Source organism: Streptomyces venezuelae (assembly GCF_008642315.1).
Classification (GTDB): Bacteria; Actinomycetota; Actinomycetes; order Streptomycetales; family Streptomycetaceae; genus Streptomyces; species Streptomyces venezuelae_D.
Genome location: NZ_CP029192.1, coordinates 1,250,608 through 1,364,226, shown reverse-complemented (window position 1 = coordinate 1,364,226; position 113,619 = coordinate 1,250,608). Strand labels below are relative to the sequence as shown.

Here is a 113,619-nt window from a genome sequence, read left to right as displayed (position 1 = left end):
CACCAAAGTACAATGTCACGTTGCCAGTTGGGGGGCGGGGGACAGTCGAGGTCAGAGAGTGAACCCTGCGGGGAAGGGGTCGTCGGGGTCAAGGAAGTACTGGGCCGTGCCCGTGATCCAGGCGCGGCCGGTGATGCGGGGCACGACCGCGGGCCGACCGGCCACCTCCGTCTCCGCCACCAGTCGGCCAGTGAACTCCGTGCCGATGAACGACTCGTTGACGAAGTCGCGGTCCAGCGGGAGTTCGCCGCGGGCGTGCAGCTGCGCCATCCGCGCGGACGTGCCCGTCCCGCACGGTGAGCGGTCGAACCAGCCCGGGTGGATGGCCATGGCGTGCCGGGAGCGGCGGGCGTCCGAGCCGGGCGCGGCCAGGTACACGTGTTTGACTCCGCTGATGTCCGGCTGTTCGGGGTGGGTCGGGCGGTCCGGTGACGCGTTGATCGCGTCCATGACGGCGAGCCCCGCCGCGAGCAGGCCGTCCTTGCGGGAGCGGTCGAACGGCAACCCCAGCGCGTCGAGCTGCACGAAGGCGTAGAAGTTTCCGCCGTAGGCCAGGTCGTACGTCACCGTGCCGTGCCCCGGGACCTCGACCTTGCGGTCCAGGGCGACGCAGAACGCGGGGACGTTGGTGAGCGTCGCCGAGGTGGCGGCGCCGTCGGACACCTGGACATCGACGGCGACCAGGCCCGCGGGCGTGTCCAGGCGGACCGTCGTGACCGGCTCGGTGACCTGCACCATTCCCGTCTCGACCAGGACGGTCGCCACGCCGATCGTGCCGTGGCCGCACATCGGGAGGAGCCCGGACACCTCGATGTAGAGGACTCCGTAGTCGGCGTCGGGGCGCGTCGGGGGCTGGAGGATGGCGCCGCTCATCGCGGAGTGGCCGCGCGGCTCGTACATCAGGAGCGTGCGCAGGTGGTCCATGTGCTCGATGAAGTGCAGTCTGCGGTCGGCCATGGTGGTGCCCGGAATCACGCCGACGCCGCCGGTGATCACACGGGTGGGCATGCCCTCGGTGTGTGAGTCGACGGCGTGGAACACGTGACGGGTACGCATGGGAGTTTCTCCCTCCGGTTGTCGGGCGGGAACCTGTGGCGGTCAGCGGTGGCCCGCTGCCATCGCCTTCTCCGTGGCCGACCGCACCAGCGCCTCCGTGGCGCCGGACAGCGGGGAGCGCGGAGGCCGTGTCGGGCCGCCGCGGCGGCCCACGATGTCCATCGACAACTTGATGGACTGCACGAACTCCGTCTTGGAGTCCTGGCGCAGGAGCGGGTGCAGCGAACGGTAGAGGGGGAGTGCCGTCGCCAAGTCGTGCGCGCGGGCGGCGTCGTAGAGCTCCGCGCAGGTGGCGGGGAAGGCGTTCGGGTACCCGGCGATCCAGCCGACGGCGCCCGCGAGGGCGAGTTCGAGCAGGACGTCGTCGGCACCGATCAACAGGTCAAGATCCGGGGCTAGTTCAGCGATCTCGTACGCCCTGCGGACGTCGCCCGAGAACTCCTTCACTGCCACGACGGTGCCGTCGCCGTGCAGCCGGGCCAGCAGGTCGGGGGTCAGGTCGACACGGGTGTCGAGAGGGTTGTTGTACGCGACCACGGGCAGGCCGGCCCCGGCGACCTCGGCGTAGTGGGAACGTACGGCCGCTTCGTCGGCGCGGTAGGTGTTCGGCGGCAGGAGGAGCACGGAGCCGCAGCCCGCCTCCGCCGCGTGTTCGGCCCAGCGGCGGGACTCCGCGCTGCCGTACGCGGCGACGCCCGGCATCACGCGGGCGCCGTCGCCCGCGGCCTCGACCGCGGTGCGGACGACGCGGGCGCGTTCGTCGTCGGTGAGGGTCTGGTACTCGCCGAGGGAGCCGTTCGGTACGACGCCGTCGCAGCCGTTGCCGATGAGGTGGCCGACGTGCTCGGCGTAGGCGTCGTAGTCGATGGAGAGGTCCTCGCGCAGGGGGAGCGCGGTGGCGACCATGATGCCGCGCCAGGGGCGGTCGGTGGTCCAGTTTCCGGCGGTCATGACGGCTGCCCTTCGGTCGGAGGGAGGGGGGAGGGAGGCTGTGGTTCCGGGGTGGTCCGGTCGGCCAGGACGCCCAGAGGGACCGGTGTGGCCAGCAAGCGTCGGTCGGGGCCGGAGCTCGCCCGGCCGTCCGAGCCGGGCTCCGCGGGGGCATCCGCCAAGACCGCACCCGGCGGCGGGAGGGGCGATGCCCGGGGCGACGCCAGGCACGACGCGGCCCATCCGCACACGCGGCCCTGGCACCAGCCCATGCCCGCCCGGGTCAGCAGTTTCACGGAGCGTGCGTCCCGGGCGCCGTAGTCCGTGACGGCTTCGCGGATCCGGCCCGCCGGGACCTCCTCGCAGCGGCAGACATCGGTCTCGTCGGTGAGCCACCGTGTCCAGCCGTGCCCGGGCGCGTGGGTGACGGCCATGGCGTCGGCGAAGGCGTTCATGCGGTCGCGGCGGCGGCGCAGGGAACGCAGACGCGAGAGTGGGGCAGGGCGCCGGGCGGTCAGCCGGGAGGCCACGGCCAGAGCGGCCAACTCACCCTCGACCATCGCCTGTTGCGCGCCGCCCACGCCCGAGGTTTCGCCCGCAGACCACAGACCGTGCAGCGATGTCTCCTGCAGCGGGCTCAGCGCCAGGGCGTACGTGCCATCGGCGGTGCGGCGCGTCGTGCAGCCCAGGCCGGTCGCCAGGTCGATCTGCGGGATGAGTCCGTGGCCGACGGCCAGGGCGTCGCAGTCGATCCGCCGTTCCGTTCCCGGTATCGGACGCCACTCGTGGTCGAGGCGGGAGACCGTCACCGCCGCCACGCGGTCCGTGCCGTGCGCCTCGGTGACCGCGTGGCGCGTGCGTGGGCGGACCCGGTGGCGCAGCAAGGCCTTGGCGTGGTGTGCGCCTTCCGTCAGCTTGTGGGGCTGGGTGGCGAGTGCGCGCGGGTGACGTGCGTATCCGAAGTACGAGGAGGCCTCGATCAGTTCGGGCACCTCGGCCCCGGCCGTGACGAGCGATCCTGCCGCGGCGAGCAGGAGCGGGCCGCTGCCGGCGACCACCACGCGTCTGCCGGGCAGGACGAGTCCGGACTTCAGCATCGCCTGGGCGCCGCCCGCGCCGACGACGCCGGGCAGTGTCCAGCCGGGGAAGGGGAGGTGTCTCTCGTACGAGCCGGTCGCCAGGAGGATCGCGCGCGCCCGCACCTGTACCGGCCGCTGGTTGTCGCCGTGCTCGCCAGGTGCATCGGTGGCACCGGTCAGCGCGTGGACGGTCCAGTCGTTCTCGGCCTGCCGCGTCACCGTCCAGACGTGGTGGTCGAAGAGGCAGGTGACGTTTCCTCGGCGGGCGCCGGTCCGCAGTCGGTCGCGCAGGTCGGTGAAGGCCTGCCAGTCGTGGTGCAGGGCTTCGGGTCGGGTGGCGCGGGTGGCCGGTGCGGGGTGCCGGTAGAACTGGCCGCCCGGTTGCGGTGCCGAGTCCAACAGGGCTACGGAAAGGCCGAGTTCAGCGGCGGTCGCGGTGCCGGCGAGGCCCGCGGGCCCGGCGCCGATCACGGCGAGATCGTGCGACTCGTGCTCGGGCTGCGCTTCATCGCCCATGGCCGCGTCACCTGGACGCGCGGTGTCAGTCCTCGAACCCGGCATGACCGTTCCCCTCCTGCGTCATGACCGTGTCGCCGGGGCGGGCCGTGACCAGGCAGGCGCGCCTGTTGGGGGCGCCGTTGACGGTGGCGAGGCAGTCGTAGCACTGGCCGATGCCGCAGAACGCCCCGCGAGGCCGCCCGCCACCCCTCGTGGTACGCCAGGAGAGGATGCCCACCGACCAGAGCACGGCCGCGACGGACTGGCCCGGCAGCGCGTCGAGTTGACGCCCGTCGAAGGTGATCGTGAAGGTCGGCCCGGGGGAGGCGCCCACGAGCTCGGTCGGTTTCACCGCGCTGCCTCCTCGTGTGCGAAGCGCTCCGGCGCGAACGGCGCCGGATCAAGGGCGAGTTCACCACCCGTCAGCATGGCGGCGATCAGCGCACCGGTGGCCGGGGCGAGGCCGATGCCCGCGCCCTCGTGGCCGCATGCGTGCAGCAGCCCGGGCAGGCGCGGGTCGGGGCCGATCGCCGGGAGGTGGTCGGGCAGGTACGGGCGGAACCCGGCGTACGTGCGGATCGCCCGTACCCGCGCCAGGGCGGGGAACAGGCGTACCGCCTGGCCCGCGAGGCGGCGCAGGGCCTCCACCGACAGCGTCCGGTCGAATCCCACCCGCTCCCGGCTCGCCCCGATCAGCACGGGACCCGCGGGCGTGCCCTCCACGACGGCCGAGGTCTGCAGCCCCGCCGAACCGCTCGCGACGTCCGAGACGTACTCGGCGGAGTACACCTTGTGGCGCACCACACGCGGCAGCGGTTCGGTGACGAGGACGAATCCGCGCCGGGGGTGCACCGGGAGCTCCAGCCCCGCCAGACGGGCGAGTTGGCCGCCCCACGTGCCGGCGGCGTTGAGCACGTGCGGCGCGTACACCTCGCCCTGCCGCGTCGTCCGGACGCCCCGCACCTCGCCCGGTCTGCCGGTGAGGACGGCGGTGACCTCCTCGCCGAGCCGGAGCGTGAGGTGACCGGTGTCGTCCGCGGCGCGCAGCAGGTGTGCGGCGGCGAGTGCGGGCTGCACCTGGGCGTCCTGCGGATAGTGGACGCCGCCCGCCAGGCCCGGCGCGAGATGGGGTTCGAGGTCGGCGAGGCGGTCGGCCGGTACCTCCGTGGCCTCGACGCCTGCCCGCCGCTGCTCCGCGGCGAAGCGGCGCAGCGCCGTGAGCTCGGGTTCGGTCGAGGCGACGACCACGCCGCCCTTCGTCTCGTACTCGATGCGGGCGGGGAGCTCGGTGGCGAGGTCGCGCCACAACTGGGCGGAATTGAGCGCGAGTTCGAGCTCCGGGCCAGGGGCCTTGTCGGAGACGAGGAGGTTGCCCTCGCCGGCCCCGGTGGTGCCGCCCGCGACGGGGCCGCGGTCGACGACGGTGACGTGGAGTCCGGCGCGGGCGGCGTAGTAGGCGCATGCGGCGCCGACCACTCCCGCCCCCACGATGATGAGGTCTGAGGTGCGTGGGGGACCTGACGAGTGTCTCGTGAGCACGGCAGTAATATTTCACATGGCACTGTCGGTGCCAAGAGGTCGTACATGTACAAGAGCGCGTACAAGTAGGGGAGTTGTCGCTCGCCGAGCGGTCCCAGGGCCTGTGTCGGAAGTCCCGCCTGCCCCGCGGCGCCCTCCGGGCGGACGACGGGACTTCCGACACAGGCCCTAGTCGCGACGGTGGTGCGTGCCTGGCGTGTATCCGTACGCCCTGCGGAACACGTCGATGAACGCGCTGGTCGACGACCATCCGCAGCGGTGCGCGACTGTTGTGACGGGCATGTCGTCGGCCAGCATGCGCAGCGCGTGGTAGAGGCGCAACTGAGTGCGCCACTGCGGGAACGTCATGCCCAGCTCGCGTCGGAAGAGCCGGCTCAGGGTGCGTTCGCCCGCTCCCGCCGCGGCGGCCAGTTCGGCGAGGCCGCGCGGGTCCGCCGGGTCGCCGTGCAACTGGTCGCAGACGGCGGTGAGGCGGGGGTCCGAGGGCGCGGGCAGCTGTACGGGCTGCTGCGGCGAGGCACGCAGCTGGTCGAGGAGCACGGCGCGCAGACGTCGGCGTTCCGGTGAGTCGTCTTCCGGGCCCCGGGTGCAGGCGAGGATCAGTTCGCGCAGGAGCGGGCCGACGGAGAGCACGGTCGGGGCGTCGAGGCCGAGCGGGTTCGTGCCGGCGGGCAGGCCGACCAGGTGCAGGGCCAGGTGGCCGTGGGCGCGGTGGGCGTGGACGCAGCCTGCGGGGACCCAGATGGCGCGGGTGCCGGGGGCGAACCAGGTGCCGGCGTCGGTGGTGACGGCCACGACGCCGGAGCCCGCGTAGACGATCTGGTGGTCGTCGTGGCGGTGCGCGTCGATGCTCTCGCCGGGGGAGAGCTCCCGGATGGCGGTCGGCGCTTCGGGGGTGTGGCGGATGGCGCGGTGCCCGGTGTGGCGGTTTTTCGGCACAGGATGGCACTTTATCGGAAGCGGGCCAGGGCGAGGCGTGGCGACGATGAGGCGGTGTCCTCTCGAACGGAAACCCCGTCAGCCGCCACCGCGTCCTCGACCGTGCCCGCGGCCCCCCGCCGCCCCATCACCCTCCTCGCCCTCGGCCACGCCTGCGTGGACGTCTATCAGGGGGCCGTCGCCGCCCTCGTGCCGTTCTTCGTCGCCGAGCGCGCGTATTCCTACGCCGCCGCGTCCGGCATCGTGCTCGCCGCCTCCCTGCTCTCCTCCGTCGTCCAGCCCCTGTTCGGGGCGCTCACCGACAAGTGGGCCATGCCGTGGCTGCTGCCGGTGAGCACCTTGGTGGGCGGGGCCGGAGTCGCGCTCGCGGGGGTCGGCGGCAGCTACCCGGTGACGTTGCTGGTCGTCGCCGTGTCCGGCATCGGCGTCGCCGCGTACCATCCAGAGGCCGCACGCGTGGCCCGGCAGGCGAGCCGGGGGAGCCACACCGCGATGAGCTGGTTCTCGCTCGGCGGCAACCTCGGCTTCGCGACCGCGCCCCTGCTGGTCTCCGCCGTCGTCGCCACAGGCGGCCTGGGCGCCTCCCCGCTCCTGGTCGTGCCCGCCCTCGCGGGAGCGGTGCTCTGCGCGGCGGCGTTGCGGGGGCTCAGGGCGCGGGACGCGGCGGACCCGGAGGCGGCCGCCCGCGGCGGAGGCCCGGTGATCGCCGAGGACGACTGGCCGTCCTTCCTCAAGCTGTCCGGCGCCATCGTCTGCCGCTCCATCGTGTTCACCGGACTCGGCACGTTCATCGCGCTGTACGTGCGCGAGCGCACCGGCGGGGGTGAAATCGCGGGCACGGCAGCCCTGTTCGTGCTCTATGTCGGCGGCGCGGTCGGGACCGTCGCGGGCGGGCGGCTCGCCGCACGGTACGGGCGCCTCCCGGTCGTCCGGTGGTCGTACGCCCTGGCGGTCCTCGCCGTGGCCGGAGTCGTCCTCGTCCCCGGACCGCTGCTCTACGTCTTCGTCGTGCTCACCTCGGCCGCTCTCTATGTGCCGTTCTCCCTGCACATCACCCTGGGACAGGACTATCTGCCGCGCCGCATGGGCACCGCGAGCGGCGTCACCCTGGGGCTCACCGTGAGCATCGGAGGCCTCGCGAGTCCGGTGATCGGAGCGGTCGCGGACGCCGCCTCCCTGCGGACGGCGCTCGCGCCACTGATCGTGCTGCCCGCGCTCGGCTGGCTCCTCCTGCGCTCGCTGCGCGAACCGGGTGCCGTGGACGGCAACAGCGCTTGAACGCGGGGGAGTTGGTGAGTCCTGAGGGGTTGTCAGTGCAATATCACATTACTACGTTACGCATCACATGACGCAGTGGCAGCACCTCATGCCCCCACCTCCCACACAGGAGCCATCGGTGTCCCAGAAGTCCCAGATACGTCTACGCACCCTGCGCAGATCCGTGCTTGCCGGCGCGATAGCGGCGACCCTCTGCGCCTCGGCCGTCCAGCTCGGACACGCGGCCGAGCCCGCCCCCTCCGCCGGGAAGCCCCGCACCGCCGCGGCGCCCGCCGCCCCGAACCCCCAGGACGTGGTCGAACGCCTGGCGAGAGCCCCGAAGCCGGGCGCCCGCGAGATCCCGGCACCCGGCGGGCTCAAGGACGGCCGGGTGCCCGGCGCCCGCACGCCCAAGCCGAAAGTGAAGTCGACGATCGGAGCGGAGCCGAAAGCGGGCTCCGCGAAGGCCGTGCCCTGCACCCTCGACGGCGTCACCGGACTCTCGCCCGACCGGTTCGCCGACTTCCTCGCCGATCCCGTCGTCACCGCGGACGGCTGCCTCCGCACCCTCGTCTGGACGTGGGACGCGCGGCTCGCCCCCGTCATGTCGGACGCCCACGTCCAAGCCGTCTCCCGCCGCATCGCCGGGATCGCGGCCGCCCACGACGGCAAGAACGGCAGCAACCTCCTGGAGATGTTCACGTATCTCCACGCCGTCGCCTACCAGGACTTCTCGCACGACGAGATCGACGTCACCGACGGGCCGACCGTGGATGCCATGAGGCGTGCCGTCGACGCCTTCGGCTCCGCGTCGCGCACCTTCGACGTGACCCGCACCAACGCCGAGTCGCTGCGCGAGGCGCTCTACGCGGCGAGCGCGCCGGGCCTTCGGCAGCACCAACTTCCCTTGATCAAGCGGGTGCTGGCCGCCATGGACGCCAAGCACCCCGGCACCGCGAAGGACACCGCGTGGGCCGGCTCCGCGCTCGCCGCGCTCTCCCTGAGCTACCTCGGCGTGTACCCCGGCAACCAGGACGCCGCCTTCCACGCCGCGGTGAAGGCCGACCCCTCCTACCGCGCCGCCTTCAAGGCCTTCGGCGCGTACACCCACCTCAAGGGCACCGCCAACGCCTGGGTCGTGCGCGACGCGCTGAGCGAGTACGGCAGGTTCGGGCAGATCGACGGGCTCAAGAGCGAGATCGTCTCCGGGCTCGGCGGGCTCGTGGACGTCACCGTCCGCAACTTCGGTGAGGGCAGCGCCCCTTGGGCGAAGGTCGCCACCTGGCTGAACGAGTTCGGCGCCTGCGCGCCGTACAAGCTGTGCAAGGCCGACATCGAGCGCCGGCTCTTCCCGCAGACCTACACGTACGACAAGGGCGGCATGAAGGTCCGCACGGCGCTCGACCGGGGCACCGTCGACCAGCTCTATTACGCGAGCAAGCAGGTCAAGGCGCAGTTCCACCGGGTCGTCGGCACCCAGGAGCCGCTGGCGGGCGACCCCAACACCACGCTGACGACGGTCCTCTACGCCTCGCGCGCCGACTACGAGAACTACCACCCGCTGCTCACCGGCATGGACACGAACAACGGCGGCGTCTACATCGAGCGGGGCGCGACCTTCTACACCTACCAGCGGCGCGTCCCGCAGGACTCCACGCTGACGCTGGAGGAGCTCTTCCGCCACGAGTACACGCACTACCTCAACGGCCGCTGGGCCGTGCCGGGATTCTTCGGCGAGGGCCCGTGGTACCAGGGCGACCGGACCACCGCCATGGACGAGGGCACCGCCGAGTTCTTCGACGGCGCCACCCGCGACGACGGCATCAAGGTCCGCAAGTCACTGGTCCGGGGCATCATCGACGACACGGCGAACGGCGGCCCGCGGATGACCGTCGACCAGCTCCTGCACGCCACCTACGACGGCGACGGCTTCCGCTTCTACGACTACGCCGGGACGTTCTTCGAGTTCCTGTGGACCGAACGCCCCGCCCTGCTCAAGGAGATGTACGGATACCTGCGGGCCGACGACCCGGCGCGCTTCGACGCCTGGCGCGACCGGCTCGGCAAGGACAGCGGCCTGCAGAGCCAGTACGACGCGTTCCTCGACAAGCAGATCGCGCACGTCGACGACCTCTTCGTGCCCGACACGAAGTTCGTGCCGGTCGCCGAGCTCCGCGACACCACCGCCGACCAGGTCCGTGCCTCCGTCGCGGCGACGACGGGCATCACGCCCGACTGCCGGTCGAACGGTGCGCCGGAGCGTCCGCGCTACACCTGCACGGGCCGCATCACCGCGAACCTCGGCGCATCCGGTGACCCCGACGCCGTGTTCAAGGACATGTCGGAGACCGTCGACTACTTCCTCCTCGAACGGTCCACGGCGGGCGACAACAACCTGGCCGACATGAACTGCTCGTTCGGCAAGGTGGACATCTGGTCCGACGGCCGCGCCGGCAGCGCGGACTTCAGCTGCGAGGGGCCGCTGAAGGGGTGAGGCCGCCGCCCGCGAGCAGTTCCGCCGCCGCGATGCCCGAGACACGGGTCGCGCCGTGGGTGATCAGACGGGTGGCGCCGAGCGTGTCGCCCCCCGGGACACCCATCTCGACGACCAGGGCATCGGGGCGGCACCGCAGGATGCGGTTGAGGGTGTCGGTCATCCAGCGGTGCCTGGCCGCGTCGCGGACCACGACCACCAGGGCGCGGCCCGTCGCCGGGGTCAGGACCTCGCGGTCCAGGAGGTCGCCGGCGTGGGCGAGGTCGGGCTCCGTGAGGCGTACGGACGTGGTGCCGGGGCGCAGGTCCCGCAGCGGTTCGGCGACGCCCCACGGAGTGTGGCCGTCGATGGCCAGGTTCATCGTCGGGGACAGCTCCACGACGTGCGGTACGCCCACGACGGGCAGCGAGGCGTTCGCCGTGCCGGAGCGGTGGTGCACGCGCACGGCACGGCGGGCGGCGACCAGGCCGATGTCGGTGGGGCCCGCCGCGCGGGCGACGGCACGGGACCGCTCGCCGGACCAGGCCGCGAACTCCCGTACACGCGTGCTCGCTTCGACGAGCCGGGCCTCGGGCAGCGTGCCGTCGATGACCGCCTTCACCAGGGCCGTGGAGAGCAGGTCGAAGGTGGCCTCGTCGGCGCTCTCGCCGCCCACGCACACGGCGTCCACGCCACCGGCCACCGCCTTGACGGTCGCGCCGTCGATGCCGTAGCGGTCGGTGACCGCGCCCATCTCGATGCCGTCGGTGACCAGCAGCCCGTCGAAGTTCAGCTCCCCGCGCAGCAGTTCCACCAGGATGCGGTGGCTGAGGGTCGCGGGCAGGTCCGGGTCGTAGGCGGGGGCGAGGAGGTGCGCGGTCATGACGGCGCGCACGCCCGCCTCCATCGCCGCGATGAACGGCGGCAGCGCGGTCAGCGCGATCTCCTCGGCGGTGCCCTTCACCTGGGGCAGGCCGTAGTGAGAGTCGACGACCGTGTCGCCGTGGCCGGGGAAGTGCTTGGCGCAGGCGGCGACGCCGGCCTCCTGGAGGCCACGGATCCAGGCGGCCGTGTGGCGGGAGACGACGTCGGTGCGCGAGCCGAAGGAGCGTACGCCGATCACCGGGTTGAGCGGGTTCGAGTTCACGTCGGCGCTCGGCGCGAAGTTGAGGGAGACCCCCGCGGCGTGCAGATCGCGGCCGATGTCGTGGGCGACCCGCTCGGTCAGGTCGATGTCGTCGACGGCGCCGAGGGCGAGATTGCCGGGGCGGGACGAGCCGGTCCACGCCTCCAGGCGCGTCACGTCGCCCGCCTCCTCGTCGATGGCGACGATCAGGTCCGGGTTCTCCGCGCGCAGGTCCGTGGTGAGCCGGGCGACCTGCTCGGGCGTCTCGATGTTCCGTGCGAACAGCACGACGGAGCCCAGGCCCTCGGCGATCCTGCGGCGCAGCCAGGCGGGGGCCGTGGTGCCCTCGAAGCCGGGCTGCAGCACGGAGTGGGCGAGGTGCTCCAGAGTCGGGTCACTGCTCGGTGCCATGGCGCGACCTCCGAAGTTGCGGGTTGCGTGGGACGTGCGGTGCACGCGGTGTGCGGGTGCACAGGGTGTGCGACGGGGCTCCTGCTGATTGGTCCAGGCCAATCGGATAGTGGATATTGGCTCGTACCAAACCGGGCTGTCAAGGAGTCGGAACCGGTCGAGCCGGGCGAATCCACCATGATGGGGCGCGAGTTGGGGAATCCTTGAGACTTCCGCAGGTCGCATCCGCCGGGGTCTGCTGGAGTCCGCTGAGGGGAGAAGAGTCATGCGCAGGTACGAACTCGTCGGCAGGCGCGACATCCGGCTGGTCACCGACGTGGCCGTGCCGGAGCCAGGACCTTCCGAGGTCCTGGTCCGCGTACGGGCGTGCACGGTCTGCAACCGCAGCGACCTCGCCTACTTCCACTACCACGGACTGCGCGAGCACTGCTCCCAGGGCTGTTTCGGCCACGAGATCGCCGGAGTGGTCGAGGCGACGGGGGCCGGAGTGCGGCGTGTGGTGCCGGGGCAGCGCGTGTTCGTGCGCACCCCGCTCACCACCGGATACGCCGAGTTCGCCCTGGCCCGCGAGGTCTCCGTGGGCGCCCTGCCCGACGCCGTGCCCTACGAGCAGGGTGCGCTCCTGCAACTGCTCCCGCTGGCGGTGCACGCCACGCGCGGCGTCCGGCTCGGCGACCGCGTCGCGATCGTCGGGCAGGGGCCCGTCGGGCAGATGGCGCTGCGGGTCGCCGTGGCGCGCGGCGCGGCCGAGGTCGTCGCCGTCGACCTCGACGACTGGCGGCTCGAACGGTCCTCGGCGGCGGGTGCGGACGCGGTGCGGCGCGTGGACGGCAGCGCCGAACAACTCGCTGCCGTGGGCGCCGACTTCGACGTCGCCGTCGACGCCGTGGGCACCCCCACGACACTCAACGCCTGCGTGGGCCTCGTACGACAGAACGGCCTCGTCGTCCTCCTCGGCACGCACCACGTCGACACGCACGTCACCGTCGACCTGGTCACCTGGGAACGCAAGGGCCTGCGGGTGCACAGCTCCGCGGAACCCCTCGACACCGCGCGCGCCGAAGCCCTCGCCGTCGCCGAACGTCTCGCCCACCGCCGCACCGACGCCCTGCGCCTGCCCGACCTCCACACGCACACGTACCCCCTCGACGAACTCCCCAAGGCCATGGAGCAGCTCTCCGCGAGCCGCGCCCTCTACCCCGACGCCGAACACGCCCCCTACGACGGCCCGCCGCCCGAGACCCTGAAGGTGGCGATCGTGCCCTGAGCGGGGGAGTCGCCGTGAAGTGGGGGACACCGTCGTGAAGTGGGGCATCGCCGGATACGGCGACATCGTGACCCGCCGCGTCCTGCCCGCCCTGTACGCCCTCGGCGAGGAGCCCGCGGCCCTCTGGGGCCGCGACCCACACCGCGCCGCGCGCACCGCGGAGCACCACGGCATCGCCAGGTCCGGCGCCGACGTCGACGTGCTCCTCGACGGCGTCGACGCCGTGTACATCGCCACCCCCGTCGTACGTCATGTGCCGCTCGCCCGCGCCGTCCTGGCAGCGGGCCTGCCCGTCCTGATCGAGAAGCCGCTCGCAGGCGGCCTCGGCACGGGGGACACGCTCGACACGGCGGGGCGGTGCGCGGGGGTCGCCTACTACCGCAGGCTCGCGCCCGCCGTGCGACGGCTGCGCGAGGAACTCGACGGCTGGACGCCGGACCTGGTCGAGGTGCACTTCCGGTGCGCCTTCGCGCCCGGCCCCGACGACCCGATGCGGTGGCGCACCGACCCCGCCCTGTCCGGTGGCGGGGTCCTCGCGGACGCCGGAAGCCACCGGATCGACCTGCTGCTCCATCTGTTCGGGCGGCCCCACGAGCTGACGGCGCGGCTCGGCGACCGCTTCCCGCGGGGCGCGGAACGACGCGCCGAACTCACCCTGGGCTGGCCCTCGGGCACACGGGCGCACTGCCTCGTGGAGTGGGGCAACGGCCCTCCCCTGGACCGCTTCCGGCTGGCGGGCGGCGGCCGCACGCTGACCCTCGCACCCCTGGACGCGGGCCGAATCGACGCACCCCCGGGACCCCCGCTCCTGCTTCCGCCGCCCGCCAACCCCCACCAGCCGCTGCTCGCCGACTTCGCCGTGGCCGTGGCGACCGGCCGGGAGCCGGTGTGCCCGGTGGCGGAGGGCCGCCTCGTCGACGACGTGATCGCGGCGGCGGAGCGGTCGGACGCGGCGGGCGGGCGCCCGGTGCCGGTGTTCGGGTGAGAACATGCGGGGCGCGGTGGATCACGCCCCGTCGTCCGCCGACCACGGGCGGAGCCAGCGCGGGTCCGGGCTGTCGTCGGAGCGTACGAAACGGGTGTCCACGGAGAGGCGCATCGCGTCCGTCGTCGTGTCCAGGGACGCGTGGATGATGCGGGGAAGGTGCACCATCACGTCGCCCGCCGCGAAGTCCGCGTACAGCCAGCGGCGGCCGAGCGTGCGGGCGGTCAGCTCCAGGTCGTGGCAGATCTGCCGCCGGTCGCCGGGCCGGTCGGTGGTGTCGCGCAGCGGGGCGTACTCCTCCGGGGGCAGCCGGTGGGAGCCCTCCAGGTAGACCAGGGCTCCGGTGGGCGGCGGGCAGTCGCCGACCGGGATCCAGAAGGTGACGACGCGCGGCGACCCCTCGTCCATGTAGTCGAAGTCGACATGGGCGCGGGAGGCGCGCCGGGTGCCGCGGTGGAAGTGACGCAGGATGCGACGCGGCAGCATCTCCGCCTTCGCGTCGAGGAGTTGACCGGCGAGCTCGGACAGGACGGGGTTCGCGACGAACTGGGCGAAGGGCTCCGAGCGCACGAACGCGTAGGCCGGGTGCCCCGCCACTCCGTACTCCGGGACGTCCTCGGGCACGTGGCCGGAGAACACGCCGTCCTCGGGCGTGCTGCCCGGCGCGAGCAGACCCGGTGGGAAGAGGGAGAAGTACCGGCCGCGCAGGCGCAGCACCTCCGCGCGGTCGAGCAGCCCCGGCAGATACAGATAGCCGTCCGCGTGCAGCCGCTCCCGCAGTGCGCCGGCGTCCCTCGTCCCCAGCAGGTCCGCGCTCGGGCGCAGCGGGCCGAAGAGTTCCGGCGTGAAGGGTATCGGTACGCCGTTCGACGACAGGTTCACGATGCGTGTCCCTCGATCCTTCGGGTCGGGCGGTCCGGCCTGCGGACCGGTCAGTAGACGCCTTCCACCGCCTCCTCGGCGGCGTCCCCGGACTCCACGAAGGGCCGCACGGCGGCCACCCCGTCCCAGGGGAACCACGGGTGCGGCCCGGTTCTGACCGCGCTGTCCCGCTCCAGGAGGTTCGGCAGGAACAGGTCCTCCAGGAGCGTCGTGGCGCGCACCCGGCCCCGCTGTCCGACCTCGACCTCGCGCCACGGGTCGGAGTCGTCGACGACCTTCAGGACCGCGAAGGGCGGGGGCAGGTGGTAGGAGTGCCCGGTGCCGCCCGCCACGGCGGGAGTGCCCGGCACGGGGTCGGCCTGCAGGGCGTGGCCGACCAGCGTGTTCCCGTACGTGTCGATCCACTGCACGCCCGCCAGGTGCTCCTCGCGCAGGAACTCGGCCTCGGCTGCGGTGCACGAGGTGCCGCCGGTGCAGACCGCGCGGATGCCGTACGTGTGCAGGGGCCGGGGCAGCCGCATCGACAGCTCGACGAGCAGCCGGGAGGTCGTGAAGAGCAGCGAAGGGCGTTCGGTGGCGAGCAGCGCGAGGGTCTGGTCGATCAGGTGCGCGGTGTAGGCGCCTGCCTCGCCGCCCGCGCGCAGCGCGGCCTTCACCCACCGCGGGTCGAAGTCGATCGCGTGCACGGCGCCGCACCAGCTGTCGGCGAGGCCCTCCACGAAGTGCCCGTACGCGTGCGGTCCGCTCGGCGTCATCGCGAGGATGTCGCCGCCCGCGACGCCGCGCGCCTCCAGCACGGTGCGGTAGACCTCCACGTCGTACGCGAGGCGGGTGACATTGACGATCCGGCAGGGCGGGCCCGTGGAGCCGCCCGTCTCGAAGACCCGGAAGGGCCGGTCGCGGTAGCCGCGCGGGCGCAGGTCGCGGACGTTCGCGGCGCGCAGCTCGGCCTTGTCGAAGAGGCCGAAACGATCCAGGTCGGCGAAGCCGCCGATGTCCTCGACCGGGTCGAAGCCGAGCTTCCCGCGCCGCGCCACCCAGAAGGGGCTGCCGGTCTCCGGGTCGAAGTGCCAGCGCATCATGCGGCGCGTCCACGCGTCGAGGCCGATGCCGAGCTCCGGGACGCGCTCGCGCAGTCTGTCGGGCAGGGTGCCGAAGCCGGTGGTCATGCGGGCCTCACTTCGCTGGGCGGTACACGAACAGGGATTCGGCGATGATGGCGTCCGCGGCACGGGGGGAGGCGCTCAGGACGGCGGCGAAGGGGAAGGGGACCTCGTGGCCGATCAACGGATGAGTCGCGGAGGTATCCGTGGCGTCCGGGGCCTGCGCGCCCGGTGTGGGCGACGTCAAGTGACCCTCCAGCAGCACGAGATGGGGCAGCGCGTACACGTCGCCGGCCGTGCCGTGCAGGACGGGCGGCCTGCGGGTCAGGACGCGGTCGCCGGGACGGAGACGGTCGCGGACGCCGCGGGTCACGCGCTCCGCCGCGCCCGGCTCGCGGAAGGCCGTCAGCGGCCACGCCCCGTCCGGGGACAGCGCGTCGAGGGCGGCGGCGAGGCTGGTGGCCAGGGCCGCGGCGGCGTCGGGCTTCTCGCAGACGACGGTCCGTACGTTGCTGCAGAAGCGCCCCGAGTCCGCCGCGATCAGCGGCAGCAGCCACGCCACGGCGTCGTCCGTCGGCATGTCGGGCGGCACGAGCGCGCAGCCGCGGCCCGGGCCGTGCAGCGTGAGCGCGGGGGAGGAGCGGACGGAGGCGGCGAGCCCCGCGCCGCCGTAGACGACGTGGCGGTCGGTCAGCCGCAACAGGCCGTGCAGGGAGCGCTGTTCACCCGGATAGAAGCCGAGGCGGGCCCGGGGCCAGCCCGCCGCGAGCAGGGCGGCGACGAGGCGGGCCGCGGAGAGCGGTTCGCGGCGGCTCGGGCGCAGCCACACCCCGGCCGAGCGCTCGGCCTGGTCGCAGACCGCGGCCAGGCAGGTGAAGGTGTTGCCCGGCAGCGCGACCAGGGCCAGCGCGCCGTCCGGCTCGGGGACGTCGTCCTTCTTCAGGACGCCGTCCCGCAGCATCGCGCACCACCGGTCCACCAACGGGCCCGGCAGCCCCGCGCTCTCCCACAGCGCCGCGCGGAACGCCTCGCCGCTCTGCTCACCGACGCCTCCGACGGTGAGCGTGTCTCCGGCGAACAACTCCAGTGCGGTGAGCAGGAGTTCACGGCGTCCGGTCAGCAGGGGAAGGCCTGGCAGGCCGCTGTCCCACCACCGCCGGTCCGCGTCGGCGACGATCTCCGGTACCAGAGCGAGTTCCCGTCCGGCGGGTCCGGGCAGGGGTGCTCGGTCAAGGGAGGTGCGCCATTCCCCTCTGCGGAAGGCGGAGATCGTCTCTGCGACAGGGGGTTCGGGGGTCACGGCAGCTCGCTGCGGAGTGCGGCGACCACCCGGATCTGCTCGGCCTCCGTGAGGGACGGGTACAGCGGCAGCGCCACGTGGTGCCGTGCGAACCAGCGGGCCCGCTCGAACGGGCCTCCCGCGGCGTCCAGTTCACGCTGGCGCGCGAACTGCGGGTGATCGCACAGCAAGTGGTCGTAGACCTCACCGGCCAGCGCCACACCGTGCCGCTCCCGCAGGAGCTTCTTCAGGAGCGGCCGGTCCAGCGGGCCGTCGGGATCCAGATAGGCGAGGTACTTGTAGTAGTTGCTGCCCGCCGCCGCGGGCACGGCGTGCGGGCGGATGCCCGGGACGTCCGCGAGCAGTGCGTCGTAGCGGGCGGCGAGTACGCGGCGCGCGGCCAGCGTGCCGGTGAAGCGCTCCAGGTCCACCGTGCCGACGGCGGCGTGCAGTTCGCTCAGGCGCCAGTTGCCGCCGGGCCGGTCGTGCAGCGTCGAGCCCTGGGCGCTCTTGCCGTGGTCGCGCCAGCGCCGCACCTGCTCCAGGTCGTCCGCCGACGCCGCCGACAGCAGGCCGCCCTCGCCGCTCACCGCGACCTTCGTGGGGAAGAACGAGAACGCGCCGAACCGCCCGAAGCTCCCCGCGGGGCGGCCGTCGAGCGTGGCCCCGAAGGCGTGCGCCGCGTCCTCCACGACGGGGATGCCGTACCGGTGGCAGTGGGCGAGCACCGGGTCGAGGGCGGGCGAGACGATGCCGCCGATGTGGACGGGCAGCACGGCGGCGGTGTCGGGGTGCCGGTCGAGGGCGGCGTGCAGGGCGTCAGGGTCCATGCCGAGGCCGTCGAGCTCGATGTCGACGAAGCGCACGGCCGCCCCGGCGCGCACGGCGGCGGCCGCCGTCGCGAAGAACGTGTTGACCGGTACGAGTACCGTGCGGCCCGCCACGCCGATGATGCGCAGGGCGATCTCCAGCGCCGCCGAGCCGGAGGCCACCGCGGCGGTGTCCGTGCCGGTCCAGGGGTGGGCCAGCTCCTCGAAGCGGGCCACTTGCGGGCCCTGCGTGAGGATGCCGGAGGAGAGCGCGGCGTCGACGCGGTCGAGTACGGTACGCCGCTCGTCGACCTCGAAGTGGATGCGCTGGGCGGGCACCTGGGGCGCGGCCTGCGTCGGCGGTCGGGTTGTGGCGAGCGTGCGCGTGAAGAAGCCCGCCGCGTGGCCGACGTGGGTGCCGTGTCCCATGGCGAGCTCGTGGACCTCGACTTCGGCGCCGACGTTCGTGTACGTCTCCCGGACGGCGTCGGCCGCGGCCCGCGCGTCGTCGGGGTCCAGGTAGGAGTCCGCGGTGCCGTACTGGAGTTGGAGCGGGGCCGGGGCGAGGGTGCCGTACAGGTCGGGCAGGTCGGCGTACTCCAGGATGCCGGGGAGCACCGCGCCCTCGTGGCCGGTCAACAGCCGCTCGAACAGGGCCTGGTAGCTGCCGAGATGACTCGCCGTGCACAGCGGGACGTCCTGGCGGCCGGAGAGCAGCGCCGTGTGCAGGGCGACCGCCGCGCCGAGGCTGTGGCCGAAGAGGCCGACGCGGAGCGGATCGACGCGCGGGTGGGCGTCGAGGACGTCGAGGGCGCCCAGGGCGTCGCCGGTGAGGGCGCCGAGCAGGGAGCGGCCGGTCAGCGCGAACGCGTGGGCCAGCAGTGTCCCTTCGTCCCGGCCCGCCCTGCGTCCGGCGTCCAGGCCGCCGCCGATGCCGTGGTCGAAGGAGAGCGTGACGAAACCGGCCCGCGCCAGCTGTTCGGCGACGTTGCGGTCGGGGTGGTCCGGCGGCACGTCTCCGGTGAGCTGGTCCAGGCGGGCGTTCTTGCCGCCGAGCACGAGGACGGCGGGGCCGGGCGCCGGGTCGAGCGGGGCGAGGAGCGTCCCGTCGAAAGAGCCTCGTACGGGGGACTGGAACACCAGCCGCTCGTGGTGCAGGCCTTCGCGTACCGAGGCGGTGCTTTCGACGGTGACGAGCGGGGCCCGTTCGACACGGGCCAGCCGCTCGACGACGGCGCGCACCCGGCGGGCGCGGCCGGCGTGCTCCCCGACACCGCCGGCACTGTCGGCGTTCTTGGCGTTCTTGGCGTGCCGCAGGGTCGGCTCGGTGGCGAGGAGCCGGCGTAGGTGGCGTAGTTGCATGTGCGGCTCAGACGAAGTCGCCGTGCAGGGTGCTGGGCACTTCCAGCGCGTACGCGTCCAGGGCCTCGTCGAGTTTGATCTGACCGCGTTTGAGGAGCTCGAGGAGCTCGTTCTGGGGGCGGTAGAAGCACGACTTGCACAGGTCGGTCCTGCGCGGGTTGGACGCCTCCCACTCGGCGCGCGGCCCGCCGTCCAGGACGTCCGCATATCCCTGTTCGAGGACGTTGCCGATCAGGTAGCGGCTGTTGAGGTGCACCTGGGGGCAGGGGTAGAGATTTCCGTCGGCGCCGACGGCCGTGACGAACCGGCTGTAGTGGCAGTGCTCGAAGTCGCCCTCGACCTCTTCGACCTGGTCCATCGGGCCGCGGTCCAGTTTGGGGACCGACACCTCGAAGGCGTCCGTGGAGAGCGCGGCGGCGCGGGTGAGGGATTCGGAGATCTCCGGCATCACGGATTCGATGGTCTCGTGTCCGAGAGCGCTGTAGAACTCGGGTTCGAAGCGCACGTAATGCGCGCCGGACTCATGGGCGATATGGGCCGCCTCCATGATCTCCCGGTAGTTCTGCAGGGTGATCACGTAGTTGAAGCCGATGCGGAAGTCCGGGTCGACGGCGTTCTCGCGGAGCTTGCCGACCGAGCCGATGAACTTCGAGAACGTCTGCTCGCGGTCGCGCGTGATGTCGTCGAAGGTGGCTTCCGTGCCCGCGTTCAGGCCGATGCGGACCCAGGTGTGCGTCTGCGCGACGCAGTCGGCGACCTTGGGGCGGCCGAGGCGCGATCCGTTGGTGATCAGCCCGATCCGCAGGCCCGCCGCGTGGCCGGCGTGGCAGATGTCCGCGTAGCCGGGGTGGATGGTGCACTCACCGCTGCCGCAGAACGTCACGGCACGGCCCTCGTTCGCGGCGAACTCGCGGAGCAGCGTGACCGCCTTGTCCGTGGCGATCGAGTCCTTGAACGAGAACAGGTCGTAGAACTGCTCCTCGTTGGGCGAGTGGAAGTTGCAGAAATTGCATCGCATATTGCAGGCGCCCATGATGCCGATCCGCATGTGGACGGGTTTGATCTCCTGCCCCGCCACGAAACGCCGCAGCAATTCGCCGTGTGCCAGGACCTTCTGCGGTGAGTGGGCCTGATCAAGACTGACGAGGGGCAGACCTTCACGATTCTGGGGAGCTGCCATTTTGATGTCGCCGGAACCGGGTGTGCTGTTCACGAACCCCCCACGCGAGATCGAGGTGCGGTGTCGTTCTTCTGGCGGTTCTCGGGACATTAGGGAGCGCCACAAAGGCTGTCAATGGGTCTAGACAACCCGGGAATTGTTGGCGGAATCAGGGACGCCGGTCTGTTCGAGGAGTCGTCCTGCGTGGTAATCGAGGACCCCTCGCACGTGGTTCAGGGCGCGTCTGCCGTGGACGACGTCCATGCCACCGCGAGCCCGGGGTCGGTGAGACTGCCGGTGTCATAGGCGCCGAACCCCCTCGGCGGCGCCGCTCCTTGGACGTCAAGAGGCGGAATTTCGTCAAGTACGGCGCGGAAGGGGCGGAGATCGGCAGATGTCGTTTGCTGTTGAAGCAGTACTGCACGACGCGCAGGGAATCTCTCAGACGCCGTTGGCGAACCGCTTGAACGCGGCTTGGAACTTGGGGCCGACGGTCCCGTCGAACGGCTCGGCGAGCCCCCAGTTCGTCCGCAGCATCTTGTGCAGCGGCCTCAACGTGGCCATGTCGAGGACTCCGTTGATCGGGCCGGTGTAGTTCCACTCCGCCCTCAGACAGCGCTGGAACGCGGCCCAACTGCTGGTTCCGAGAGCGCCGTTGACCGGGCCCGTGTACTGCCAGTGCGCCGCGAGCCAGATCTGCACCTTCTCGGCCTCCGCCGGGGTGAGGCCGAGGTTGCTCTGCGAGAGCGGCGTGGCGGAGGCGCTGGTGCTGGGTGCGGCGGGCTTCGGGGAATGGGCGGTCGTCGCTGGCTTCGGGGGATGGGCGGACGTCGCGGTGGCCGCCGTCGCGGCCGCCAGGCTTCCGGCGGCGAGGCCGGCCGCGACGCCGAGACCGAGGAGCGCCCTGGTCGCGGTGCGTCGGCGGATTCGAGTGCGCTCGTGCGGTCCCATGGGTGTCCCCCTGCCCTCGGCGCCGCCTCCGGTCGGGGCGGGCGCTCGGACAGAACGTACTTCTCGGGAGCGGGCGTTCTCGTCAACCCGTGAGTTGGGCTCCCGCTCCATCGACCGCGGTAGTCACGGTGCACGGCAAACTTCCGCGGTACGTGGAGGTGCGCCCCGTACGGCGCCCGCCCACACCCCGCGCCCCCGCACTGTGGTGCCCGCGACCATGGGAGGACCCGCCCCCGCTTCCTTAGCGTTCCGGGCATGACGAGCGAACACTTCACCGGCCGGTCCGTCCTGGTGACCGGCGGCGGGAGCGGCATCGGGCGGGCCTGCGCCGAGGCGTTCGCCGCCGCCGGCGCCCTGGTCCATGTCGTCGACGTGGACGCGGAGGCGGCCAAGGCGGTGGCCGACGCGGTCGGCGGAGTGCCGCACGCGGTGGACCTCACCGACGCGGCCGCGATCCCCGGACTGCCCACCGCCGTCGACATCCTGGTCAACAGCGCCGGCACCCAACACATCGCCCCCATCGAGGAGTTCGACCCCGACCGGTTCGACTACCTGCAGCGGCTCATGGTCACGGCACCCTTCCTGCTGCTCAAGCACTGTCTGCCGTACATGTACGGGCGGGGCTGGGGCCGGGTCGTGAACATCTCCAGCGTCCACGGGGTGCGGGCGAGCCCCTTCAAGTCCGCGTACGTTGCCGCCAAGCACGGTCTGGAAGGCCTCAGCAAGGTCGCCGCGCTGGAAGGCGCCCCGCACGGGGTGACCAGCAACTGCGTCGACCCCGGCTACGTCCGCACGCCGCTGGTCGAGGGCCAGATCGCGGACCAGGCCGCCGTGCACGGCATCGCGCCGCGGGACGTCGTTTCGGACGTCCTCCTCGACCGTTCCGCGATCAAGCGGCTGATCGAACCGGCGGAGGTCGCGGAGATCGCGCTCTGGCTGTGCGGGCCCCACACGGGCTACGTCACGGGAGCCTCGCTCCCGGTGGACGGCGGCTGGGGGGCGAGCTGACGAGCCGGGCGAAAGAGTACGCGGAACTCCCCGAGGAAAACCCTGGGTTCGTCCACAGGGCCGAGTGGTTGAACGACGGAACCACCGGCTCACCACTCCCGCGGAGAAGCCCGGCGTGCGTGCCTACGCCACATCCGCCCCGCCCGTCCCGCCGAACCCGGCCGCCCACCCCGGCCCCCGGGCCCGGACTCCAGGGTTTTCACGGTCGCCCTCGCCCGCGCGCGGGGCCAAGGTGTACCCACGGCCGCGGAACCGTGGCGGACCTGAAAACACCGATGGGGGAAAAGAGATCCGGTGACCGGACGTACTACGGGGGTGTACGAACGGGTGGTCCGTGCAGGATCGGGGGAGCGACCGTCGCGAGGGCGGGGGACGGGGGTGCCCGACGGCACCCCCGCTCGGGTGCGGAACGACTCCGTGACCGGGCGCGCTCCACTGCTGCCGTCGAGGTTGTGGGTCCCGGACGACGGCGTGAAGCGAGCCCGCGATGCGGGCGGGACGACCCCGGCGGTTCGGTCGAGGACCGAACCGCCCACGCCCTTGTCGCGAACCGCCGCGGCCCTGCGGTCAGGCCCCACACGGTCGGCCCCCTCGCGGTCGGGCCCACCGTGGACAGGTCCGACGCGGTCAGATCCATCGCCGCGAGGCCGACCGCCGACGGGCCCGAACTCGCCCCACGACTTGCGTAGGACAACCCATGACACCCCTCACCGCCACCGCCACCGCCTCGCGCGGCGCCCCGCCCCCCGCCCCCGAGACCGGCCTGTTCTCCCTCGCCGATCTGACCGCGGAGACCGTCTCCCGACTCGTCGAACGCACCCTGGAGTTGCGTCGCGACCGCACCGCCCACGCGGACCCCTTGTCCGGTGCCGCGCTCGGCATCCTGTTCGCCCTGCCGTCCACCCGCACCCGGACCGCCTTCACCGTGGCGGCCGTCCGTCTCGGCGCCGCCCCCCTCGCGTACGGCCCCGGCGACCTCCACCTGCCGACGGACGAGGCCGTCGAGGACACGGGACGGTCGCTCGGCAGCATGCTGGACGGGCTCGTCGCCCGGCCCGCCGGGTCGCTCGACGACCTGCGCCGCCTCTCCCGCCACGGACACCTGCCCGTCGTCAACGCCATGACGCCGGAGGAACATCCCACCCAGGGGCTCTGCGACCTGGCCACGCTGCGGCTGACGCTGGGGAGCCTCGACGGGCTGCGACTGCTGTACGTGGGGGAGGGCAACGGCACCGCGACGGCGCTCGCGCTCGCCCTGTCCGGTGTTCCGGGTTGCGAGGCCACCTTCGCCTGCCCGCCCGGCCACGGCCTGCCCGACGGGCTCCTCACGACCGCCAGGAAGCGTGCCGCGCCGGTCGGGGCCACCTTCACCTGCCGCGACTCGGCCCGTTCCCTGCCCGCAGGCGTCGACGTCGTCTACACGTCCCGCCGCAGAACCACCGGCACCGGTGAGTCCGATGCCGCGTGGCGCGAACGGTTCCGGCCGTTCCACGTCGACGAGGAGTTCATGACGCGCCGCCCCGGCGCCCTGCTCCTGCACGACCTGCCCGCGCGCCGTGGCGACGAGGTCTCCGGCGCGGTTCTCGACGGCCCCAGGTCGGTGGCCTGGACGCAGGCGTCCATGAAGCTGAGCGGTGCCATGGCGGTTCTCGAATGGGCCCTGGGCGCCCAGGACGACAGAGGCGCGAAGGCCGGGCTCTGAACGGCCCGGGGAACGGCATTCAGGTCGGTCAGCCGGTCATCCGGTCCGCCGGGCGTTCAGTTGCGGTATCTGCTCGAAGACGGTGACGGCGTCCTCGCGCCAGTGGGCACGCCAGGACGCGGCTTCGGCGGTGGCGGCCGCGCCGTACCTCTCGATGGTCTCCTGCAGGTGTACGTCGACCCGGTGGTCCAGTGCGATGGTGCGGAGCCGTTCGAAGGTCCGCGGGTCGGCGTCGGGGGAGCGGAGCGCGGCCCGCACGGCGGCGTGCGCGCTGCCGCTGGTCGCGGCCAGCAACGCCCGGGTGACATAGGTGTGACGGCCGGCCCGGACGTCCACGCCGACGGGCTTGCCGGTGAGCTGCGGGTCTCCGAAGAGGTCGAAGTAATCGTCCCGGATCTGCCCGCCTATGCCGGCGAGGGCGGCGTAACGGCGCAGGCTGGGCTCGTGTTCGGAGGGGTCGGCGCCCGCGGCCAGAAGTCCCATGCGCAGGGGCGCGAGGACGGTGTAGCGGGCGGTCTTGAAGTCGGAGACGCTGTCGAGCAGTTCCTGACCGGGAGCGGGCAGCAGGTCGCGTTCCAGGTCCAGGACCTGCCCGAATATGGTGTCGGTGGAGGCTTCCAGCTGGACCTGGAGCATGGCCTGTTTGAGGGCGGCGGGGAGGTCGGCCTCCAGCAGGACCCGCAGGGACAGGAAGCCGGCGAGGTCGCCGACCATCATGGCCATGCCCAGCGCGCTCTGCGGGCGATCGGGCAGATCCTCCCGGCAGGCGTACAACGTCGAGGGGCCCCCGCGTTTGACGGGCGCGTCGTCGATGATGTCGTCGAGGATGATCGAGTGGGCCTGGAGCAGTTCCAGACTGAGGGCGCCCTCCGCGAGTCCGGGCACCTCGTCGTCGGTGACGAGGCGGGCCGCCTCGTACAGCAGCGCGACGCGCAGCCGCTTGCCGCCCCGCAGCGACAGCTCCGCCAGCAGGTCCAGGCAGCGGGGCGCGAACCCGCTGAGGGGCGGCCGTTCGAGGCTGTCCGTCAAGTCGGCGAAGTACTGGGCGAAGGCCGCCTCGAACCGCTGCCGGTGCCCGGCGACACGTGCCAAGGCGGTCGAGGGGCTGGTGGGGTCGCCGTGCAGGGACATTCGGGGCCTTTCCGCTGGGTTCGACGCCCAGCATGCCAGCGCCGGCGATCTTGCCGACCGGCCCCCTCCGCCGCAGGAGCCAGTCCCCTGACGCCACAATGACAACGCGCGCTCCCACGAAGGGGGGCGAGCGGTCAGGCCCCGGACGCCCCCGCCGCCCCCGCCGTCTCGGACGCCTCCGACGCCTGGGCGAGCAGGCGGACCAGCTGTGCCCTGCGGTGCACCCCGTCGAGCTTGCGGTAGATGTTGCTCAGGTGGAACTCGACGGTCTTGACGCTCAGGAAGAGGCGTTCCGCCACCTCGTGGTTGGTCAGGCCCCGGCCGACCACCAGCGCGACCTGGAGCTCCTGCGGGGTGAGCCGTTCCAGGGGCGCACGCTCGGGGCGTACTTCGGTGCCGCCCGCCGCGTGCAGCTCGGCTGCCACCCGCGCCGCCCAGCCCGTCGCCCCGAGCCGCTCGAACGTGGCGAGGGCCCGCTCCAACAGGCGCCGCGCCTCGCTGCGCCTGCCCTGCCTGCGCAGTTGCTCACCCCACGCGAACTCGGTCCGCCCCCGTTCGAACGGCACCGGACGCTCGGAGAGCAGCGCGAGGGAGCGCCGCATATGTCGCGACGCCGCCTCCGGGTCCCCGGGTTCGAGGAGACCGCGGCAGCGCGCCGCCGCTCCCGCGGTGACCGGACGGTGGCCGCGGCCCGCCTCGTACTCCAGGACGTCCAGGACCTCGCGCGCCTCGTCGGTCCTGCGCAGATGGACGTACGCGTCGGCGAGGTCGGCCGCCCACGTCAGGTACAGGCCGTCGCCCCGCCCGTGCCGCTGCGAGAACGCCCGCACCTCCTCCAGGTGGTGCACGGCCTCCTCGAAACGGCCGAGGCCGAGTTCCAGCAGGCCCAGCCCGCCGAGCGCACGCGCCGCGTCCATCGGCAGCTCTGTGGTGCCCGCCCACTCCATCGCCTTCGCCGCGTGCCGACGGCAGTCCTCCTCGCGGTTGAGCGCGGCCTCCGTCTTGACCAGGGCGGCGAGCCCGCGCGACACCTCGATCAGCTGCCCGCTCGCCTCCGCGAGCCGCACCGCCTCGTCGGCGTGGGCGAGCGACGGCGTCCAGCGGCCCCGCCAGAACTCGACGACGGAGAGGGTGCACAGGAGGTGTGAGAGGAGCCCGACCGCGCTGGAGCCGCGTGCCGTGTACGCGGCGCGGTCCAGCATGCCGTGCGCCTCGTCGAGTTCCTCGGCGGCGAGGTGGCACAGGCCGCCGACCCCGGCGAGCGGGTAGGGGAAGGCGGGGTCGGGGGAGGCGAGGGGTTCCGCGAGTTCGCGCAGGAGTGCGCGGCCCGCTTCGGCGTCGCCGCCGAGCAGCAGCACCAGGGTGCGCAGGAGACGTACGGGCAGCAGCGTCTCGTGCGCGGAGTCGGCGAGCTCCATCGCCGCGGCGGAGGTGCCGCGGGCCGCGGTGAGGTCGCCGATCGCGAGCTCGGTGAGGGCGATGCCGCCGAGCATGACGGCGGCGAGCGCCGGGTCGACCTTCTCCGCCTCGTCGACGGCCGACCTGAGCAGTTCGCGCGAGCGGGTCGGACGGCCCCGCTGCACGTCCAGGTAGCAGCGGAGCTGGCGGATGTCGAGTTGGGTGCCGAGCTGTTCGGCGTGCTCCAGGGCGCGGTCGAGGATCGCGGCCGCCTCGTTCAGGGAGCCCGCGGCCTGCGAGGCGCGGGCCGCGCACAGCAGCCGCTCCGCCTTGCGCTGCCCCTCGGGCGTGAAGCGCGCCGCCCGCTCGTACAGCCGGGAGGCCAGCGGATAGGCGAGGGTGTCGGGGGCGCCGGACGCGGCGTTCTCCAGCAGGGACGCCACGTGTTCGTCGGGTTCGGCGCCGGACGCGGCCAGGTGCCAGGCGTACTGCTCCAGGGCGGGCGCGGTCGCCCCTTGCAGGGAGCGGGCGATGGCGTGGTGGGCCCGGCGCCTGCGCACGGGCGTCGCGCCGTGGTAGACCGCCGAGCGCACGAGCGGGTGCCGGAACGCGTAGCCGTCGCGTTCCTCGACGACCAGACCCGCGTCCTCCGCGGCCTCAAGGGATTCGTAACTGAGGCCGTGCGCCCGCAACGCCGCCTCCGTGCCCGCCAGCGGACGCGTGCCGAGGACGGCGAGGAGCAGCATCGCGTCCTGCGCCTCGGCGGGCAGCCTGGCCACGGCGCTGCCGAAGGTGTGGGCCAGCATCTCGCCGATGGGCAGGGGCGCCCCGGAGCCGTCCCCCGCGTCGTCTCCGGCGCCGCTGCCCGCGAGGAGTGCGGGGAGTTCGATGAGCGCCAGGGGATTGCCGCGGGCCTCGGCGAGCAGCCGGTCCGCCTCCTGCGCGGTGAGTTCGGCGGTGCCCTTCTCGGCGATCAGCCGGTGCGCGGACTCCGGGTCGAGTCCGGTGAGCGTGAACGTGTCGACGGAGGCGAGCCGCGACGCGGCCTCCTCCTGCTCGTCGCGGGCGGTGAAGAGGACGACGACGCCTTCGCGGCTCAGCCTGCGGGTGGCGAAGGCGAGCGCGTCCAGGGAGTACGGGTCGAGCCAGTGCGCGTCGTCGACGGTGACCAGGACCGGGCCCTCCTCGGCGAGCGCGCCGAGCAGGCTGAGCGTGCCGGCGGCCACGGCGAAACGGTCCTGGGCGACGGCGGGTCCGAGCGCGAGCGCGCCGGTCAGCGCGGCGCCCTGCCGCTCCGGTATGCGGTCCAGGAAGTGCAGGACGGGGCGGAGCAGGTCGGCGAGGCCCACGTACGGCAGGTCGGACTCGACCTCGACGCCGCGCGTGCCGAGCCGCAGCAGGTCGTCGGCCTGTTCGGCGACGTAACCGACGAGGCTGGTCTTGCCGATGCCGGCTTCCCCGCGGATGAGCAGGGCGCCGCTCTCGCCCCCGCGTGCCTTGTCGATGAGGGCGAGAAGACGAGCGCATTCCGCGGAACGCCCCAGGAGCATGCGTAAAGCGTACCGGCGGTACATGACTTCGGAGCGGTGCGGAAGGGAACGTATCTTTTCTTGTCGGGCCGCGCCTCTGTCAACCGTCGACGCCCCTCGCTACCCTCCGCGCATGATTCCCACGGTGGTCTGGGGCACCGGCAACGTCGGCCGCGCGGCCGTGCGTGCCGTCGAGGCCCATCCCGATCTGTCGCTCGCGGCCGTACTGGTGCACGACCCGCGGAAGGTGGGTCGCGACGCGGGTGAACTCGCCGGTCTGGGAAGGGCGTTGGGCGTGGCCGCGACCGACGACGTCGAGGCGGTCCTCGCCGCGCGGCCGCGGGCCGTGGTGTACGCGGCCTCCGGCGACCTGCGCCCCGACGAGGCGCTCGCCGACGTCGTCAGGGCGGTGCGGTCCGGTGCCGTCGTCGTCACCCCCGCGCTGTACCCGCTCTACGACCAGCGCGGCGCGCCCCCGGAGTTCAGGGACCCGGTGCTCGCGGCGGTCGCGGACGGCGGGGGCTCGCTGTTCGTCTCCGGGGTGGACCCCGGCTGGGGCAACGACGTCCTGCCGCTGCTCATCAGCGGCCTGGGCTCCACCGTCGACGCGATCCGCTGCCAGGAGATCTTCGACTACTCGACGTACGACCAGGAGGAGTCGGTCCGCCATCTGATAGGCATGGGGAACCCCATGGAGTACGAGCCGCTGATGCTCGCGCCCTCCGTGCCGACCATGGTGTGGGGCGGACAGATCCGGCTGATGGCGCGGGCGCTCGACGTGCAACTCGACGACATACGCGAGACGTTGGACCGGCGGGCCCTCGACGCCACGGTGCGGACGCGGACGATGGGGGAGTTCGCCGCGGGCACGCAGGGCGCGGTGCGCTTCGAGGTGCAGGGCATCGTCGGGGGCGAGCCCCGCATCGTCGTCGAGCACGTCACCCGCATCCACCCGTCCTGCGCGCCGGACTGGCCGACACCGCCCGACGGCGGCGGCGGCGCGCACCGCGTGATCATCGAGGGCAGGCCGCGCATCGAGGTCACGGTCGAGGCCACCGACGAGGACGAGAACCGTTCCGCGGGCGGCAACGCCACGGCCGTGGGCCGTCTGGTGAACGCCGTCGACTGGCTCGTGGACGCCGACCCGGGCCTCTACGACGCGCTCGACGTCCCGCTGCGCCCGGCAGCCGGCCGACTGGGAAGGAAGTGACCCATGAGTGGTTCCCTGCGCATCGACATCCCCGAGGGCGAGGACGCCATCCCCTACGTGTGGGGCGACATGGTCCCCGGGATCGGCGCGGCGGCGTCCAACTTCTCCCTCGCGGTGTACGCCCACACGACGCTGGGCCTGCGCGAGTTCGAGGCCGCGCGGCTGCGGGTGGCGCAGATCAACGGCTGTGTGTTCTGCCTGGACTGGCGCACCGAGCGCGACGGCGAGAAGGTCGAGGAGGGGTTCGCCGACGCGGTGACCCAGTGGCGCACCACCGACTCCTTCGATGACCGCACGAGGCTGGCCGCGGAGTACGCCGAGCGGTACGCCCTGGACCATCACAACCTGGACGACGCGTTCTGGGCACGGATGACCGCGCACTACAGCCAGGCCGAGATCGTCGAGCTGAGCATGAGCATCGGGTCGTGGCTCGCGTTCGGCCGGCTCAATCACGTGCTCGGCCTCGACACGGTGTGTGTGCTGCCCCAACCCTGAGAGCCTGTCCTCGCGCCGCGTGCGGAGCGGCGCTCACAGGTCGGTCGCGATGATCTTCTCGATGTTGCGTTCGGCGAGCGCCGTGATGGTGACGAACGGATTGACGCTCGTGTTGCCGGGGATCAGTGCTCCGTCGATGACGTAGAGCCCCGAATACCCTTGCAGCCGACCGTAGTTGTCGGTGGCCTTGCCGAGCACCGCACCGCCCAGCGGGTGGTACGTGAGGTGGTCGCCCCAGATCTTGTACGTACCGAAGAGGTCGGTCCGGTAGATCGTGCCCTCCTTCGCGTTGATCTTGTCGAAGATCGTCTTCGCGGCGTCGATCGACGGCTGCTTCCAGGCGGTCTGCCAGTTCAGTTCGGCCCGCTGCGCCGCGGCGTTCCACGTGAACTCGGCGCGGTGCGGGTTCTTGGTGATGGACAGGTAGAACGAGGCGTACGTCTCGATGCCGGTGGGCAGGGGCGCGACCTCCGCGAAGGCGCCGCCCGCGGCCCAGTTGTCGATGCCGGCCGTGGGGATGGACGACTGGAGCTTGCCGGTGGCGTCCCACATGTGGTTCGCGCGGCCGCACATGACGTTGCCGTTGTCGCCCCAGCCCTTGCCGATCTCCCCGTTGAGGCGGGAGAGCGCGCCGGTGGCCTTCAGCTTGACCAGGAGCTTGGCTGTGCCGACGCTGCCCGCGGCGAAGAAGACCTTGTCGGCCGTCACGGACTTGGTGGCGGTGGTGGTGCCCTCGGTGTCGATCTGGTCGATGGTGACGGTGTAACCGCCGCCTGCCGCCGGGGTGACCGACGTGACCCTGTGCAGCGGTGAGATGGTGACCCGCCCCGTCGCCTTCGCGCGGGCGAGGTAGGTCTGCTGGAGGGACTTCTTGCCGTAGTTGTTGCCGTAGAGGATCTCGCCCGCGAGCGCGGACTTGGGGACGGTGCCTGCCTGCTCCTTCTCCATGTAGTCCCAGTCGTAGACGTCGGGCACGAAGACGAACCCGAAGCCGGAGCGCTGTGCGTGTTTGCGGCCCACGCGTGCGTACTTGTAGCACTCGGCGGTCTCGAACCAGTCGGGGTCGATGGTGTTGACGCCGAGGCCCGCGTTGGCGCGCGGGTAGTAGGTGCCGTACATCTCGCCCGCGTCGACCGTGGGCAGCACCGCGCCGAAGTTCTCGCGCTTCGGCGTGACCGCCATCCCGCCGTTGACGAGGGAGCCGCCGCCGACGCCGCGGCCCTGGTAGACGATGATGCCGCCGAACTCCTCGGCGTCCAGGATGCCGGTGTGACGGGGGACGTTCTTGTCGAGGGGGAAGCCCAGGAAGTTGCTGATGGGCTGCTTGGTCTTGGTGCGGAGCCAGTAGGAACGGACGTCCGGGCTCGTGGTGTTGGCGAAGATCTTGCCGTCGGATCCCGGGGTGTCCCAGGCCTTGCCCATCTCGATCATGTGGACGTCGACGCCCGCCTCGGCGAGCCGCAGGGCGGCGACGGAGCCGCCGTACCCGGAGCCGATGACGAGTGCGGGGACGTCGGCGCCGTCGGCGATGGGGGCGGACGCGGTGGGCGCAGCCGTCCTGGCGTGGGCCTGGGAGGTGGCGTGACCCGCGAGGGCCGCGGCGCCAAGAATGGAACTCGTTCCTGCGACGAATCTTCGGCGTGACAGGCCGTCAGAAGCAGGGCTACGCTCGGGTGTAGTGCTCATGTGACCTTCCTCACTCTTGGCTGAATCGAAACGAGTTCTACTGCGGGCCGCGTGGGAAGTCACGCCATACCAAAAAGTAACTTCTGTCCGATCTTGCACCCCGCGTGGTGCCCGGTCACACCACCGGGCGCACAACCATGGTGCTCCGCCATATACGCCACTGATCTGCGGTTTCCTACCTTGTGCCGGTACGGAAGCGTCCCCGCAGAACTCCCGGAAGTGGTGCACATGGCCTCGCAAGGAACCGCTCCGCCCGCCCGCGCCGGCATCGTCCGCATCGTGGCCGCGAGCCTCGTCGGCACCACCATCGAGTGGTACGACTTCTTCCTCTACGGCTCGGCGGCCGCACTCGTCTTCAACAGCCTCTTCTTCCCCTCCAGCGACCCCCTGGTCGGCACGCTCCTCTCCTTCCTCACCTACGCGGTCGGCTTCGCGGCACGCCCCCTGGGCGGCGTCGTCTTCGGTCACTACGGCGACCGGATGGGCCGCAAGAAACTCCTCGTCATCAGCCTCCTGATGATGGGCGGCGCCACCTTCGCGATGGGCCTCCTCCCCACCCACGCGACCATCGGCGTCGGCGCGCCCGTCCTGCTCACCGTGCTGCGCCTCGTCCAGGGCTTCGCCCTCGGCGGCGAATGGGGCGGCGCCGTCCTCCTCGTCTCCGAGCACGGCGGCGACAAGAACCGCGGCTTCTGGGCCTCCTGGCCCCAGGCGGGCGCACCCGGCGGCAACCTGCTCGCCACCGGCGTCCTCGCGCTCCTCGCCGCGGTCCAGTCCGAGGAGGCCTTCCTCGCCTGGGGCTGGCGCGTGCCGTTCCTGCTCTCCGGGGTGCTCGTGATGATCGGCCTGTGGATACGGATCTCCGTCACCGAATCGCCGGTCTTCCTGGAGGCACAGCGCAAGGCCGAGGCGGCGGCAGCGGCCGGGGCACAGGAGAAGCCGCCCGTTGTCGACGTGTTCCGCAAAAGCCGGCGCGAAGTGCTCACCGCGATCGGCACCCGCTTCGGCGAGAACATCTCGTACTACATCCTCACGGCCTTCGTCCTCGTCTACGTCACCGTCCACCTCGACCTGCCGAAGAGCGACGCGCTCAACGCGGTGCTCATCGGCTCCGCGTTCCACTTCGTCACCATCCCGCTGTGGGGCGCGCTCTCCGACCGCATCGGGCGCCGCCGGGTGACCCTCATCGGCGCGCTCGGCATGGCCGGGTGGGCCTTCGCGTTCTTCGCGCTGGTCGACTCGCGCTCGTTCCCCGTCATCGCGCTCGCCGTCACCGTCGGGCTGCTCTTCCACGGCGCCATGTACGGGCCGCAGGCCGCGTTCATCTCCGAGCTCTTCGACACCAAGGTCCGCTACTCGGGAGCCTCGATGGGCTCCCAGCTCGCCTCGATCATCGGCGGCGCGCTCGCCCCGATCATCGCCGTGGAACTCCTCAAGGACTACGAATCCGCGCTCCCCGTCGCCCTCTACACGAGCGCCGCCGCCGTCGTCACCGCCATCACCGTGCACTTCGCGCGGGAGACCCGGGGACGCGACCTCGCGACGGACGAGACCGCGGAGCCCGCACCCCGCCCGGCCCCGGAACACAAGGGCTCCGTCCCCCTCGGCGGCTGACCCCGCCCACCCGCACCCGATCCGGACCGGGCCATCGACCGCACCCACCCCGCCGGGAGACCATCGCCCCATGCTCCCCACCACCCAGGGCGCGGGCCACGCCGAACCCCAGGCGGGCCTGCGCGGCCTGCTCGACCTGCTCGACCGGGGCGCGCCCGCCGAGGACTTCGCGCGCCCCGCCGCCCGCGCCCGCGAGGCCGGCGCCACCGCCGACGACCTCACCGCCCTCGACGAGGCCACCGACGTCGCGCTGCGCATCCACCGCACCCTCGGCGCGCACCGCCGCCGCGAGGCCGAGCTCACCGCCCTGTTCGACACCGCGAGCGACCTCGCCGCCCTCCGCGACCCGGACGCCGTGCTCCGCGCCATCGTGCGCCGCGCCAAACTGCTCCTCGGCACCGACGTCACGTACCTCTCGCTCAACGACGAGACCGCGGGCGACACCTACATGCGGGTGACCGACGGCAGCATCGCGGCCGCCTTCCAGCAACTGCGGCTCGGCATGGGCGAAGGGCTCGGCGGCCTCGTCGCGCAGACCGCCCGCCCCTATGTCACCCACGACTACCAGCAGGACCCCCGCTTCCATCACACCGACGCCATCGACAGCGCCGTACTCCAGGAAGGGCTCCGCGCCATCCTCGGCGTACCGCTGCGCCTCGGCTCCCGCGTGATCGGAGTGCTGTACGCAGCCGACCGCGCCGCCCGCGAGTTCGCCACGGAGGAGATCGTGCTGCTCTCCTCCCTCGCCGACCACGCCGCCATCGCCATCGACGGCGCCCGCCTCCTGGAGGAGACCCGGGCCGCGCTCGTCGACCTCAACGCCGCCACCGAGACCATCCGCGCCCACAGCAGGGCCATGCGGCGCGCCGAACAGGCCCACGACCAGCTCACCGACCTCGTGCTGCGCGGCGGCGGCGCCGACGAGGTCGCCGACGGCATCGCCGCGCTCCTCGACGGCGGCGCCCTCATCCACGACGCCGACGGCGTCGAACTGGCCCGCACCGGCACCGGCCCCCTCCCGCCGCCCGCCCCGGCCGTCGCCGCCTCACGCGCCAGCGGGCGCGCCGTACCGCAGGACGGCACCTGGGTGTGCGCCGTCCTCGCGGGGCCCGAACTCCTCGGCAGCATCGCCCTCACCGGCCGCCCCGCACTCGCCGACACCGACCGGCGGCTCTTCGAACGGGCGAGCATCGTCACCGCGCTGCTCCTGCTCCTTCGCCGGTCCGTCGCCGAGACCGAGGACCGCGTACGCGGCGAACTCCTGGGCGACCTGCTCGCCCCCTCCGGAGATCCGGCGGGCCTCACCGGCCGCGCCCGCCGCCTCGGCGTCCGGCTCGACCGGCCGCACGGGGTGTTCGTCGCCCACACCGAGAGCGCTCCCCGGCCGCGGCTGCTCGCCGCAGCGCACCGCACCGCCCGCACCCACAGCGGCCTCGCCGGTCTCCACCACGACAACGTGGTCATCGTGACCCCCGCGGTCACCCCCGGCGCCGACGCCGCCGCGCTCGCCGCGACGCTCGGCCAGACCGTGGGCGCCCCGGTCACCGTCGGCGCCGCGGGCCCCGCCACCGGGCCCGCCGGACTGCCCGCCGCGCACGCCGAGGCCCTGCGCTGCCTCTCCGCGCTGCGCGCCCTCGGCCACACCGGGCACGGCGCGGCCCTCGCCGACCTCGGCTTCGTCGGACTGCTCATCGGCGAACAGGCCGACCTCGGCGGCTACGTCAGGGCGACACTGGGCCCGCTTCTCGACTACGACGCCGAGCGCGGCACGGAACTGGTGCGCACCCTGGAGGCGTACTTCGGCCAGGACCGCAGCCTCACGCGGGCCAAGACGGCGCTGCACGTCCATGTGAACACCGTGGTGCAGCGCCTGGAACGCGTCGCGCGGCTCCTCGGCGACGACTGGAACACCCCCGCCCGCACCCTGGAGATCCAACTCGCTCTGCGACTCCACCGGTTGACGCCACCGGGGTGAGTTGTCACATTCACGGCTGTTGGATCCGTCACCTATGCGACCTACCCTGGAACCGCCTGAAAGGGAGTCGCGCATGAGCGGACGCATCGAGCGCACGGGGACGACTGCACGACCTGTACGGCCAGGCAAAGGAGAGCGGATCGCCGACTGGGCGGACGGCAGACTCGGCATCAACACCCTGGCCCGCACCCAGATGCGCAAGATCTTCCCCGACCACTGGTCGTTCATGTTCGGGGAGATCTGCCTCTACAGCTTCATCATCCTCATCCTGACCGGCACCTATCTGACCCTCTTCTTCGACCCGAGCATGTCCGAAGTGACGTACGACGGGACGTACGTGCCGCTCAAGGGCATCCAGATGACCCGGGCGTACGAGTCGACGGTGGACATCAGCATGGAGGTGCGCGGCGGCCTCCTCATCCGGCAGATCCACCACTGGGCCGCGCTCGTCTTCGTCGCCGGGATGCTCGTGCACATGATGCGGGTGTTCTTCACCGGCGCGTTCCGCAAGCCTCGGGAGATCAACTGGGTCTTCGGCTGGACGCTGTTGTTCCTCGGCATCCTCACCGGCCTGACCGGCTACTCGCTCCCCGACGACATGCTCTCCGGCACCGGCATCCGCTTCATGCAGGGCGCCATCCTCGCCACGCCCGTCATCGGGACGTACCTCTCCTTCTTCCTCTTCGGCGGGGAGTTCCCGGGGGAGGACATCATTCCGCGGTTCTACCCGATCCACATCCTGCTGCTGCCGGGCATCATGCTGGGACTCGTCGTCTTCCACCTGATCCTGGTCTTCTACCACAAGCACACCCAGTTCGCCGGTCCCGGCAAGACGGAGAAGAACGTGGTCGGGGCGCCGTTCCTGCCCGTCTACATCGCCAAGGCGGGCGGCTTCTTCTTCCTCGTCTTCGGCGTCCTCGCGATCATGGGCGCGGTGGCCACCATCAACCCGGTCTGGCTGATGGGCCCCTACCGCCCAGACCTGGTCTCCACCGGCGCTCAACCCGACTGGTACCTGGGCTTCTCCGAGGGACTGATCCGGGTGATGCCGGGATGGGAGATCAACGCCTGGGGCCACACACTCAACCTGGGCGTCTTCATCCCCTTCCTGCTGTTCCCGCTCATCCTCGTCGCCATCGGCGTCTATCCGTTCATCGAGGCCTGGGTCAAGGGCGACCGGCGGGAGCACCACATCGCGGACCGGCCGCGCAACGCGCCGGTGCGCACCGGGCTCGGCGTCGCCTGGCTCGCGCTGTTCGGCGTGCTGATGGTCGGCGGCGGCAACGACCTGTGGGTGACCCACTTCCAGCTCTCCATCAACGCCGTCACGTGGTTCGTGCGCATCGGCGCCTTCGTCGTGCCCGTCCTCGCCTTCTTCGTCACGCACCGCATCTGCCTCGGCCTGCAGCGCCGGGACCAGGGGAAGGTGCTGCACGGCAGGGAGACCGGCACGATCCGACGCCTGCCGCACGGCGAGTACGTCGAGATCCACGAACGCCTGCCCCAGTCCGAGCTGTACCGCCTCACCGCCCACGAACAGCCCCGCCCCTACGAAGTGGGCCCCGTGGTCGACGCCAACGGCGTCACCCGCAAGATCCGCCCGACCGAACGCCTCCGAGCCCGCCTCGCCCGCGCCATGTACGGCCCCAAGGCACAGGTGCCGAAGGCGACACCCGAGGAGTACATGGCGGTTCAGCGGGGTGAGAGCGATCACCACTGACGAGGCCCCGGCGCCGGGCTCGGCCGCCGCGCCGCCGGGGCGGCTCGGTTAGCCTCGCAGAGTGATGGCATCCGAGAACACTCCGAAGCTGCTCGCGATCAGCGACCTGCATGTGGCGTACGCGGAGAACAGGACCTACGTCGAGACGATCCGGCCGCAGACGGACGGGGACTGGCTGATCGTCGCGGGCGACGTCGCCGAGCGCATGGCCGACATCGAGTGGGCGCTGCGCACGCTCGCCGGGCGCTTCGCCAAGGTGGTGTGGTCGCCGGGCAACCATGAACTGTGGACGCCGAAGGACGATCCGGTCCAGCTGCGCGGCGAGGAGCGGTACCAGCACATCGTCGCGTTCTGCCGGGAGTTGGGCATCGCGACGCCCGAGGACCCCTACCCCGTGTGGGAGGGGGCGGGCGGCCCCGTCGTCGTCGCGCCGCTCTTCCTCCTCTACGACTACACCTTCCGACCCGAGGGCACGCACACGAAGGAGCGGGCGCTGGAGGTCGCCCACGAGGCGGGCGTCGTCTGCACGGACGAGTACTTCCTGCACCCCGATCCGTACCCGACCCGCGACGACTGGTCCCGCGCCCGCGTCAAGTACACCGAGGAACGTCTCGCCGATCGCCCCGAAGGCCTGCCGACCGTCCTGATCAACCACTGGCCGCTGCTGCGCGAACCCACCCGCATCCTGCGCTACCCCGAGTTCGCCCTGTGGTGCGGCACCGAACGCTCCGCCGACTGGCACGTGAAGTACGAGGCGGCCGCGGTCGTCTACGGCCACCTGCACATCCCGCGCACCACCGTCCACGACGGCGTCCCCCACATCGAGGCGTCCGTCGGCTACCCGCGCGAGTGGCGCAGGGACTTCCACCCCGACCCGCATCTGCGGCAGGTCCTGCCGGTGCCGCCCGTCGAGGGCTGACGGGCGGCACCGGGGTGCCGCTCAGCAGGCCCCGAGGTCCTGCCAGACGCCCCACTGTCCGGTGGTGCCGGGCTCCTCGCCCGTCGTCCACCACTTCGCCTTCCAGTTGTGGCCCTTGTGCGACACCTGCCGGCCGCCGGTGTAGACCGCGTCGGCGGCCCAGGGCGCGGCCGTGCACTGGTTGCCGTTGCCGCCGGTGACGGTCAGGGAGTACGTCACCGAGTGGGCGGCCGAGGGGCCCGCGCCGTTGACGGTGATCCGGTACGTGCCGTTGACGGCCGCGTCGGTCGTGCTGAGCGTGAGCGTCGAGGTTTCTCCGGCCTGCACCGACGCGGGGCTGAAGGACGCGCTGACACCGGCGGGCGCGCCGGAGGCGTCGAGCTTCACGGTCTGGGCGGAGCCCGCCGTCACCGCGGTCTTCACCGTCGCGCTGACGGAACCACCGGCCTTGACCGTCCCCGCGGCCGGGTCCGCCGTCACCGAGAAGTCGTCCTTCGGCGCGGTCTCACCGCTGGTGAACGGCGCGAAGATGCGGGAGAAGTCCCAGGTGTTCTGCTCGATGCCGGAGCAGTTGTCCGCGGCGGCGCCACCCGGGCAGCCGCCGTTGTCGCGTTGGAGCGCCCAGAAGGAGATCATGTTGATCCCCTTGGCGACCGCCCAGTCGTACACCTGCCTGGCGTTGGCGAGCGTGAAGGTCTCGGCCGGTCCGAAGTCGTCGACACCCGGCATCTCGGTGATGCCGATCATGCCCCAGAGCTGGGCCGGGGTCTTGCCCGGATAGAGCTTGGCGAGCTGGTCGTACAGTCCCTGGGCGGCCGTCTTGGTGTCCTGCGCCATGTCGTGGGCGGCGTTGTCGTAGTAGTCGAACGTCATGAGGTTGGCGACGTCGACCCGCGCGCCGTTGGCCACGGCGCTCTTGAGCACGGCGAGACCGCTGGGCGCCAGGCCCCGGGTCGTCGTCGGCAGGGTGTAGGAGATCTCCAGCTTGCGCCCGTTGGCGGCGGCCCAGTCCTGGACCTTCTTGATCGCCTTGTTCCGTCGGTCGATGCCGGCGGTGTTGTCCAGCGCGTCGACCTCGATGTCCATGTCGAGCCGGGGGACGTCGTAGGTCGTGATGACCTTCTGGTAGACGGCGGCGATCTGGTCGACGTCCGTACAGCTGTCGGCGATCTCGGTGCCGGTGGTGTCCGCCGTGTAGCCGCCGAAGGACGGGATGACGTCCCCGCCGCGCCCCTGGATCGTCTTGATGTCGGCGCCGAAGGACGTCGAGGCGATGGGCAGCGAGGTGTCGCCGTTCCAGTACGCGGTGCAGGAGCCCTTCGTCGCCGTCTGGAGGAACGCCATGGTCAGGTGTTTGGCCCCGGACTGGGCGCTGAGGGCGGCCGGGCTCTCCCCCGTCCACGACTCGAAGTAGGGGGCGAAGACATGGGCGGGGAGCGGTGTCGCGGCCTGGGCGGGGGCACCCGAGATCGCGGTCAGGCCCAGAGCGGCCACCGCGGTGGCCGCCGCGGTGAGGGCGGCACGGAGGGAACGCATACGTCTCATGGCCATCCAAGAGGTGTGGAGGCGTCAACTGGGTGCTGGCGCGCGGTTGTTGCTCATTGGAGTAGCCCTGTGGACATAGGCATGTCAATGGTCTGAACCAAATGAGGACTAGACCAATCCGGGCCCGGTCCGGTTGGTATGGGTGCGCCGGATCAGGGCTGGGCGGGCAGTGGTCTGCGGGCGAGGAGCTCGGCCAGGCCCTGGCGCGTGGCCGCGAGGACGACGCGGTCCTCGGGGCGCAGTGCGTAATCCGGGTCGAGCTCCCACTCCAGGCCCGAGGAGACGGCCGGGTCCTCGGCCGACGCGCGTTCCAGGGCGACGACGCGCCACGCCCCCGGCCGGAACACCTCGGAGATCTTGCGGCCCGTCAGCTGCGGCTGCAACGAGACGTCGAGCGCCGCGAAGAGCAGCACCGAGCGCTCGACGGGCAGGGCACCCAGGATCTGGCGGCCCATCATCGCCCCGGCGAAGGCGGGCGCGGCCAGGGCCGACACGCTGCGGCTGCGGGTGAGGGCGCCGGGGTGCGCGGCGCGCAGGGTGCGGTAGACGGCGGTCGCGAACTCGTCGTCGTACAGGCGCAGCGCCACCCGCAGGTCGGGCTTCACCGACCGTGCGTACAGGGCCGCTTCGAGGTTTATCGTGTCCGCGCTGGTCAGCGCCAGCAGCGCGTGCGCGCGATGCACCTTCGCCGCCTCCAGGACGCCCTCCTCCGTCACGTCACCGATCACGGTGGGCACGCGCAGCCGCCGCGCCAGGGAGATGCCGCGGGCCTCCGGGTCGGCCTCCACGCACACCACGGGGATGTCCAGCTCACGCAGCCGCGCCAGGACCCGTGTGCCGATCTTGCCGAGGCCGAGCAGGACGACGTGGCCCGAGAGGCCGCGCGGCGGGCGGCGCAGCGAGGACGCAGTGCGGAAGGTGCCGAGGGCCTCCAGGACGGCGGCGAAGAGGATGGGCAGGAGGAGCAGTCCGACCAGGCCGGCGAGGAGTTGGAGGATCTGGCGGCTCATCGGTCCGTCGGTCGCCGGATCGTTCATCGAGAAGAGGTCGAGGAGCGTCAGATACGTGGCGTGCAGCGGTGTCGTGTCCTCGGTGGTGACGATCGACGCGATGGCCATGCCGACGACGGCCGCCGCGAACCCCGCCACCGACCAGCGAAGGCGACGCGAGAACAGCTCGCGCAGCGGCACGCCGCGCCCCGTGAGGAACCCGGGCGGCGGGGCGGACCCCGAGTACGAGACGGTCTCCAGGACCAGCGCGCCCCGGCCGGGAGCGGCGGCGACGGCCGCGTCGTCGGGCAGCAGCCGGGGCCCCGCGCCGACCCCCGCGTCGTCCGAACCCTCCGCGCCCGCCGGGTCGTTGGCGGTGGCCGAAAGCAGCGCGAGGGTGGCGAGGCCGCGCGGCGCCACCTGACCCGGCGCAGGGGGAGTGCGCTCCACGGCGCGCAGCAGCAGCCCGTCGGCGTGCACGACCTTGCTGGTGCCGGCAACCGCGGTGGCCGCGAGGGCGGGCGCCGCGGTGTCGGCGTCGGACAGGACGGTGACGCTGGCGTCCGTCGTCGCCAGGCCCGCCACGGCCGCCGCCTGGTCGAGCAGCTCCTCCACGTGCTGGCCCAGCTTGCGGTTGTACAGCCGGATCACCAGACGGAGTCGGGGGTTGAGCCGTCGCGCGGCGAGCGCCGCACGGATGTTGGTCTCGTCGTCGTCGTGCATCAGCGCGAGCGCGGCGGCCTGCGGGACGCCCGCGTCGGCGAGGACGTCGTCGGTGAGCTCGGGGGCCTCCAGGGTGCGCGGCAGGTCGGCTCCACCGCCGCCCTCACCGGAGCCGTTCCCGTTGCCGGTCCCGTGCGCGGTCCCGTTCCCGTTCCCGGTGGTGCGCGACACCGCGGCGGTGATGCGTCCGATCAGTGCGGTCGTCAGGGCCCGTCCCGTCGGCCGGTTCGGCTCTCCGGCCCCGGACGGCAGGACGAGGACGACCTGTTCGCCGTAGACGCCGCGGAGTTCGGCGGCGAGCCGGTGGGCCAGGACGTTGTCGCCGCCGCACACGACCATGTGGCCGGTGGCGGGCAGCGGCGGGCGCTGGGGAGGGAGCGAGGATGCGTGCGACACAGACAGAAGAGTGCCTCAAGTGCCGCGCCGGTTCCGCTGCCGCACCGCTGCCGCGCGCCCGGCGACCCACGACAACAGATCTGACTGATCCATCAGTCAGAAGCGCAATTATCGTCCGGAAGGTCGATCAGAGCTGGTCGATGTCGGTGTCGTTGCAGTTCGTGCGTTGCGTTTGTCGCAACGCACGGGTAGGGTCGCCGACCATGGAGTACGACCCCGAGGTGGCGGACCGCGTCCGCAAGGTGATCGCCGACGCCGGAGTGACCCAGCGCGAATTCGCCCGCCGCATCGTCATGGACCCCTCCAAACTGTCCCGGTCACTGGGCGGCACCCGGCGCTTCACGGCGGCGGAGCTTGCCCGCATCGCGGACACCGGCGGGGTCGACGCGGGCTGGCTGCTCGGCGCCGCCGGCGCCCGTGACGAGGCCGCCCGGCCCGCGGAGCCCACCGCGCGGCGCGAGCGCGCCGTGGCGCCCGAGGGCGGCCGCCCCCTGCAGATCGTCCGCGAGACCGTCCGCCTCATCGCGGAGCGCGGCTTCCACGCCGTCCGCGTCCAGGACATCGCGGCGGCCTGCGACACCAGCACCGCCGCCATCCACTACCACTTCCCGGGCCGCGACGACCTCCTCGAGGCCGCGGTGCGCTGGTGCATGGACGAGGACACGGCGCGCCGCGCGGCCCGGATCGCGGACGCCGCCGACACCGCCGACGAACTGCGACAGCTCATCGAGCTCCAGATCCCCCGCACCCCGCAGCAGCGCTGGCAGTGGAGCGTCTGGCTCGACCTGTGGGCCGAGGCCGCCCGCTCCACCGCCATGGGCCGACTGCACGCCGACTACTACCGGCAGTGGCGCACCACCGTCGCCGACGTCATCCGCCGCGGCATCGCCGAAGGCGTCTTCCGGCTCGCCGACCCCGAGGCGGCGGCGCTGCGCCTGACCGCGTTGATCGACGGCCTCGCCACACAGGTCCTCGCCTCGGCGCCGGACGCTCCGGGCGCGGGCCCGGACGACATGCACGAGTCCCTCGTCGCCTACGTCGACGCCACGCTGACCGCGCACTGACACTCCGCACGAAGGCTTCCCGTACACAACACCCCACCCCCGAGGGAGAGTTCCGCATGCCCGTGAACGACAACGTCATCATCACCGCCGCCCTGACCGGCGCGGGCGACACCGTCCGCAAGAGCCCGCACGTGCCCGTCACGCCCGAGCAGATAGCCACCTCGGCGGTCGAGGCCGCCGACGCGGGCGCCGCCGTCGTCCACATCCACGTACGCAACCCGGAGACCGGCGAGCCCTCCCGAGACCCGCGCCTGTACCGCGAGGTCGTCGAGCGCATCAAGGAGACCGGCACCGACGTCGTCATCAACCTCACGGCGGGCATGGGCGGCGATCTCGTCATCGACCCCATCGTGCCGTTGCAGGACCTCGGCGAGCTGCCCGGCACCGACCTCGTCGGCGGCCTGGACCGCCTCCCGCACGTCGAGGACCTGCTGCCGGACATCTGCACTCTCGACTGCGGCTCCCTCAACTTCGGCGACAACCTCTACATCTCCACGCCCGAGATGCTCCGCCAGGGCGCCAAGCGCATCCAGGAGCTCGGCGTCCGCCCCGAGCTGGAGATCTTCGACACCGGGCAGCTGTGGTTCGCCAAGCAGCTCCTCGCCGAGGGACTGCTCGACAACCCCACCGTCTTCCAGCTCTGCATGGGCATCCCGTGGGGCGCCCCCGCCGACCCGGGCGTTCTCCAGTCCATGGTCAACATGCTGCCCGAAGGCGCCCAGTGGGCCAGCTTCGCGCTCGGCCGCATGCAGATGCCGTGGGTCGCCCAGTCGATCCTGCTCGGCGGGCAGGTCCGCGTCGGCCTGGAGGACAACCTGTACCTCGGCAAGGGCAACAAGGTGACCAACGCCCAACTGGTCGAGCGCGCCGTGCAGATCACGGAGGACCTGGGCTCGCGCGTGGCCACGCCCGACGAGGCCCGCCAGAAGCTGGGCCTCAAGCCCCGGGTGTAAGGCCTCTTGCTGCGGGCCGTATGTGGCTGGTCGCGCAGTTCCCCGCGCCCCCGAAGGGGCGCCCCCCCCACGCAGCGACGAAAGGAACCCCCCATCCCATGAGCGTCACCACCCCCGAAGAGGTCCGCCGCGTCGCCTGCGTCGGCGCCGGAGTCATCGGCGGCGGCTGGGTCGCCCACTTCCTGGCCCGCGGCTACGACGTCACCGCCTGGGACCCCGCCCCCGACGCCGAGCAGCGGCTGCGCCGCCTCGTCGAGGCCGCCTGGCCCGCCCTCACCCAGCTCGGCCTCGCCGAAGGCGCCTCGCAGGACCGCCTCACCGTCACCGCCACCCTCGAAGAGGCCGTCGCCGACGCCCAGTTCGTGCAGGAGAGCGCCCCCGAGAAGCTGGAGCTCAAGCGCGACCTGCTCGCCCGCCTCGACGCCGCCGCCCCCGCCGGAGTCGTCATCGCCTCCTCCACTTCCGGCTACCCGATGACCGACATGCAGACCGAGGCCGCCACCCCTGGCCGCCTCGTCGTCGGGCACCCCTTCAACCCGCCGTACCTGATACCCCTCGTCGAGGTGGTCGGCGGCGAGCGGACCGACGCAGAAGCCGTGGCGTGGGCGTCCCGTTTCTACGAGGTCGCGGGCAAGTCCGTGATCACCATGAAGAGCGAAGTCCCCGGGTTCATCGCCAACCGCCTCCAGGAAGCCCTGTGGCGCGAGGCCCTGCACATGGTCGCCAACGGCGAGGCCACCGTGCGCGAGATCGACGACTCCATCACCGAAGGGCCCGGCCTGCGCTGGGCGTTCATGGGACCGATGCTCACCTTCGCGCTCGCGGGCGGCGAGGGCGGCATGGCGCACATGCTCGACCACTTCGGCCCGTCCCTGAAGTCGCCGTGGACGCGGCTCGAAGCGCCCGAGCTCGACAAGAAGCTGTACGACGCGGTGGTCGCCGGATGCGACGACGCGGCGGACGGCCGCACGATCGCGGACCTCGTCGCCGAGCGCGACCAGGGCGTCATCGACGTCCTGCGCGCCACGGGCCGCCTGAACGGAGGCAAGAAGTGAGCGAGCCCACGCCCCGGACGCAGCTCCTGCCCCTGGCCCGGCACCGCGTCCGCCCCGAGTGGATCGACTACAATGGCCACATGAGCGAGGCCTTCTACGTCCTCGTCTTCGGCTACGCCACGGACGCCATGATGATCGAGACGGGCCTGCACGCCGGTTACCGCGAGTCCACCGGCTGCTCCCTCTACACGGTCGAGGCGCACGTGCGGTACCTGAACGACGTCTCCGAAGGCGCCCATCTCGCCGTCCGCACGCGCCTGCTGGGCGCCGACGCCAAGAAGGCGCGCTTCACGCACGAGATGTACGTCGTGGAGGACGAGGGCGACGAACCGGCGCCGGACGCGTCCCCCGTGGCCACGACGGAACTGCTCGCGCTTCACGTCGACCAGAACGCGGGCCGCGCGGTGCCCTTCCCGGACGAGATCCGCGACCGCCTGACAGGGCTGACCGAGCAACCTCCCGAGTGGGCGGGGCGTTCCATCGCCGAGGTGCCCCGGGTTGCTTAGGGGCGCGGGGAACTGCGCGACAAGCCACGACGAACCCGCAGTCGGGAACGAGCCTCACCGCGGCAACGGCTGACGCGCCGTCTCCGGCAGCCGCAGATAGGCAACCGAAGAGACGACACAGAGCACGGCCACGTACACGGGAAAGAGCCCAGGAGACCCGATCTCCTTGAACATCGTTCCCATGTACGGGGCCGTGCCGCCGAACAGGGCCACGGTGAGCGAGTACGGGAAGCCGATCCCGGCCGCCCGCACCCTCGCCGGGAACACCTCCGCGTTGACCGCCGCCGAGATCGACGTGAATCCGGTGAGCAGCACCATGCCCGCGCACTGCACGAGCAGCAGCGAAGTGAACGAGCCGGTGAGGGACTTGAGCAGCGGCACGCTCAGGACGGCGAAGCCGATGCCGAAGAAGAGCAGCAGCGGCCTGCGCCCGATCCGGTCGGACAGCAGGCCGCCGACGGGCTGGAGCACCGCGAAGAACGCGAGCGCGACCGTGCCCGCGAGGAGCGCCTGGCTCTTGCTGATGTCGGTGTTCAGCTCGGCGTACGTCGGCAGGTACGACGTCCAGGTGTAGTAGGCGAGGGTGCCGCCGGCCGTGATGCCGCAGATCAGCAGGGACTGGCGCGGGTGGTGCCGCAGCGCGTCGAAGAGGCCGGGACGGTCGCCGTCGTCGGCGGGCGCCCGGTGCGTCTCGTGCGCGCCCTGCCTGATCCAGAACCCGACCAGGCTCAGCGCCGCCCCCACGAGGAAGGGCAGCCGCCAGCCCCAGCCGTCCATCTGCCCGTCGGAGAGCAGAGTGACGAGGAGCGCGGCGACTCCGGACGCGGCGAGCTGGCCCGCGCTCGTGGACACGTACTGGAAACTGGAGAAGAGGCCGCGCCGCCCGGGGCCCGCCGATTCGACGAGGAACGTCGTCGAAGCGGCGAACTCGCCGCCCACGGAGAGCCCTTGGAGCAGCCGGGCGAGCACGAGGACGACCGGCGCGAGCACGCCCACGGACGCGTACGTCGGGGTCAGCCCGACCAGCAGGCTGCTGCCGCCCATCAGCAGGATCGTGACGGTCAGCGCGGCCCGTCGGCCGCGCCGGTCGGCGACCGCGCCCATGAGCAGCCCGCCGACGGGCCGCATGAAGAAGCCGACCGCGAAGACGGCGAAGGTGGAGAGGAGCGGGACGAGCGAGTTGCCGGAGCTCTTCGGGAAGACCTGGTCGGCGATGTACGTGGCGAGGAACGTGTACGCGTACCAGTCGTACCACTCCACGGCGTTGCCGACCGACGCCGCGAGGAGCTGTCGTATCGGGCGCCGCTCGTGGGCGGGGGCGGCCGCGGTCACCTGGTCGTGCTGTGTCATGATCACGACCCTCCCCTGCCTCGCGGCGCCCCACACGTGCTGTCCGGCAGGCGGACGGGGGCTTGGCGCTCAGCCGGTCGTCGGCTTGTACGCGTACACCGCAGTCGTCACCAGACACGGCGCGGGCGGCACCACCTGGACGCGCAGGGTGCGGCGCGCGGCGTCGTAGTCGATGCCCTCGGTCTCGAACGAGCCGGAGCAGATGCTGCGCTGCGGCACGGCGAAGAGACTGCTGACGCGGCCCGCCACCGGCTTCCCGTCGAGCGGCCGCTCCAGGTCGACCTGGAGCACCGGCCTGTCCTCGGGCCACAGCTCCTTCGACGCGTCGTTGGAGGCACACACCAGACGCGTGTCGGCGACGAAGTCGCAGCCCTGGATGTCGCGCACCGGCTTGTCGAGCGTGATCTGCCCGGCCTGGGGGAGCGCGCCGCCGGTGGGCGGGGTGGAGGGGTTGAGCAGGGGCGCGGGGAACACCTGGAGGCGGTTCTGGTCGCCCCACTCGCCGGACACCAGCCACTGGTTGTCGGGGGAGACGGCCGCGAAGGAGTTGTTGAGCTTCTCGCCCGCGTCGAGCTTGTGCTCGTAGAGGTGCCGCTTGCCGTCCGGCGCGGTGACGGCGAACATCTTCGACTGCGCGGTGTCGCCGCCCTGGTAGGCGTCGACGGTGTGGCCCTTGGCGATGTCGGGGTCGCCTATGTGACCCCAGCCTTTGATGCGCAGGTCCAGGGGGATCGAGCCGAGTCCTCGGTAGAGGAGGCTGCCGTCCGCGCGGCTGGCCAGGCCCTGACTGCCGGTCAGGGAGTTGACGTGCGAGGTGCCCGACTCCTGCCAGCCACCGGGTGCCGCGGGCGCGGCCGACGCGCCGCCGCCCGTCATCACCGCCAGCGTGACGGCGCCGAACAGGGCGGTTGATGCCTTCCAGACGGTCATCTGGCGCTACCTCCGTGGGGGATCGGAACGCTGCCGCGTCATCGTACGTAACGTGAGCCCCGGTGATAACGGTCCGACGGAAGGCGGTTCAGACGTGCAACTGACAATCCTGGGAGGGGGCGGGTTCCGTGTGCCGCTCGTGTACGGGGCCCTCCTCGGCGACCGCGCCGAGGGCCGCGTCACCGACGTCGTCCTGCACGACCTGGACGCGGCACGGCTCGGCGCCATCACCCGCGTACTGGCCGAACAGGCCACCGGCATCCCCGACGCGCCGACCGTCACCGCCACCACCGACCTCGACGAGGCACTGCGCGGCGCCGACTTCGTGTTCTCCGCGATCCGCGTCGGCGGCCTGGAGGGGCGCGCCGCCGACGAGCGCGTCGCGTTGGCCGAGGGCGTCCTCGGGCAGGAGACGGTGGGCGCGGGCGGCATCGCGTACGGCCTGCGCACCGTGCCCGTCGCCGTCGACATCGCCCGCCGCGTCGCCCGGCTCGCCCCCGACGCCTGGGTCATCAACTTCACCAACCCGGCGGGCCTGGTGACCGAGGCCATGTCCCGCCACCTCGGGGACCGCGTGTTCGGCATCTGCGACTCACCGGTCGGCCTCGGCCGCAGGGTCGCGCAGGTGCTCGGCGGCAACCCCGACGAGGCCTTCATCGACTACGTGGGCCTCAACCACCTCGGCTGGCTGCGGGGCCTGCACATCGGCGGCCACGACGAACTGCCGCGCCTGCTCGCCGACCCCGCGCTCCTCGTCTCCTTCGAGCAGGGCAGACTGTTCGGCGCCGACTGGCTCCAGACACTCGGCATGATCCCCAACGAGTACCTGCACTACTACTACTTCAATCGCGAGACCGTACGCGCCTACCAGCAGGCCGAACGGACCCGCGGTGCCTTCCTCCACGCCCAACAGGCCCGCTTCTACGACGAGATGCGCAGCCACGACACCCCCGCCCTCAAGACCTGGAACGAGACCCTCGCCGAGCGCGAGGCCGCCTACATGGCGGAGAACAGGGAAGCGGCGGGCGTGGGGGAGCGTGCCGAGGAGGACCTGGAGTCAGGCGGCTACGAGAAGGTCGCCCTCGCGTTGATGCGGGCCGTCGCACGCGACGAGCGGGCGACCCTGATCCTCAACGTCCGCAACGGCACGACCCTCTCCGCGCTCGACGCGGACGCCGTCATCGAGGTGCCGTGCTCCGTCGACGCCAACGGCGCGCACCCCATGTCGGTCTCCTCGCTGCCCGGGCACGCCACGGGTCTGGTGTGCGCGGTCAAGGCCGTCGAGCGGGAGGTGCTCGCGGCGGCGGAGAGCGGTGCGTCGGCCACCGCCGTCAAGGCGTTCGCCCTGCACCCGCTGGTCGACTCGGTGGCGGTGGCGCGACGTCTGGTGGACGGCTACCGGGCGGTGCACCCAGGGTTGGCCTACCTGAGATGATCACCGTATGAGTCCCGTCGTCTCCATCGGTGCCGCAGCCCGCCGCCCCTGCACGCTCGTCGTGTGCCGGGGCTGCTGCTGCGGCGACGCGCGCAAGAACCCCGGCATCGACCACGCCTGGCAGCTGGAGCGGCTGCGCTCCGCCGCCGCGGCGTCCCGGGGCCGGTTCACGGTGCGCACGAGCGACTGCCTCGGCCCGTGCGGCCAGGCCAACCTGGTCGTGGTCCAGCCGTCGTCCGAGGGACGCAGGCGCGGCGGCCGTGCGGCCTGGGTCGGATTCGTCACGGACGACGAGTCGCTCGACGGGATACTCGCCTGGGCCGAGGCGGGCGGCCCGGGCCTCGCGCAGCCGTCGGCGACGCTCGCGCTGCAGATGGTGGATCCCCGCGCGGTCTAGCAGGGGCTTCAGGGCCGGGCCCGGTCGCTAGCCGGCGATGATCTGGTCCAGGAACCCGTTCAGGTTCTGCAGGGTGCGGGCGTTCTGCTCCTCCAGCGTGAGGCTCTCCTCCATGCGGCGGGCGAGCGCCGTGGTCTTCTTCCCGCGTACGTAGAGCGAGCAGGCCAGGTCCGCGCAGATGTACATGCCGACCGAATTGCCCTGGCGGCCCGCCGCGCCCGCCTTCGGGGCGACGAGCAGCGCGATGCCGGAGCCGGACTGCGGTGTCACGCAGACCGAGCAGATGCTGGACTTGAGCAGGCTCTTGCGAGCCCCCGTGGAGGCACGCAGGGCAAAGCCCACGGGCTCGCCGTCCCGCCACGCGACCACGTAGCCGCGGTCGGGGGCCTTGGGGTCGCGCCACCCGAGGAAGTCCAGGTCGGACCACGGGGTGTCGGCGAAGCCCGCGGGGAGGGTGAGTCTGCGGGCCTCGCCCTTGGAACAGTTCACGAAGGACGCGCGGATCTCGTTCTCACTTACGGGCTGCATGATCCGGAAGCTATCAACGACGAGCGGCGCAGTCCCCTCATTTTCTGTCGGCGGTCGCCTGCCCGGGCACCCGCGCCCCGCGGAACGCCGTCGTGCGGCGCAGCCGGAAACCGAGCGACTCGTAGAGGCGGATGGCACCGGTGTTCTCCGCCGACGTGTGGAGGAACGGCTGCTCGCCGCGCGCCCTGATGTTGTGCGCGACGGCGAGGACGAGACGCGTCCCGAGGCCCTGGCCGCGGTGTGCGGGGTCGGTGCAGACCGCGCTGATCTCCGTCCAGCCCGGCGGATGCAGACGCTCCCCGGCCATCGCGACGAGGGCGCCTCCGCGGCGTATGCCGAGATACGTGCCGAGCTCCACGGTGCGGGGTGCGAAGGGGCCCGGCTCCGTGCGCCGGACCAGATCCAGCATCTCGGGCACGTCGTCAGGGCCGAGCCGCACGGCTTCGGGGTCCGGCGCGGCGGCCACCCCGTCGTCCACGAGCTGCACCCCGGACACGTCGAACGTCGTCTCCCACCCCTCCGGCGCCCGTACCGTCGTCGCGAGCAGCGGCACCTCGGCGCCGGGCCCGGCGAGCGCGGCCAGGTCGGCCCAGTCCGCGTCCGTCACGTCATCGGGCAGCGCGAGGAACGGCGACACGTCGACCGGATACCGCACCACCCGCCCCTGACCCTCCGCGAAATGCGCGTGCGGCCCGGTGAGGGAGGCGCGGGCGGGGTTGTCGAGGGGGTGGGGTACAGGTGTGGGGGCGCCCGCGGTCTCCGTCAGGACCGCAGTCTCCGCCCTCTCCGTCGGACTCGCCGCCTCCGCCGCCCCGCCCTCTTCCACCAGCGTCGTCACGCCGTCACCTCGATCACCGTCTTGCCCCGCGCATGGCCGTCCTCCACCGCGCGCAGCGCGTCGCCCGCGCGGTCCAGGGGGTACGCCGCCGTCACCTGCGGACGCAGTACGCCCGCCACGGCGAGCAGCGCGATCTCGTCCAGGACCGCCGACGTGCGGGCCCGCGCCACCGGAGCGCCGCCCAGCTCGGTCACCGTCTCCTTGGCCGCCGCCGTGATCAGCCTCTCGCGGTCGGGGAGCAGCTGTGCGACCTCGGCCAGGTCCGCGCCGCCCACCAGGTCGAAGACGGCGTCGACGCGCCCGTCCGGGGCCGCCTCACGTATGCGCTCCGCCAGCCGGGGACCCGGCGCGACGTGGACGGCGCCGAAGGACTCGACGAACTCCTTCTTGCCCGCGCTCGCCGTGCCCACCACCCGCAGTCCGAAGTGAACGGCGATCTGGGTCGCGGCCACCCCCACGCCGCCCCCGGCACCCGTGATCAGCAGGGTCGAGCCCGCGGGCAGGTCCAGCTGGCGCAGTCCGTCGTACGCGGTCGCCGCGGCCACCGGGAGCACGGCCGCCTCGACGAACGACAGTGCGTCGGGCTTGTGGGCGGCGATGTCGGCGGGGACCAGCGTGAACTCCGCGTACCCGCCGGTGACCGGATTGCCGAAGACCGGGTCGCCGACCGCGAACCCCTCGACCCCGGGCCCGACCGCCCGTACGACACCGGCGACCTCGCTGCCCAGCACCTCGTGACCGGCGAGCGGCGCCTGCCCCGGGCGCCGCTTGCCCGCCCGCAGCTTCCAGTCGACCGGATTGACGCCGGCCGCGCGCACCGCGACGAGCAGCTGCCCGGGCCCCGGCTCCGGTACCGGGAGGTCGAGGAAGGTCTCCACCTCCGGCCCGCCGTGCCGGGTGAACGCGTACACCTTGGGCATCTGGTTCCCTCACATCCCCGCTCATCGATATGCCACAAGAGATGACCAACAAGATCGCCCGGCTATTCCCGAGGGGCGCCCACGACGCGATTGCGAGTGCTGAGACGCGATCTCGGGGGCAGGCTGTCCGGTGAGGGCATCGAGGGACTGGGAGAGGGAGAGGGCTGCGCGGTGGAGCCGACCGGTCGGAACGAGGACGATCTGCTCGAGGGTCTGTCCGTGGACGAGGCGCGCCCGGAGCGCCCCGTGCTCCTCGACGAGGAGGGGCGGCCCCTGCAGACGTGGCGGGAGAACTACCCGTACGCGAAGAAACTGGGCCGGAGCGCTTATGAACGGCGCAAGCGGATCCTGCAGATCGAGCTGCTCAAGCTGCAGAAGACGGTGCGTGAGCAGGGGCTGCGCATCGCGGTGCTGTGCGAGGGGCGTGACGCGGCGGGCAAGGGCGGCACGATCAAGCGTTTCACCGAGCGGCTGAACCCACGTGGTGCCCGGACGGTGGCACTGGACAAGCCGACCGAGCACGAGGCGGGCCAGTGGTACTTCCAGCGGTACGTCGCCCAGCTGCCGTCGGCCGGCGAGATCGTCTTCTTCGACCGGTCCTGGTACAACCGCGCCGGGGTCGAGCCGGTGATGGGCTTCTGCACCCCGAAGGAGCACCAGCACTTCCTGGAGCAGGCTCCGCAGTTCGAGAGGATGATCACCGAGGACGGCATCACCCTCATCAAGTTCTGGTTCTCCGTCTCCCGGGCGGAACAGCGCACGCGGTTCGCGATCCGGCAGGTCGACCCGGTGCGCCAGTGGAAACTGTCCCCCACCGACATCGCCTCGCTGGACCTGTGGGACGCCTACACCTACGCGAAGGTCCAGATGTTCCGCGCCACGGACGCGCCGCACGCCCCGTGGACCGTCGTGAAGACCAACGACAAGCGCCGCGGCCGCCTCGAAGCCATGCGCCACCTCCTGCTCCAGCTCGACTACGAGGCGAAGGACACGGAGGCCGTCGGCAAGGCCGACCCCCTGATCATCGGCCCCGCCAACACGCTCCTCGAACCGGGCGAGGACCCCACGGACCTGTCGCCGAGCAAGCTCGCGGACAAGGACCGGGGGCCCGGCCAGCACCCCGGCGCGTGAGACGCACGGTCCCGCGCGCCGCCTGTCATGACACAGGCTCTTACAGCCCCACCGCCCCGTCGATCCGCTCCCGCAGCAGATCGGCGTGGCCGTTGTGGCGGGCGTACTCCTGGACCAGGTGCAGCAGCACCCAGCGCAGCGACACCGTGCCGAACAGCGGGCTCTGTCCCTCGACGTCGAGATCGGGCGCCTGGGCCACGAACTTCTCGGCGAACTCCACCTCGGCCCGCCACGCCTCCCAGGCCGCGGCGATCGCGCCCGGCTCCGCCACGGCTCCGTCGAAGTCCTCGTCGGCGTTGTCGGGCGTGGGGTAGAGAGGGGTCACGTCGTGACCGGCGAGGGCCATCCGGAACCAGCGTCGCTCCACATCGGTGAGGTGCCGGACCAGGCCGAGCAGCGACAGCGCGGAGGGCGCGACGGCGCGGTCGGCCAACTCGTCCTCCAGACCGCGGCACTTGAGCTCCAGGGTCTCGCGCTGGGACCGCACGAAGTAGCTGAGCATGGCCCGTTCGTCTCCGGTGGTGAGCGAACCGAAGCGGGGGTCCGGCGCGCTGCCCGTGAAGAAGACGGCTCTTCTGCTGGTAGTCATGCGCCCATCATCTGCCGCGCACGGGACCCCGTTCGCGCAGCCCCTCGTACAGCGCGCCTACCAGGTGGACGCTGCGCAGGTCCTCGCCCGAGGTGCCCGCGCCCATGCGGTTCATCGTGTACGCGTACGAGACGCCGTTCTCCGGGTCGGCGAAGGCGTACGACCCGCCCGCGCCGCCGTGCCCGAACGCCCGCGGGTTGGGGCCCGCCTGGCCATACTGGTTGAGCATGTAGCCGAGGCCCCACGGCCATGTGTCGGCCAGCGAGGTGCCCGTCCGCAGGACGAGGTCCGGCTCGTCGCCGTCGCTCTGGCAGGTGCGCAGCCGCTCCACCGCGCCGGACGAGAGGAGCCGTCCGCACGCCAACTCCGCGTACACGGCGGCGATTCCGCGAGCGGTGGCGTGTCCGTTGGCGGCGGGGATCTCCGCGCACCGGTAGGCCGCGGCGTTCACGTCGCCGAGCGGCAGGTACTGGAGGGCTAGGGTGGCCGGCGCCATCGGGTGGTCCGACAGGCCGGTGACGGGAGGCTTCGGCACGTCGCCGAACACGGTCCGCGAGGACGCGGGCGAGGGTGGCGTGGAGGAGGGCGGCGCCTCGCGCGAAAGGGGCGGCGCCATGTCCGCGCACCGCCCGTGCTCGCTCTCCTGCGTGCCGACGTGGACGTCGGCGCCCAGCGGGCCGGTCACCTCGGTGCGCAGGAACGTCCCGAGCGAGACTCCCGTGATCCGCCGCACGACCTCGCCGACCAGGAACCCGAAGGTCACCGCGTGGTAGCCCTGGGCGGTGCCGGGGCGCCACCACGGCCGCGTCGCCGCCAGTGCCTCGGTCACCTTCTCCCAGTCGTACACCGCGCCCGGCGCCATCGGCTCGCCCGGCGCGATGAGCCCGGCACGGTGGCTGAGCAGCCAGCGCACCGGGATGTCGGCCTTCCCCGCGTCGGCGAACTCGGGCCAGTACCGCGTGACCGGAGCGTCCAGGTCCAACTCGCCGCGGTCCACCAGAAGATGGGCGCAGAGTGAGGTCATGCCCTTGGTCGTGGAGTAGACGTTGACCAGGGTGTCCCGCTCCCAGGGGCGGGTGCCGGTCCGGTCCGCGTCGCCGCCCCACAGGTCGACGACGAGCTCACCGCCGACGGTGGCCGCGACGGCCGCCCCGAGCTCGTCGCGCTCGGCGAAGCTCCGCTCGAACTCCGCTCGCACGCCCTCGAAGCCCGGGGCGCAGGTGCCGTGGACGCGCACAGTCATGCCGTGCATGGTTGCCCACGGCACCTGGTTTTACAAGGTGCCGGAGGTATCCGGGTGGCTGCTACAGCCAGTCGTGGTAGCGCCGGATGTACCAGCCCTTCACCACCTGGGTGAGCGCGCAGTACGCGAGCAGCGTTCCGGCCAGCCACGGGAAGTAGCTCATCGGCAGCGGCTCCATCGACAGCGCCCCGGCGAGCGGCGAGAACGGCAGCCAGAGGCCGAGGAGCATCACCGCGCCGGTCATCACCAGGACCGGCAGCGAGGCGCGGGACTGGATGAACGGGATCTTCCGGGTGCGGATCATGTGCACGATGAGGGTCTGGGACAGCAGTCCCTCGACGAACCAGCCCGTCTGGAACAGGGTCTGCTCCGCGGGGGAGTCCGCCCCGAAGACGTGCCAGAGGACCACGAAGGTCGTGATGTCGAAGACCGAGCTGATCGGGCCGACGCGCACCATGAACCGGCCGATGCCCCGCGCGTCCCACGTCCGCGGCTTCTTCAGGTACTCCTTGTCCATGCGGTCCCACGGGATCGCCAGCTGGCTGACGTCGTAGCAGAGGTTCTGCACCAGGAGGTGGATGGCGAGCATCGGCTGGAAGGGGATGAAGGCCGATGCGACCAGGACCGAGAAGACGTTCCCGAAGTTCGACGACGCCGTCATCTTGATGTACTTGATGGTGTTGCCGAACGTCTGACGGCCCATCAACACACCCCGCTCCAGGACCATCAGGTCCTTCTTCAGGAGGATGATGTCCGCGGACTCCTTCGCGATGTCCACCGCCGTGTCGACGGAGACGCCCACGTCCGCCTCGCGCAGCGCCGCCGCGTCGTTGATGCCGTCCCCGAGGAAGCCGACTGTGTGTCCGTCCGCCTTCAGCGCGCGCACGATCCGTGCCTTCTGGACCGGGTTGACCTTCGCGAACACCGTGGTCCCACGGGCCAGTTCGATCAGCTCGCCGTCGTCGACCAGATCGACGACGGCGCCGGTGACCAGCTCGCCCGCGTCGAGGCCGACGTCGGCGCAGACACGCGCGGCGACCAGTTCGTTGTCGCCTGTGACGACCTTGACCGCGACGCCGTTCTCGGCGAGCGCCCGCAGCGCGTCCGCCGCGTCCTTCTTCGGCGGGTCGAGGAAGGCGAGGAACCCGACGAGCGTCAGCTCCGTCTCGTCGGCCACCGAGTAGGTCTCGCGCTCGGGGGTGTCGGGGTCGACGGGGAAGGTGCGGATGGCGACCGCGAGGACCCGCAGGCCCTCCCGGTTGTGGCGGTCGGTGAGGTGCGTGACGTGTGCGCGCAGCTGCCGGGTGAGCTGCACGCGCTCGCCGCCGTCCATCATGTGGCCGCACCGGTCGAGGACCTCCTCGACCGCGCCCTTGGTGATGAGCGTGTGCTCGAAGACGGGGCCGGAGATTTCGTTGCGGCGCAGGACCACGGACATGCGACGGCGTGCGAAGTCGAAGGGGATCTCGTCGATCATCGTGAAGAGATGGTCGACGACAACCTCCTCGGCCTCGTCGACCCGGTCGATGACCGCCTGGTCCATGAGGTTGCGGAGTCCCGTCTGGAAGTGGGAGTTCAGATACGCGTACTCGAGGACCTCGCGGTCCTCCTCGCCGCGCGTGCCGAGGTAGCGGTCCAGGACGATGCGGTCCTCGGTGAGGGTGCCCGTCTTGTCGGTGCACAGGACGTCCATCGCGCCGAGGTTCTGGATCGCGTTGAGCTGCTTGACGACGACCTGGTGCTTCGACATGGCGACGGCTCCGCGCGCCAGGTTGGCCGACACGACCATCGGCAGCATCTCGGGGGTGAGGCCCACCGCCACGGAGATCGAGAACAGCAGCGCCTGGTCCCAGTCGCCCTTGGTGAACCCGTTGATCGCGAAGACGACCGGGACCATCACCAGCATGAAGCGGATCAGCAGGAAGCTGACGCGGCGCACGCCGGTGTCGAAGGCGGTCTGCGGGCGGGCACCGGTAAGGGCGCTCGCCATGGAGCCGAAGTAGGTGTGCGCGCCGGTCGCGACGACGACGCCGGTCGCCGTGCCGGACGTCACCGATGTGCCCGTCAGGCAGAGGTTGTCGGCCTCCACGGGGTCCGTGGTGGTCCGCTGGCCCAGGTCGTGGGCGCGCGTGTCGGCCTTGGCGACGGGCAGCGACTCGCCGGACAGGGCGGCCTGGCTCACCATCAGGTCCTTGGCGGTGAGGAGCCGCAGGTCGGCCGGGACGAGGTCGCCGGCGGCGAGCCGCACCAGGTCGCCGGGGACGACCTGCTCCATCGGGATCTCTTCGGTGGTGGCGGTCTCGCTCCAGCGCCGCTGCACCGCGCAGTCCGTGGTGACCAGCTTCTTCAAGGCCTCGGCCGACCGGGAGGAGCGGAACTCCTGCCAGAACCGGAGCAACGCGCTGATCAGCACCATCGAGGTGAGGATGTAGACGCCGGGGTCGGCCGGGTCCTGCCAGTACATGACGGCGGCGAGCACGACGAGCACCCCGATGAAGGGGTTCCAGAAGGACTTGGCGAGTTGCACGGTCCAGTGCGGGGCGCGCTCGTGGGCGACGGTGTTCTCGCCGTACCGCTCGATGCGCTCAAGGACCTGGTCCTGACGCAGGCCGCGCGTCGTGGAGTTGAGCTCGCGCAGCACGTCGCGGGCCGGGAGCGCGCTGAGTTCGGCGAGTCGGGCGCCGACCTCACGGGTGCGTGCGTCCAGTTCGGCGGCCTTGCGGGTGCGGGGGGTGGGGCGGGGGTTCTCGCCTGGCGGGGCCAGGCGTACCGGGGGAATCAGCTTGTTCATGGCAAACCTCCCTCCGTGCCGGGCATGACGAGGCAAACCCGGGCACGAGGACGTGGATGTGTGAATGCGGGGTGAAGAAATCTCCGGGGTGGCGGAGGCACATCGACGTCGACAGGGGTGTCGCCGTCGTGGCCACGGCACGGCGGAGCAGGGGAAACGCATGGAAAGACGGCGAGCGGGAGTGCCTCGGGGGCGGCGGCACGAAGCGGCCGAAACCCACGTGATACGACCAGCGGCCACGGAGGGCGGCTGTCAGCTGCGGAACGCAGCCTCAGTGAAGATCACCGGAGAAGATCACCGCTGGCGCAAGGACTTCCTTCGGGACTCATCCCGAACACCTCCTTGCGATCGCGGGACGGAGCAGAACGCACCACGGAACGGTGCACGGCCAAGTGAGTCACGCGCATTCCCCTATGTCAAATATGGGACCTTCGCCCTGAATGCCCGGGACTTGTGTCGTGCCCATCAAGGGTTGGACTTCTCTTCACACGCCCGTCACAGCCCCTTCCGTATCGCTTGCTCCCCTTGGCACACTTCACCCCGCTCGCGTCCCCCACAAAACACGAGGTCGGAATAGTCATGCCTGAACTCAATCGGCGCCGCTTCATGCAGCTGGCCGGCGGCACCGCGACGTTCGCCATGCTCAACCAGAGCATCGCCCGCGCCGCGTCCCTTCCGGCCCGGCGCGCCTCCGGCACCATCAAGGACGTCGAGCACGTCGTGGTGCTCATGCAGGAGAACCGTTCTTTCGACCACTACTTCGGCAAGCTGAAGGGCGTCCGCGGCTTCGGCGACCCGCGCCCGGTGACACTGCCGAACGGCAAGCCGGTCTGGCACCAGCCGAACGGCGGCAAGGAAGTGCTGCCCTTCCACCCGGACGCCGAGAACCTCGGCATGCAGTTCATCGCGGGCCTCGACCACGACTGGGCCGGCGGCCACAAGGCGTTCAACAGCGGCGCGTACGACCAGTGGATCCCCGCCAAGTCCGAGCGCACGATGGCGTACCTGGAGCGGGACGACATCCCGTTCCACTACGCGCTCGCCGACGCCTTCACGGTCTGCGACGACTACCACTGTTCGTTCATGGGCGCGACCGACCCCAACCGCTACTACATGCTCACCGGGCACGTCGGCAACGACGGCAAGGGCGGCGGCCCGGTCCTCGGCAACCAGGAGGCGGGGTACGACTGGACGACGTACGCCGAGCGCCTGGAGCAGGCGGGCGTGAGCTGGAAGGTCTACCAGGACATCGGCGACGGCCTGGACGCGGCCGGACACTGGGGCTGGATCAACGACGCCTACCGCGGCAACTACGGCGACAACTCGCTCCTCTACTTCAACAAGTACCGCAACGCCAAGCCCGGCGACCCGCTCTACGACAAGGCCCGCACCGGCACCAACGCCAAGGCGGGCGACGGCTACTTCGACCTCCTCAAGGCCGACGTGAAGGCCGACAAGCTCCCGCAGGTCTCCTACATCGCCGCACCCGAGGCGTTCTGCGAACACCCCAACTGGCCCGTGAACTACGGCGCCTGGTACATCGCACAGGTCCTGGACGCGCTCACCTCCAACCCCGAGGTGTGGGCGAAGACGGCCCTGTTCATCACCTACGACGAGAACGACGGCTACTTCGACCACATCGTCCCGCCGTACGTTCCCAAGGACGCCAACCAGGGCAAGTCCACGGTCGCCACGACCCTCGACTACCACGCCGGCAGCGCCGGTTACGCGGCCGGGCACTACGGCCTCGGCCAGCGCGTCCCGATGATCGTCGTCTCGCCGTGGAGCACCGGCGGCTTCGTGAACTCCGAGGTCTTCGACCACACGTCGATCATCCGGTTCATGGAGACGCGCTTCGGCGTCAAGGAGCCCAACATCTCGCCGTGGCGCCGCGCGATCTGCGGCGACCTCACGTCCGCCTTCGACTTCAGCGGCAAGGACATGGACCCCGCGAAGCTCCCCGACACGGCCGCCTACGAGCCGCCGGACAAGGAGCGCCACGACGACTACGTGCCCAAGGCGCCCGCGAACCCGGCGCTGCCCAAGCAGGAGGCCGGTTCCCGGCCCGCCCGCGCGCTGCCGTACGTCCCGCTGGTGGACGGCGCCGCGGACGCCGCCGCCGGAAAGTTCACGCTCACGTTCAGCGGCGGCGCCAAGGCCGGAGTCTGCTTCCACGTGCGCTCCGCCAACCGCACCGACGGCCCCTGGACGTACACCACGGAGGCCGGCAAGTCCGTCTCCGACACCTGGAACTCGAAGTACTCCAAGGACGCCTACGACCTCTCCGTCTTCGGCCCCAACGGGTTCCTGCGCACCTTCAAGGGCCCCGGCAAGAAGGCGGGCCCCGAGGTGATCGCCCGCCACGACGGCACCACGGGCAACATCAAGCTGACCCTGAAGAACGCGGGCAGCACCGATGTGAACCTCACGGTGACCAACGCCTACGGCGGCGCGGGCCAGACCTTCAAGGTCAAGGCCGGCTCCTCCGTCGAGCACACCGTCGACCTTCGCGCGACCAAGCGCTGGTACGACCTGACGGTGAAGTCCGACGCGGACGCCGGGTTCCTGCGGCGTCTTGCCGGGCACGTGGAGACCGGCGCGGCGGGCGTGAGCGACCCGGCGATCCGTACGGTCTGACGGGGCCCCGGCCGACGTGGGCCGGGAAGGAAAAGGGGGCGCCTGCGGTCGGCGCGCATGGATAGCATCCAGAGGCATGGCAGACACCCATCGCCGTGCAGGCGTCCCCGAGAAGCCCGTCCTCGACGGGCTCGAAGAGAAGTGGTCTCGGCGATGGGACGAGTCGGGCGTATTCACCTTCGACCGCTCGAAGACCCGGGACGAGGTCTTCTCCATCGACACGCCGCCGCCGACCGTCAGCGGCTCGCTCCACGTCGGCCATGTCTTCTCGTACACGCACACCGACACGATCGCCCGCTACCAGCGCATGCGCGGCAAGGAAGTCTTCTACCCCATGGGGTGGGACGACAACGGGCTGCCGACGGAGCGCCGCGTCCAGAACCACTTCGGCGTCCGCTGCGACCCCGCCCTGCCGTACGACCCCGACTTCACCCCGCCCGACAAGCCCGGCAAGCACCAACTGCCCCTCTCGCGCCGGAACTTCATCGAGCTGTGCGAACGGCTCACCGGCGAGGACGAGAAGGCCTTCGAGGAGCTGTGGCGCCACCTCGGCCTCTCCGTCGACTGGTCGCACGGCTACCAGACCATCGACGCAGAGGCGCGCGCCGCGTCGCAGCACGCGTTCCTGGAGAGCCTGGAGCGCGGCGACGCCTACGTCGCGCAGGCCCCCACCCTCTGGGACGTCACCTTCCGCACCGCGGTCGCGCAGGCCGAACTGGAGGACCGGGAGCGGACCGCCGCGTACCACGAGCTCCGCTTCCGGGCCGACGGCGGCCGCTCCGTCCTCATCGAGACGACGCGCCCCGAACTTCTGCCCGCCTGCGTCGCGTTGGTCGCCCACCCGGACGACGAGCGCCACCAGGACCTGTTCGGCAGGACGGTCCGTACCCCGCTCTTCGACGTCGAGGTCCCCGTCGTCCCGCACCCCCTCGCGATGCCCGGCAAGGGCACGGGCCTCGCGATGGTCTGCACGTTCGGCGACACGACCGACGTGACCTGGTGGCGCGAACTGCGGCTCGCCACCCGGCCGGTCATCGGCTGGGACGGCCGCTTCCTCGCTGATCCGCCGGCCGGTGTCGAGTCGCAGGCCGCCCTCGCCGCGTACGCGCGACTCGCGGGCGCCACCGCGCACACCGCACGGGAGCGCGTCGTCGCCATGCTGCGCGAGAGCGGCGACCTGGTCGGCGAACCACACCCCGTCACGCACGCGGTCAAGTTCTTCGAGAAGGGCGACAAGCCCCTGGAGATCGTCACGACCCGCCAGTGGTACGTCCGCAACGGCGGCAGGGACGCCGCCCTGCGTGACCGGCTCCTGGCCCGCGGCACCGAACTCGCCTGGCACCCGCCGCACATGAGGGTCCGCTACGAGAACTGGGTCGGCGGCCTCAACGGCGACTGGCTGATCAGCCGCCAGCGGTTCTTCGGCGTCCCGATCCCCGTCTGGTACCCGCTGGACGCCGCCGGGCAGCCCGACCACACCCGCCCCCTGGTCCCCGACCGCTCCGCCCTGCCCGTCGACCCGAGCACCGACACCCCGCCCGGCTTCGAGGCGACGCAGCGCGACGAGCCGCACGGCTTCACCGGCGACCCGGACGTCATGGACACCTGGGCCACCTCGTCGCTCACGCCGCAGATCGCCGGGAAGTGGCGAAGCGACCCCGACCTGTTCGCGCGGGTCTTCCCCATGGACCTGCGCCCCCAGTCCCACGAGATCATCCGCACCTGGCTGTTCGCCACGGTCCTGCGCGCCCACACCGGGCACGACGCGCTGCCCTGGAAGCACGCGGCGATCTCCGGCTGGATCCTGGACCCCGACCGCAAGAAGATGTCGAAGACCAAGGGCAATGTGGTCACGCCGGGCCACCTCCTGGAGCAGTACGGCTCGGACGCGGTCCGCTACTGGGCGGCGAGCGGCCGGCCCGGCACGGACACGGCGTTCGACACCGGCCAGATGAAGATCGGGCGTCGGCTGGCCATGAAGCTCCTGAACGTCGGGAAATTCGTCCTGAGCCTCGGCGAGACGGGCGCGGGGTCCGACGTCACGCAGCCGCTCGACCGGGCGCTCCTCGCCGCGCTGGCGTCGACCGTCGACGAGGCCACCGCGGCCTTCGAGACCTTCGACTACGCCCGCGCCCTGGAGCGTACGGAGCAGTTCTTCTGGCACTTCTGCGACGACTACGTCGAGCTGGTCAAGGCCCGCGCGTACGGCGACCACGGCGACGCGGCGGCGACCGCGTCCGCGAGGTCGGCCCTGCGCACGGCGCTGGACGCGCTGCTCCGCCTCTTCGCCCCGGTCCTCCCGTTCGTCACGGAAGAGGTCTGGTCGTGGTGGCGGCAGGGCTCGGTCCACCGCGCGCCGTGGCCGGACGCGGCGGAGCTGCGGCGGCAGGCGGGCGACCCGGCGATCCTGACCACCGCCGCTCAGGTCCTCGCGGCCGTGCGCAGGGCCAAGTCCGAGGCGAAGGTCTCGATGCGCACGGAGGTCGGGAAGCTGACGGTCACGGCACCGCGCGCCGCCCTGGACCGCTTCGCGTCGGCCGAGGGCGACGTGCGGGCAGCGGGCCGGGTCGGTGCGGTCGAACTACGGGAAGCGGAGGTCGACCTGCGGGTGGAGGCGACGATGTGAGAGCGCAGGGTGCGCCCTGTTGGGCGCGCGGGGAACTGCGCGACCAGCCACGACGCACCCGCGGCCGGGAGGGGAACCGCAGAAACCGGCCACCGTCGGCTCCGTTGAGTCGGACATAACAACTCGGCAAGGGGCTGGCGGGACGCCCGTGCACGGAGGGTAGGGTCACCCGGGTGACAACGCATTCGAACACTCCTGCAGGCTGGTACCCGGACCCGCACGGCGCGCCCCAGCTGCTGCGCTGGTGGGACGGCTCCCAGTGGACGGACCACACCAATCCGGCCCCACAGGGCGGCCAGCAGCAGGCCCCGGCCCAGCAGGTCCCGCAGCAGGCCCAGCCCGCCCAGCCCGCGCAGGCCCAGCCCGCGCAGGCCCAGCAGGGGCAGTTCGGCCAGCCGCAGACCGCCGCGCTGCAGGGCCAGTTCGGCCAGCCGCAGGCGGCCCCGCAGGCCCCGCCCATGGCCGACCCGGCCAAGGTGCAGCGCCAGGTGCAGCAGCAGGCCGGCGTCGCGCCGGCCGCGCAGGGCGGCGGCACGCTGTTCACGGAGCCCGTCCTGGTCGTGAACCAGAAGGCCAAGCTCATCGAGCTCACGAACGAGTACAGCGTGATGGACCAGTCGGGCAACACGCTCGGTTCGGTCGTCCAGGTCGGCCAGAGCACGCTGAAGAAGGTCGCCCGCTTCGTCTCCAGCGTCGACCAGTTCATGACGCACAAGCTCGAGATCCGTGACGCGTACGGCCAGCCGCAGATGCTGCTGACCCGCCCCCGAAAGTTCATGAAGTCGCGGGTCATCGTCGAGCGCGCGGACGGCCAGCCGGTCGGCGAGATCGTCCAGCAGAACATGATCGGCAAGATCAACTTCGCCATGATGGTGAACGGCCAGCAGGTCGGCGCGATCAAGGCGGAGAACTGGCGCGCCTGGAACTTCTCGATCGTCGACCACGCGGACAACGAGGTCGCCCGGATCACGAAGACGTGGGAGGGCCTCGCCAAGACGATGTTCACCACCGCGGACAACTACGTCCTGCAGATCCACTACCAGCTGCCCGAGCCGCTCCTGAGCCTCGTCGTGGCGACGGCGCTCACCGTCGACACGGCGCTCAAGCAGGACGCCCGCGGATTCGGGTGACCGAGCCCCGCCAGGTGTGACAGCGGCGCCGGCCGCCCCCTTCGCGGGGAGCGGCCGGCGCCGTTTCGTGTTGCGCGGCCTACGCGTTCTGCAGGCCGGACGTGGCGGGCCGTGCCCCGTCGGGCGCGACCGTCTGGCCGGGGATGGACGGCAGGAAGTCCCGCTCCGGCGCCACCGCCAGGTCACGCGGCGACCGCGTGAGCACGACCACCCCGTACGCCGCCACCGCCGCGCCCGCCACGGCGACGAGGATGCCGCCGATGCCGCCCTGGAGGCGCTCGCCGAGCAGGGCCACGCCGATGACGGAGGCCGCGACGGGGTTGGTGAGCGTCACCACGGCGAGCGGGGCGCCGAGGCCGCCGCGGTAGGCGGTCTGCGAGAGCAGCAGGCCGCCCGCGGCGAACGCCGCGACCAGTACCGCCACGATCACCACCTGCGGGCTGAACAGCGGTCCCGACCGGTCCGTGACGGCGACCGTCACGGTCTGCGTGAGCGCCGACGCGACCCCGGAGGCGAAGCCGGACGCGGTCGCGTGCCGCAGCCCGGGCCGCGTACCGGGCCGCGAAAGGACCCCGATGACCGCCATCGTCGCCGCGGCCACGACCAGGGCCTCCGGCACCGTCAGCGTGTCGTCCGGCGCCGGTCCCGACGCGGTCAGGAGGAGCGCGCCGAGACCGATGAGCGTGAGCCCCGTGCCGCGCCACTCCAGACGCGTGACCCGGCGTCCCGCGAGACGCGCGCCGAGCGGTACCGCCGCGACCAGGGTGAGGGCGCCGAGCGGCTGGACCAGAGTGAGCGGACCGTACTTGAGCGCCGCCACGTGCAGCAGCGCCGCGGAGGCGTTGAGCCCCACGGAGGACCACCAGACACCGCTGCCGAGCATCCGCAGGACCCCGCTCTCGCCGAGCTGGACGCGCGAGGCGAGCCGCTCCTGCGCCACCGCCGCGGCGGCGTACGCGGCCGCGGAGACGAGCGAGAGGGCGACGGCGAGCAGCGTGGCGCTCATCGGCCGGCCCCCGAGGAGACGAGGTGCTGCGTCGGCGCGGGCGCGGAACGGTGCACGACCCGCGAGCGGCCGGGGCGCGGCAGCCGGATCACCGCGAGCGCGATGCCGAGGAGCGCGGTCGCGGCGAGCGCGTCGAGCCAGTAGTGGTTGGCGGTGCCCACCACCACGAGCAGGGTCAGCAGGGGGTGCAGCAGCCACAGCCAACGCCACCGCGTCGAGGTGGCGACGATCATGCCGACGGCGAGCATCAGCGCCCAGCCGAAGTGCAGGGAAGGCATGGCGGCGAACTGGTTCGCCATCGTGTCGGTCGCGGGCTTGGCGGCGTACACCGAGGGCCCGTACACCTGCGCCGTGTCCACGAGGTGCGCGGCGTCCAGCATGCGCGGGGGAGCGAGCGGGAACCCGAGGTGCAGGACGAGCGCCGCCGCGGTGAGCGCGGCGAGCACGCGGCGCGTCCATACGTAGTGCCGGGGGCGGCGCAGGTAGAGCCAGACCAGGAAGAGCAGGGTCGCCGGGAAGTGCACGGTCGCGTAGTACGTGTTCGCGACGTGGATCAGCGTGTCGCTGCTGAGCAGGGCGTCCTGCACGGCGCCCTCGCCGGGCAGGCGCAGCGCGCGCTCGGCGTCCCACACGCGGTGCGCGTTGTGGAACGCCTCGCCGGTGTGCCCGTTGGCGAGCTGCCTGCCGAATTTGTAGACGAGGAAGAGTCCTACGACGAGGAGGAGCTCGCGGACGAGGGGCGGTCGGACCTGTATGTCCGGCTCCCGTTCGGCAGGCTCGGTTCGGGATTCCATCCCCCGGCCCCTTTGCGTGACGACTGGGTAGTGCGGTGCTGAGCGAGGGGTCTCCCCACTCATCGATACGCCAGTGTACCGTCGAGTACGTCGCGCATGTCGATCCCGAGGCCCGCCCCCCCGCACCCGTGTACGCGCCAGCTCAGGAGCCCCCCCATGCCCGCCCGCACCGTCCTCATCCTCCAGCACGTCGAGGTCGAGAAGCCCGGTCTCATCCTGGACGCACTGGACGGCAGCGGTCTCGACATCGACGTACGCATGCTGCTGGACGCTCCCGGGGCGTCGGCGGACGATCTGCCGGACGTCGACGATCTGGCCGGTCTCGTCGTCATGGGCGGCCCGATGAACGCCGACGATCTGGCCGGCCACCCGGCACTCAAGCTGGAACGGGACCTGCTGGTCGACGCGGTGCGCGCCGGGGTCCCGACGCTGGGCGTGTGCCTGGGGGCCCAGCTCCTCGCCCGCGCGCTGGGCCTTGTTGTCAGGCCCGGCGCCGAGCTCGGGTACGACAGCGAGATCGGCTGGTCCCCGCTGCGCGACGTCGACCGCGACGACCCCGTCGTGGGCCCGCTGGCCGACGCGCCCGCCGTGCTCCACTGGCACGGCGACCGCATCGTGCCCGGCCCCGGTGCACGGGTGCTCGCCCGTACCGGCACCACCAAGTGCCAGGCGTTCCGGGCAGGTCACGCTGCCTGGGGGCTCCAGTTCCATCTGGAGGTCACGCCCGGTCTCCTGGACGACTGGCTCGCCGAGCCGTCCTTCGTCACCGAGGCGACGGAGGCACTCGGCCCCGACGCCGTGGAGCGGCTGCGCGCCGATGCCCGCGCCGCCGCCCCCGCCCTGCGTCCGCTGGCGGACCGCAGCCTGGCCCACCTGAGGAGCCTCTTCCTGGCCCGCGCCGGGCTCTAACCGGGGCCGGCGTCACCCGTGAAGTGCGCGAGCAGCGCTTGCGTGACAGCCTCGGGGCGCTCCGCGGGAGCCAGGTGCGAGGCGCCCGCGATCTCCACCAGGGCGGCGTCCGGCACCCCATCGGAGATCTCCCGCGCGTGCGCGGGAGGCGTCGCCGGGTCCTCGCTCCCGGCGACGACCAGCGTGGGCGTGCGGACGGCAGCCAGCGACCCCCGCATGTCGTACGCGGCCAGGGCCTCGCAGCACGCGGCGTAGGCGCCGGGGTCGGCCGACCGGAGGTCCGCCACGAGGCGGGGCACGGTGAACCCGGGCGTGAACCAGCGCCCGGGCGCGGCATCCGCGAGCCCGCCGAGCCCCTCGCGGCGCGCCAGCGCGGCCCGCTCACGCCACGGCGTCTCCCCGCCGAAGTGCGCCGAGGAACAGACCACGGCCAGCCGCACCACCCGCTCGGGGTGCCGCGCCGCGAGGTGCAGCCCCACAGCGCCGCCGAGCGAGACACCGGCGTACGCGAAGCGGTCGATGCCGAGCGAGTCGGCGAGCGCGAGGACGAGCGCGGCGAGATCGCCGACCGTCGCGCCGGGTCCGATCAGGTCCGCCGGGGACCGGCCGTGCCCGGGCAGGTCCCAGCGCACGACCCGGTGCGCGGCAATGAGCCCGGGGGCCACGGCGTCCCACAGGGCGGTGGAGGTCCCGAGGGCGGGCCCGAGGAGGAGCGGGGCGCCGGTGGCGGCACCGTCGACCGTGTGGTGCGGCAGTTTGGTGCTGGGTGCGGTGGTCAAGGTTGCTCCGGAGGGGGTCGGTGAGTGGGGGGGGAGGGGAGGGAGGTGGCGGCGGGGCGCCGGTATCAGCAACGGTGAGCCCGGTGAGCCCGGTGAGCCCGGTGAGCCCGGTGAGCCCGGTGGGCCCGGTGAGCCCGGTGAGCGCCGTGAGCCTCGAAGCCCCCGAGCCTCGAAGGCCCGCGAGCCCCCAAGCCCAGCGATCCCCCGAGCCCCCGAGCCCAGCGAGCCCGGAAGCCCCCGAGCCCCGGCGCCCAGCGAGTCCGGAAGCCCCCGAGCCCCGGCGCCCTGCGAGCCCCGCGAGCCCCGCAGCCCCCGAGCCCCGAAGCCCTGCGAGCCCCGAGGCCCCGCGAGCCCCCAAGGCCCCCGAGCCCAGCGAGCCCCAAAGCCCCCGAGCCTCGACGCCCTGCGAGCCCGGAAGCCCCCGAGCTCCGGCGCCCTGCGAGCCCCGCGAGCCCCGCAGCCCCCGAGCCCCGAAGCCCTGCGAGCCCCGAAGCCCCGAAGCCCCCAAGCCCCGGGGCCCCGCGAGCCCAGCGAGCCCCAAAGCCCCCGAGCCCCACCCCCAGGCGTCAGGCCAATCGTTCCTCGCAGTCGTCAACGTCGCTCCAGCGCCCGGTCCGTGAGTTCCCCCGCGTAACCGGTGTAGTGCGCCGGGTCCGTGAGCGCGGTGACGTCGAACTCCCGCAAGGCGGGCTCCGAGGCGAGGACGGACGCCAGGGTGCGTCCCTCCGCGTGGGCGCGGGTCGCGGCTTCGGTCAGGAGTTTCTTCGCTGCGGTGCCGCCGAGCACGGGCGTGAGGAGCGCCGCCACCCGCTCCGAGGTGATCGACCCGCCCGTGCGGGCGAGGTTCCCGCGCATCGCGTCCGTGTGCACCCGCAGCCCCGCGACGAGCTCCGCGCCCTCCCTCGCCGCGCCGCCCGTCAGCCGCAGCAGGTCCCGCAGCGGTTCCCACTCGGCGTGCCAGGCGCCCGCGGGGCGTTCGTCCTCGGCGACGAGCGAGGCGTGGAGCGTGGCCGCGAGGCCGGGTGCGCGGCGCGCGGCGGCCGCGATGAGCGTGGCGCGTACGGGGTTCGCCTTGTGCGGCATCGCGGAGGAGCCGCCGCCCTCGCCCTCGGAGAGTTCGGCGATCTCCGTGCGGGAGAGGGTGAGCACGTCGGCCGCCAGCTTGCCGTGCGCTCCCGCGGTGAGGACGAGGGCGGAGGCGAGATCGGCGACGGGGGTGCGGAGGGTGTGCCACGGGAGTACCGGCGCGCAGAGGGCGAGTTCACGCGCGAAGGCGGAGAGGAGTGCCTCGCCCCCGCGCCCGAACTCCCCCTCCGTCCGGAACGACGCCAACGTTCCCGCCGCGCCGCCCAGTTGTGCCGGAAGACCTGCTCGTACGTCGATCAGGCGGTCCCGTGCGTCCAGGACCAGCGAGCGCCAGCCCGCCGCCTTCAGGCCGAACGTCGTCGGGACCGCGTGCTGCGTGAGCGTGCGGCCCGGCATGACCGTGTCCCGGTGGGCGGAGGCGAGATGGGCCAACGCGCGCTCCGTGCGGGCGAGGTCCGCCAGGATGAGGTCCAGCGTCCGCGCGGACAGCAGCATCAGCGCCGAGTCCAGGATGTCCTGGCTCGTCGCGCCCCGGTGCACGTGGGCCGCCGCCTCGGCGGGCACCGCCGACGTCAGCGCCGCCACCAGCGGGATCACCGGATTGCCGCTCTCCCGCGCGCGCGACGCGATGTCCTCCGCATCGAACCGGCCGACATCCGCCGCCGCTTCCGTCACGGCCGCCGCCACGTCCGGCGGCGCGAGACCCACCGCGGCCCTGGCGCGGACCAGCGCGGACTCGGCGGCCAGCAGCGCTTCGAGGAAGGCCCGGTCGGAGGTCGCGTCGGCCGCGGGCGAGCCGACGGAACCCGGCGCGAACAGGCCGCTCACGCGGACTCCGGCGGGAACTCCAGGAAGACCGTCTCGCCGTCTCCCTGGAGGCGGATGTCGAACCGGTACGTCCGGGGCGCCTCGCTCCGGGCGACCAGGGTGGCGCGCCGCTCCGGCGGGAGGGAGCCGAGCAGCGCGTCGCCGGGCTCGTCCACCACGTACGCCCGCGTGAACAGGTGGTGCAGCAGACCGCGGGCGAAGACGGCGAGCGAGACGTACGAGACGCCGCCGGGCGGCAGCGTCCGCACGGCCCAGTGGCCGTCCGCGTCGGTCGGGACCCGGCCGAATCCGGTGAACGCGACCCCGTCGCGCCCGAAGGGCCGCCCCGTCACGGGGTCGTGGCGCAGCGATCCGGGGGCGCCCGCGCGTGAGCCGTCGGGGCCCGGCTGCCAGGTCTCGATCAGGGCGTCGGGCACCGGCTGTCCCTCGCCGTCGAGCACGTATCCGTGCAGGGTGATCGTCTCCGGGTGGCCGTCGGGCGCCACGTCGCCGCCGCGCGGGAAGGGCAGTGCATAGCCGTAGAAGGGGCCGACGGTCTGGGAGGGCGTGGGAGCGGGCATCAGTGGTCGTCGCCCTCCTCGAAGAGCGTCGCGGACGGGCCGTCCAGGACGATGTCCCAACGGTGGCCGAGCGACCACTCGGGGACGGACAGATCGTGGTCGTAGGCGCAGACGAGCCGCTGCCGCGCCGACTCGTCGCTCACCGAGCGCAGGATCGGGTCGTACGGGAGGAGCGGGTCGCCGGGGAAGTACATCTGCGTCACCAGGCGCTGTGCGAACGCCGTGCCGAAGAGCGAGAAGTGGATGTGGGCCGGACGCCACGCGTTGGTGTGGTTGCTCCAGGGGTAGGCGCCGGGCTTGACGGTCGTGAAGGAGTACGTGCCGTCGTCATCGGTCAGACAGCGGCCGAATCCCGTGAAGTTCGGGTCGAGGGGCGCCGGATGCCGGTCCAGCTGGTGCGCGTACCGGCCCGAGGCGTTGGCCTGCCACAGTTCGACGAGCTGGCCGCGCACGGGGCGCCCCCCGCGGTCGAGGACCCGGCCGCTGACGGTGATGCGCTCGCCCAGCGGCTCGCCCGGGTGCTGCCGCGTCAGATCGCTGTCGAGCGCGGCGACGTCGGTGACCCCGAAGGCGGGGCCGCTCAGCTCCACGGCCTCCGGGTCGCGCAACGGGATCAACGGTTGCTTCGGGTGGCGGAGCCGGCTGCTGCGGTACGGCGGGTGGTCGCGGGGCGGATGGTGTGCGGACTCGGCGCCGGTATCGGTGTCTGTGTTGGTGAGGGTGGTCATCTCTTGTTGCTCCGTACGACGAAGTGACGTTCTCGGACCGGTCAGCGCTGCGCCACGTGGACCTCCGCCGCCGTCCTCGACGCGATCTCCCCGGCCGTGACTCCCGGCGCCGTCTCGACGAGTTCGAGCCCGCGCCCCGTCACCTCCAGGACACCGAGGTCGGTGACGATCCGGTCGACGCAGGCCTTGCCGGTGAGCGGCAGCGTGCACTCCCCGACGATCTTCGGGGAGCCGTCCTTGGCCGTGTGGGTCATCAGGACGATGACCGTGCGGGCGCCGTGCACGAGGTCCATCGCCCCGCCGATCCCCGTGATCATCCGGCCGGGGACCGCCCAGTTGGCGAGGTCCCCGCGCGCGGAGACCTGCATCGCGCCCAGCACGGCGACGTCGATGTGCCCGCCGCGGATCATCCCGAAGGAGAGCGCCGAGTCGAAGAAGGAGGCGCCCGGCAGCACGGTCACGGTCTCCTTGCCCGCGTTGATCAGATCGGGGTCGACCTCCGCCTCCGTGGGGGAGGGGCCCACGCCGAGGATGCCGTTCTCCGACTCCAGGAAGACCTCCACGCCCGGCGGCAGCAGGCCGGGGATCAGCGTGGGCAGACCGATGCCGAGGTTCACGTACTGGCCGTCGCGGAGTTCGCGCGCCGCGCGGGCGGCCATCTCCTCCCGGGTCCACGCCATCAGCCGCGCACCGTCCGTTTCTCGATCCGCTTGTCCGCCGCCTGCTCGGGGGTGAGCGGTACCACCCGGCGTACGAAGATCCCGGGCAGGTGCACCGCGTCCGGGTCGATGCCGCCCGGCTCCACCAGCTCCTCGACCTCCGCGACCGTCACGCGTCCGGCCATCGCCGCCAGGGGATTGAAGTTGCGGGCGGACCCGTGGAAGACGAGGTTGCCGTGCCGGTCGCCCCTGGCCGCGCGGACCAGCGCGAAGTCGGTGCGGATCGCGCGCTCCAGGACGTACGGCGTGCCGTCGAACTCCCGCACCTCCTTGGCCGGGGACGCGAGCGCGACCCCGCCCTGCCCGTCGTGGCGCAGCGGAAGACCGCCCTCGGCGACCTGGGTGCCCACGCCCGCCGGGGTGTAGAAGGCGGGGATGCCCGCGCCGCCCGCGCGCAGCCGCTCGGCGAGCGTGCCCTGCGGGATCAACTCGACCTCCAGCTCGCCGCCGAGGTACTGGTGCGCGAACTCCTTGTTGGCGCCGATGTAGGAGCCGGTCACGCGGGCGATCCGGCCCGCCGCGAGGAGCACCGCGAGGCCCGAGTCCAGCGCGCCGCAGTTGTTGGACACGACGTGCAGACCGCGGACGCCCGAGGCGTGCAGCGCGCGGATCAGCTCGTTCGGCACGCCGCTCAGCCCGAAACCGCCGACCGCGACCGACACCCCGTCCCGGACGTCGGCCACCGCCTCGGCGGCCGTCGCCACCACCTTGTCCATCCGCAGCCTCCGTGACCACAATGCTCAGGGCACTGACTATTTCGGCGAGGATAGGGTGGCCCCAACTACCGTGCAAGAGGCACAAGTCGAGCAGAGGGAGTCGGAGTGGAGGCCGTGGACCTCGCCACCCACCCCGGGCATCTGGCCCGGCGGCTGCAGCAGGCGCACCACCTCATGTGGAACACGATGGTGTCCGAGGAGATCACGTCGCCGCAGTACGCCGTCCTCAACGCTCTCGTCGCCGAACCCGGCCTCGACCAGCGGACGGTGGGGGAGCGAGTGGGCCTCGACCGGTCCACCATCGCCGAGGTCGTCGCCCGGCTCACCCGCCGGGAGCTGCTCGCCAAGCTGCGCGATCCGCGGGACGGCCGGCGCTGCCTGCTGCGCGTCACGGACGGCGGACGGCGCACGCACCGCACGCTGACCGCACGGACCGCCCGGATGAACGAGGTCCTCCTCGCCCCCCTCTCCACCGAGGAGCAGTCCGTGTTCCTCGACCTGATCCAGCGGGTCGCGGACGCCGCGGAGAGCCTGCGCGACCCCGCCGGGGCGGTCACGCCTTCGCGTACACCACCCACACCTGCCCCTTCGCGAACGGCAGTCGCCTCCCGTCGTCCGTCGTGAACTCGGTGCCGTCCGAGGCCGTCGGGCGCTGCCATCGCGCCTTGTAGGCGCGCCCGTCCCGCAGCACGCTCGCCGAGCCCTCGCCGACCGTCTCGGTGAACGGGGAGACGCTGCCCGCGCGGTCGTGGAAGCGCGAGGACCGTACCTTCACGTACTGCACGACGACCGTCGAGGGGGCGAGTTCCTTGCCGCCGGACGTCCGTGCCCGTGTGCCGTCCATCGCGACGCGCCAGCGCCCCTCGTACTCCACCCAGTCGAAGGTGAAGCGCGCCGCTGGGAAGCGGACCGTCCGCCGTGTCTGCGGAGTGCCGCCCTTCGGGCGGGGACCGAACCGGAATCCCGCGTCCGCCAGGGCGCCCTCGCGCGGGTCCACCTTGAGGGCGTCCGGGCGTACGAAGAGATTGTGCGGCGCGGGCTTGCCGCCGCCCCGGTAGTACGCGCCGCCGGGGGCCTTGCCCGGCGGCAGCGCCCGGACGGGTGCGCCGTCGATCAGGGGCAGGAGTTTGGACTGCGCCCCGGAGAACGCGAGCGCGGGGCGGTCGTACTGCCGCAGGAGTTCGAGGTCCGTCTCGCGCGCGCTGCGCACGGGGCCGACGACGGGCGGCAGATGGGAGGCGTAGACCGCCATGAGGCGGCTGAGTCCCGCCTCCACCTGTTCCACGTAGACGACGTCCGCGGAGTCCAGGCCGGTCTGCGGGCGTGCCGGTGCGACGTTGTCGATCTTCACGGCCAGTACGTCGCCGCCTTCGCCCGCCGACGGACGCTTCCCGTCGGCGGGCTCGATCGTGCAGCCGGAGACCAGGGCGGCGAGGACGAGCGCCACCGCCGCCCCGGTTCCGGTCCCGATCCGTGTACGCGTCCGCGTCCGCCGCCTCATGGGGGAAGTCCTACCCCGAATGCGGCCGGAATCGCAGCCCCTCGGGACGGCCTGTCAGCCCAGATCGAGGGCGTTGCGCAGCCCGAGCCGGTAGCGGGTGCGGTCGATCCGCTTGAGCGCCTCGATCGCGGGGACGCGGTACAGCGGTGTCACCGTGCACGGCTCGTGCGCCGAACCCGCCTGCTTCAGCAGGGCGTTGACGGCCTGGCGGGCCGACGCGTTGGCGCCCTCCATCGTCGCGAGGTCGATGTCCACGGAGACGTAGTCGCCCGACAGGAAGAGGTTCGGGATCTTCGTGGCGGCCGACGGACGGTTGTGGAAGGTGCCCACGGGGTGGATCAGGAGCTGGTCCTCGTTGGTCGGGTTCGGTGTGCCGAGGCCGTCCACGCCCGGGTCGAGGAACCACGAGTGCAGCTTGCTGTCGCTGAGGACCGTCTTGCCGGTGTCGTTGAGGGCGGCCTTGAGCTGCGCCCACACCTCCTTCGCGACCTCGTCGCGGGTGCACTGCTTTGCCGTCTTGCCGTACAGGATCCCCGGCTTGTCCCACTCGGAGATGTCGACCGACAGGCACTCGACCGCGACGCCGTCGCCGTAGTCGGCAGGGAAGTCCCGCTCGGGCCAGTGCCCCGCCTGGGCGATGCCGGTCAGGGACCACGGCGAGTCGATCAGGTTGAAGTGCCCCTTCACGACGGCCGGGCGCTCCGTCAGATAGAACTGGATGCCCGTCATCCAGTCCGTCTCCAGCTTGTCGCAGCGCGCCAGTTGCGGGTCGGCCGCCTTCAGCGCGGCGCTCCACGTGCGGCGTGCGTGCTCGACCGGCATGGCCTGGACGTAGTGGTCGGCGGTGATGTCGCGTCGTACGCCGTCGGGGTCCTCGACGACGGTCTTCGTGACGCGTCCTTCGCCGAAGCCCAGCTCCCGCACGGTCCAGCCGACGCGGAACTCCACGCCGAGGGACTTGAGGTGGGTGACCCACGGGTCGATCCACGCCTCGTTGGTCGGCGCGTTCAGGATGCGGTCGGGCGGGCCGTCCGCGCCCTGCCCGAGCGCGTTGAGGACGAACGCCTCGCCGAGCGTGCCGACGGTGCGGGTGCTGGCCTCCTCGGCCTTGGTCGCCACGATGTTGCGGGTCACGCCGATCACGAGGATGCGCTGGTAGTCCTTGGACATCCGCTCGGCACGGGTGAACTCCCACCAGGGCGTCGACTCCCAGGTGTCGTCCCGGCGTTCGTCGCAGCTGGTGAAGAAGACGAGGGCGCGGTTCACGAAGTACGCGGCCTCGTGGGCCGGCAGGTTGGCCGCGGTGTCGACCAGCGCGGTGAGCGCCCGCCGGATGTCGTCGAGCGTCAGCCTCTCCGGCTCGTGCCCCGGCCACGGGATCGGCATCCTGATGTCCTCGCGGCCGGTGCGCGCGAACGACATCTCGCGGGGTGCGATCAGGTTGTCCCACACGCCGTTGGCGTTCCCGGGGAACGGGATGCGGCGCATCGTGTCCGGCAGGTTGTGGTAGATGCCGGGGATGAAACGGAAGCCGTGCTCGCCGGGCAGCGGCTTGCGGTTGCCCTTCGCGCTGTCCGGTACGTCCATGCTGCGGGCCTTGCCGCCGAGCGCCCTGCGCTCGTAGACCGTGACCGCGAAGCCGCGCTCCGCCAGTTCGTGGGCCGCCGTGAGTCCTGCGACGCCGCCGCCGAGGACCGCCACGGTCTGTTTCGCCCGCGGCGCGTCCGCGGCGCCCGGCGCGGCCGCCGCCGCGGGCAGCGCTCCCGCCCCGACTCCCAGTGCGGCCGCCCCGCCGACCGCCGCGGCCCCGGCGACGAACCCCCGCCGCGTGCTCCCCGCCGCTCTCTGCGCCGCGCTTCCCACCGTGCTCGCCTCGGCACGACTGTGCCCCATGCCCGCCCCCATTACCGTCGGTAACTGACGTGTCAGGCGCAGGAGCATACGGTCAGGGCCCAAGGGGCGGAAGATACGAGGGTGCCGAAGAGAACAATGGCGTGATCGGAGTCGTTGGCGTGATCGGGGCGGGTGCGCGGCCTCGGGAACCGGTGCGGGTGCGTGCGGGCGCGGTCCGGGGACGGACCCGACACTCAGTCCGTCGCGCCCAGCACGTCGTCGAGGGCGTGCCGCACCGGCTGCTCCAGCTGGGCGTACGTACAGCTCTCCGGGGTGCGGTCCGCGCGCCACCTGCGGAAGGCGGCCGTGTGGCGGAAGCGCTGCCCGTTCTCCATGTGGTCGTACGCCACCTCGCAGACCCGCTCCGGCCGCAGCGGCACCCAGGACAGGTCCTTCTTCCCCGTCCAGCGGCTCGGGGCGCCGGGCATACGGGCCGTCTCGTGGGCCGTCTCGTCCGTCCAGGACGACCAAGGGTGACCGGCCGCCGACGTCATGCGCAGCGGCTCCAGCTCCTCGATGAGCTCGGCACGGCGCTTCATCGGGAACGCCGCGCACACGCCCACGTGCTGCAGGGCGCCCCCGTCGTCGTAGAGCCCGAGGAGCAGCGAGCCGACGATGGGCCCGCTCTTGTGGAAGCGGTAGCCCGCGACCACGCAGTCCGCCGTGCGCTCGTGCTTGATCTTGAACATGAGGCGTTCGTTCTGGCGGTAGCGCAGGTCCAGGGGCTTGGCGATGACACCGTCCAGGCCCGCGCCCTCGAACTGCTCGAACCAGACCTGGGCCACGTCGGGGTCCGTCGTCGCCGGCGCGAGGTGCACGGGCGCCGTGACGCCGGACAGGGCCTTCACCAGCAGGGCGCGCCTGTCGGCCATGGGCGCGTCGAGGAGCGCCTCATCGGACAGGGCGAGGAGGTCGAACGCCACGAAGGAGGCGGGGGTGCGCTCGGCCAGCGTGGCCACGCGGGACGCGGCGGGGTGGATGCGCTCCGTGAGCGCGTCGAAGTCGAGGCGCCCCTCCTTGGCGATCACGATCTCGCCGTCCAGCACGCACCGCTCCGGAAGCCGCTCGCGCAACGCGGCCACCAGCTCCGGGAAGTAGCGCGTCAGGGGCTTGCCGGTGCGGCTGCCGAGTTCGAGCTCGTCCCCGTCACGGAAGACGATCGCGCGGAACCCGTCCCACTTGGCCTCGTACTGCATGCCCGGCGGGATCTTCTTCACGGGCTTGGCGAGCATGGGCTTCACGGGCGGCATGACCGGCAGATCCATGATTCAAATCTAGGCGGCACCCCCGGAGACCGCCTGTTCAGCGGGAGTGCGCACGATGGAGGCGTACTACTGGAACTGATCACCTGAGGTGCCCTGTCCGTGCCCACGCCCGCCGACCACCTCGCCCTGGCCCGTGCCGCGGACGACACCGCCGTCCTGCACCGGCTGGCGCAGTGCCCGTACCCCTTCGTGTGGCAGGCGTTGGCCGCCAATCCCGCCACGGCGCCCGACACCCTGCTGGAGCTGAGCACCGCGGGGGACAGCGGCTGGAACGACAACAGGCTCCTGTGCCTGCTGGCGGTGCATCCCCGCGCCGACCGCGCCGTGCTGCGTGCCGTCCGGGACGCCGTGGCGGTCAAGCTCGCCGAGGGGGAGCGGCCCTACGCCGCTGCGCTCGCGCTGGCGGAGCGGCCGGAGCTCGCCGCGGAGGAGGTCCGGCAGCTCGCGGGGCTGCGGGGAGCCTCTGCCCGGCTGCGCGGGCGGATCGAACGGAGCCTCGCAGGTCGTGTCCGTGCCTGACCCGGGCGACCGTGCCTGAGCTCGCCTCCGTGCCTGACCTCGCGGCCCTCAGGCCTCGTACTCCGTGAGGTCGATGGAGTGGACCCGCAGCGGGTGGCCGGAGGCCGGGTGCGTGGTCTCGCGGTCCAGGGTCATGCCGAGCTTGCGTACGACGTTGGCGGAGGCCTGGTTGCCGACCCGGTCGATGCTGATCACGCGGTCGAGGCCGCGGTCCTGGAGAGCGAACTCCAGCGTGGCCTGCGCGGCCTCGGAGGCGTACCCCTGGCCCCAGAACTGGGCACCGAGCCGCCAGCTGATGGCGACGGCCGGCAGCACCTCGGGCAGGAACTCGGGGACGGAGAGGCCCGTGAAACCGGCGAGCTCGCCGGAGGCGAGGAGCTCGACGGCGAACAGCCCGAAGCCCTCGTCGTCCCACTCCTCCTCCCACCGCTCGATGTCCTCCGCGGTGCCGTCCAGGTCGTGCACGGGGCCGCCCTCGACCCAGCGCATGACCCGCGGGTCCGCGTTGATGTCCGCCATGGGTGCGAGGTCGTTGTCGTGCCAGCGGCGCAGGAGGAGGCGGGGGGTGCGGATCTCGGTCATGGCCCCCATCCTGCCGAAGGCGGGACCACCTGCGAAATCGGCCCCCGGGCGGTGCGTGCGCCCGTCAGCCACTCCACCACATCGACTGCCCGGTAGGGGTCGCCGTCCGGGCTCAGGTCCGTCAGGAAGTCCAGGTCCTGGCCCAGGGTGACGGCCGGTGGCTCGTCGCGTCCGGCGGGGTGGCGCTGGCCGAGTCCGACGGCGGCCAGGAGACCGTTGCACAGGCAGAGGCGGCCCTCCGTGTCGGGGACCGCGCCGCCCTTGCGGGAGTAGGCGGCCTCCGGTTCGGCGGGGCAGCGGTAGCCGACGGTGCCTTTGGCGGTGCGGTGGGGGACGCGCAGATAGCCCAGGTCGCACACGCGGCGCCGCGCCGCGCGGATCGCGGGGTCGGACAGCGTGCCCGGCAGCTCGGCGACCTTGAAGGGGAAGCCCGTGGGGGACGCCTTCGGATCGTTGCGCACCCGCAGCGTCCCGGTGCGGGCCCGCGTCCGCAGCGACTCGCGGAGCCCGGGCACAAGGCCCGACTCCTCGCACAGCGCGAACGCGCTGCCGACCTGGACACCGGCCGCACCCATGGCCCGCGCCGCCGCGAGCCGTTCGGGGTGGGCGGCGCCTCCGGCGAGCCAGAAGGGAACGCCGATCCCCGCCATCTTCGCGAGATCGGGGTGGTCGCGCGGGCCGTAGACCGGGTCTCCCTGGGCGTCGAGCCGCAGGACGCCGCGGGGCGGTGCGCTGTGGCCGCCCGCGCCATGGGTCTCGATCACGAATCCGTCGGGTGTCGTGGCTTCGTCGCGGGCCAGGTACGAGGCCAGGAGCGGCAGCGAGACGATGGCCAGCACGTCGGGGCGGCGCAGGGGCGCGGCGGGACGTCCCGGACCCGCACCCGACCCGAACCGCGTTCCCGCACCCGACCCGAACCCCGTCCGCCCCAGCAGCGCCACCGGGTCGAAGCGATGGTCGTAGTCCTCCTCGCCGCCGTCGAACCGGACCCGCACGGTCACCGGTTCCCGCCGCGCGAGCCGCCGCGCCAGCTCGGGCACGTACCCCGGGACGCCCGCGCCCACCAGGACACAGTCCACCCCGGCGAGGATCGCCCCGAACATGCCGGGTGCGAGGCCCAGCTGGACCTTCTCCAGGTAGTTGATCCCGACCGGGCCCCCGTGCCCCTCCTTGGCGAGCCACACCTCCACGAAGTTCCCTAGCACCGTGAGCAGTTCCGCCTGCTCCCCGCGCTCGACCCGGAGCATCGGCTGCGCGCGGAGGCGCTCTCCCGCCGCGACACCGCCCGCCACGTGGAAGCGGTCCACGACCGCGGCCGCCAACTCCGGTACGGGGAAGGCCGCGAGGGCGCGGCGCACGTCACCGCCCGGGTCGCCGAGCTGGAGCCGGCGGGTCAGGAGGGCGTCGAGCGCCGTGCCCGACACGACGCCGAGCTGCCCCGCGGAGCTGACGGCGCGGGCCAGCCGCCAGCCGGAGACGCCGACGCCCATCCCGCCCTGGATGACCTCGGGCAGTGCTCCGCCCCTCATGACCATCGGCATTCCGCGCCACCTCGCTGCTCCGGCTCCACGACTCACGATTCCAGCAACCTACGGTTCCGTAGGTTGCCGGAGGTTCAGTCTTTGTCACCCGGCCCCGCGGACTCCCCGCCGGAGGACCCGACTGGTGATGACCAAAGGCCTCCGGTCGACGGCCCTTGTGCCCGCGGCAGGCCGTATCGCCCGATGTGCGGCGAATGTCCGGGACGCTTAGCGTGGCTCGCATGGGTGCAGCCAAGGGCAAGAGCGCGGCCGTGGACATCGACACGGGGGAGCGGACGGTGCGTCTCTCCAGCCCGGACCGGGTGGTCTTCCCTGAGCGCGGCTTCACCAAGCTCGACGTCGCCCGGTACTTCGTGGCCGTCGGCCCCGGCATCCTCCGCGCCCTCCGCGACCGCCCCACCACCCTGCAGCGCTACCCGGAAGGGGCGGCCGGCGAGTTCTTCTACCAGAAGCGCGCCCCGAAGAACCACCCCGACTGGATCCCCACCGCCACCATCGCCTTCCCCAGCGGCCGCACCGCCGACGAGATGTGCCCGACGGAGGTGGCCGCCGTCATCTGGGCGGCCCAGTACAACACCCTCACCTTCCACCCCTGGCCCGTGCGCGGCGACGACCTCGACCACCCCGACGAACTCCGCATCGACCTCGATCCGCAACCCGGCACCGACTACACGGACGCGGTCCGCGCCGCCCACGAACTCCGTTCGCTGCTCGACGAGTTCGGCGGACTTGAAGGCTGGCCCAAGACGTCCGGCGGGCGCGGCCTGCACGTCTTCGTGCCCATCGAGCCGCGCTGGACCTTCACGCAGGTGCGCAGGGCGGCCATCGCCGTCGGCCGGGAGCTGGAACGGCGGATGCCGGACGCCGTCACGACGGCGTGGTGGAAGGAGGAGCGGGGCGAGCGGATCTTCGTCGACTACAACCAGACGGCCAGGGACCGCACGATCGCCTCCGCCTACTCGCTCCGGGCCCGCCCGCACGCCCCCGTGTCGGCGCCCCTGCGGTGGGACGAGGTCGAGGACGCCCGTCCCGAGGACTTCGACCTCGCCACCATGCCGGGCCGCTTCGCCGAAGTCGGCGACGTCCACGCGGGCATGGACGAGCACCGGCACTCGCTGGAGGCGCTCCTCGCCCTGGCCGATCAGGACGAGCGGGACCACGGCCTCGGCGACCTGCCGTATCCGCCGGAGTACCCGAAGATGCCGGGCGAGCCGAAGCGGGTGCAGCCGAGCCGCGCGAAGCACGAGGAGTAGCGGCGCCCCCGTCCCGGGCGGGACGGGGGCGCCGACACGACAGGGCGGGACCCGGGGCTAGAGCTCCTTGATCCGGATGTCGCGGTACGAGATCACGTCAGTGACCCCGTGCACCTGCACCCCGACGTAGCCGGACGAGTAGCGCCGTCCGTCCGTGCCCGGGTCGTCGCCGCGCGGGGGCGTGAACTCCTGGCCGCCCGTGTTGTCGAACTCGTTGATCAGGACGCCGTTGCGGTAGACCGAGTAGTGCTGGTCCACCACCTTGATCTCGTAGTCGTTCCACGTGCCCTTGGGCGTGACGCCCGCGCCGGCCAGGCCCACCCGGTCGAAGCCGTAGATCGAGCCGGTCTTGTACATGTCGCCGTCAGGCCGGTCCAGTGCCTGGATCTCGTGGCCGTACTTGATGGCGACCCACTCCGGACGCGACTCCTCCGGGTGGTCGTGGACCTGCGGGAAGCGCACGAAGACACCGCCGTTGGCGTTGCCGTTGCCCGGTGCGTCGTCCCGCCACTGGAGCTTCAGCGAGAAGTCCCCGTACTTGCGCTGCGGGAACCACAGCATGCCCATGCCCTCGACAGTGGTGCTGCTGGTGATCGAACCGTCCGCGTTCAGGCCGAACTTGCCGCCCCCGACCTGCTCCCACCTGTCCAGGGACGCCTGGGTGCCGTCGAAGATCTTGCGGTAGCCCTCGGTCTGGCCGGGCTTGCCGATGCCGGACTCCTTGGCGGCCTTGTTGATCTTGTTGTACTCGCGCTTGTCGATCTCACCCGCCGCTCGGAGCTTGTCCGTCACGCCCTTGACGTGCTTCAGGAAGAGCGCGTGCGAGGTCCACTCCTTCTCGTCCTCGATCAGCTCGCCCACGCGGCAGCGGTTGTTCGTGACGCGGTTGGGGATGCCCGTGTCGACCGTGCCCACGAACACCGTCAACCGCTCGTCGTACTCGGGGCAGTTGGGGGACGGAACCCCGCCGCCCTTGGCGACGGTGAACGAGACGTCCTCGGCCTCCGAGACGTTGCCCGCCTTGTCGCTCGCGCGGTAGGCCACCGTGTGCCGGCCCACGCGGTCGACGACGACCGGGTCGGCGTACGCGAGGTAGGGGCCGCCGTCGAGCGAGTACTCGACCTTGTCGACACCGGAGTCGGCGTCGGTCGCGGTGACCGTCACCTTCGCCTTGCCGACGTACGCGCCGTCCGCGTTCTTGTCGCCCTCGACCTTCGCGGCGGTCTCCGGCGGCGTCTTGTCCTCGACGGGCGGCGCGACGACGGTGAACTCGACGGCCTTCTCGGGCGCCTGGTTGCCCGCCTTGTCCGAGGCGCGGTAGCGGACCTTGTGCGCGCCCGCCTCGTGGACCATGACCGGCGCGGTGTACGCCGTCCAGGCGCCGTCACCGATCGCGTACTCGATCTTGTTGACGCCGGAACCGGTGTCGGACGCGGTCACCGTGACCGTCGCCATCCCGACGTACTGCCCCTGGTCGTTCTTCTCGCCGGTCACCGTGGCCGACGTCTCCGGGGGCGTCTTGTCGTCCGTCGGCGGCGCGACGACCTCGAAGTCGGCCGCCTTCTCCGCGGACACGTTGCCCGCCTTGTCGGTGGCCCGGTAGCGGATCTTGTGGGTGCCGACCTGATCGACGACCACGGGCGCGGTGTACGGCTGCCAGGCGCCGTCCGCCCCCACCGCGTACTCGACCTTGTCGACGCCCGAACCCTCGTCCGTCGCCGTCACGGCCACCGTCGCCGAACCGACGTACGCCCCGTCGGCGTTCGTGCTCCCCTCGACCTTCGCCGCGGCCTCCGGCGCCGTCGTGTCCTCGCCGCCGCCCTCGGTCACGACCAGGACGCCCTGCATCGAACCGTGGCCGGGGATGGTGCAGTGGTAGCGGTAGCGGCCCGGGGTGAGCGTCACCTCGGCGGTGTGCTTGCCGCCCATGTCGTCATTGGGGTTGGCGAGGATGTTGAGGGTGACGTCGGAGTTGTACTCCGGGTCGGAGGTGTCGAACGTCAGCGTGTGCGGCATACCGGTCGTGTTGCCGGTCGCCTCGCTGTTCTCGAACACGATCGTCGTCGGGCCCGCCACCGCCGTGGTCGGCGCCGACTTGTACTTGGCGATGTCGTTGTCGGCGGTCCAGGTGAGGGTCTGTGCCGCGGCGATGCCGGGACTGTCGGGGCGGGCGACCGCCGCCGTCGACGTCAGGCCGAGCACCATCAGGAGCGCGGCGAACAGCGCTGTGTACAGTCTTCGCTGCTGCGCGGACCGGGTGGCCCGCCGCGTCGGAGATCGCATCATCCCGCCTTCCTTGCCAGGTCACCGGCGGCCGGTGTCGGCGCCCCGCCCTTGTACGTCACGCGCCACAGCGCCGACTTGGAGTCCGAGGTGAAGAAGCCGCGGCCGTAGTCGAGGACGTACAGCGAGCCGTCCGGCGCGAACTTCCAGTCCATGAGGTTCTTGATGCCGTCGTTGCCGATCGGAATGATCTTCTTCAACGACTCGGCGTGGACGGGCAGTCCGCCCTTGCCGACCGTCTTCGGATCCGTCACCACCGCGTGCCGCGGCTGGTCGGAGTCGTAGAAGTCACCGACGAACCACTTGCCGTCCCAGTAGGCGGGCCACTTGTCGGCGCTCGCGTTCGCCGCGTCGAAGCGGTAGACCGGGCCGTTCATCGTGGCCTGGCCGCCGCCCTTGAGCCACGGCAGGAGGATCTTCTGCTCCTCCGTCTTGTAGCTCGGCACGCCCTTCGCGTCGCGCGGGTAGTCGACGCCGCCGCCCTGCGGCGAGTACCAGATGTTGTTCGGCTCGGCCGGCGGGATGTTCACCAGGCCGTCGTTGTTGGGCGACTCGTTCTTGAGGTTCTTGCAGTCGTACCAGCCCAGAGGCTTCGTCGGGTCCGGCAGATTGCGGTCGCGGTAGGGCTGGTTGTTGCCCATGCAGTACGGCCAGCCGCGGTTGGAGGCGTGGGTGATCGCCGCGAACGTGTCGTACTTCGCCGGGCCCCACGTCGTCGACGGCGCGCCCGCGTCCGGGCCGACCCAGCCCGCGTACAGCGTGTCCGTCTTCTTGTCGATGCTGATGCGCGCCGGGTTCCTGACGCCCATCACGTAGATCTCGCCGCGCGTCTTGCCGCCGCCCTCGTCCGGCTCCTTGCCGGTGAAGAGGTTGCCCTCGGGCAGTGTGTAGGTCCCGTCGGCCTCCGGGTGGATGCGCAGGATCTTGCCGTTGAGGTTGTTGGTGTTGCCGGCCGTGCGGCGCGCGTCGGCGAACGAGACGCCCTTGAAGTTCGGCTGCGGGTTGTTGCCCGAGTAACCGTCGGAGAAGCCCGAGGAGTTGTTGTCACCCGTCGCGATGTACAGGTTGTTCTTGGAGTCCCAGGCCATGCCGCCGCCCGCGTGGCAGCAACTGTGGATCTGCACCGGCCACTTCAGGAGCACCTTCTCGCTGCCCATGTCGAGCTTGCCCGTGCCCTGGTCGTAGGTGAACCGTGAGACGTACCGCTCACCCATGTGCGTCTCGCGGTTGATCCGTGAGTGGGGCGTGTAGTGCAGGTAGACCCACCCGTTCTGCTCGAACTTCGGGTCGAGCTCGATGCCGAGGAGTCCCTCCTCGACCTTGATGAGCTCGTCGCCGCCGCCCTTGTTGCCGAAGACGGTCAGCGCGCCCGCGAGCGTCGACTTCTTGGTCTCCGGGTCGTAGACGTGGATCTCGCCCGTGCCCTTGCCGACGTCCGGGTTGTTCCAGTCGGTGACGACGGGCCGCGAGGAGTCGGCGCCGCCGCGGCCGATGTGGAAGACCTTGCCGTCGGGCGCGGTGACCAGGCCGTGCGGCTCGCCGATCTGGTCGTTCTTGCCCGGCTGGTTGGGCTGGGTGAGGCGCTCCGCCTTGTAGTTGGCGTTGATCGTCGCCTGGCAGTCGGCGCGCGCGATACGGGTGGTCCACAGCAGGGCGCCCCGCAGGTGACCGCGGAAGTCCGCCTCGTCGTAGCTGGCCGCCGTGCCGCCCATGCCGGTGTAGAAGGAGCGTCCGCCGTCGTAGTCGCGGCACCAGGACACCGGGTGGTCCGCGCCGTTCTTGCCCGCGCCGGGCTGGTACGTCGACTCGCGGACGCGGGCGACGGTGTGGACGTCGCCGGAGGGGTTCTTCGTCCAGTTCAGCCACCGGTCGGGGCGCTTCCACTGGAGCGGCAGGTCCTTGGTCGCCGGGTGCTCGCGGTCGCCGACCTCGACGGTGGCGCGCTGGACGCCGGCCGGGCTCGCGTCGGCGGGACGGGCGCCGATCAGGCCGGTGAACCAGCTGGAGTAGGGCTCGGCGCGGGCCGCGTCGTGGATGCCGAGGAAGCCGCCGCCGGCCTCCATGTAGGCCTCCAGGCCCGCCTCCTGCTCGGCGTCGAGGACGTCGCCACCGCCGGTGAGGAAGGCGACGGCGTTGAACTTGCCGAGCCTGCGCTCGTCGGTGAAGACGGACGCGTCGTCCGTCGCCACGATCTTGAACCGCTGGGCGGCGGGCCCCGTCTGCCCGATCTTCTCGATGGCCTCGATCCCGGCGTCGACGACGGGCGACTCGTCGCCGCCCGCGGCCGAACCGTGGAACACCAGGACCTTGACGTTGGCCCCGCCGGGCGGCGAGGGAAGGGACATCGTTGTCATCGGCGGTTCCGGGTACGGCCGCGCGGACGCGGCCTGCGCGGAGAGCGCCCCGGTGACCATGGCGCCGGACAGCAGCGCGGCCGCCCAGGCCCGGCGCCTGCGTTCCGGTCTGCGTCGATTTCTGCTCAACCCTCGTACGGTCAAGGGCTCTTGATGCGGTGTGCGCCGCATGAGTACACCCACCCCTCGTCGGTCACAGCAACAGCGCCGACGAAGCTAGACCTCTTTTCGCGACTCGCCAATAGGTATCACCGCGATAGCACCAACTTTGTCCTGCGTGTGGATAAACACAGATCTGGCCGATACCGTGTGGCCGTCTCCGGGGCCTCCTGTGTCCCGCCAGTCTCCTTAGCGCAGTGGGGAGTTCGTCATGGACCGATCGAACCGACGGGATCTGGACAGGCGCGGCTTCAACCGTCGGATGCTCATCGGCGGCGCGGCGGCGGCGGCGGGGGTGACGTCGTTGTCGGTGGCGGGTGCGCCCGATGCGAGGACGGCCGAGGCGCCGCCGCGGTCGGCGCCCGCGGGCGGCGAGGTCAAGCGCATCAAGCTGTACGCGGAGAAGCTGCCCGACGGGCAGATGGGGTACGGCCTGGAGAAGGGCAAGGCGTCCGTTCCCGGCCCGCTCATCGAGCTGAACGAAGGCGACACGCTGCACATCGAGTTCGAGAACACGATGGACGTCGACGCGAGCCTGCACGTCCACGGCATGGACTACGAGATCTCCAGCGACGGCACGCGGCACACCAAGAGCCATGTGGAGCCGGGTGGCAAGCGCACGTACACCTGGCGCACGCACGCGCCGGGCCGCCGCAAGGACGGCACGTGGCGCCCCGGCACGGCGGGCTACTGGCATTACCACGACCACGTGGTCGGTACGGATCACGGCACCGGAGGCGTCCGCAAGGGGCTCTACGGCGCGCTGATCGTGCGGCGCAAGGGCGATCTGCTGCCCGACAAGACGTTCACCGTCGTGTTCAACGACATGACGATCAACAACAAGGCGGGCCACGACGCACCCGCGTTCGAGGCGACGGTGGGCGACCGCGTCGAGTTCGTCTCGATCACGCACGGCGAGTACTACCACACGTTCCACGTGCACGGTCATCACTGGGCGGACAACCGCACGGGCCTGCTCACGGGACCCGACGACCCGAGCCGGATCATCGACGACAAGATCGTCGGTCCGGGCGACTCGTTCGGCTTCCAGGTCGTCGCGGGGGAGGGGGTGGGGGCCGGGGCGTGGATGTACCACTGCCACGTCCAGAGCCACGCGGACATGGGGATGGCGGGGCTGTTCCTGGTGAAGAAGGCGGACGGGACGATCCCGGAGTACGAGCCGCATCATGCGGGCGCGTCGAAGTCGTCGCCTAAGTCCTCTCCCAAGAAGTCCTCTCCCAAGAAGTCCTCGTCCGAGGAGCCCTCACCGGAAGCCGGGGCCGGGGCCGAGGCCTCCGGAGGGCACCACCACCACGGCTAGTCCGCGTCGGCGCGCAGCCGTTCCACCAAGGTGTCGGTCATGTCGGCGAGGTCGTCCGGGTCCGGGTAGCCGTCCGGTTCCGCGCAGCGGTCGGTCCAGCCCGAGGCCCGCAGACGCTCCAGGCGTTCGAGAACGCGGGGGCGGATGTCGTCGGGCAGCCGGAACCCGTCGTCCTCCGCGGCGAACAGGCAGGCCGCCACGAACCCCCAGTGGACGTCGGGGGATTCGAGCTCGTGCAGCAGCCGGTCGTACGCATCCGGAACGCTCCGCGCGAGTGCGTCGCGGAAGCTGACCGCGCGCAGGGCGGGGACCGGCGAGTCGGCGTGCCGCCGCAGCGCGTCGGCGACGGCACCGGCGGTACGTCCCTCGGCGCAGTCCAGGCCGGCGAGCGTCCTCGCGGCGGCGACGCGGACCGCGGTCTCCCCGTCGTGGTCGAGGAGGGCGACGAGCCCGTCCACGGCCTCGCGTTCCACGGGGGAGCCCTCGGCCATCGGGTCGAGGCCGCTGACGGCGGCCTGGCGCACGTCGGCGTCGGGGTGCCGCAGGGCTTCGAGGAACAGCGGATACGGCGGCTCGTCCAGGGGCCTGTGCGTCTGGAGCTCGTCGTAGCAGCGCAGCACGTCGGCCAGGACGCGGGGGCCGGGCTTCCCCGCGGCCAGCCGGTCCAGGGTGCGGCGGACCGCTCCGTAGCGGAGCGTGTCGTTGAACAGCAGCAGGTCGGAGAGCAGCTCGACGCCGAGGGTGCCGCGGTCCGGGTCCTGGTCGGCGCAGAGCGCGAGGGCCTCGTCGATGAGGAGGCCGACCTGGGCGCGCTCCGTCCAGGAGTCCTCGTCGGCGGCCTGGGCGACGTCGACCACGATGTCGACGCGCTCCTTGGAGCCGGGCGCCAGGGGCAGCGCCTCCGCGAGCCGAGCGCGCGTCCGCCCCAGCAGCCGCTCCGCGTCCTCGGCGCTCGGCGGCTCGTTCCTGCGCACGACGAGGGACGCCAGGATGACGGCGAAGTCGAACGCCAGGTCGCGCTGGAAGTCGCCGGGCCGTCCGAGCCTGTCGAGGCCCTGCGGAGTCCAGCCCTGCCCGCGCAGGTACGTGAGACGTTCCCGCATGTCGTCCTGGATGTCCTCGCCCACCTCGCGCAGGGCCGGCGGCCCGCCGAGCTCCTCGACGAAGCGGGTCCACGCCCGCAGGAACCCTTCGGGGTCGTCCAGGTGTCCGGCGACGATCCCCTCCACGCGCTGCCGCGCCCCGGCGTCGCGGCGCAGCGCCGCACTGAAGCCGTCGACCACGGTCTCGTGGAAGTCGTCCGTCCACGGTTCGCGCGCCACGGCCCCGGCCAGTTCCCGGAGCGCCCACTGCGGATCGGCTTCCTCGGCGGCCTCGACCGCGGCCCTGGCACGCACCGCCGCGTCCGGATTCCGCAGGGCGGCGCCCAGCTCCTCCTGGAGCCCGGCCTGCTTGCGCTCTCTCCGCTTCTTGAACATGGGGGCAGGGTACGCAGGTCAGGCGCCCGCCGACAGCGCGGTCCCGGGCCGCCGCGGGGCGGGGGACGTGAGGAGGGCGCGGAGGTCGATGACGCGGTACCCGTGGGCGTCGATCGCGTCGAGGATGCGCGGCAGCGCCTGCGCGTCGAGCACGTCCGTACGCCCCTCGGAGGCGCCCACGTGCATCTGGAGGATCGCTCCGGGGCGCAGCGCGTCGACGGCCCTGCGCACCGCACGGTCCACCGTCATGCCGCCCTGGGTGCCCTTCCACCCGTTGGTGTCGGCGGTGAACTCGATGTCGGCGAATCCCAGCCCGTTGACCTCCCTGATGTGGGCCGGTGCGGTCTCGCCGTAGGGGAAACGGAAGAACGGGGTCATGGCTGCCCCCGCACCGGCCTCGCGCAGGGCCCGGTCCGCGGCCCGCACCTCGCGTCGCCGCCCGGCGGCGGTCAGGTCTTTGAAGTAGGGGTGGCTGTAGGAGTGGTTTCCCAGGCCGTGTCCCGCCGCCGCGATCCGCTGCACCACCCGCCGCTGCCGGTCGGCGAAGTCGCCGGTCAGGAAGAACGTCGCGGGCGCGCGTCGGCGGGCGAGGGCGGCGAGGATTCGACCGAGGCCCGCTTCGTTCCAGGCCGCGTTGAAGGTCACCGCGACCACCCGCTCGCGCGTGGCGACGGCCCGGTTCTCCGATCCGAACAGGGCCCGCAGCCTCTTCTCGTCCACAGGTGTCGCCGGGTGCGGCGTGGCGGCGTGGGCCGGTGCGGCCGGGAGCAGTCCGGAGAGCGGCTGGGCGACGGCGAGGAGCCCGGCGGTGACGCCGAACACGCGGCGGGACACGGCACGGTCCGTGATGAGGACGGCAGGAGTTTCCATGCCCTCGTGATCGGCCCGACGAGGCTCCGCCTTGAGGAGGCGCGACCGCGGCCGACGAGCCCTCGACCTCGAATTCTCCCCGAACCCTTCACGCGCACCTCCCCCCACCCATACGGAAAGATGCCTCCTGACATCGTCAGGGAGGAGTGACCGAAGGTGACCGAGGAACCGCGTCCCACTCTGGAGGCCGTGGCCGCTCGTGCGGGGGTCTCCAGGGCCACCGTCTCGCGCGTCGTCAACGGGGACCCGGGGGTGCGGGAGGTGCTCGCGGAGAAGGTGCGGCGGGCCGTCGACGAGCTCGGATACGTCCCCAACCGCGCCGCCCGGAGTCTGGTCACGCGGCGCCACGACGCGGTCGCCGTGGTCATCGCCGAGCCGGAGACGCGGGTCTTCGCCGACCCCTTCTTCGCGCTGCAACTGCGCGGCATCAGCAAGGAGTTGACGGCCCACGACGTTCAGCTCGTGCTGCTGCTCACCGAGGGGCGGGACGATCACGAGCGGGTCGGGCGGTATCTCGCGGGCGGGCACGTCGACGGCGCGCTCGTCTTCTCGCTGCACCTGGACGACCCGCTGCCCGGCATCATCCGCCGCGCCGGCGTGCCGACCGTCTTCGGCGGGCGCCCCGGGTGGCCCCAGGCGGCGGGCGACGGGCCGGACGCGCCGTACGTCGACTGCGACAACCGGGGCGGCGCGCGGGAAGCGGTGCGGCATCTGGTGGGTCTCGGGTGCCGTCGGATCGCGCACATCACCGGCGCCCTCGACCAGACCTCGGCGGTCGACCGGCTCGACGGGTACCGCGACGCGCTCGCCGACGTCGACCCCGCGCTGATCGTCGAGGGTGACTTCACCCCGGCAGGCGGGGAGCGCGCGATGCGGGAACTCCTCGACCGTACCCCTGATGTGGACGGCGTCTTCGCGGCCAACGACCTGACCGCGTCCGGCGCCCTGCGGGTGCTGCGCGAGCGGGGGCGGAGGGTGCCGGACGACGTGGCGGTGGTCGGCTTCGACGACATGCTCCCGGTCGCCGAGCAGACCGAACCGCCCCTCACGACGGTCCGTCAGGACATCGAGGAGATGGGGCGGTTGATGGCCGGGATACTGCTCCGCGGAAGGGGAGGAGCGGAGCGCGGGCCGGCCGGTGCGGAGGGCGGCGCCGGGCCCGCCGGTGTGGTGCTGCCGACGGCACTGGTGCGCCGCGCCTCCGCGTAACGGGTCTGGACCCTCGGGTCCGCGGCGGGAGCTGCGAAGGATCGGTCGACGCTACGCGCCCACGCTCACCGTGAACCGCCGTGGATTGCCGTCGTGCGCCGCGCCCGAGACGTCCGGCTGCCCGTCGGGACGTACGTCGTCGTACGGGAAGGCGTACCCGATGGGGGAGTTGGCGTGCACCACGCGCGACCAGTGGTTGGTCACGGGGTCCCGGTAGTAGTCCGCGGTGCTCGTGCCGTTCGGCTGCTGGGGGTGGGTGAGCATGATGCTGCGGTTGAAGCCCGCCGCGAGCCGGGCCAGCAGGCCCTTCTTGTCGTCGGGGTCGTTCGGGTTGTTGGCGAACGGGCCGTGGTTGCAGGTGAAGATGTCTTTCGAGGTCGGCTTGGGGAACGAGTGGCCGCCGTTGAACGTCAGGACGTCGCCGTTGACCCGCCCGGTGAACACGCCGCGGCCGCCCTGGAGGTCGATCTTCAGGTCCGTGCCGCGGTACTTGTCCCACACCTTGTCGATGTAGCTGTTCCAGACGTCCCGGAACGGCATCTGGTCCGGCCGGTCGAAGTACGGCGCCATCAGGTTCTGCGGCGAGATGACGCGCAGCACGCCGCCGTCGTCACCGCGTATGACCAGCTTGTCCCAGGGCTGCCCGTCCTTCCTCGCCTGCGCCGTCAGATCCGCCGCGATCCTGTCGACGGCGCCGTCCGGCAGCGGGGCCACGGTGTGCTTGCCGTCGCCCTCCAGGGTCAGGCCGATGGGCAGCGCGGTCACCAGGTCGACGTAGCTGATGTTGGCGTACAGCTGCTGGGGGTTGAACGTGAACTCGCAGAACGACCACGTGCGGCCGTAGTTGGGGTCCGCGCGGGTCGCGAAGGCGGGCTCGACCAGGGCGGGGCCGGGGTTGAGGAAGAAGTCCAGCTTGTCGTCGCGGACGAAGTAGACGCGGGCGCCGAACATCTGAGGCAAAGTCAGCACCTTGGGCGCGGATCCCGCGGCGCCGAGCGGGATGGCGCAGTCGACGGGCAACGGGGTCTGCGGGGCCGAGGGCGACTCGGGGCGGTAGACGCCGCCGTCCGGCTTGAGCAGCACCCAGCGGCCGCTGCCCTGCTCGTGGCCGGTGACGTACGCGCGCACCTGGCCGGGGAGCGACTTGTTCGCGAGGGCCAGCTCGCAGGTGGCGGGCGCGGCCGTGCCGCCCGCCTGGGCGCCGGGGCTCAGAGCGCTGCCCCAGACGGGGTAGGTGAGGGCGCCCGCGGCGCCGGCTGCGGTGGTCAGGAACGTTCGACGCGATATCACGGAAGGTCTCCTGCGCGGTTGCGTGGGGGGTTGTCGTGTGGGGGGCACCACTGTCTCGACGGGCGATTGCGGCGTCAAGAGTTGTGACTGAGAGCGCTCTCAAAAATGTTTTCCCTTCATCAAATGACGTGGTGGGGGCAGGGCGAGCCGATTGTCAGTGGGTGGTGCCAGACTTCTGAGTGCGGAAGAGAGATCCGACAAAGGAGTCGATCATGCTCAATAACCGTTTCATGCCAGGTGCACCTGTTTGGGTGGACATGTGCGCCCCTGACCTCGGCAGCGTCAGCGGGTTCTACCGCGAGCTGTTCGGCTGGGAGCTCCAGCAGGGCGCAGCGGACGTCGGCGGGTACAGCCAGTACCAGCTCTCGGGCCGCACCGCGGCGGGCGCGATGGCCATATCGGCCGACGAGGCAGCGCCGTCCTGGACGCTCTATTTCCGCACGCCGGAGGTGGACGCCACGGCGAAAGCCGTCGAACAGGCAGGTGGCAGCAGTCTCTTCGAGGCCGTGGACATCCTCGACCTCGGCCGCATGGCGGGTCTCGTCGACGACGCGGGCGTCCCGTTCTCCGTGTGGCAGCAGGGCGAGCTCAAGGGCCTCGATGTCCTGAACGAACCGGGCGGTCTGGTCTGGACCGAGCTGTACACCCCGGACGTCTCCGCGGCCACCGCCTTCTACGGCTCCGTGTTCGGCTGGCAGACCACCGAGGCGGCCTTCCCCGGCGGGACGTACACGATGGTGCACCCGGCGGGCGGCTCCGCGGACGACATGTTCGGCGGCGTCGTGCCGCTGGCGAGCGACCCCTCCGAGACAGCGGCGTACTGGTTGCCGTACTTCCAGGTGGACGACTGTGACGCCACGGTCGCCAAGGCCCGGCAGGGCGGCGGTGAGGTACGCATGGAGCCCGTGGCGATGGAGGGCGTGGGGCGCTTCGCGAAGCTCGCGGACCCGGCGGGGGCGAAGTTCGCGGTGCTGCAGCCGTCGCCGCCCGGGGAGCAGGGCCAGTAGGGCCGACGGAGGAAGGCGTAACCTTCGGTGCCCGGTCCGCGCGTCCGGAACCGGGTGCCGATGGGTCGTTTCGCGATGCGCGCGGGTCGTTTCGCGGTGTTCGGGCGGTCGTTTCGCGGTGCCCGCGGGCCGTTTCGCGACGCGCGCGGCTGGGCAGCCCTCACCGGGGCGTCTGCCGGCCACGGCTGTCCGGAGGCCGGCCGGGCGGTCGTTGATCGTTCGTTGATCGGTTGTTTCGCGCGGTGGGACAGCATCGGTGCCATGCAGATCGAGATGACAGCCGAGCCCGAACTCGCCTGGCAGGAGCAGGCTCTGTGCGCCCAGACCGGAGCCGACTTCTTCTTCCCCGAGCCCGGTAGCTCGGTGCGTGAGGCGAAGGACATCTGCCAGATGTGCGACATGCGCACGGCGTGCCTGGAGTACGCACTGAACAACGACGAGAGGTTCGGCGTCTGGGGCGGCCTCTCCGAGAAGGAGCGGTACGCCCTCAGACGCGAAACCCGCGCCTGAACCGCCGACGACCCTGACGGACTCCCGAACCCGCGAGCCCCCGAACGACAACGGGGCCCGCGGGTTCTCGGCATGCGGGCGTCAGCCGCCGGGGCGCCTCACACCGTGGCGGCGGGCGGGGTCCAGCGGCGGGTGCGGGGGACCGTGTGGGAGACGCCGTAGTCCGTCTTGAGCTGCTCGGGGATGGCGTAGTGCATGACGCGTCCGCGCGTGAGCGAGGACAGTTCGAGGACGCTGGTGAGGTGGCCGAGGCGGTCCAGTGCCCAGGCGCCGAGCGGGGAGCGGTCCTCGATGGTCTCCAGGACGCCGAGGAGGTGGGGCACGGCTTTGACGAGGGTGTCCCACCGGGTGCGGGGCACCGCGAGCCAGTCGGCGCAGGTGTCTCCGACGAGGTGGCGGATGAGGGCGGAGACGATCGGGTCGAGGAGGGTGCCGGGCACGACCTCTTCGTAGAGGTCGATGAGCTGCCGGGTCAGGTGCGTGCCCTCCTCGGAGGGCCCCATGTGCCGGACCATGTACAGATCGAGGAAGTGGCGGGCCTCGTCGAGGGTCTTGGGGACGGCGTCCTGGTCGACACCGAGCATCGCACCGACCACGCGCCACGCGTAGTAGTACGCTTCCGCGCCCTCGGTCGTCATGTGGATGCCCAGCCGGTGCAGGCTGTCCAGGACGAGCATGGAGAAGAACATCTGCCCGCCGATCATGTCCTCCTGGCAGATCGGCGTGCCGAGCGCGTCGGTGTCCCACCGGTTCTCGCGCACGAGGTGGTGGCGGATGGAGGCATGCAAGAGGCGGACCTTCTGCGCGGCCGGGATGAAACGGCTCCCGCTCTCGAACGCGTCGGGCCGCATCAGGTAGACGGTGAACTGCCCTGTCTCCGCCATCCGTTTGGACGGGTACTTCAGTCCGTGCGTGGTCGAGAGCAGCTTCGCGACGTGCGGGACGACGTAGCAGGCGGGCATGGAGGCGAACGACAGCGCGGTCGAGATGTGCACGTTGTTGTCGATGAAGAACAGGCGGGCCTTCTCCATCTCCCCCCAGTCCACCCACCCCGGCGGGACACGGGTGGCCTCGAGGTATTCGCGCGCGACGTCGGGCAGCCCGTCCGGCAGCGGGGCGCCGACCGTGGAGACGTAGCGCATCAGGGTGTTGAACGTGCCCACCTGGCCGCGTTCGAAGAGAGCGGCGACGGTGGCGTCGGCGAGTTCGTCACCGGCCTGTCGCAGGGTGTTCATCGATGCCTCGGTGCAGGTCACAGCGGGTTCCTCGGCTTTCACGGGGGGGCGGCGTCAGGACGGAAGAAGAGGCCGGTTCAGGAGAGGCGGAGCGCCGCCGAATCGGCCAGCGCGGTGAGGGCGTCGGTGGCGTGCGACGGCACGTCCAGCTCGTGCAGGGCGTCCAGCGCCTCCGTGACGCGGGCACGGATCATGTCCTCGATGCCGGCGGGCGCCCCGAGCCCGAGCATCAGCTCGCGCACCGCCCGCAGCCCCTCCTCGCCCAGGTCGCGCCTGCCGAGCAGGGAGCGCAGCCGCTCCCGCTCGTCCGCGCCGGCGAGGCGCCATGTCTCCGCCAGCAGGGCCGTGGGCCGCTGACCGTGCACGTCGTCGGCGTTGGCCTTGCCCGTCACGCTCGGGTCCCCGAACAGGCCGAGCAGATCGTCCCGCAGCTGGAACGCCTCCCCGAGCGGCAGCCCGTACGCACGGAAGCCCTCGCGCAGCCCCGCCCCCGCACCGGCCAGGGCCCCGCCGATGAGCAAGGGCTGCTCGACCGTGTACTTGGCGGTCTTGTAGCGGATCACCTTCAGCGAGGCCGTGGTGTCCGGGTCGCTTCCGGTACGGAGGATCTCCAGGCACTCGCCCGCGACCAGCTCACGGGCCATCACCGCCCACAGCGGGCGGGCCCGGGACAGATAGGCGGCGGGCAGACCGCTGGTGGCGAAGAGCTCCCCGGCCAGCGCCATCAGCAGGTCTCCCACCAGCATCGCCAGGGACCGGGCCGCCGCGTCGGCGTGCGGGCGCCTCCGTACGGCGGCGCGCAGGGCCCTGTGCGCGGTGGGCCTGCCGTGCCGCAGGGGGCTGTCGTCGATGAGGTCGTCGTGCACGACCGCCGCCGCGTGCACGAGCTCCATGGAGGCCGCGGCCCGTACGGCCGCGTCGCTGTCCGGCTGTCCCACCGCGCGCCAGCCCCAGTAGCAGAATGCCGACCGCAGCCGCTTGCCGTCCGCGACCGCCGCCTCCAACTGCGCTGCCACCGGGCCAAGGAGCGGATCGATCTCCGCCAGCCGGTCCGCCTCCTCGGCGACGAAGCGGAGCAACGCGTCGTCGACGCGCGCCTTCAGCCCGTCCGGCCCCCACGGTTCACTCACCGTCGGCGGCCTGTCGGGCGAGGGCGCGGCGGGCCAGGATCTCCAGGTGGGCCGGGGGCGCGGCCGCGTATCGGTCCAGCGCCAGCCGGCCGCGCGCCAGGAGGTCGTGCTCGGCCTCCGCCGCCAGCTCCGCGGTGTCGGAGCGGCGCAGTGCGTCCCGCACCGCGCCCACCGCCGAACCCACCGTGGTCACCGCCAGCTCCGCCAGCCCGGCCGCCAGCAGTAAGGCCTGACTGTCCAGGCCCGCCCGCCGCTGATCCTCTTCCCGTGCCATGCCACGTCTCCCACCCAGTGCGCGTTCACCAGACGCCGGTCACCCGTCGTCCTTCGAGCGTCACCTCACGCCCGGCACGGGAACAGAAGAACTCACGAACGAGCGATCACGTCGCTCGACAGTACGGATCAAGGTCCGTCGAGCGGACGCGCCCGGCAAACCGAGCACCGGACTCAGGTGTACGTCACCACGAACCGTCGCGTCCCGGCCGGAACGAGCACGTCGTCCCCGGAGACGGGCAGCTGCCGCCCGTCCGCCGACACCGACCGCACCTGCCCGAACCGGCACGGATACACGTACCGCACCGGCTCCGGAGCCTCGGTGACCTCCACGGTCACCGTCCGGGCGCCCGCGTCGTGCGTGAGCCGGTACCCGAAGGGCCTGCCGAACAGCGTCGGCGCGGATTCGACGGCCACCGTCTCCCCGTCCCGCACCCAGTGCGGACGTACCCCCGGCGCGATGTAGACATGTGGATCGCGGTCCTCGTCCGCCTCGAACAGCAGGATGTCGCGGATCAGGAGCAGATACTCCGCGGCGGCCCAGCCGTGCGGAATGTCGCCCATGTACCAGTGCCTGGACGGTACTTCGTGGAAGTCCGAGGCGATGGTGAACGCGTGCTGCTCGTTCCAGGCGCCGAGCGCGACCGCCCGCTCCTCGGTGCGCGGGAAGGCGGCCCCGACGATCCACCCGAGCAGGGCGTCCGCCCGTGCCGGGTCGCCCGCCAGCAGGTAGGCGTGCGCCAACTGCGTGGTGAGGTACGGGCCGTACGCGTTCCACGCCGCCTCGTGGCGGTAGCCGCCCCGCACGAAGCGGGCGTACATGGTGTCGAGCGTGCAGCGCGCCGCCGCGTCGATGTCGGTGCCGAGCTTGCTGCCCATGTGCAGGCGCAGCGGGTGGAAGAACGCCGCGGTGCCGATCATCGTCGAATCGAGCCTGCCGACGTCGCCGGGACCGGTCGGGATGTACGTCTCCCAGGCGCCGCGCCTGCGCTGCTCCGCCAGGACCCAGCGCACCGAGGCCGCCGTGGCGCGCTTCACGTCGTCGAAGGCCGCCCAGAGTTCGGGCACGTCCGGCGAACCGATGCGTTCCGCGAGCCGCGCCGCCTCGTACAGACCGGCGAGCGCCCACAGGTCGTCCCAGTAGTGCGGTTTGTCGCGCTCGCCGAGGTGCTCGGCGCTCCATCCGCTGTGCAGCAGCCCGTACTGGTCGCGGTTGTCCCGCAGCCACCGGGCGCCGTCGATCACGTACGGCGTGTACAGCTTCGCGCCGAACGCGGCGGCGCGGCCCTTCGTGCGGTCGAAGCGGCCGATCGCCCAGAGCGCCTGTCCGTTGCTGTCCCATTCGCGGTCGTCCCGCTCGTGCGGACCTCCGTAGAAGCCGTACTCGGCACACGGTCCGATCCGGCCCGTGCCGCGATTGAACTTCAACGGGTAGTGGGTGCCCAACTGGTGCTCGGCGAGCGCGCCGTCACCCACCAGCGAGCAGGCAGTGGCCTCGACGGACGAGTCGCGGATCCAGAACGAGTCGTACACCGTGGGGCCCGGGTGGATCTCCCCGTGGTCGGAGAGGATGAGCAGCTGCGACCGCGACTGGCGGAACAGATCGGTCAAGTGCGCCACGGGTCGCGGCAGTTCGGGCTGCAAGCCCTGCCCGACGAGCTTCGACGTCCAGAACGCCCGGTTGGCCTCCTCCAGCTCACCCGACGGAACGGACCTGATCTCCGCCAGATCGGCGGCCCCGCTGTACAGATCGACGGGCAGTCGCACATCCAGCGCGAACATCTCGTCGTCGACGATCCGGAACGGCCACGCGAACGCCGCGCTGCACAACCCGGCGACCTGGTCCTGGGCCTGCCCGGCCCCGTTCAGTTTGCCGCCGTTGACCAGGTCGTGGAACGGACTGTGCGCGAGATAGGAAGCCGGGTCGTGGCTGAAGTCCGGGTTGCCGTACACGCCGTACTGCTCGGGCACGGTGTCGAACACCGGACCCCAGCCGCTGTTCGTCTCCACCCGGTTCTCCGCGGGCAGATACCGCAGGAACGTCAGCCTCCGGTCGGTGATCTGCCGGCCGTTGCGGTCGTGCCGCTGGAATCCGCTCGGCCCGGCCGGCATGACCGCCGCGCACAGCCGGCCCTCGCGCGGCTGACCGGTCGCGGTGCCCACCGTCACCCGGGACACCACGAGGTCGCGCTGCCGCGCCCCGACGGTCGTGGCGAAGGTGCGCTGCACGAACTCGACGCCGTCCGGGGCGCGGAAGTCCGTGAGGACGACGGGCAGGTGCGGCGCCTCCATCCGCTGGGACACCGTGCCGTCGCCCGGCAGCTGCGGCAGGTGCAGGGCACCCGTCGCCGGGTCGTAGAGGAAGAAGAACAAGCAGTACTTGTCGTAGACCGGCTCGATCTCACCGGCCTGGCCGATCAGTGACTCCTGACGGTGGTCCTTCACGCCCACCATGTGCCAGTAGCGGTACAGGGCATTGGAGGCCAGGGCGGCTTCCTTCGTCTCGTACGTTCCCGAGTCGAAGTCGTCGCTCCAGCGCCGGAAGGCCTGTTGCGCCCACCACGGCACGGGAAAGGGCACCTGCGCCCGGCCCGCCCAGCTGCGCCACATGACCTCGTAGAACATCCACTCGTGGGTCTGCGCCATCTGCGCCATGGGTTCACCCCCTCGCCCACCGTCGCACCGAGGAGGACGGTCGTAAATCGGTGCGACAACCGGCTGTCTTCTTGTGGGGTGTCAGTCCCAGGCCCGCACGTTCCGGCGGCTCGGGGCGCGCCCGTGGGCCGAGCGCGCCCGCGCCGAGGCGCGCGCCTCGGGACTCGGCGTCCCGCACGCGGCACCCGACGCGCTCGCCCAACTCTCCCCGCAGCAACGGCAGATCGTCGGACTCGCGGCGCGCGGGCTGACCAACCGGGCGATCGGGGAGCGGCTCCTCCTCTCCCCGCGCACGGTCGGCTCCCACCTCTACCGCAGCTTCCCCAAACTGAGGATCACGGCACGCGCGCAGCTGCGCGATCTCGTCGAGGGCACTGGTGAGGGCGGCTGGGCGGACCGTCGAATCCAGCCGCCCCATCCCGTCAGGCGCCGCGCGCCGCCATCCGCGCCTTGCGGGCGGCCAGCCTCTCGTCGAACTTCGACGCTTCCGCGTCCAGCCCGCCCATGAAGAAGCCCAGCTCCTCCTGCGCCTTCAGGCCCTCGGGGCCGAGCCCGTCGATCTCCAGGACCTTCAGGAAGCGCAGCACGGGCTGCAGCACGTCGTCGTGGTGGATGCGCATGTTGTAGACCTCGCCGATGGCCATCTGCGCGGCGGCGCGCTCGAAGCCCGGCATGCCGTGGCCCGGCATCCGGAAGTTGACCACGACGTCGCGCACGGCCTGCATGGTCAGGTCGGGGGCGAGCTCGAAGGCGGCCTTCAGGAGGTTGCGGTAGAAGACCATGTGCAGGTTCTCGTCGGTGGCGATGCGCGCCAGCATGCGGTCGCAGACCGGGTCGCCCGACTGGTGGCCGGTGTTGCGGTGCGAGATGCGGGTCGCGAGCTCCTGGAAGGCGACGTACGCGACCGAGTGCAGCATCGAGTGGCGGTTGTCCGACTCGAAGCCCTCGCTCATGTGCGCCATCCGGAACTGCTCCAGCTGGTCCGGGTCGACGGCGCGCGAGGCGAGGAGGTAGTCGCGCATCACGATGCCGTGCCGGCCCTCTTCGGCGGTCCAGCGGTGCACCCAGGTGCCCCAGGCGCCGTCGCGGCCGAAGAGGGAGGCGATCTCGTGGTGGTAGCTGGGGAGGTTGTCCTCGGTGAGCAGGTTGACCACCAGGGCGATGCGGCCGATGTCGGTGACCGGGGACTGGCCCTTCTCCCACGCCTCGCCGTCCTCGAAGAAGCCGGGGAAGTTCCGGGCGTCCGAGAACGGGACGTACTCGTGGGGCATCCAGTCCTTGGCCACCTTGAGGTGGCGATTGAGTTCCTGCTCGACCACTTCCTCCAGCGCGTAGAGCAGCCGGGCGTCGGTCCAGCTGTCCGCGCTGCCGAGGTGGGGAGAGGTGATCGTCACGGGGGCTCCAGGGGGACGGGAGTACAGAGAGTTCCATGGGCAGTGCGAGCGGTGCACTACCTACGGTGTCGTAGGTTACGTTGCCGTAGGTTAAACCCTCCGTAAAGAGGCTTCGAGCCCGGCCCCCACCCGTCTCCGTCGCCTCCACGGCCCCAGTACAGGTCAGGCGTACAGTTCACGGAGTCGGACTGAGAGGCACGTCACACAGCCTTCGAGCTTCTCGAACTCGCTGATTTCCACTGGAACCGGGTCGAATCCGAGATCGGCGAAGAGCTCCGCGCTGCGGGGCGCACTCGCCGACATCAGCAGTTTCGAGCCGCCGAGCAGCACCACGTGCGCGCCCGCCTCCTCCGGCACGGGAAGGAAGCGGGGGAAGAGCGAGGGGCTGTCGACGAGCGGCTCGTACCCGACGACCGTCCCGTCGGGCAGCGCCGTCACGGCGGACTTCAGGTGCAGGACCTTGGCCACGGGCACCGAGACGACCCGCGCGCCGAGCGGCTCGAAGACGGCCCGCAGCTGCCGCACCCCCTCGGCGTCGGTCCTGCCGCCCCGCCCGACGTAGAGGGTGTCGCCGACCTTGAGCACGTCCCCGCCCTCCAGCGTCCCCGGCTCCCACACCCAGTTGACCGAGCACCCGAGCCTGCCGACCGCCTCCTCGACGCCGGTCGTCTCGCCCTGCCGGGAGCGGGCGCCGGACCTGGCGATCAGGGCCACGTTCCGGAAGACGACCACCGCGTCCTCCACGAAGACCGAGTCGGGGCACGCGTCCGCCGGCTCCACCTCGAACGTCTCCCAGCCGTGCTCGTTCAGCGCCGCCACGTACGCCTCCCACTGCCGCGTCGCGAGGCCCACGTCGACAGGCGTGCGTTGCAGGTGGGTGACCAGGCCCTCCGCGAGGCGCGGGCTCGGGCGGCGTATCAGGGCCTTCTTGCTGGGCACGGACGGCTCTCCTCACGCGGGCGGGGCGGGTGCCGCAACATCATGCAGCGCGTCGCCCGTCCCCGCCCAGAGCGCCTCGCAGATGATCGGCCGTGAACGAGCCCTCGGCCCGCAGCAGCTGCGCCGGCGTCCCCTCGAAGACGATCCGACCGCCGTGCTTGCCGCCGTCCGGACCCAGATCGATCACCCAGTCCGCGTGCTTGACGACGTCGAGGTTGTGCTCGACGACGATCACCGTGTTGCCGGCGTCGACGAGCCGGTCCAGCATGGCGAGCAGCCCGTCGATGTCCGCCATGTGCAGTCCGGTGGTCGGCTCGTCCAGGACGTACGTCGTGCCGGTGCGGTGCAACTGCGTGGCCAGCTTGATGCGTTGACGCTCGCCCCCGGAGAGCGTGCTCAGTGGCTGCCCGAGTGTGAGGTAGGTGAGACCCACGTCCCGCAGGGCGCACAGCCGGCGACGCACGGACGTGTCGTCGAGTCGCGCGAAGAAGTCCAGGGCCTGCTCTGCCGTCATCTCCAGTACGTCCACCACGGACCGGCCGTCCACGGTGAGCCGCAGCACCTCTTCCTTGAAGCGGCGTCCCTCGCACGCCTCGCACGTCGTGGTCACCGGGTCCATGAACGCCAGGTCGCTGTAGATGATCCCGCGCCCCTGACAACGCTCACACGCTCCATGGGAGTTGAAGCTGAACAGGCTCGCCTTCGCGCCGGTCTCGCGCGCGAACAGCTTGCGCACCGTGTCCATGATCCCGAGGTACGTCGCCGGGGTGGAGCGGCCGGAGATGCCGATGGACGACTGGTCCACGACGACGGCGTCCGGGTGCGCGTCGGTGTACGCCTTCGAGACCAGGGTGGTCTTTCCGGACCCCGCGACGCCGGTGACCGCCGTGAGGACCCCGGTGGGCACCCGCACGCTCACGTTCTTCAGGTTGTGCAGGTCGGCGCCCTTGACCCAGTGGCCCCCCACGGCTTCGCGCGGGTGCTCCTTGATGCCGGTGGTGCGCCGCAGGTGGCGGCCGGTGAGGGTGTCGGCCCGGCACAACTCCTGCGGTGTGCCTTCGAAGACGACCAGGCCGCCGTCGGTGCCCGCCGCCGGGCCCATGTCGACGACGTGGTCGGCGATCGCGATGACGTCGGGGTCGTGCTCGACGACCAGGACGGTGTTGCCCTTGTCGCGCAGCCGGAGCAGGAGGTCGTTCAGGCGCCCCACGTCGCGCGGGTGCAGTCCGACGCTCGGCTCGTCGAAGATGTATGTCATCCCGGTGAGGCTGGACCCGAGGTGGCGCACCATCTTCAGGCGCTGTCCCTCGCCCCCGGAGAGGGTGGACGTCTCGCGGTCCAGGCTGAGATAGCCGAGGCCGATCGCCTCGATCCGTTCCAGTGCGGCCACGGCGGCCGCCGCGATCGGGCCGGCCACCGGGTCGTCGACGCGTCCCAACTCCCTGATGAGGTCGCTGACTTCCATCCGGGTGCAGTCGGCGATGCCGAGGCCGTTGATGCGGGTGGCGAGCGCCGTGGGGTTGAGGCGGGCCCCGTGACAGGCCGGGCAGGGCCCCTCGTCCAGGAAGCCCTGGACGAGGTCGCGGGTCCTCTGTGAGAGCGTGGAGAGGTCGCGGTTCAGGTAGAGCCGCTCGAAGCGGTCGGCGAGCCCTTCGTAGTCGATGTCCCGCGCGCCACCCGTGTTGTTGACGTTCACCTTCTTCCGCGCACGCCCGCCCCCGCCCCGCAGCAGGAACCGCCTTTCCGCGTCGGTGAATTCACCGACCGGCTTGTGCGTGTCCAGGTCGGGCGTGTTCGTGTACGTCTGGCCCTGCCAGGTGCCCACGGCGAACGGCGGGAAGAGGATCGCGCCGTCCGCCAGGGACCTGGCGGGGTCGAGGATGCGGTCGTAGTCGGGCCGTACCGTGCGCCCGAGTCCGTCGCACTCGGTGCACATGCCCGACGGGTCGTTGAACGAGTACGCCGTCGCCGGGCCCGCGCTCGGCGTGCCGTGCCGGGAGAACAGCACGCGGATCACGGAGTAGATGTCCGTCATCGTGCCCACGGTGGAGCGGGAGTGGCCGCCGATCGGCTTCTGGTCGACGACGATCGCGGGGGAGAGCTCCTCGATGGCGTCCGCATGCGGCCGCTCGTACTTCGGCAGCCGGTTGCGGACGAACCAGGTGAACGTCTCGTTCAGCTGGCGCTGCGACTCCACCGCGATCGTGTCGAAGACGACCGACGACTTTCCCGATCCCGACACGCCCGTGAAGACGGTGAGCCTGCCCTTGGGGATGCGCAGGCTCACCTCCTTGAGGTTGTTCTCCCGGGCGCCTTCGATGGCGATGCAACGGTGCGTGTCCGGATGTGTCTCTCGGTGCGTGGCCTCGTGGTTCTGGTCCATGCACCCGAAGCTAGGCGGAATACCCGACAGCTTCTGTCTTCTTTTCCTGAGTGATCTCCGTGAGTTCCCCGTCCAGGAGCAGCCACCGCGTGATGCCGATGGACTCCAGGAACGGCAGGTCGTGACTGGCGACGATCAGCGCGCCCTCGTACGACTCCAGGGCCGTCGACAGCTGCTTCACGCTCGCCATGTCGAGGTTGTTCGTCGGCTCGTCGAGCATGAGCAGCTGCGGCGCGGGCTCCGCGAGCAGCAGCGCCGCGAGCGCCGCGCGGAACCGTTCGCCGCCCGACAGGGTCGCCGCCCGCTGGTCGGCCTTGGCGCCCTTGAAGAGGAAGCGGGCCAGCCGCGCCCTGATGCGGTTGTTGGTCGCGTCGGGAGCATACGCCGCCACGTTCTCGGCGACGGTGAGCGCGCCGTCGAGCACGTCGAGCCGCTGCGGCAGGAAACGCATCGGCACATGGGCCAGTGCCTCGCCGGAGACCGGTGCCAGCTGCCCGGCGACGGTGCGCAGGAGCGTGGTCTTGCCCGCGCCGTTCCGGCCGATGAGCGCGATCCGCTCGGGGCCGCGCAGCTCGAACTCGCCCCGCACGCGGGCGCCGTAGCACAGTTCGAGGTTGCTCAGGGTGAGCACCGTGCGCCCCGGGTGGACCAGGGTGTGCGGCAGGTCGACACGGATCTCGTCGTCCTCCCGCACCGCCTCGACGGCGTCGTCCAGGCGCTCCTTGGCCTCGGCGAGTTTCTCCTCGTGCATGATGCGGTGCTTGCCCGCCGACTCCTGGGCGGCGCGCTTGCGGTTGCCCATGACGACCTTCGGCTCGCGCTTCTGGTCCCACATCTTCTGGCCGTACCGCTTGCGGCGGGCCAACTTGACGTGGGCATCGACCAGTTCGCGCTTCTGCTTGCGCAGATCGGTCTCGGCGACGCGCACCATGCGCTCGGCCGCCTCCTGCTCCACGGCGAGGGCCTCCTCGTACGCTTGGAAGTTTCCGCCGTACCAACTCACCTCCCCGTCACGGAGATCGGCGATCTGGTCGACCAGGTCCAGGAGTTCACGGTCGTGGCTGACCACGACCAGGACGCCGGACCAGGCATCGACGGCCGCGTACAGCCGCCGACGGGCGTACAGGTCGAGGTTGTTGGTCGGTTCGTCGAGAAGGAGCACGTCGGGACGGCGCAGCAGCAGCGCCGCCAGACGCAGCAGCACCGACTCGCCGCCCGACACCTCGCCCGTGGTGCGGTCGAGGCCGATGTGGCCGAGCCCGAGCTGGTCGAGGGTGGCGACGGCGCGCTCCTCGACGTCCCAGTCGTCGCCGACCGCGGTGAAGTGCTCCTCGCGCACGTCACCCGCCTCGATGGCGTGCAGCGCGGCGCGGGTCGCGGCGATGCCGAGCACCTCGTCGACGCGCAGGCCGGTGTCGAGGGTGACGTTCTGCGGCAGATATCCGACGTCCCCGGCGACGCGCACCACGCCGTCGGTGGGCGTCAGCTCACCCGCGACGAGCTTCAACAGGGTTGACTTTCCTGAGCCGTTGACGCCGATGAGTCCGGTCCTGCCGGGTCCGAAGGAGACCTGGAGGCCGTCGAAGACGCCGGTGCCGTCGGGCCAGCCGAAGGAGAGCGACGTACAGCTGATGGAGGTGGGGTGGGTGGACATACAGGCCTCGCGGTTGCTTGGTGTGGAGCGCGGTCAGGGGCAACGCGTTCGAGACACCGCGGCGGAGGAGAGGCCGGAGAACGAGAAAAGGCCTGTGCCGGGGGACGGGACGGCTCGTGAAGCCGAGGTCGCACACGGCGTGCACGGCAGCGAGAGCTGCGTGACGCGGTGTCTCATGACCTCAGACGAGCAACGTCCTTCTCCTATCGACGGCAACAGAACCGTTGTACACCGTAGGACGGGCTCCGGGGTGTGTCAACGTTTTATCGTGGGCTCACACCCGGCTCCGTGGACGCCGACCGAGGAGGCGCCGTGCACTACGGCACGCTGTCCCTGCCCGCCAAGCTCCTGCTCCTGGCGTGGAACGGGGAGAGGGGAAAGTTCACCGGCGGCCCCGACCTGCACCTGGTCGTCCGCGCCGGAGCGCTGGCCGAGCTCGCCCAGCGCGGCGTGATCGTCGAGACGGACGGCATCGTCACCCCGGTGACCGGCGCGCGCACGGGCGACACGGTGCTCGACGCACTCGTCGAGCTCATCGAGGAGTCCCGGCCGCGCAAGTGGCGCGGATGGATGACACACCGCTCCGGCAACACCCTGAACGAGGTCCGCGACCAGCTCACCGCCCACGGCTATCTGCGCCTGGAGCGCCGCCGTGTCCTCGGCGTCTTCCCTGTCCGGCACTGGGAGCTGGAGCGCGCCGGATACGCGGAGGCGCTGCAGGCGGAGGCGGGTACGGTGCTGCGCGGTCCCCAGTCGATCACGGAGGTGTCCGAGAGCGAGGCGGCCCTCGTGATGTGCGCGGCCACCGGCAAGCTGCGGCCGTTCGTCACCGGCAAGGACCGCAGGCGGTACAAGGACCGGCTCACCGAGCTCACCGACCGCGGCGGCGGCGCGTCGCTCGACGTCACCCGGCAGATGCGCGCCCTGCGCAAGGCGCTGGCCTCGGCGATCACGGCCGCGGAGGCGGCGCGCTCGTCGAGCGGGGGAGGCGGGGACTGAACTCGGGCTCGCTCGGCCGCCACGGAAGGCGCGGCGCGGAGCCGACCCTACGGACAGCCCGATCCGCCGCTCAGCACGCGTCCCGCATCAGCTCGGCCAGGTCCTGGTCGAGATCCACGTGGCGGCTCTCCTGGCCGGCCGGCACCAGCGCCATCGAGCTGCGCAGGAAACGGCGGAGGTCCCCGGTGCGGATGTGGACGATCGCGGTGCCCTCGGGGGCGTGGAACTCCACGACCGTGCGGTCGAACCCGTACGGACGCACGCGCACGTCGCCGTCGCCCACCGCACGCTCCACGCCGTGGACGAGGAGCTCACGGGCGAAGGTCCAGTAGACCTCGATGCCTTCCAGGGTCGCGGGAGCGGGGAAGCTCATGCGCACGGCGAACGGATCCCGCCGGTCGTAGTGGAGCGTTGCGGGAATGGTCGGCATCCGCGGCTCGGCGGCGACCAGGCGGGCCTCTACGGCTTGCTCGATGACGGTGGACAACGCCTGCTCCCTCACTGACTGCTGGACGACTGGGGTCGGCACTTGAATAGACGACGGAAAGACCGGATGCGTGCACACGGAGGGCGGTTCGGAGCGAGTGACCTCTGTCACCGCGACACCCTGGCAGGGCCCGCGGTTCCCGGCGACCACCTCATGGGGGATGCCTTCAGGCCATCTGGACGAGGCTGCGCGCGTCGGCTAGCTTCGCCCGCCATGAGGGGCATGGGGAAGATGAAGTCGACGAGGCGGACGGTATTGACGGGACTGTGCGGCGCGATGCTCGCCGCGACCGTCCTCGGCGCACCGGGCGCCGCGCGGGCGGACACCGATGCGCACCACCCGGACCGGGAACCGCGCTGGCAGCTCACGGAGAGCGGTACCGACGCCCGCTTCCGGGGGCTCGCCGCCGTCAGCCGTGACACTGCGTGGGCGGCCGGCACGAAGGGGACCGTGCTGCGCACCGCGAACGGCGGCAAGACCTGGCGCGAAGTCTCCCCGCCGGGCGCCGCCGGTCTGGAGTTCCGCGACATCGAGGCCTTCGACGACCGCCGTGCGGTGGTCCTCGCCATCGGCGAGGGCGAGGCGTCGCGGGTGCTGCGCACCGAGGACGGCGGGGCCACCTGGACGGAGTCCTTCCGCAACACCGACGCCAAGGCGTTCTACGACTGCATGACCTTCCTCGACCGGCGCCACGGCCTCGCGATGAGCGATCCCGTCGACGGGAAGTTCCGCATCCTGTCCACCGCCGACGGGGGCCGGTCCTGGAAGGTCCTGCCGAACTCCGGCATGCCCGCGGCACAGGAGGGTGAGGCGGGCTTCGCGGCGAGCGGCCAGTGCCTGGTGAGCAACGGGTCACGGGACGTGTGGCTGGCCACGGGCGGGGCGGCACGCGCGCGTGTCCTGCACTCCGCCGACCGCGGAAGGACCTGGAAGGCCACCGACGCGCCGGTCCCGGCGGGCGACCCGGCCCGCGGCGTCTTCGGGCTCGCCTTCCGCGACCGTACGCACGGCATCGCGGTGGGCGGCGACTACCGCGCCGACCAGCCCTCGCCGAAGGCGGCGGCGGTCACCCGGGACGGCGGGCGCCGCTGGGACCCGGTGGGGAAGCCGCCGCCCGCCTACCGCTCGGGCGTGGCCTGGTTCCCCCACAGCCGCACCACGGCGCTCGCGGTCGGACCCACGGGCACGGACGTCACGACGGACGGCGGCCGGAGCTGGCGGACCATCGACTCGGGGTCGTACGACACCGTGGACTGCACGGCCGACCGGGGCTGCTGGGCCGCGGGGGAGAAGGGGCGGATCGCCCGCCTGGAAGGGGTCCGCTAGGGCCTCAGGCGGGCAGTTCCTCGCGGTACGCGGAGAGGGCCGGGGCCGTCTTCGTCGCGTAGAACTCGGTGATCCGGTACGCGCACACCTCGGCCACGGTGAACGGGTCCTGCGCGACGATCTTCTCGACCTGCGCGCGATCCTCCGCGACGGCGATGAGCACGCCGCCGTCGCGCGGGTTCTTGCGGCCGGAGGCGAGGACGACACCGGCCTCGTACTGCTGGTCGAGCCAGGCGACGTGGGCTTCCAGGTGCGCGTCGACGGCGGAGAGCGGCGCGGTGTAGGTCAATTCGAGAATGAACATGATCGCGAGGCTACCGGGCGGCCCTGACCAGGAACTACCGGGCGGCCCTGACCATGAACACGTCGATCGGGTCCTCCGACTCGACCGTGAAACCGTGGCGCTCGTACAGCCGCCGGGCGGCGCTGCCCCGCAGGACGTTGAGGCGGACGGCCGCGCCCTCGGCGTCGGCCCGCTCCAGGAGCGAGCCGAGGACCGCCGAGCCGAGGCCGCGCCCCTGGAGCCGCGGGTCGAGGAAGAAGTGCTCCAGCCAGAGCCCGTCGGCGGCGGGCCGCAGGGCGACACACCCCGCGAACGCGCCGCCGCTCTCGATCACGGACGTGTGCTCCGCGCGGAACGCGTCCCGGAACCGCTGCCGCACCCGGTGCGGATCGAAACGGCCGAGCCGTTCCAGATCCGGCCGCATGACGACGGCCCGGAGCTCCACGATGACCTCTATGTCTGCCGTCGTCGCGGAGCGCACCGTCCAGTTCATGATCGTAAGTATGCCGAGTCCCTACAGGTCGGTGACTTCGATCTTCCCGTTGGCCGAGGAGGCCGGGCTCGCGGGCTTGGCGCCCGTGATGTTCTTGAGGAGCTCGGCGAGGTCGACCCCCGTGGTGGAGCTGAGGAGCTCCACGCCCTGGGCGACGTTGTCGGCGACCGTACGGGACAGCTGTCCGGCCCCGTCCGTCGAGATCACGGTCATCTTGTCCACCGCAGCGAGCGGTTCGGACGCCTTGCCCACCACGCTCGGCAGGACCTCGACGAGCATCTGCAGGACGGCCGCGTCGCCGTACTGCGCGAACGCGTCGGCCTTCTTGCGCATCGCCTCCGCCTCCGCGGCACCCCGCGCGCCGATCGACGCGGCGTCGGCCTCGCCCTCCAGGCGTACGGCGTCGGCCAGCGCGGCACGGTGCGCCTTCTCGCCCTCACCGGTCAGACGGGCCCGCTCCGCGTCCGCCTCGGCCTGCTTGACCAGGCCGATCCTGCGGGCCTCCGCCTCCTGCTCGGCCTGGTAGCGCGCGGCGTCCGCGGGCTTGCGGACCTGGGTGTCCAACTCGCTGTCGGTGAGCGCCGCCTGGCGCTTGGCGACCTTCTCCTGCTCGGTGAGCACGTCCTGCTGCCGTGCGGCCTCGGCGAGCGGCCCCGCGGCGCTCGCGCGCGCCGCCGCCTCGTCCGTCTCGGCCTTGATCTCGGCCTGCTTGAGGTAGAAGGTCCGCTGCGCGACGGCGATCTCCTCCTCCGCCTTCAGCCGTGCCTGCTCGGCTGCGCGGCGCGCCACGGCCTCGGCGATGTCCGCCTCCTGCCGTGCGCGGGCGGCCTCGGGACGGCCGAGGTCCTCCAGGTAGGAGCCCTCGGTGGTGATGTCCTGGATCTGGAAGGCGTCCAGGACCAGGCCCTGACCGGAGAGGCTGGCCTCGGCCTCCTCGGCGACCTGTCCGGCGAACGCGGCACGGTCGCGGATGATGTCCTCGACCGACATGCGCCCCACGATGGAGCGCAGCGCGCCGGAGAGCACCTCCTGGGTGAAGCCGACGATGCCGTCCTGCTGGACGAGGAAGCGCTGGGCGGCGGCGCGTATCGAGTCCTCGGTGCCGCCGACCTTCACGATGGCGACGCCTTCGAGGTTCGCCTTGACGCCGCGCAGCGTGACCGCGCCGCGCACGGCGATCGGGATGTGCCGCGAGGACAGGTCGAGGGTGAACTTCTGCTGCACGAACGGCACGACGAAGACACCGCCGCCGACCACGACCTTCTGGCCGCTGTTGTCGGTCATGACCCGGCCGGTGTCCGGATCCGTGGACTTCTTGCCGCGCCGGCCGGTCACGATGAAGGCCTCGCTGGGCCCGGCGACCTTGTAGCGCGTGATGACGACGAGCGCCAGCAGGACGAGGAGTACGACGACTCCGACGACCGAGATCAGGACTGGACTCATGGTGCATTCCCCCCTTGCCACCCGGGGACGGCAGATCGGTTGCGAAAAGTTGGTGAGCGGCGGCGGACCGCCCGGAGCCTGGAGCGGCGACCGCGTCAGCGTTCGACGGGACGGACCGCCACCGACGTCGGCGAGAGCGCCGCGTCGACCCAGATCTCGGTGCCCCGGGCCACCGCGGCGGAGCTGCGGGCCGCGTACTTCACGCGCTGGCCCGCGAGGTGCAGCAGCACCTCGCCGTAGCCGTCGGCCGGAATCGCCGTGACCACGGACCCCGCGGTGCCCACGAGGTCGTCGCCGCGCGGCGTGACAGCGGTCTGGTCGCGCATCAGGGCGCGGGTGAGCTTCCACGTCACCCAGCCCGCCCCGGTTCCCGCGCAGGCTCCCGCGACGGTGGCGGGGCCGGCGCCGAGGCCGGTCGTGCCGAGCACGAGTGCTCCGCCGAAGCCGAGCATGGCGACGAATCCGGCGACGACCGGCAGGGACAGGAGCCCGTCGAAGAGCCCGTCCAGTGCCCCCGCTCCTCCGAAGAGCCCTTCGAGGACCCCGTCCAGGAGGAGCGAGAGCACCAGCAGCACGATCCCCGCGATGCCGAGACCAAGAAACACCGTCATCGGATCACTTCCCCCGTCGCGCCGTTCACCTCGGTACGGGGGAATGCTGACATAGCGGACCGGTGCCGTTCATTGCCTGAACCCGGCAATCTTTACGCGTCTTTAATGCCGGGCGTCGCGGGGCAGGCGGGACTTCCGACACAGGCCCTAGGCTTCCCGGCACCATGAGCAGCTATGTGATGCCTTCCGACTGGCCCGCCGACGAGCGGACGGCGCGCGCCGTCCAGGACGAACTGCGCACCCGCGTCGTCCTCGACGAGACCGGCCCGCCGCCCGGCACGGGCCGTGTGACCGGCGTGGACGTCGCCTACGACGACGAGCGGGACGTCGTCGCCGCGGCCGTCGTCGTCCTCGACGCCGCGACGCTCGACGTGGTCGAGGAGGCGACGGCCGTCGGCAAGGTGGCCTTCCCGTACGTGCCCGGCCTGCTCGCGTTCCGGGAGATCCCCACGGTCCTGGCCGCCCTGGGCGAGCTGCGGTCGGACCCCGGGCTCGTCGTCTGCGACGGCTACGGAGTGGCCCACCCGCGCCGCTTCGGCCTGGCCAGCCACCTCGGCGTCCTGACGGGGCTGTCGACGATCGGCGTCGCCAAGAACCCCTTCGCCTTCGCGTACGAGGACCCGGCCGCCGCACGGGGGAGCGCGTCGCCGCTGCTGGACGGTGCCGAGGAGGTCGGTCGTGCGCTGCGCACCCGCGAAGGTGTGAAGCCGGTCTTCGTGTCGGCAGGGCACCGGGTGACCCTGGACCGGGCCTGCGCGCACACCTTGTGTCTCACGCCCCGCTACCGGCTGCCGGAATCCACCCGCCGCGCGGACGCGCTGTGCCGCTCCGCGCTGCGGGAAGTGGCCGGTTGAGAGCCGGAAAGACGAGCGGGTTAGCATATGAGCGCCGCCTAGCTCGAAAGATACTCCTGTGACTGTCAATGACGACTCGTTCACCAATTGGAAGCACCGCGAGGAGATCGCGGAGTCGATGATCCCGATCATCGGGAAGCTGCACCGCGAGCGGGACGTGACGGTCCTGCTGCACAGCCGCTCCTTGGTGAACAAGTCGGTGGTCAGCATCCTGAAGACCCACCGATTCGCCCGGCAGATAGCCGGCCAGGAGCTCTCGGTCACCGAGACGCTGCCGTTCCTGCAGGCCCTCACCACGCTCGACCTCGGCCCCTCGCAGATCGACCTGGCCCTGCTCGCGGAGGCCTACAAGGCCGACGACCGCGGTCTGACCGTGGAGCAGTTCACCGCCGAGTCGGTCTCCGGTGCCATCGGTGCCAACAAGGCCGAGCGCGGCGCGGGCCGCGACGTCGTCCTGTACGGCTTCGGCCGCATCGGCCGTCTCGTCGCCCGTCTCCTCATCGAGAAGTCCGGCTCGGGCAACGGGCTGCGACTGCGCGCCATCGTCGTGCGCGGGGGCGGCGAGCGGGCCGCCGAGGACATGGTGAAGCGCGCCTCGCTGCTGCGCCGCGACTCCATCCACGGTCAGTTCCAGGGCACGATCACCGTCGACGAGGCGAACAGCACGATCGTCGCCAACGGCAACGCGATCAAGGTGATCTACGCCAACGACCCGTCCGAGGTGGACTACACGGCGTACGGCATCAAGGACGCGATCCTGGTCGACAACACCGGCAAGTGGCGCGACCGCGAGGGCCTCTCCAAGCACCTGCGCCCGGGCATCGACAAGGTCGTCCTGACCGCCCCCGGCAAGGGTGACGTCCCGAACATCGTGCACGGCGTCAACCACGACACGATCAAGCCGGACGAGCAGATCCTGTCCTGCGCCTCCTGCACCACCAACGCGATCGTCCCGCCGCTGAAGGCGATGGCGGACGAGTACGGCGTGCTGCGCGGCCACGTGGAGACCGTCCACTCGTTCACCAACGACCAGAACCTGCTGGACAACTACCACAAGGCCGACCGCCGGGGCCGCTCCGCGCCGCTCAACATGGTCATCACCGAGACGGGAGCCGCCTCCGCCGTCGCGAAGGCGCTGCCCGACCTCAAGGCGCCGATCACCGGCAGCTCCATCCGCGTGCCCGTGCCGGACGTCTCGATCGCCATCCTCAGCCTGCGCCTGGGCCGCGAGACCACCCGCGACGAGGTCCTCGACCACCTGCGCGACGTGTCGCTGCACTCGCCGCTGAAGCGGCAGATCGACTTCACGACGGCGCCGGACGCCGTGTCGATGGACTTCGTCGGTTCGCGCCACGCGTCGATCGTCGACGCCGGTGCCACCAAGGTCGACGGCGACAACGCGATCCTCTACCTCTGGTACGACAACGAGTTCGGCTACTCGTGCCAGGTCATCCGGGTCGTCCAGTACGTCTCCGGGGTCGAGTACCCGACCTACCCGGCTCCGGTGGCCTGACCGCCGGACAGTCCGACCGTGTGAAGATGCCCCGCACGCGCGCGTGCGGGGCATCTTCACGTATCCGGGCCGTGTCCCTAGTCGTCCGCCGCCTCGCGCTCCGCGACGACCCGGAACGAGATTCCCACCGCCCGCAGCCGTTCGATCAGCGCGTCGCCCATCGCCACGGCCGTGGTGACCTGTCCCGACGTCGGAGGCAGGGAGTCCTGGGCGAGGCACAGTGCCGACTCGCCCAGCATCCGTGCCGTCTCCTCGTAGCCGGGGTCGCCGCCCGCGACCTCCGTGAACACCCGCTTTCCGCCGCCCTCGCCCACGAACCGGACCGAGAACCACGACGACGCGCGGCGTGCCTCGTCAGGGCCGTCGCCGGGCTTCAGGCGCGCGGACAGCCACCGCCGCGCGGGCGGCAGTTGGGCCACCGTGAGGAGACCGCCGAGGGCCACGGGGGCGCCCAGCGCGACCGGCAGCGACTTCACGGCCGCGTAGTGGCGGTAGCGGAAGTCCGGTCCGTACCGGTCAAGGGCGCGCGCCGAGCGCTGCACCACCTGCGGGTCGATGGTCGGCAGGGGCAGGGCCCACGCGCCGACCTCGCTCGCGTACCGGGGCGCGCCGGGCGGGGCATACGCCTTGCGTCCCACCGCGCGCGGCTCGTGCCGCTTGCGGTCCTTCGCGGCGGCCAGCATCTGCGGGCCCCGTCCGAACTGGTTGAGTGCGGAGGCGAAGGTGCCGCCGGAGAACCGGGCGCCCGCCCGGACGAACCCGTCGACGCGCAACGGCACGTCCTTGGGCAGGTGCTGCACGGTGAAGTACGCCCCCAGGTCGTGGGGGATCGAGTCGAAGCCGCAGGAGTGCACGAGCCGTGCGCCGGTCTCCCGCGCGCGGGCGTCGTGCTTCACGTACATGAGGTCGACGAACTCCGGCTCACCGGTCAGGTCCACATAGTCCGTGCCGGCCTCGGCGCACGCCCCGACCAGCTCCTGTCCGTACGTGAGGTACGGGCCGACGGTGGAGGCGACCACGCGCGCGTGGGAGGCCATGTCCCGCAGCGACGCGGGATCCGCCACGTCGGCGTGGACCAGGGGAAGTTCGGCGCACGCCGGATTGATCGCGGAGAGCCGCCTCCGCAGCCCTTCGAGCTTGCCGGTGTCGCGCCCGGCGATGGCCCACCGCACGTCCTCGGGGGCGCGGGCGGCGAGGTGCTCAGCGGTGAGCACCCCCACGAACCCCGTCGCTCCGAAGAGCACGATGTCGTACGCGCGCTCGCTGACGTTGCTGTTGTCGCTCTGCTGACTGTTACGACCGGTCATGGCACCTCTCCGCCGTGGGCCCCCGCGCAGTTGTCGGGGGCCGAGGCTAGCGTGCGGCGCGACGGCGCGGCCAGAATTGACTGAGCGCTTGCTCGCCAGGGGCTTGTGCACGGTGGAACACGTTCTTAGCATCATTGGTGTTACATCAGTTGTGTCACAGTGCTGGGGGCTCAATGACGATGCCGGGCAAGGGCGTTCACGGACCGCTCGCC

92 protein-coding genes and 2 pseudogenes (1 of these 94 only partly in view) are annotated in these 113,619 nt (G+C 71.8%); 36 read left to right on the top strand and 58 right to left on the bottom strand.

The features are described from left to right. Nucleotides 1-51: 51 nt before the first annotated feature. The 6 genes from DEJ48_RS05595 to DEJ48_RS05570 form a co-directional block, all read right to left on the bottom strand. Nucleotides 52-1,056, bottom strand: coding sequence for a proline racemase family protein (locus DEJ48_RS05595; RefSeq protein ID WP_150214997.1), 1,005 nt, complete (start codon nucleotides 1,054-1,056; stop codon nucleotides 52-54). A gap of 42 nt (nucleotides 1,057-1,098) precedes the next feature. After that, nucleotides 1,099-2,007: a dihydrodipicolinate synthase family protein gene (locus DEJ48_RS05590; RefSeq protein WP_150214995.1), complete on the bottom strand. Its 909-nt coding sequence runs from the start codon at nucleotides 2,005-2,007 to the stop codon at nucleotides 1,099-1,101. Further along, nucleotides 2,004-3,581, bottom strand: coding sequence for an NAD(P)/FAD-dependent oxidoreductase (locus DEJ48_RS05585; RefSeq protein WP_150214993.1), 1,578 nt, complete (start codon nucleotides 3,579-3,581; stop codon nucleotides 2,004-2,006). Before DEJ48_RS05585 ends, DEJ48_RS05590 begins: the two co-directional genes overlap by 4 nt. Nucleotides 3,582-3,606: 25 nt before the next feature. Continuing rightward, nucleotides 3,607-3,915: a (2Fe-2S)-binding protein gene (locus DEJ48_RS05580; protein WP_150214991.1), complete on the bottom strand. Its 309-nt coding sequence runs from the start codon at nucleotides 3,913-3,915 to the stop codon at nucleotides 3,607-3,609. After that, nucleotides 3,912-5,102, bottom strand: coding sequence for an NAD(P)/FAD-dependent oxidoreductase (locus DEJ48_RS05575; RefSeq protein WP_150214990.1), 1,191 nt, complete (start codon nucleotides 5,100-5,102; stop codon nucleotides 3,912-3,914). The genes DEJ48_RS05580 and DEJ48_RS05575 overlap by 4 nt, the downstream gene beginning before the upstream one ends. Before the next feature lie 168 nt (nucleotides 5,103-5,270). Then, nucleotides 5,271-6,041 carry an AraC family transcriptional regulator gene (locus DEJ48_RS05570; RefSeq protein ID WP_223831911.1) on the bottom strand — a complete coding sequence of 257 codons (771 nt, stop codon included), beginning with the start codon at nucleotides 6,039-6,041 and terminating at the stop codon, nucleotides 5,271-5,273. Nucleotides 6,042-6,167: 126 nt separating this feature from the next. On the opposite strand from DEJ48_RS05570, the gene DEJ48_RS05565 reads away from it, so the two are divergent. Together DEJ48_RS05565 and DEJ48_RS05560 are read left to right on the top strand one after the other, a co-directional pair. Next, nucleotides 6,168-7,319 (top strand): MFS transporter, encoded by a 1,152-nt coding sequence (locus tag DEJ48_RS05565; RefSeq protein ID WP_411757526.1) that lies wholly within the window; start codon nucleotides 6,168-6,170, stop codon nucleotides 7,317-7,319. Nucleotides 7,320-7,437: 118 nt separating this feature from the next. Continuing rightward, nucleotides 7,438-9,792, top strand: a complete 2,355-nt coding sequence (locus tag DEJ48_RS05560; RefSeq protein WP_223831910.1) for a collagenase — start codon at nucleotides 7,438-7,440, stop codon at nucleotides 9,790-9,792. Here the strand turns inward: DEJ48_RS05560 and DEJ48_RS05555 are convergent. Beyond that, complete coding sequence (locus DEJ48_RS05555; RefSeq protein ID WP_150214987.1) at nucleotides 9,764-11,308, bottom strand: glycoside hydrolase family 3 protein; 1,545 nt, start codon at nucleotides 11,306-11,308, stop codon at nucleotides 9,764-9,766. The genes DEJ48_RS05560 and DEJ48_RS05555 overlap by 29 nt on opposite strands. Before the next feature lie 265 nt (nucleotides 11,309-11,573). Between DEJ48_RS05555 and DEJ48_RS05550 the strand changes: the two genes are divergently transcribed. Both DEJ48_RS05550 and DEJ48_RS05545 read left to right on the top strand, forming a co-directional pair. Beyond that, entirely contained in the window at nucleotides 11,574-12,575 is a 1,002-nt protein-coding gene (locus DEJ48_RS05550; RefSeq protein WP_150214986.1) for a zinc-dependent alcohol dehydrogenase, read from the top strand. A 19-nt stretch (nucleotides 12,576-12,594) separates the two neighbouring features. Next, entirely contained in the window at nucleotides 12,595-13,560 is a 966-nt protein-coding gene (locus DEJ48_RS05545; protein ID WP_150214985.1) for a Gfo/Idh/MocA family protein, read from the top strand. 21 nt (nucleotides 13,561-13,581) lie between these two features. Here the strand turns inward: DEJ48_RS05545 and DEJ48_RS05540 are convergent, their stop codons facing one another. The 6 genes from DEJ48_RS05540 to DEJ48_RS05515 all read right to left on the bottom strand — a co-directional run bounded on the left by DEJ48_RS05540 (nucleotide 13,582) and on the right by DEJ48_RS05515 (nucleotide 21,105). Further along, nucleotides 13,582-14,442 (bottom strand): phytanoyl-CoA dioxygenase family protein, encoded by an 861-nt coding sequence (locus DEJ48_RS05540; RefSeq protein ID WP_150214984.1) that lies wholly within the window; start codon nucleotides 14,440-14,442, stop codon nucleotides 13,582-13,584. Nucleotides 14,443-14,492: 50 nt separating this feature from the next. Continuing rightward, on the bottom strand, nucleotides 14,493-15,611 hold the full coding sequence (locus DEJ48_RS05535) for a hypothetical protein (RefSeq protein ID WP_150214983.1): 1,119 nt from the start codon (nucleotides 15,609-15,611) through the stop codon (nucleotides 14,493-14,495). Nucleotides 15,612-15,618: 7 nt separating this feature from the next. Then, entirely contained in the window at nucleotides 15,619-16,845 is a 1,227-nt protein-coding gene (locus DEJ48_RS05530) for a hypothetical protein (RefSeq protein ID WP_150214982.1), read from the bottom strand. After that, nucleotides 16,842-18,995, bottom strand: a complete 2,154-nt coding sequence (locus DEJ48_RS05525; RefSeq protein ID WP_150214981.1) for a DegT/DnrJ/EryC1/StrS family aminotransferase — start codon at nucleotides 18,993-18,995, stop codon at nucleotides 16,842-16,844. Before DEJ48_RS05525 ends, DEJ48_RS05530 begins: the two co-directional genes overlap by 4 nt. A gap of 7 nt (nucleotides 18,996-19,002) precedes the next feature. Next, a complete protein-coding gene (locus DEJ48_RS05520) occupies nucleotides 19,003-20,208 on the bottom strand; it encodes a radical SAM protein (protein ID WP_223831909.1) in 1,206 nt (401 codons plus the stop codon). A gap of 387 nt (nucleotides 20,209-20,595) precedes the next feature. After that, complete coding sequence (locus tag DEJ48_RS05515) at nucleotides 20,596-21,105, bottom strand: peptidoglycan-binding protein (protein WP_223831908.1); 510 nt, start codon at nucleotides 21,103-21,105, stop codon at nucleotides 20,596-20,598. Between the two features lie 255 nt (nucleotides 21,106-21,360). On the opposite strand from DEJ48_RS05515, the gene DEJ48_RS05510 reads away from it, so the two are divergent. Together DEJ48_RS05510 and DEJ48_RS05505 are read left to right on the top strand one after the other, a co-directional pair. Then, complete coding sequence (locus DEJ48_RS05510; protein ID WP_150214980.1) at nucleotides 21,361-22,113, top strand: 3-hydroxybutyrate dehydrogenase; 753 nt, start codon at nucleotides 21,361-21,363, stop codon at nucleotides 22,111-22,113. Between the two features lie 697 nt (nucleotides 22,114-22,810). Further along, complete coding sequence (locus tag DEJ48_RS05505) at nucleotides 22,811-23,815, top strand: ornithine carbamoyltransferase (protein ID WP_150214979.1); 1,005 nt, start codon at nucleotides 22,811-22,813, stop codon at nucleotides 23,813-23,815. Between the two features lie 36 nt (nucleotides 23,816-23,851). Here DEJ48_RS05505 and DEJ48_RS05500 read toward each other — a convergent pair whose 3' ends face one another. Together DEJ48_RS05500 and DEJ48_RS05495 are read right to left on the bottom strand one after the other, a co-directional pair. Further along, a complete protein-coding gene (locus DEJ48_RS05500; RefSeq protein ID WP_150214977.1) occupies nucleotides 23,852-24,946 on the bottom strand; it encodes a polyprenyl synthetase family protein in 1,095 nt (364 codons plus the stop codon). Nucleotides 24,947-25,080: 134 nt separating this feature from the next. Next, nucleotides 25,081-27,894: a helix-turn-helix transcriptional regulator gene (locus DEJ48_RS05495; RefSeq protein WP_190537224.1), complete on the bottom strand. Its 2,814-nt coding sequence runs from the start codon at nucleotides 27,892-27,894 to the stop codon at nucleotides 25,081-25,083. Nucleotides 27,895-28,006: 112 nt separating this feature from the next. On the opposite strand from DEJ48_RS05495, the gene DEJ48_RS05490 reads away from it, so the two are divergent. Then, nucleotides 28,007-29,083 carry a dihydrodipicolinate reductase gene (locus DEJ48_RS05490; RefSeq protein WP_150214974.1) on the top strand — a complete coding sequence of 359 codons (1,077 nt, stop codon included), beginning with the start codon at nucleotides 28,007-28,009 and terminating at the stop codon, nucleotides 29,081-29,083. A gap of 3 nt (nucleotides 29,084-29,086) precedes the next feature. Beyond that, complete coding sequence (locus DEJ48_RS05485) at nucleotides 29,087-29,578, top strand: carboxymuconolactone decarboxylase family protein (protein WP_411757423.1); 492 nt, start codon at nucleotides 29,087-29,089, stop codon at nucleotides 29,576-29,578. Between the two features lie 33 nt (nucleotides 29,579-29,611). On the opposite strand, the gene DEJ48_RS05480 is transcribed toward DEJ48_RS05485, so the two are convergent. Continuing rightward, nucleotides 29,612-31,264, bottom strand: coding sequence for a GMC oxidoreductase (locus DEJ48_RS05480; protein WP_190537222.1), 1,653 nt, complete (start codon nucleotides 31,262-31,264; stop codon nucleotides 29,612-29,614). Nucleotides 31,265-31,492: 228 nt separating this feature from the next. Between DEJ48_RS05480 and DEJ48_RS05475 the strand changes: the two genes are divergently transcribed. The 4 genes from DEJ48_RS05475 to DEJ48_RS05460 all read left to right on the top strand — a co-directional run bounded on the left by DEJ48_RS05475 (nucleotide 31,493) and on the right by DEJ48_RS05460 (nucleotide 37,492). Continuing rightward, the gene (locus tag DEJ48_RS05475; RefSeq protein ID WP_150214972.1) at nucleotides 31,493-32,878 is read left to right on the top strand and encodes an MFS transporter; all 1,386 of its coding nucleotides are present in this window, start codon (nucleotides 31,493-31,495) and stop codon (nucleotides 32,876-32,878) included. A gap of 70 nt (nucleotides 32,879-32,948) precedes the next feature. After that, a complete protein-coding gene (locus DEJ48_RS05470) occupies nucleotides 32,949-34,853 on the top strand; it encodes a helix-turn-helix domain-containing protein (protein WP_150214971.1) in 1,905 nt (634 codons plus the stop codon). 73 nt (nucleotides 34,854-34,926) lie between these two features. Further along, nucleotides 34,927-36,573, top strand: coding sequence for a cytochrome b (locus DEJ48_RS05465; RefSeq protein WP_150214969.1), 1,647 nt, complete (start codon nucleotides 34,927-34,929; stop codon nucleotides 36,571-36,573). Between the two features lie 64 nt (nucleotides 36,574-36,637). Further along, a complete protein-coding gene (locus DEJ48_RS05460) occupies nucleotides 36,638-37,492 on the top strand; it encodes a metallophosphoesterase family protein (protein ID WP_150214967.1) in 855 nt (284 codons plus the stop codon). Between the two features lie 21 nt (nucleotides 37,493-37,513). Here DEJ48_RS05460 and DEJ48_RS05455 read toward each other — a convergent pair whose 3' ends face one another. Beyond that, nucleotides 37,514-39,037 (bottom strand): chitinase, encoded by a 1,524-nt coding sequence (locus DEJ48_RS05455; RefSeq protein ID WP_150214965.1) that lies wholly within the window; start codon nucleotides 39,035-39,037, stop codon nucleotides 37,514-37,516. Nucleotides 39,038-39,189: 152 nt separating this feature from the next. Beyond that, a complete protein-coding gene (locus tag DEJ48_RS05450; RefSeq protein WP_150220981.1) occupies nucleotides 39,190-41,088 on the bottom strand; it encodes a potassium channel family protein in 1,899 nt (632 codons plus the stop codon). 260 nt (nucleotides 41,089-41,348) lie between these two features. Here DEJ48_RS05450 and DEJ48_RS05445 point away from each other — a divergent pair, with 260 nt between their 5' ends. From DEJ48_RS05445 to DEJ48_RS05430, 4 genes are all read left to right on the top strand, one after another. Beyond that, nucleotides 41,349-42,209 carry a TetR/AcrR family transcriptional regulator gene (locus DEJ48_RS05445; RefSeq protein ID WP_150214963.1) on the top strand — a complete coding sequence of 287 codons (861 nt, stop codon included), beginning with the start codon at nucleotides 41,349-41,351 and terminating at the stop codon, nucleotides 42,207-42,209. A 56-nt stretch (nucleotides 42,210-42,265) separates the two neighbouring features. Continuing rightward, entirely contained in the window at nucleotides 42,266-43,162 is an 897-nt protein-coding gene (locus DEJ48_RS05440) for a 3-keto-5-aminohexanoate cleavage protein (RefSeq protein WP_150214962.1), read from the top strand. Between the two features lie 98 nt (nucleotides 43,163-43,260). Continuing rightward, a complete protein-coding gene (locus DEJ48_RS05435; protein WP_150214960.1) occupies nucleotides 43,261-44,217 on the top strand; it encodes a 3-hydroxyacyl-CoA dehydrogenase NAD-binding domain-containing protein in 957 nt (318 codons plus the stop codon). Next, nucleotides 44,214-44,723, top strand: coding sequence for a thioesterase family protein (locus tag DEJ48_RS05430; protein WP_411757422.1), 510 nt, complete (start codon nucleotides 44,214-44,216; stop codon nucleotides 44,721-44,723). The genes DEJ48_RS05435 and DEJ48_RS05430 overlap by 4 nt, the downstream gene beginning before the upstream one ends. 54 nt (nucleotides 44,724-44,777) lie before the next feature. On the opposite strand, the gene DEJ48_RS05425 is transcribed toward DEJ48_RS05430, so the two are convergent. Beyond that, the gene (locus DEJ48_RS05425; RefSeq protein WP_150214955.1) at nucleotides 44,778-46,073 is read right to left on the bottom strand and encodes an MFS transporter; all 1,296 of its coding nucleotides are present in this window, start codon (nucleotides 46,071-46,073) and stop codon (nucleotides 44,778-44,780) included. Nucleotides 46,074-46,142: 69 nt separating this feature from the next. Further along, a complete protein-coding gene (locus DEJ48_RS05420) occupies nucleotides 46,143-47,003 on the bottom strand; it encodes a hypothetical protein (protein ID WP_150214954.1) in 861 nt (286 codons plus the stop codon). Between the two features lie 94 nt (nucleotides 47,004-47,097). Here DEJ48_RS05420 and DEJ48_RS05415 point away from each other — a divergent pair, with 94 nt between their 5' ends. Together DEJ48_RS05415 and DEJ48_RS05410 are read left to right on the top strand one after the other, a co-directional pair. Continuing rightward, nucleotides 47,098-48,438, top strand: a complete 1,341-nt coding sequence (locus DEJ48_RS05415; RefSeq protein ID WP_190537220.1) for a 6-phospho-beta-glucosidase — start codon at nucleotides 47,098-47,100, stop codon at nucleotides 48,436-48,438. A 7-nt stretch (nucleotides 48,439-48,445) separates the two neighbouring features. Continuing rightward, nucleotides 48,446-48,835, top strand: coding sequence for a (2Fe-2S) ferredoxin domain-containing protein (locus tag DEJ48_RS05410; protein WP_150214952.1), 390 nt, complete (start codon nucleotides 48,446-48,448; stop codon nucleotides 48,833-48,835). 27 nt (nucleotides 48,836-48,862) lie between these two features. Here DEJ48_RS05410 and DEJ48_RS05405 read toward each other — a convergent pair whose 3' ends face one another. The 3 genes from DEJ48_RS05405 to DEJ48_RS05395 form a co-directional block, all read right to left on the bottom strand. Further along, nucleotides 48,863-49,363, bottom strand: a complete 501-nt coding sequence (locus tag DEJ48_RS05405; RefSeq protein ID WP_150214950.1) for an FBP domain-containing protein — start codon at nucleotides 49,361-49,363, stop codon at nucleotides 48,863-48,865. Nucleotides 49,364-49,400: 37 nt separating this feature from the next. After that, complete coding sequence (locus DEJ48_RS05400; RefSeq protein ID WP_150220979.1) at nucleotides 49,401-50,129, bottom strand: GNAT family N-acetyltransferase; 729 nt, start codon at nucleotides 50,127-50,129, stop codon at nucleotides 49,401-49,403. Nucleotides 50,130-50,197: 68 nt separating this feature from the next. Further along, nucleotides 50,198-51,121, bottom strand: coding sequence for an NADP-dependent oxidoreductase (locus DEJ48_RS05395; protein ID WP_150214948.1), 924 nt, complete (start codon nucleotides 51,119-51,121; stop codon nucleotides 50,198-50,200). Between the two features lie 171 nt (nucleotides 51,122-51,292). Between DEJ48_RS05395 and ppk2 the strand changes: the two genes are divergently transcribed. Then, nucleotides 51,293-52,252, top strand: a complete 960-nt coding sequence (gene ppk2, locus DEJ48_RS05390) for a polyphosphate kinase 2 (RefSeq protein ID WP_190537218.1) — start codon at nucleotides 51,293-51,295, stop codon at nucleotides 52,250-52,252. 40 nt (nucleotides 52,253-52,292) lie between these two features. Here the strand turns inward: ppk2 and DEJ48_RS05385 are convergent, their stop codons facing one another. The 3 genes from DEJ48_RS05385 to mgtA form a co-directional block, all read right to left on the bottom strand. After that, nucleotides 52,293-52,841 carry a DinB family protein gene (locus DEJ48_RS05385; protein ID WP_150214946.1) on the bottom strand — a complete coding sequence of 183 codons (549 nt, stop codon included), beginning with the start codon at nucleotides 52,839-52,841 and terminating at the stop codon, nucleotides 52,293-52,295. Nucleotides 52,842-52,848: 7 nt separating this feature from the next. Then, the gene (locus DEJ48_RS05380) at nucleotides 52,849-54,084 is read right to left on the bottom strand and encodes a serine hydrolase domain-containing protein (RefSeq protein ID WP_223831907.1); all 1,236 of its coding nucleotides are present in this window, start codon (nucleotides 54,082-54,084) and stop codon (nucleotides 52,849-52,851) included. 61 nt (nucleotides 54,085-54,145) lie between these two features. Next, complete coding sequence (mgtA, locus tag DEJ48_RS05375) at nucleotides 54,146-56,875, bottom strand: magnesium-translocating P-type ATPase (RefSeq protein ID WP_150214942.1); 2,730 nt, start codon at nucleotides 56,873-56,875, stop codon at nucleotides 54,146-54,148. Between the two features lie 579 nt (nucleotides 56,876-57,454). Between mgtA and DEJ48_RS05370 the strand changes: the two genes are divergently transcribed. The 3 genes from DEJ48_RS05370 (at nucleotide 57,455) to DEJ48_RS05360 (ending at nucleotide 63,268) form a co-directional block, all read left to right on the top strand. Continuing rightward, complete coding sequence (locus DEJ48_RS05370) at nucleotides 57,455-59,512, top strand: phosphocholine-specific phospholipase C (RefSeq protein ID WP_150214940.1); 2,058 nt, start codon at nucleotides 57,455-57,457, stop codon at nucleotides 59,510-59,512. Nucleotides 59,513-59,588: 76 nt separating this feature from the next. Next, nucleotides 59,589-62,138 (top strand): valine--tRNA ligase, encoded by a 2,550-nt coding sequence (valS, locus tag DEJ48_RS05365; protein WP_150214938.1) that lies wholly within the window; start codon nucleotides 59,589-59,591, stop codon nucleotides 62,136-62,138. A 173-nt stretch (nucleotides 62,139-62,311) separates the two neighbouring features. Further along, a complete protein-coding gene (locus DEJ48_RS05360; RefSeq protein ID WP_150214936.1) occupies nucleotides 62,312-63,268 on the top strand; it encodes a phospholipid scramblase-related protein in 957 nt (318 codons plus the stop codon). 79 nt (nucleotides 63,269-63,347) lie between these two features. Here the strand turns inward: DEJ48_RS05360 and DEJ48_RS05355 are convergent, their stop codons facing one another. Both DEJ48_RS05355 and DEJ48_RS05350 read right to left on the bottom strand, forming a co-directional pair. Beyond that, nucleotides 63,348-64,274 carry a DMT family transporter gene (locus tag DEJ48_RS05355; RefSeq protein ID WP_190537216.1) on the bottom strand — a complete coding sequence of 309 codons (927 nt, stop codon included), beginning with the start codon at nucleotides 64,272-64,274 and terminating at the stop codon, nucleotides 63,348-63,350. Then, the gene (locus DEJ48_RS05350) at nucleotides 64,271-65,068 is read right to left on the bottom strand and encodes a phosphatase PAP2 family protein (protein WP_150214934.1); all 798 of its coding nucleotides are present in this window, start codon (nucleotides 65,066-65,068) and stop codon (nucleotides 64,271-64,273) included. The genes DEJ48_RS05355 and DEJ48_RS05350 overlap by 4 nt, the downstream gene beginning before the upstream one ends. Before the next feature lie 156 nt (nucleotides 65,069-65,224). Here DEJ48_RS05350 and DEJ48_RS05345 point away from each other — a divergent pair, with 156 nt between their 5' ends. After that, entirely contained in the window at nucleotides 65,225-65,977 is a 753-nt protein-coding gene (locus DEJ48_RS05345) for a type 1 glutamine amidotransferase (RefSeq protein WP_190537214.1), read from the top strand. Here the strand turns inward: DEJ48_RS05345 and pcaD are convergent. From pcaD to DEJ48_RS05315, 6 genes and pseudogenes are all read right to left on the bottom strand, one after another. Then, nucleotides 65,977-66,756: pseudogene (pcaD, locus tag DEJ48_RS05340) on the bottom strand (3-oxoadipate enol-lactonase); the annotation flags it as partial. The gene DEJ48_RS05345 and the pseudogene pcaD sit on opposite strands and share 1 nt — an antisense overlap. Nucleotides 66,757-67,347: 591 nt before the next feature. Next, nucleotides 67,348-68,670, bottom strand: coding sequence for a 3-carboxy-cis,cis-muconate cycloisomerase (pcaB, locus tag DEJ48_RS05335; RefSeq protein ID WP_150214928.1), 1,323 nt, complete (start codon nucleotides 68,668-68,670; stop codon nucleotides 67,348-67,350). Next, nucleotides 68,667-69,230: a protocatechuate 3,4-dioxygenase subunit alpha gene (gene pcaG, locus DEJ48_RS05330; RefSeq protein ID WP_150214926.1), complete on the bottom strand. Its 564-nt coding sequence runs from the start codon at nucleotides 69,228-69,230 to the stop codon at nucleotides 68,667-68,669. Before pcaG ends, pcaB begins: the two co-directional genes overlap by 4 nt. After that, a complete protein-coding gene (pcaH, locus tag DEJ48_RS05325; protein ID WP_150214923.1) occupies nucleotides 69,230-69,958 on the bottom strand; it encodes a protocatechuate 3,4-dioxygenase subunit beta in 729 nt (242 codons plus the stop codon). Before pcaH ends, pcaG begins: the two co-directional genes overlap by 1 nt. A 41-nt stretch (nucleotides 69,959-69,999) precedes the next feature. Continuing rightward, complete coding sequence (locus tag DEJ48_RS05320) at nucleotides 70,000-70,638, bottom strand: CoA transferase subunit B (RefSeq protein WP_150214922.1); 639 nt, start codon at nucleotides 70,636-70,638, stop codon at nucleotides 70,000-70,002. Next, the gene (locus DEJ48_RS05315) at nucleotides 70,638-71,393 is read right to left on the bottom strand and encodes a CoA transferase subunit A (protein ID WP_150214920.1); all 756 of its coding nucleotides are present in this window, start codon (nucleotides 71,391-71,393) and stop codon (nucleotides 70,638-70,640) included. The genes DEJ48_RS05320 and DEJ48_RS05315 overlap by 1 nt, the downstream gene beginning before the upstream one ends. Before the next feature lie 105 nt (nucleotides 71,394-71,498). On the opposite strand from DEJ48_RS05315, the gene DEJ48_RS05310 reads away from it, so the two are divergent. Beyond that, nucleotides 71,499-72,017, top strand: a complete 519-nt coding sequence (locus DEJ48_RS05310; protein WP_150214918.1) for a MarR family winged helix-turn-helix transcriptional regulator — start codon at nucleotides 71,499-71,501, stop codon at nucleotides 72,015-72,017. On the opposite strand, the gene DEJ48_RS05305 is transcribed toward DEJ48_RS05310, so the two are convergent. The 3 genes from DEJ48_RS05305 to DEJ48_RS05295 all read right to left on the bottom strand — a co-directional run bounded on the left by DEJ48_RS05305 (nucleotide 71,947) and on the right by DEJ48_RS05295 (nucleotide 76,052). Next, on the bottom strand, nucleotides 71,947-72,894 hold the full coding sequence (locus tag DEJ48_RS05305) for a DUF3048 domain-containing protein (RefSeq protein ID WP_150214917.1): 948 nt from the start codon (nucleotides 72,892-72,894) through the stop codon (nucleotides 71,947-71,949). The genes DEJ48_RS05310 and DEJ48_RS05305 overlap by 71 nt on opposite strands. 54 nt (nucleotides 72,895-72,948) lie before the next feature. Continuing rightward, a complete protein-coding gene (locus tag DEJ48_RS05300) occupies nucleotides 72,949-74,787 on the bottom strand; it encodes an FAD-dependent oxidoreductase (RefSeq protein WP_150214915.1) in 1,839 nt (612 codons plus the stop codon). Between the two features lie 194 nt (nucleotides 74,788-74,981). Next, nucleotides 74,982-76,052 carry an ATP-dependent DNA ligase gene (locus DEJ48_RS05295; RefSeq protein WP_150214913.1) on the bottom strand — a complete coding sequence of 357 codons (1,071 nt, stop codon included), beginning with the start codon at nucleotides 76,050-76,052 and terminating at the stop codon, nucleotides 74,982-74,984. A gap of 99 nt (nucleotides 76,053-76,151) precedes the next feature. Here DEJ48_RS05295 and DEJ48_RS05290 point away from each other — a divergent pair, with 99 nt between their 5' ends. After that, entirely contained in the window at nucleotides 76,152-76,571 is a 420-nt protein-coding gene (locus DEJ48_RS05290) for a hypothetical protein (protein ID WP_150214911.1), read from the top strand. A gap of 48 nt (nucleotides 76,572-76,619) precedes the next feature. On the opposite strand, the gene DEJ48_RS05285 is transcribed toward DEJ48_RS05290, so the two are convergent. Together DEJ48_RS05285 and DEJ48_RS05280 are read right to left on the bottom strand one after the other, a co-directional pair. Continuing rightward, nucleotides 76,620-77,153: a GNAT family N-acetyltransferase gene (locus tag DEJ48_RS05285; protein ID WP_150214909.1), complete on the bottom strand. Its 534-nt coding sequence runs from the start codon at nucleotides 77,151-77,153 to the stop codon at nucleotides 76,620-76,622. Beyond that, complete coding sequence (locus DEJ48_RS05280) at nucleotides 77,150-78,694, bottom strand: nitronate monooxygenase (protein ID WP_223831906.1); 1,545 nt, start codon at nucleotides 78,692-78,694, stop codon at nucleotides 77,150-77,152. Before DEJ48_RS05280 ends, DEJ48_RS05285 begins: the two co-directional genes overlap by 4 nt. Nucleotides 78,695-78,915: 221 nt before the next feature. Here DEJ48_RS05280 and ligD point away from each other — a divergent pair, with 221 nt between their 5' ends. Then, complete coding sequence (gene ligD / locus DEJ48_RS05275; RefSeq protein WP_150214907.1) at nucleotides 78,916-79,947, top strand: non-homologous end-joining DNA ligase; 1,032 nt, start codon at nucleotides 78,916-78,918, stop codon at nucleotides 79,945-79,947. Between the two features lie 57 nt (nucleotides 79,948-80,004). On the opposite strand, the gene DEJ48_RS05270 is transcribed toward ligD, so the two are convergent. Both DEJ48_RS05270 and DEJ48_RS05265 read right to left on the bottom strand, forming a co-directional pair. Next, entirely contained in the window at nucleotides 80,005-82,230 is a 2,226-nt protein-coding gene (locus DEJ48_RS05270; protein ID WP_150220976.1) for an OmpL47-type beta-barrel domain-containing protein, read from the bottom strand. Further along, nucleotides 82,230-84,755, bottom strand: a complete 2,526-nt coding sequence (locus tag DEJ48_RS05265; RefSeq protein WP_150214905.1) for a ThuA domain-containing protein — start codon at nucleotides 84,753-84,755, stop codon at nucleotides 82,230-82,232. Before DEJ48_RS05265 ends, DEJ48_RS05270 begins: the two co-directional genes overlap by 1 nt. A 223-nt stretch (nucleotides 84,756-84,978) precedes the next feature. On the opposite strand from DEJ48_RS05265, the gene DEJ48_RS05260 reads away from it, so the two are divergent. Next, nucleotides 84,979-86,064, top strand: a complete 1,086-nt coding sequence (locus DEJ48_RS05260) for a multicopper oxidase domain-containing protein (protein WP_150220975.1) — start codon at nucleotides 84,979-84,981, stop codon at nucleotides 86,062-86,064. Here DEJ48_RS05260 and DEJ48_RS05255 read toward each other — a convergent pair. Next, entirely contained in the window at nucleotides 86,061-87,542 is a 1,482-nt protein-coding gene (locus DEJ48_RS05255; protein WP_150214904.1) for a HEAT repeat domain-containing protein, read from the bottom strand. The two genes, DEJ48_RS05260 and DEJ48_RS05255, sit on opposite strands and share 4 nt — an antisense overlap. An 18-nt stretch (nucleotides 87,543-87,560) precedes the next feature. After that, nucleotides 87,561-88,412, bottom strand: a complete 852-nt coding sequence (locus tag DEJ48_RS05250; RefSeq protein ID WP_150214902.1) for a polysaccharide deacetylase family protein — start codon at nucleotides 88,410-88,412, stop codon at nucleotides 87,561-87,563. A 156-nt stretch (nucleotides 88,413-88,568) separates the two neighbouring features. Between DEJ48_RS05250 and DEJ48_RS05245 the strand changes: the two genes are divergently transcribed. Further along, nucleotides 88,569-89,621 (top strand): LacI family DNA-binding transcriptional regulator, encoded by a 1,053-nt coding sequence (locus DEJ48_RS05245; RefSeq protein ID WP_150214900.1) that lies wholly within the window; start codon nucleotides 88,569-88,571, stop codon nucleotides 89,619-89,621. Between the two features lie 51 nt (nucleotides 89,622-89,672). Here DEJ48_RS05245 and DEJ48_RS05240 read toward each other — a convergent pair whose 3' ends face one another. Continuing rightward, complete coding sequence (locus DEJ48_RS05240) at nucleotides 89,673-90,911, bottom strand: glycoside hydrolase family 64 protein (RefSeq protein ID WP_150214898.1); 1,239 nt, start codon at nucleotides 90,909-90,911, stop codon at nucleotides 89,673-89,675. A gap of 257 nt (nucleotides 90,912-91,168) precedes the next feature. Here DEJ48_RS05240 and DEJ48_RS05235 point away from each other — a divergent pair, with 257 nt between their 5' ends. Together DEJ48_RS05235 and DEJ48_RS05230 are read left to right on the top strand one after the other, a co-directional pair. Further along, nucleotides 91,169-91,918: a VOC family protein gene (locus tag DEJ48_RS05235; RefSeq protein WP_317850902.1), complete on the top strand. Its 750-nt coding sequence runs from the start codon at nucleotides 91,169-91,171 to the stop codon at nucleotides 91,916-91,918. A 261-nt stretch (nucleotides 91,919-92,179) separates the two neighbouring features. Continuing rightward, a complete protein-coding gene (locus DEJ48_RS05230; RefSeq protein ID WP_150214894.1) occupies nucleotides 92,180-92,428 on the top strand; it encodes a WhiB family transcriptional regulator in 249 nt (82 codons plus the stop codon). 98 nt (nucleotides 92,429-92,526) lie between these two features. On the opposite strand, the gene DEJ48_RS05225 is transcribed toward DEJ48_RS05230, so the two are convergent. From DEJ48_RS05225 to DEJ48_RS05210, 4 genes are all read right to left on the bottom strand, one after another. After that, nucleotides 92,527-93,684 carry an oxygenase MpaB family protein gene (locus tag DEJ48_RS05225; protein WP_150214892.1) on the bottom strand — a complete coding sequence of 386 codons (1,158 nt, stop codon included), beginning with the start codon at nucleotides 93,682-93,684 and terminating at the stop codon, nucleotides 92,527-92,529. A 56-nt stretch (nucleotides 93,685-93,740) separates the two neighbouring features. Continuing rightward, the gene (locus DEJ48_RS05220; protein WP_150214890.1) at nucleotides 93,741-94,793 is read right to left on the bottom strand and encodes a polyprenyl synthetase family protein; all 1,053 of its coding nucleotides are present in this window, start codon (nucleotides 94,791-94,793) and stop codon (nucleotides 93,741-93,743) included. Further along, nucleotides 94,786-95,067: a polyprenyl synthetase gene (locus DEJ48_RS05215; protein WP_150214888.1), complete on the bottom strand. Its 282-nt coding sequence runs from the start codon at nucleotides 95,065-95,067 to the stop codon at nucleotides 94,786-94,788. The genes DEJ48_RS05220 and DEJ48_RS05215 overlap by 8 nt, the downstream gene beginning before the upstream one ends. Before the next feature lie 173 nt (nucleotides 95,068-95,240). Further along, the gene (locus DEJ48_RS05210) at nucleotides 95,241-97,721 is read right to left on the bottom strand and encodes a hypothetical protein (protein WP_150214886.1); all 2,481 of its coding nucleotides are present in this window, start codon (nucleotides 97,719-97,721) and stop codon (nucleotides 95,241-95,243) included. Between the two features lie 97 nt (nucleotides 97,722-97,818). Here DEJ48_RS05210 and DEJ48_RS05205 point away from each other — a divergent pair. Then, nucleotides 97,819-98,229, top strand: a pseudogene (locus DEJ48_RS05205) (helix-turn-helix domain-containing protein); the annotation flags it as partial. Here the strand turns inward: DEJ48_RS05205 and DEJ48_RS05200 are convergent. The 4 genes from DEJ48_RS05200 to DEJ48_RS05185 all read right to left on the bottom strand — a co-directional run bounded on the left by DEJ48_RS05200 (nucleotide 98,144) and on the right by DEJ48_RS05185 (nucleotide 104,091). After that, the gene (locus DEJ48_RS05200; RefSeq protein WP_150214884.1) at nucleotides 98,144-99,115 is read right to left on the bottom strand and encodes an acyl-ACP desaturase; all 972 of its coding nucleotides are present in this window, start codon (nucleotides 99,113-99,115) and stop codon (nucleotides 98,144-98,146) included. The pseudogene DEJ48_RS05205 and the gene DEJ48_RS05200 overlap by 86 nt on opposite strands. A gap of 162 nt (nucleotides 99,116-99,277) precedes the next feature. Then, on the bottom strand, nucleotides 99,278-100,054 hold the full coding sequence (gene ddaH, locus DEJ48_RS05195) for a dimethylargininase (protein ID WP_150214883.1): 777 nt from the start codon (nucleotides 100,052-100,054) through the stop codon (nucleotides 99,278-99,280). 40 nt (nucleotides 100,055-100,094) lie between these two features. Beyond that, complete coding sequence (locus tag DEJ48_RS05190; protein ID WP_150214881.1) at nucleotides 100,095-102,437, bottom strand: ATP-binding cassette domain-containing protein; 2,343 nt, start codon at nucleotides 102,435-102,437, stop codon at nucleotides 100,095-100,097. Nucleotides 102,438-102,447: 10 nt separating this feature from the next. Then, nucleotides 102,448-104,091 carry an ABC-F family ATP-binding cassette domain-containing protein gene (locus tag DEJ48_RS05185; protein WP_150214879.1) on the bottom strand — a complete coding sequence of 548 codons (1,644 nt, stop codon included), beginning with the start codon at nucleotides 104,089-104,091 and terminating at the stop codon, nucleotides 102,448-102,450. Nucleotides 104,092-104,379: 288 nt separating this feature from the next. Here DEJ48_RS05185 and DEJ48_RS05180 point away from each other — a divergent pair, with 288 nt between their 5' ends. After that, on the top strand, nucleotides 104,380-105,090 hold the full coding sequence (locus DEJ48_RS05180; RefSeq protein WP_190537213.1) for a GOLPH3/VPS74 family protein: 711 nt from the start codon (nucleotides 104,380-104,382) through the stop codon (nucleotides 105,088-105,090). 70 nt (nucleotides 105,091-105,160) lie between these two features. Here DEJ48_RS05180 and DEJ48_RS05175 read toward each other — a convergent pair whose 3' ends face one another. Further along, complete coding sequence (locus tag DEJ48_RS05175) at nucleotides 105,161-105,577, bottom strand: SsgA family sporulation/cell division regulator (protein ID WP_150214876.1); 417 nt, start codon at nucleotides 105,575-105,577, stop codon at nucleotides 105,161-105,163. 222 nt (nucleotides 105,578-105,799) lie between these two features. On the opposite strand from DEJ48_RS05175, the gene DEJ48_RS05170 reads away from it, so the two are divergent. Beyond that, nucleotides 105,800-106,903 carry a WD40/YVTN/BNR-like repeat-containing protein gene (locus DEJ48_RS05170; RefSeq protein ID WP_411757525.1) on the top strand — a complete coding sequence of 368 codons (1,104 nt, stop codon included), beginning with the start codon at nucleotides 105,800-105,802 and terminating at the stop codon, nucleotides 106,901-106,903. 4 nt (nucleotides 106,904-106,907) lie between these two features. On the opposite strand, the gene DEJ48_RS05165 is transcribed toward DEJ48_RS05170, so the two are convergent. From DEJ48_RS05165 to DEJ48_RS05150, 4 genes are all read right to left on the bottom strand, one after another. Then, on the bottom strand, nucleotides 106,908-107,207 hold the full coding sequence (locus tag DEJ48_RS05165) for a YciI family protein (protein ID WP_150214873.1): 300 nt from the start codon (nucleotides 107,205-107,207) through the stop codon (nucleotides 106,908-106,910). 34 nt (nucleotides 107,208-107,241) lie between these two features. Beyond that, the gene (locus DEJ48_RS05160; RefSeq protein WP_150214871.1) at nucleotides 107,242-107,679 is read right to left on the bottom strand and encodes a GNAT family N-acetyltransferase; all 438 of its coding nucleotides are present in this window, start codon (nucleotides 107,677-107,679) and stop codon (nucleotides 107,242-107,244) included. A gap of 21 nt (nucleotides 107,680-107,700) precedes the next feature. Continuing rightward, nucleotides 107,701-109,122 (bottom strand): flotillin family protein, encoded by a 1,422-nt coding sequence (locus DEJ48_RS05155; protein ID WP_150214869.1) that lies wholly within the window; start codon nucleotides 109,120-109,122, stop codon nucleotides 107,701-107,703. Nucleotides 109,123-109,217: 95 nt separating this feature from the next. Then, the gene (locus DEJ48_RS05150) at nucleotides 109,218-109,733 is read right to left on the bottom strand and encodes a hypothetical protein (protein WP_150214867.1); all 516 of its coding nucleotides are present in this window, start codon (nucleotides 109,731-109,733) and stop codon (nucleotides 109,218-109,220) included. 164 nt (nucleotides 109,734-109,897) lie between these two features. On the opposite strand from DEJ48_RS05150, the gene DEJ48_RS05145 reads away from it, so the two are divergent. Together DEJ48_RS05145 and DEJ48_RS05140 are read left to right on the top strand one after the other, a co-directional pair. Further along, the gene (locus DEJ48_RS05145; RefSeq protein ID WP_150214865.1) at nucleotides 109,898-110,587 is read left to right on the top strand and encodes an endonuclease V; all 690 of its coding nucleotides are present in this window, start codon (nucleotides 109,898-109,900) and stop codon (nucleotides 110,585-110,587) included. Between the two features lie 58 nt (nucleotides 110,588-110,645). Continuing rightward, complete coding sequence (locus DEJ48_RS05140; protein ID WP_150214863.1) at nucleotides 110,646-112,100, top strand: glyceraldehyde-3-phosphate dehydrogenase; 1,455 nt, start codon at nucleotides 110,646-110,648, stop codon at nucleotides 112,098-112,100. A gap of 77 nt (nucleotides 112,101-112,177) precedes the next feature. Here DEJ48_RS05140 and DEJ48_RS05135 read toward each other — a convergent pair whose 3' ends face one another. Beyond that, the gene (locus tag DEJ48_RS05135) at nucleotides 112,178-113,407 is read right to left on the bottom strand and encodes a saccharopine dehydrogenase family protein (RefSeq protein WP_150214861.1); all 1,230 of its coding nucleotides are present in this window, start codon (nucleotides 113,405-113,407) and stop codon (nucleotides 112,178-112,180) included. Between the two features lie 179 nt (nucleotides 113,408-113,586). Between DEJ48_RS05135 and DEJ48_RS05130 the strand changes: the two genes are divergently transcribed. Further along, nucleotides 113,587-113,619, top strand: the start of a protein-coding gene (locus DEJ48_RS05130) for a CaiB/BaiF CoA transferase family protein (RefSeq protein WP_150220974.1). The gene runs 1,131 nt beyond the window's last position; only the first 33 of its 1,164 coding nucleotides appear in the window; the start codon lies at nucleotides 113,587-113,589; its stop codon lies beyond the right edge, outside the window.

What these genes read in the sequence shown, in the direction of transcription:
- DEJ48_RS05595 (WP_150214997.1), bottom strand. Translation starts at nt 1,056, where the DNA reads ATGCGTACCCGTCACGTGTTCCACGCCGTCGACTCACACACCGAGGGC.
- DEJ48_RS05590 (WP_150214995.1), bottom strand. Translation starts at nt 2,007, where the DNA reads ATGACCGCCGGAAACTGGACCACCGACCGCCCCTGGCGCGGCATCATG.
- DEJ48_RS05585 (WP_150214993.1), bottom strand. Translation starts at nt 3,581, where the DNA reads ATGGGCGATGAAGCGCAGCCCGAGCACGAGTCGCACGATCTCGCCGTG.
- DEJ48_RS05555 (WP_150214987.1), bottom strand. Translation starts at nt 11,308, where the DNA reads ATGGCACCGAGCAGTGACCCGACTCTGGAGCACCTCGCCCACTCCGTG.
- DEJ48_RS05550 (WP_150214986.1), top strand. Translation starts at nt 11,574, where the DNA reads ATGCGCAGGTACGAACTCGTCGGCAGGCGCGACATCCGGCTGGTCACC.
- DEJ48_RS05535 (WP_150214983.1), bottom strand. Translation starts at nt 15,611, where the DNA reads ATGACCACCGGCTTCGGCACCCTGCCCGACAGACTGCGCGAGCGCGTC.
- DEJ48_RS05525 (WP_150214981.1), bottom strand. Translation starts at nt 18,995, where the DNA reads ATGCAACTACGCCACCTACGCCGGCTCCTCGCCACCGAGCCGACCCTG.
- DEJ48_RS05515 (WP_223831908.1), bottom strand. Translation starts at nt 21,105, where the DNA reads ATGGGACCGCACGAGCGCACTCGAATCCGCCGACGCACCGCGACCAGG.
- DEJ48_RS05510 (WP_150214980.1), top strand. Translation starts at nt 21,361, where the DNA reads ATGACGAGCGAACACTTCACCGGCCGGTCCGTCCTGGTGACCGGCGGC.
- DEJ48_RS05505 (WP_150214979.1), top strand. Translation starts at nt 22,811, where the DNA reads ATGACACCCCTCACCGCCACCGCCACCGCCTCGCGCGGCGCCCCGCCC.
- DEJ48_RS05500 (WP_150214977.1), bottom strand. Translation starts at nt 24,946, where the DNA reads ATGTCCCTGCACGGCGACCCCACCAGCCCCTCGACCGCCTTGGCACGT.
- DEJ48_RS05495 (WP_190537224.1), bottom strand. Translation starts at nt 27,894, where the DNA reads ATGCTCCTGGGGCGTTCCGCGGAATGCGCTCGTCTTCTCGCCCTCATC.
- DEJ48_RS05490 (WP_150214974.1), top strand. Translation starts at nt 28,007, where the DNA reads ATGATTCCCACGGTGGTCTGGGGCACCGGCAACGTCGGCCGCGCGGCC.
- DEJ48_RS05485 (WP_411757423.1), top strand. Translation starts at nt 29,087, where the DNA reads ATGAGTGGTTCCCTGCGCATCGACATCCCCGAGGGCGAGGACGCCATC.
- DEJ48_RS05480 (WP_190537222.1), bottom strand. Translation starts at nt 31,264, where the DNA reads ATGAGCACTACACCCGAGCGTAGCCCTGCTTCTGACGGCCTGTCACGC.
- DEJ48_RS05475 (WP_150214972.1), top strand. Translation starts at nt 31,493, where the DNA reads ATGGCCTCGCAAGGAACCGCTCCGCCCGCCCGCGCCGGCATCGTCCGC.
- DEJ48_RS05470 (WP_150214971.1), top strand. Translation starts at nt 32,949, where the DNA reads ATGCTCCCCACCACCCAGGGCGCGGGCCACGCCGAACCCCAGGCGGGC.
- DEJ48_RS05465 (WP_150214969.1), top strand. Translation starts at nt 34,927, where the DNA reads ATGAGCGGACGCATCGAGCGCACGGGGACGACTGCACGACCTGTACGG.
- DEJ48_RS05460 (WP_150214967.1), top strand. Translation starts at nt 36,638, where the DNA reads ATGGCATCCGAGAACACTCCGAAGCTGCTCGCGATCAGCGACCTGCAT.
- DEJ48_RS05455 (WP_150214965.1), bottom strand. Translation starts at nt 39,037, where the DNA reads ATGAGACGTATGCGTTCCCTCCGTGCCGCCCTCACCGCGGCGGCCACC.
- DEJ48_RS05450 (WP_150220981.1), bottom strand. Translation starts at nt 41,088, where the DNA reads ATGGTCGTGTGCGGCGGCGACAACGTCCTGGCCCACCGGCTCGCCGCC.
- DEJ48_RS05445 (WP_150214963.1), top strand. Translation starts at nt 41,349, where the DNA reads ATGGAGTACGACCCCGAGGTGGCGGACCGCGTCCGCAAGGTGATCGCC.
- DEJ48_RS05440 (WP_150214962.1), top strand. Translation starts at nt 42,266, where the DNA reads ATGCCCGTGAACGACAACGTCATCATCACCGCCGCCCTGACCGGCGCG.
- DEJ48_RS05435 (WP_150214960.1), top strand. Translation starts at nt 43,261, where the DNA reads ATGAGCGTCACCACCCCCGAAGAGGTCCGCCGCGTCGCCTGCGTCGGC.
- DEJ48_RS05425 (WP_150214955.1), bottom strand. Translation starts at nt 46,073, where the DNA reads ATGACACAGCACGACCAGGTGACCGCGGCCGCCCCCGCCCACGAGCGG.
- DEJ48_RS05420 (WP_150214954.1), bottom strand. Translation starts at nt 47,003, where the DNA reads ATGACCGTCTGGAAGGCATCAACCGCCCTGTTCGGCGCCGTCACGCTG.
- DEJ48_RS05410 (WP_150214952.1), top strand. Translation starts at nt 48,446, where the DNA reads ATGAGTCCCGTCGTCTCCATCGGTGCCGCAGCCCGCCGCCCCTGCACG.
- DEJ48_RS05405 (WP_150214950.1), bottom strand. Translation starts at nt 49,363, where the DNA reads ATGCAGCCCGTAAGTGAGAACGAGATCCGCGCGTCCTTCGTGAACTGT.
- DEJ48_RS05395 (WP_150214948.1), bottom strand. Translation starts at nt 51,121, where the DNA reads ATGCCCAAGGTGTACGCGTTCACCCGGCACGGCGGGCCGGAGGTGGAG.
- DEJ48_RS05385 (WP_150214946.1), bottom strand. Translation starts at nt 52,841, where the DNA reads ATGACTACCAGCAGAAGAGCCGTCTTCTTCACGGGCAGCGCGCCGGAC.
- DEJ48_RS05380 (WP_223831907.1), bottom strand. Translation starts at nt 54,084, where the DNA reads ATGACTGTGCGCGTCCACGGCACCTGCGCCCCGGGCTTCGAGGGCGTG.
- mgtA (WP_150214942.1), bottom strand. Translation starts at nt 56,875, where the DNA reads ATGAACAAGCTGATTCCCCCGGTACGCCTGGCCCCGCCAGGCGAGAAC.
- DEJ48_RS05370 (WP_150214940.1), top strand. Translation starts at nt 57,455, where the DNA reads ATGCCTGAACTCAATCGGCGCCGCTTCATGCAGCTGGCCGGCGGCACC.
- valS (WP_150214938.1), top strand. Translation starts at nt 59,589, where the DNA reads ATGGCAGACACCCATCGCCGTGCAGGCGTCCCCGAGAAGCCCGTCCTC.
- DEJ48_RS05355 (WP_190537216.1), bottom strand. Translation starts at nt 64,274, where the DNA reads ATGAGCGCCACGCTGCTCGCCGTCGCCCTCTCGCTCGTCTCCGCGGCC.
- DEJ48_RS05350 (WP_150214934.1), bottom strand. Translation starts at nt 65,068, where the DNA reads ATGGAATCCCGAACCGAGCCTGCCGAACGGGAGCCGGACATACAGGTC.
- DEJ48_RS05345 (WP_190537214.1), top strand. Translation starts at nt 65,225, where the DNA reads ATGCCCGCCCGCACCGTCCTCATCCTCCAGCACGTCGAGGTCGAGAAG.
- pcaG (WP_150214926.1), bottom strand. Translation starts at nt 69,230, where the DNA reads ATGCCCGCTCCCACGCCCTCCCAGACCGTCGGCCCCTTCTACGGCTAT.
- pcaH (WP_150214923.1), bottom strand. Translation starts at nt 69,958, where the DNA reads ATGACCACCCTCACCAACACAGACACCGATACCGGCGCCGAGTCCGCA.
- DEJ48_RS05320 (WP_150214922.1), bottom strand. Translation starts at nt 70,638, where the DNA reads ATGGCGTGGACCCGGGAGGAGATGGCCGCCCGCGCGGCGCGCGAACTC.
- DEJ48_RS05315 (WP_150214920.1), bottom strand. Translation starts at nt 71,393, where the DNA reads ATGGACAAGGTGGTGGCGACGGCCGCCGAGGCGGTGGCCGACGTCCGG.
- DEJ48_RS05305 (WP_150214917.1), bottom strand. Translation starts at nt 72,894, where the DNA reads ATGAGGCGGCGGACGCGGACGCGTACACGGATCGGGACCGGAACCGGG.
- DEJ48_RS05300 (WP_150214915.1), bottom strand. Translation starts at nt 74,787, where the DNA reads ATGGGGCACAGTCGTGCCGAGGCGAGCACGGTGGGAAGCGCGGCGCAG.
- DEJ48_RS05295 (WP_150214913.1), bottom strand. Translation starts at nt 76,052, where the DNA reads ATGGATCTGCCGGTCATGCCGCCCGTGAAGCCCATGCTCGCCAAGCCC.
- DEJ48_RS05285 (WP_150214909.1), bottom strand. Translation starts at nt 77,153, where the DNA reads ATGACCGAGATCCGCACCCCCCGCCTCCTCCTGCGCCGCTGGCACGAC.
- DEJ48_RS05280 (WP_223831906.1), bottom strand. Translation starts at nt 78,694, where the DNA reads ATGCCGATGGTCATGAGGGGCGGAGCACTGCCCGAGGTCATCCAGGGC.
- ligD (WP_150214907.1), top strand. Translation starts at nt 78,916, where the DNA reads ATGGGTGCAGCCAAGGGCAAGAGCGCGGCCGTGGACATCGACACGGGG.
- DEJ48_RS05270 (WP_150220976.1), bottom strand. Translation starts at nt 82,230, where the DNA reads ATGCGATCTCCGACGCGGCGGGCCACCCGGTCCGCGCAGCAGCGAAGA.
- DEJ48_RS05265 (WP_150214905.1), bottom strand. Translation starts at nt 84,755, where the DNA reads ATGCGGCGCACACCGCATCAAGAGCCCTTGACCGTACGAGGGTTGAGC.
- DEJ48_RS05255 (WP_150214904.1), bottom strand. Translation starts at nt 87,542, where the DNA reads ATGTTCAAGAAGCGGAGAGAGCGCAAGCAGGCCGGGCTCCAGGAGGAG.
- DEJ48_RS05250 (WP_150214902.1), bottom strand. Translation starts at nt 88,412, where the DNA reads ATGGAAACTCCTGCCGTCCTCATCACGGACCGTGCCGTGTCCCGCCGC.
- DEJ48_RS05235 (WP_317850902.1), top strand. Translation starts at nt 91,169, where the DNA reads ATGTGCGCCCCTGACCTCGGCAGCGTCAGCGGGTTCTACCGCGAGCTG.
- DEJ48_RS05230 (WP_150214894.1), top strand. Translation starts at nt 92,180, where the DNA reads ATGCAGATCGAGATGACAGCCGAGCCCGAACTCGCCTGGCAGGAGCAG.
- DEJ48_RS05215 (WP_150214888.1), bottom strand. Translation starts at nt 95,067, where the DNA reads ATGGCACGGGAAGAGGATCAGCGGCGGGCGGGCCTGGACAGTCAGGCC.
- DEJ48_RS05210 (WP_150214886.1), bottom strand. Translation starts at nt 97,721, where the DNA reads ATGGCGCAGATGGCGCAGACCCACGAGTGGATGTTCTACGAGGTCATG.
- DEJ48_RS05190 (WP_150214881.1), bottom strand. Translation starts at nt 102,437, where the DNA reads ATGGACCAGAACCACGAGGCCACGCACCGAGAGACACATCCGGACACG.
- DEJ48_RS05185 (WP_150214879.1), bottom strand. Translation starts at nt 104,091, where the DNA reads ATGTCCACCCACCCCACCTCCATCAGCTGTACGTCGCTCTCCTTCGGC.
- DEJ48_RS05170 (WP_411757525.1), top strand. Translation starts at nt 105,800, where the DNA reads ATGGGGAAGATGAAGTCGACGAGGCGGACGGTATTGACGGGACTGTGC.
- DEJ48_RS05165 (WP_150214873.1), bottom strand. Translation starts at nt 107,207, where the DNA reads ATGTTCATTCTCGAATTGACCTACACCGCGCCGCTCTCCGCCGTCGAC.
- DEJ48_RS05160 (WP_150214871.1), bottom strand. Translation starts at nt 107,679, where the DNA reads ATGAACTGGACGGTGCGCTCCGCGACGACGGCAGACATAGAGGTCATC.
- DEJ48_RS05155 (WP_150214869.1), bottom strand. Translation starts at nt 109,122, where the DNA reads ATGAGTCCAGTCCTGATCTCGGTCGTCGGAGTCGTCGTACTCCTCGTC.
- DEJ48_RS05150 (WP_150214867.1), bottom strand. Translation starts at nt 109,733, where the DNA reads ATGACGGTGTTTCTTGGTCTCGGCATCGCGGGGATCGTGCTGCTGGTG.
- DEJ48_RS05145 (WP_150214865.1), top strand. Translation starts at nt 109,898, where the DNA reads ATGAGCAGCTATGTGATGCCTTCCGACTGGCCCGCCGACGAGCGGACG.
- DEJ48_RS05135 (WP_150214861.1), bottom strand. Translation starts at nt 113,407, where the DNA reads ATGACCGGTCGTAACAGTCAGCAGAGCGACAACAGCAACGTCAGCGAG.